This window comes from Rugosimonospora africana, from assembly GCF_016862975.1.
Lineage (GTDB): Bacteria > Actinomycetota > Actinomycetes > Mycobacteriales > Micromonosporaceae > Rugosimonospora > Rugosimonospora africana.
In genome coordinates this window covers 1-93581 of sequence record NZ_BONZ01000022.1, presented here as the reverse complement: position 1 = coordinate 93581, position 93581 = coordinate 1, and the positions used below count along the sequence as shown (strand labels likewise).

The 93581-nt window shown below is 70.9% G+C and carries 80 protein-coding genes and 2 riboswitches; of the genes, 33 read left to right on the top strand and 47 right to left on the bottom strand.

Annotated elements, in window-relative coordinates:
- A partial coding sequence (locus tag Raf01_RS12485; RefSeq protein ID WP_203917985.1) for an aminotransferase-like domain-containing protein occupies positions 1-1204 on the top strand: 1204 nt, incomplete at its 5' end.
- Between the two features lie 5 nt (positions 1205-1209).
- Positions 1210-1656 carry a thiol-disulfide oxidoreductase DCC family protein gene (locus Raf01_RS12480; protein ID WP_203917984.1) on the top strand — a complete coding sequence of 149 codons (447 nt, stop codon included), beginning with the start codon at positions 1210-1212 and terminating at the stop codon, positions 1654-1656.
- Positions 1657-1929: 273 nt separating this feature from the next.
- Here the strand turns inward: Raf01_RS12480 and Raf01_RS12475 are convergent, their stop codons facing one another.
- The 3 genes from Raf01_RS12475 to Raf01_RS12465 all read right to left on the bottom strand — a co-directional run bounded on the left by Raf01_RS12475 (position 1930) and on the right by Raf01_RS12465 (position 5447).
- Positions 1930-3795 carry a COG1361 family protein gene (locus Raf01_RS12475; RefSeq protein WP_203917983.1) on the bottom strand — a complete coding sequence of 622 codons (1866 nt, stop codon included), beginning with the start codon at positions 3793-3795 and terminating at the stop codon, positions 1930-1932.
- Between the two features lie 234 nt (positions 3796-4029).
- Positions 4030-4554: a cupin domain-containing protein gene (locus tag Raf01_RS12470; protein WP_203917982.1), complete on the bottom strand. Its 525-nt coding sequence runs from the start codon at positions 4552-4554 to the stop codon at positions 4030-4032.
- Positions 4551-5447: an NmrA/HSCARG family protein gene (locus Raf01_RS12465; protein ID WP_203917981.1), complete on the bottom strand. Its 897-nt coding sequence runs from the start codon at positions 5445-5447 to the stop codon at positions 4551-4553. Before Raf01_RS12465 ends, Raf01_RS12470 begins: the two co-directional genes overlap by 4 nt.
- Before the next feature lie 78 nt (positions 5448-5525).
- Here Raf01_RS12465 and Raf01_RS12460 point away from each other — a divergent pair, with 78 nt between their 5' ends.
- Positions 5526-6371, top strand: a complete 846-nt coding sequence (locus tag Raf01_RS12460) for a helix-turn-helix transcriptional regulator (protein ID WP_203917980.1) — start codon at positions 5526-5528, stop codon at positions 6369-6371.
- Here Raf01_RS12460 and Raf01_RS12455 read toward each other — a convergent pair.
- The 4 genes from Raf01_RS12455 to Raf01_RS12440 are packed head-to-tail and all read right to left on the bottom strand — an operon-like array spanning position 6342 to position 10489.
- Positions 6342-7256, bottom strand: coding sequence for an NAD-dependent epimerase/dehydratase family protein (locus tag Raf01_RS12455; protein WP_203917979.1), 915 nt, complete (start codon positions 7254-7256; stop codon positions 6342-6344). The genes Raf01_RS12460 and Raf01_RS12455 overlap by 30 nt on opposite strands.
- 28 nt (positions 7257-7284) lie before the next feature.
- Complete coding sequence (locus Raf01_RS12450; RefSeq protein WP_203917978.1) at positions 7285-8178, bottom strand: carbohydrate ABC transporter permease; 894 nt, start codon at positions 8176-8178, stop codon at positions 7285-7287.
- The gene (locus tag Raf01_RS12445; protein ID WP_203917977.1) at positions 8175-9137 is read right to left on the bottom strand and encodes a carbohydrate ABC transporter permease; all 963 of its coding nucleotides are present in this window, start codon (positions 9135-9137) and stop codon (positions 8175-8177) included. The genes Raf01_RS12450 and Raf01_RS12445 overlap by 4 nt, the downstream gene beginning before the upstream one ends.
- Positions 9137-10489, bottom strand: a complete 1353-nt coding sequence (locus tag Raf01_RS12440) for an ABC transporter substrate-binding protein (RefSeq protein WP_203917976.1) — start codon at positions 10487-10489, stop codon at positions 9137-9139. Before Raf01_RS12440 ends, Raf01_RS12445 begins: the two co-directional genes overlap by 1 nt.
- Before the next feature lie 215 nt (positions 10490-10704).
- Here Raf01_RS12440 and Raf01_RS12435 point away from each other — a divergent pair, with 215 nt between their 5' ends.
- Complete coding sequence (locus Raf01_RS12435; RefSeq protein WP_203917975.1) at positions 10705-12084, top strand: enolase C-terminal domain-like protein; 1380 nt, start codon at positions 10705-10707, stop codon at positions 12082-12084.
- Between the two features lie 33 nt (positions 12085-12117).
- Here Raf01_RS12435 and Raf01_RS12430 read toward each other — a convergent pair whose 3' ends face one another.
- Both Raf01_RS12430 and Raf01_RS12425 read right to left on the bottom strand, forming a co-directional pair.
- Positions 12118-13311 (bottom strand): ROK family transcriptional regulator, encoded by a 1194-nt coding sequence (locus Raf01_RS12430; protein WP_203917974.1) that lies wholly within the window; start codon positions 13309-13311, stop codon positions 12118-12120.
- Positions 13312-13594: 283 nt separating this feature from the next.
- Positions 13595-15184, bottom strand: a complete 1590-nt coding sequence (locus Raf01_RS12425; RefSeq protein WP_203917973.1) for a GH39 family glycosyl hydrolase — start codon at positions 15182-15184, stop codon at positions 13595-13597.
- A 256-nt stretch (positions 15185-15440) separates the two neighbouring features.
- On the opposite strand from Raf01_RS12425, the gene Raf01_RS12420 reads away from it, so the two are divergent.
- Entirely contained in the window at positions 15441-16643 is a 1203-nt protein-coding gene (locus Raf01_RS12420) for a family 43 glycosylhydrolase (protein ID WP_203917972.1), read from the top strand.
- A gap of 63 nt (positions 16644-16706) precedes the next feature.
- Entirely contained in the window at positions 16707-17282 is a 576-nt protein-coding gene (locus Raf01_RS12415; protein ID WP_203917971.1) for a DUF6817 domain-containing protein, read from the top strand.
- 62 nt (positions 17283-17344) lie between these two features.
- Here Raf01_RS12415 and Raf01_RS12410 read toward each other — a convergent pair whose 3' ends face one another.
- Positions 17345-18439, bottom strand: coding sequence for a polysaccharide deacetylase family protein (locus tag Raf01_RS12410; RefSeq protein WP_203917970.1), 1095 nt, complete (start codon positions 18437-18439; stop codon positions 17345-17347).
- Between the two features lie 599 nt (positions 18440-19038).
- On the opposite strand from Raf01_RS12410, the gene Raf01_RS12405 reads away from it, so the two are divergent.
- Entirely contained in the window at positions 19039-19353 is a 315-nt protein-coding gene (locus Raf01_RS12405; RefSeq protein WP_203917969.1) for an EthD family reductase, read from the top strand.
- A 42-nt stretch (positions 19354-19395) separates the two neighbouring features.
- On the opposite strand, the gene Raf01_RS12400 is transcribed toward Raf01_RS12405, so the two are convergent.
- Complete coding sequence (locus Raf01_RS12400; RefSeq protein ID WP_203917968.1) at positions 19396-19989, bottom strand: hypothetical protein; 594 nt, start codon at positions 19987-19989, stop codon at positions 19396-19398.
- Between the two features lie 1002 nt (positions 19990-20991).
- On the opposite strand from Raf01_RS12400, the gene Raf01_RS12395 reads away from it, so the two are divergent.
- The 5 genes from Raf01_RS12395 (at position 20992) to Raf01_RS12375 (ending at position 25794) form a co-directional block, all read left to right on the top strand.
- Entirely contained in the window at positions 20992-21363 is a 372-nt protein-coding gene (locus Raf01_RS12395) for a cupredoxin domain-containing protein (RefSeq protein ID WP_203917967.1), read from the top strand.
- Between the two features lie 313 nt (positions 21364-21676).
- The gene (locus Raf01_RS12390; protein WP_203917966.1) at positions 21677-23110 is read left to right on the top strand and encodes a phenylacetate--CoA ligase family protein; all 1434 of its coding nucleotides are present in this window, start codon (positions 21677-21679) and stop codon (positions 23108-23110) included.
- 1 nt (position 23111) lies between these two features.
- Positions 23112-24074: a hypothetical protein gene (locus Raf01_RS12385; protein ID WP_203917965.1), complete on the top strand. Its 963-nt coding sequence runs from the start codon at positions 23112-23114 to the stop codon at positions 24072-24074.
- Between the two features lie 398 nt (positions 24075-24472).
- The gene (locus Raf01_RS12380; protein ID WP_203917964.1) at positions 24473-25165 is read left to right on the top strand and encodes a hemerythrin domain-containing protein; all 693 of its coding nucleotides are present in this window, start codon (positions 24473-24475) and stop codon (positions 25163-25165) included.
- Positions 25162-25794, top strand: a complete 633-nt coding sequence (locus tag Raf01_RS12375) for a TetR/AcrR family transcriptional regulator (RefSeq protein ID WP_203917963.1) — start codon at positions 25162-25164, stop codon at positions 25792-25794. The genes Raf01_RS12380 and Raf01_RS12375 overlap by 4 nt, the downstream gene beginning before the upstream one ends.
- 10 nt (positions 25795-25804) lie before the next feature.
- On the opposite strand, the gene Raf01_RS12370 is transcribed toward Raf01_RS12375, so the two are convergent.
- From Raf01_RS12370 to Raf01_RS12360, 3 genes are all read right to left on the bottom strand, one after another.
- Complete coding sequence (locus Raf01_RS12370) at positions 25805-26671, bottom strand: aminoglycoside phosphotransferase family protein (protein ID WP_203917962.1); 867 nt, start codon at positions 26669-26671, stop codon at positions 25805-25807.
- 14 nt (positions 26672-26685) lie between these two features.
- Positions 26686-28248, bottom strand: a complete 1563-nt coding sequence (locus Raf01_RS12365; protein WP_203917961.1) for an ArnT family glycosyltransferase — start codon at positions 28246-28248, stop codon at positions 26686-26688.
- A 144-nt stretch (positions 28249-28392) separates the two neighbouring features.
- The gene (locus Raf01_RS12360) at positions 28393-29829 is read right to left on the bottom strand and encodes an MFS transporter (protein ID WP_203917960.1); all 1437 of its coding nucleotides are present in this window, start codon (positions 29827-29829) and stop codon (positions 28393-28395) included.
- A 91-nt stretch (positions 29830-29920) separates the two neighbouring features.
- Here Raf01_RS12360 and Raf01_RS12355 point away from each other — a divergent pair, with 91 nt between their 5' ends.
- Positions 29921-30616, top strand: coding sequence for a TetR/AcrR family transcriptional regulator (locus Raf01_RS12355; protein ID WP_203917959.1), 696 nt, complete (start codon positions 29921-29923; stop codon positions 30614-30616).
- A gap of 66 nt (positions 30617-30682) precedes the next feature.
- Here the strand turns inward: Raf01_RS12355 and Raf01_RS12350 are convergent, their stop codons facing one another.
- The 5 genes from Raf01_RS12350 to Raf01_RS12330 all read right to left on the bottom strand — a co-directional run bounded on the left by Raf01_RS12350 (position 30683) and on the right by Raf01_RS12330 (position 36666).
- Positions 30683-32740: an elongation factor G gene (locus Raf01_RS12350; RefSeq protein WP_203917958.1), complete on the bottom strand. Its 2058-nt coding sequence runs from the start codon at positions 32738-32740 to the stop codon at positions 30683-30685.
- 331 nt (positions 32741-33071) lie between these two features.
- Complete coding sequence (locus Raf01_RS12345) at positions 33072-33674, bottom strand: FKBP-type peptidyl-prolyl cis-trans isomerase (protein ID WP_373319523.1); 603 nt, start codon at positions 33672-33674, stop codon at positions 33072-33074.
- 363 nt (positions 33675-34037) lie between these two features.
- Positions 34038-35027 (bottom strand): ABC transporter ATP-binding protein, encoded by a 990-nt coding sequence (locus Raf01_RS12340; protein ID WP_203917957.1) that lies wholly within the window; start codon positions 35025-35027, stop codon positions 34038-34040.
- A 3-nt stretch (positions 35028-35030) separates the two neighbouring features.
- On the bottom strand, positions 35031-35876 hold the full coding sequence (locus Raf01_RS12335) for an ABC transporter permease (RefSeq protein WP_308442648.1): 846 nt from the start codon (positions 35874-35876) through the stop codon (positions 35031-35033).
- Positions 35869-36666: an ABC transporter permease gene (locus Raf01_RS12330; protein WP_203917956.1), complete on the bottom strand. Its 798-nt coding sequence runs from the start codon at positions 36664-36666 to the stop codon at positions 35869-35871. Before Raf01_RS12330 ends, Raf01_RS12335 begins: the two co-directional genes overlap by 8 nt.
- A gap of 266 nt (positions 36667-36932) precedes the next feature.
- Between Raf01_RS12330 and Raf01_RS12325 the strand changes: the two genes are divergently transcribed.
- The 3 genes from Raf01_RS12325 (at position 36933) to Raf01_RS12315 (ending at position 42637) form a co-directional block, all read left to right on the top strand.
- Positions 36933-38678, top strand: coding sequence for a putative bifunctional diguanylate cyclase/phosphodiesterase (locus Raf01_RS12325; RefSeq protein ID WP_203917955.1), 1746 nt, complete (start codon positions 36933-36935; stop codon positions 38676-38678).
- Between the two features lie 116 nt (positions 38679-38794).
- A riboswitch (cobalamin riboswitch) is annotated at positions 38795-39004 on the top strand.
- A gap of 124 nt (positions 39005-39128) precedes the next feature.
- Positions 39129-41588 (top strand): ribonucleoside-diphosphate reductase subunit alpha, encoded by a 2460-nt coding sequence (locus tag Raf01_RS12320; protein ID WP_203917954.1) that lies wholly within the window; start codon positions 39129-39131, stop codon positions 41586-41588.
- A gap of 71 nt (positions 41589-41659) precedes the next feature.
- On the top strand, positions 41660-42637 hold the full coding sequence (locus Raf01_RS12315) for a ribonucleotide-diphosphate reductase subunit beta (protein WP_239133552.1): 978 nt from the start codon (positions 41660-41662) through the stop codon (positions 42635-42637).
- A gap of 68 nt (positions 42638-42705) precedes the next feature.
- Here the strand turns inward: Raf01_RS12315 and Raf01_RS12310 are convergent, their stop codons facing one another.
- From Raf01_RS12310 to Raf01_RS12295, 4 genes are all read right to left on the bottom strand, one after another.
- Complete coding sequence (locus tag Raf01_RS12310; RefSeq protein WP_275412980.1) at positions 42706-43656, bottom strand: (2Fe-2S)-binding protein; 951 nt, start codon at positions 43654-43656, stop codon at positions 42706-42708.
- A gap of 5 nt (positions 43657-43661) precedes the next feature.
- Positions 43662-44522: a CbtA family protein gene (locus Raf01_RS12305; protein ID WP_203917952.1), complete on the bottom strand. Its 861-nt coding sequence runs from the start codon at positions 44520-44522 to the stop codon at positions 43662-43664.
- Between the two features lie 31 nt (positions 44523-44553).
- On the bottom strand, positions 44554-44769 hold the full coding sequence (locus Raf01_RS12300; protein WP_203917951.1) for a CbtB domain-containing protein: 216 nt from the start codon (positions 44767-44769) through the stop codon (positions 44554-44556).
- Positions 44770-44804: 35 nt separating this feature from the next.
- Positions 44805-44927: riboswitch (cobalamin riboswitch) on the bottom strand.
- A gap of 40 nt (positions 44928-44967) precedes the next feature.
- Positions 44968-45855, bottom strand: a complete 888-nt coding sequence (locus tag Raf01_RS12295) for a phosphotransferase family protein (RefSeq protein ID WP_203917950.1) — start codon at positions 45853-45855, stop codon at positions 44968-44970.
- A 199-nt stretch (positions 45856-46054) separates the two neighbouring features.
- On the opposite strand from Raf01_RS12295, the gene Raf01_RS12290 reads away from it, so the two are divergent.
- The gene (locus Raf01_RS12290) at positions 46055-46462 is read left to right on the top strand and encodes a nuclear transport factor 2 family protein (protein WP_203917949.1); all 408 of its coding nucleotides are present in this window, start codon (positions 46055-46057) and stop codon (positions 46460-46462) included.
- Positions 46463-46552: 90 nt separating this feature from the next.
- On the opposite strand, the gene Raf01_RS12285 is transcribed toward Raf01_RS12290, so the two are convergent.
- The gene (locus Raf01_RS12285) at positions 46553-48067 is read right to left on the bottom strand and encodes a hypothetical protein (protein WP_203917948.1); all 1515 of its coding nucleotides are present in this window, start codon (positions 48065-48067) and stop codon (positions 46553-46555) included.
- 95 nt (positions 48068-48162) lie between these two features.
- On the opposite strand from Raf01_RS12285, the gene Raf01_RS12280 reads away from it, so the two are divergent.
- From Raf01_RS12280 to Raf01_RS12260, 5 genes are read left to right on the top strand one after another with little or no spacing between them, the layout of a single operon-like run.
- The gene (locus Raf01_RS12280) at positions 48163-48972 is read left to right on the top strand and encodes an FHA domain-containing protein (protein ID WP_203917947.1); all 810 of its coding nucleotides are present in this window, start codon (positions 48163-48165) and stop codon (positions 48970-48972) included.
- Complete coding sequence (locus Raf01_RS12275; protein WP_203917946.1) at positions 48965-52456, top strand: protein kinase domain-containing protein; 3492 nt, start codon at positions 48965-48967, stop codon at positions 52454-52456. The genes Raf01_RS12280 and Raf01_RS12275 overlap by 8 nt, the downstream gene beginning before the upstream one ends.
- A complete protein-coding gene (locus Raf01_RS12270; protein WP_203917945.1) occupies positions 52453-53844 on the top strand; it encodes a protein kinase domain-containing protein in 1392 nt (463 codons plus the stop codon). The genes Raf01_RS12275 and Raf01_RS12270 overlap by 4 nt, the downstream gene beginning before the upstream one ends.
- On the top strand, positions 53841-54107 hold the full coding sequence (locus Raf01_RS12265) for a DUF7161 family protein (protein WP_203917944.1): 267 nt from the start codon (positions 53841-53843) through the stop codon (positions 54105-54107). The genes Raf01_RS12270 and Raf01_RS12265 overlap by 4 nt, the downstream gene beginning before the upstream one ends.
- Positions 54104-54352 (top strand): hypothetical protein, encoded by a 249-nt coding sequence (locus Raf01_RS12260; protein ID WP_203917943.1) that lies wholly within the window; start codon positions 54104-54106, stop codon positions 54350-54352. Before Raf01_RS12265 ends, Raf01_RS12260 begins: the two co-directional genes overlap by 4 nt.
- Before the next feature lie 50 nt (positions 54353-54402).
- Here the strand turns inward: Raf01_RS12260 and Raf01_RS12255 are convergent, their stop codons facing one another.
- From Raf01_RS12255 to Raf01_RS12215, 9 genes are all read right to left on the bottom strand, one after another.
- Positions 54403-55605, bottom strand: a complete 1203-nt coding sequence (locus tag Raf01_RS12255) for a sulfurtransferase TusA family protein (RefSeq protein WP_203917942.1) — start codon at positions 55603-55605, stop codon at positions 54403-54405.
- On the bottom strand, positions 55602-56450 hold the full coding sequence (locus Raf01_RS12250; protein WP_203917941.1) for a phosphate/phosphite/phosphonate ABC transporter substrate-binding protein: 849 nt from the start codon (positions 56448-56450) through the stop codon (positions 55602-55604). The genes Raf01_RS12255 and Raf01_RS12250 overlap by 4 nt, the downstream gene beginning before the upstream one ends.
- Positions 56447-57577 (bottom strand): acyl-CoA dehydrogenase family protein, encoded by a 1131-nt coding sequence (locus Raf01_RS12245; RefSeq protein WP_239133551.1) that lies wholly within the window; start codon positions 57575-57577, stop codon positions 56447-56449. The genes Raf01_RS12250 and Raf01_RS12245 overlap by 4 nt, the downstream gene beginning before the upstream one ends.
- Before the next feature lie 265 nt (positions 57578-57842).
- Entirely contained in the window at positions 57843-58952 is a 1110-nt protein-coding gene (locus Raf01_RS12240; protein ID WP_203917940.1) for an ABC transporter permease, read from the bottom strand.
- Positions 58949-59722, bottom strand: coding sequence for an ATP-binding cassette domain-containing protein (locus tag Raf01_RS12235; protein WP_203917939.1), 774 nt, complete (start codon positions 59720-59722; stop codon positions 58949-58951). The genes Raf01_RS12240 and Raf01_RS12235 overlap by 4 nt, the downstream gene beginning before the upstream one ends.
- Entirely contained in the window at positions 59719-60897 is a 1179-nt protein-coding gene (locus tag Raf01_RS12230) for a CaiB/BaiF CoA transferase family protein (RefSeq protein ID WP_203917938.1), read from the bottom strand. The genes Raf01_RS12235 and Raf01_RS12230 overlap by 4 nt, the downstream gene beginning before the upstream one ends.
- 62 nt (positions 60898-60959) lie before the next feature.
- Positions 60960-64145 carry a discoidin domain-containing protein gene (locus Raf01_RS12225; protein ID WP_203917937.1) on the bottom strand — a complete coding sequence of 1062 codons (3186 nt, stop codon included), beginning with the start codon at positions 64143-64145 and terminating at the stop codon, positions 60960-60962.
- A 15-nt stretch (positions 64146-64160) separates the two neighbouring features.
- On the bottom strand, positions 64161-65159 hold the full coding sequence (locus Raf01_RS12220; RefSeq protein ID WP_203917936.1) for an ABC transporter substrate-binding protein: 999 nt from the start codon (positions 65157-65159) through the stop codon (positions 64161-64163).
- Between the two features lie 324 nt (positions 65160-65483).
- Positions 65484-66503, bottom strand: coding sequence for a LacI family DNA-binding transcriptional regulator (locus tag Raf01_RS12215; RefSeq protein WP_203917935.1), 1020 nt, complete (start codon positions 66501-66503; stop codon positions 65484-65486).
- Between the two features lie 125 nt (positions 66504-66628).
- Between Raf01_RS12215 and Raf01_RS12210 the strand changes: the two genes are divergently transcribed.
- From Raf01_RS12210 to Raf01_RS12200, 3 genes are read left to right on the top strand one after another with little or no spacing between them, the layout of a single operon-like run.
- Positions 66629-67417: an SDR family NAD(P)-dependent oxidoreductase gene (locus Raf01_RS12210; protein ID WP_203917934.1), complete on the top strand. Its 789-nt coding sequence runs from the start codon at positions 66629-66631 to the stop codon at positions 67415-67417.
- Position 67418: 1 nt separating this feature from the next.
- A complete protein-coding gene (locus Raf01_RS12205) occupies positions 67419-68633 on the top strand; it encodes an extracellular solute-binding protein (protein WP_203917933.1) in 1215 nt (404 codons plus the stop codon).
- Positions 68630-69442, top strand: a complete 813-nt coding sequence (locus tag Raf01_RS12200) for an enoyl-CoA hydratase/isomerase family protein (protein WP_203917932.1) — start codon at positions 68630-68632, stop codon at positions 69440-69442. The genes Raf01_RS12205 and Raf01_RS12200 overlap by 4 nt, the downstream gene beginning before the upstream one ends.
- 222 nt (positions 69443-69664) lie before the next feature.
- On the opposite strand, the gene Raf01_RS12195 is transcribed toward Raf01_RS12200, so the two are convergent.
- The 5 genes from Raf01_RS12195 to Raf01_RS12175 are packed head-to-tail and all read right to left on the bottom strand — an operon-like array spanning position 69665 to position 75085.
- Positions 69665-70699, bottom strand: a complete 1035-nt coding sequence (locus Raf01_RS12195) for a Gfo/Idh/MocA family protein (protein WP_203917931.1) — start codon at positions 70697-70699, stop codon at positions 69665-69667.
- Positions 70696-71883: a GntR family transcriptional regulator gene (locus Raf01_RS12190; protein ID WP_203917930.1), complete on the bottom strand. Its 1188-nt coding sequence runs from the start codon at positions 71881-71883 to the stop codon at positions 70696-70698. The genes Raf01_RS12195 and Raf01_RS12190 overlap by 4 nt, the downstream gene beginning before the upstream one ends.
- Entirely contained in the window at positions 71880-72791 is a 912-nt protein-coding gene (locus tag Raf01_RS12185) for a carbohydrate ABC transporter permease (protein ID WP_203917929.1), read from the bottom strand. Before Raf01_RS12185 ends, Raf01_RS12190 begins: the two co-directional genes overlap by 4 nt.
- Before the next feature lie 12 nt (positions 72792-72803).
- A complete protein-coding gene (locus Raf01_RS12180; protein WP_203917928.1) occupies positions 72804-73760 on the bottom strand; it encodes a carbohydrate ABC transporter permease in 957 nt (318 codons plus the stop codon).
- On the bottom strand, positions 73760-75085 hold the full coding sequence (locus Raf01_RS12175) for an ABC transporter substrate-binding protein (RefSeq protein WP_203917927.1): 1326 nt from the start codon (positions 75083-75085) through the stop codon (positions 73760-73762). Before Raf01_RS12175 ends, Raf01_RS12180 begins: the two co-directional genes overlap by 1 nt.
- A gap of 373 nt (positions 75086-75458) precedes the next feature.
- Here Raf01_RS12175 and Raf01_RS12170 point away from each other — a divergent pair, with 373 nt between their 5' ends.
- Entirely contained in the window at positions 75459-78005 is a 2547-nt protein-coding gene (locus tag Raf01_RS12170) for a polysaccharide lyase family 8 super-sandwich domain-containing protein (protein WP_239133550.1), read from the top strand.
- A 74-nt stretch (positions 78006-78079) separates the two neighbouring features.
- Complete coding sequence (locus Raf01_RS12165; protein WP_203917926.1) at positions 78080-79312, top strand: phosphodiester glycosidase family protein; 1233 nt, start codon at positions 78080-78082, stop codon at positions 79310-79312.
- A gap of 76 nt (positions 79313-79388) precedes the next feature.
- Here Raf01_RS12165 and Raf01_RS12160 read toward each other — a convergent pair whose 3' ends face one another.
- Positions 79389-79715 (bottom strand): hypothetical protein, encoded by a 327-nt coding sequence (locus Raf01_RS12160; protein WP_203917925.1) that lies wholly within the window; start codon positions 79713-79715, stop codon positions 79389-79391.
- Between the two features lie 296 nt (positions 79716-80011).
- Between Raf01_RS12160 and Raf01_RS12155 the strand changes: the two genes are divergently transcribed.
- Positions 80012-80779 carry a class I SAM-dependent methyltransferase gene (locus Raf01_RS12155; RefSeq protein WP_203917924.1) on the top strand — a complete coding sequence of 256 codons (768 nt, stop codon included), beginning with the start codon at positions 80012-80014 and terminating at the stop codon, positions 80777-80779.
- Positions 80780-80904: 125 nt separating this feature from the next.
- Positions 80905-82029: an IS630 family transposase gene (locus Raf01_RS12150; protein WP_239133549.1), complete on the top strand. Its 1125-nt coding sequence runs from the start codon at positions 80905-80907 to the stop codon at positions 82027-82029.
- Position 82030: 1 nt separating this feature from the next.
- On the opposite strand, the gene Raf01_RS12145 is transcribed toward Raf01_RS12150, so the two are convergent.
- From Raf01_RS12145 to Raf01_RS12135, 3 genes are all read right to left on the bottom strand, one after another.
- Entirely contained in the window at positions 82031-82354 is a 324-nt protein-coding gene (locus Raf01_RS12145; protein ID WP_203917923.1) for a hypothetical protein, read from the bottom strand.
- Between the two features lie 97 nt (positions 82355-82451).
- Entirely contained in the window at positions 82452-83777 is a 1326-nt protein-coding gene (locus tag Raf01_RS12140) for a hypothetical protein (protein WP_203917922.1), read from the bottom strand.
- 169 nt (positions 83778-83946) lie between these two features.
- Positions 83947-85122 carry a hypothetical protein gene (locus Raf01_RS12135; protein WP_203917921.1) on the bottom strand — a complete coding sequence of 392 codons (1176 nt, stop codon included), beginning with the start codon at positions 85120-85122 and terminating at the stop codon, positions 83947-83949.
- A 557-nt stretch (positions 85123-85679) separates the two neighbouring features.
- Between Raf01_RS12135 and Raf01_RS12130 the strand changes: the two genes are divergently transcribed.
- Positions 85680-86798 (top strand): cellulose binding domain-containing protein, encoded by a 1119-nt coding sequence (locus Raf01_RS12130; RefSeq protein ID WP_203917920.1) that lies wholly within the window; start codon positions 85680-85682, stop codon positions 86796-86798.
- A gap of 54 nt (positions 86799-86852) precedes the next feature.
- Here the strand turns inward: Raf01_RS12130 and Raf01_RS12125 are convergent, their stop codons facing one another.
- Complete coding sequence (locus tag Raf01_RS12125; protein WP_239133548.1) at positions 86853-87356, bottom strand: DUF5997 family protein; 504 nt, start codon at positions 87354-87356, stop codon at positions 86853-86855.
- A gap of 50 nt (positions 87357-87406) precedes the next feature.
- Between Raf01_RS12125 and Raf01_RS12120 the strand changes: the two genes are divergently transcribed.
- Entirely contained in the window at positions 87407-88156 is a 750-nt protein-coding gene (locus Raf01_RS12120; protein WP_203917919.1) for a LysR family transcriptional regulator substrate-binding protein, read from the top strand.
- Between the two features lie 241 nt (positions 88157-88397).
- Here Raf01_RS12120 and Raf01_RS12115 read toward each other — a convergent pair whose 3' ends face one another.
- Positions 88398-89252, bottom strand: coding sequence for an NAD(P)H-binding protein (locus Raf01_RS12115; RefSeq protein ID WP_203917918.1), 855 nt, complete (start codon positions 89250-89252; stop codon positions 88398-88400).
- Positions 89253-89325: 73 nt separating this feature from the next.
- Positions 89326-89667, bottom strand: a complete 342-nt coding sequence (locus Raf01_RS12110) for an antibiotic biosynthesis monooxygenase family protein (protein WP_203917917.1) — start codon at positions 89665-89667, stop codon at positions 89326-89328.
- Positions 89668-89855: 188 nt separating this feature from the next.
- On the opposite strand from Raf01_RS12110, the gene Raf01_RS12105 reads away from it, so the two are divergent.
- Positions 89856-90761, top strand: coding sequence for a sigma-70 family RNA polymerase sigma factor (locus Raf01_RS12105; RefSeq protein WP_203917916.1), 906 nt, complete (start codon positions 89856-89858; stop codon positions 90759-90761).
- Between the two features lie 62 nt (positions 90762-90823).
- On the opposite strand, the gene Raf01_RS12100 is transcribed toward Raf01_RS12105, so the two are convergent.
- Positions 90824-91741 (bottom strand): carboxymuconolactone decarboxylase family protein, encoded by a 918-nt coding sequence (locus tag Raf01_RS12100; protein WP_203917915.1) that lies wholly within the window; start codon positions 91739-91741, stop codon positions 90824-90826.
- A 213-nt stretch (positions 91742-91954) separates the two neighbouring features.
- Positions 91955-92536, bottom strand: a complete 582-nt coding sequence (locus Raf01_RS12095; RefSeq protein WP_203917914.1) for a TetR/AcrR family transcriptional regulator — start codon at positions 92534-92536, stop codon at positions 91955-91957.
- Between the two features lie 128 nt (positions 92537-92664).
- Here Raf01_RS12095 and Raf01_RS12090 point away from each other — a divergent pair, with 128 nt between their 5' ends.
- On the top strand, positions 92665-93504 hold the full coding sequence (locus Raf01_RS12090; protein WP_203917913.1) for an NAD(P)H-binding protein: 840 nt from the start codon (positions 92665-92667) through the stop codon (positions 93502-93504).
- Positions 93505-93581: the final 77 nt, after the last annotated feature.

Genomic DNA, 93581 nt, shown 5'->3' with positions numbered 1-93581 from the left:
CCAGATTGGTCGCCCCGGTGACGGGTGCGGTGACGTGGACCTGCGCCCCGGCCAGCCGCGCGCCGCGCGGTTGCCGCTGTCGGCGTGGCGGGCGGCCTGGCGGTGGGCCAGCTTCCGACCGCCGCCGGGCATCCTGCCGCCGCTGGGCCTGCCCGAACTGCGTCACGCGGTCGCCGAGCACGTGCGCCGCACCTACGGCGCGTTGCCGCCGGGCCGCGAGGTGGTGGTGACCACCGGTACCGTGGCCGGGCTGCGCGCCGTGCTCGCCGTACTCGGCCTGTCCGGTCCGGACGTGGCAGTCCAGGAACCGATCGCGCCGTCACTGTGGCGGGCCGCACAGGGCGGTACCGGCCGGCCGGTCGCCGTTCCGGTCGACCACGAGGGTGCGCGGATCGACCGGGTACCCGACCGGTGCCCGGCCCTGTTGCTGTGCCCGGACTCTGCGGTGGCCTCTGGTGTGCTCAGCGCCGAGCGCCGGTACCGGACGGTGCGCCGGCCGGGTACCTGGCTGGTGGAGGTGGGCTGCGACGGCGTCCTTCCGGCCGCGGCGCAGCGACTGCCCCGGCTGCTGTCGCTGGCCGCCCCCGAGACCTCCGTGCTCGTCGGCGGGTTCGGGGAGGTGTTCGCGCCGGTGCTGGGCATCGGCTTCGCCCTGGTACCCGAGGAGCTGTCCGGCGCGATCGGCCGGTACCTGGCGGACTGCTCGGGACAGCCACCGTACGTGTCCCAGCTCGCCCTGGCTCGGCTGCTCCGCGACGGTACCGTCGAACGGGTGATGCACCGGCTGGACCGCGACGACCGCAGCGGTCTGGACCTGACCCGCGCGGCGCTGGACTGCGTGACGTTAGAGCGCACAGGGCGCCCGGCTGCGCCGGACGTCGGCGTGCCGGTCACCGGTATGCGCGGCACGGCCCTGCTGCCGCTGCCGGGCGCGGACGCCGCCACGGTCGCGGCGCGGTTGCGGGACCGTGGCGTACGGGTGGGCACGCTGGCCCCGTACCACTTCTCCGCCGCCCCGGTGCCACCGGCGCTGGTGGTCGGGTACGGGCACCTCACCGAGCCGGCCCTGCGCCACGGGCTGGAGCGGTTGGCCGCCGCGCTACCCGCCGCACTGTCGGCCGCGCCGCCCACTGCGCCGCGCGCGGCACTGCCCGCCACGCCACCCGCCGCACTGCCCGCCGATCGACGGTCCTCGGAAGGATGACTGCCATGCCCCACGCGACACCGATCCTGGTCTACGACGGAGACTGCGGCTTCTGCACCCACAGCGTCCAGCGGCTGCGCGCGGCGCTGCCCGCGTTCCCGTCCGCGCAACCGTGGCAGTCGGCGGACCTGCCGGCCCTCGGCCTGACCCGGGCGGAGGCGAACGCCGCCGTGCAGTGGGTCGGCGCGGACGGCGGCCGGTTGGCCGGTGCGCGGGCGTTCGCCGCGCTGCTGCGCTACCAGCCGGTCGCCGCACTCCGGCTGCTGGGACGGCTCGTTGACGCGCGTCCGGTGCGCCCGCTGGCCGCGGTGGTGTACCGGACGATCGCCGCCCACCGGTACCGGCTTCCCGGCGCCACCCCGGCCTGCTCCATCCGCCCCGCGAACCAACCCGGCCCCGCCAGCCAACCCGGCCCCGCCAGGCAACCCGGCCCGCCCAACCAGCCCAGCTAAGCCACTCAGAGCAGCCCGCCCAACCAAACGAGTCAGCCCAGCCAGCCGAGTCCGCTCAGCCGGCCCAGCCGACTCCGTCAGCCAGCCGACCCCGTCAGCCAGCCGACCCCGTCAGCCAGCCTGCCCAGTCGGCCAGGCCCGCTCAGCTGGCCCAGCCGACCCGAGCGAGCGGGCGACACTGTCGCCAAGAGCGCTCCGGCGCCGCCCGCTGTACCGATCCGCCCACCGCCGTCTCGACCGCGATGCCGGCGGCGACCACTCCGGTAGGCGCGGTCACACCCGCCGGTCCGTGCGGCCCAGTCCGGGTCCGGGAGCGGGTCCGGGTCCGGATCCGGGTCCGGGTCCGGCGAGGATCGCGGCCACCTCCGCCAGTTCCGCGGCGACCTCGGCCAACTCCACCTCCGGCGAGTTCGCCGAAGGCTGCGGTGGGGTGACCGAAGGCTGCGCTGGGTCCGCCGAGGGCTCCGGTGGGTCCGCCGAGAGCCGCGGTGGGTTCGCCGAAGGCTGCGGCCAGTCAGCCGCGACGGGCTCCGCGGCCGACGCCACCCTGCCTGCCGGCAAGACCGAGCCTGCCGGCGCCACCGAGCCGGACGGTGAAACCGAGCCGGGCGGTGAAACCGAGCCGGGCGGTGAAACCGAGCCGGGCGGAGTCACCGAGCCGGGCGGCTCGACCCATTCGAGCCGGACCGGGCTGCTCGGCCGGGGCACCGACATCGGGCGGGAACCCAGACCCAACCGCGCGTCCGGACCCAACCGCGCATCGGGACCCAACCGCGCGTCCGGACCCAACCGTGCACCCGCGGCCAGCCGCGGACCGCCGGAGCCCCGCCGGCCCGGCCCGGCCGGCGCCGGTATGAGTGCGACCGCACCGATCGCCGGCGCGGCCGGCCCGGCATCCGTGGTCGGACGGCGCAACCCCAGCGCCAGGCCCACGATGACGATGACCAGTACGGCGGATGAGCCTGCGATGACCGGCCATGCGATGGCGCTGTGCCCGCCGACAGCGGCGTCCCGGCCGCGCTCCGCCACGGCGAGCGGTACCGCCGACGCGCTGCCGGAGGAAATGACGCCGGGGTCGATGACGCTGGACGCGGTGACGCTGGACAGGCTCGCCGGGACAAGGATCTGGTACGACGCCTGGGCCGTCCGGGCCTGCCGATCGGCCGCCGTGAGCGTGGCGCGTACCAAGCCGGTCAGCGGTGTACCGGCCCGTGCGGCGACGCCCACGGTCAGCGGTACGACGACCGGCTTCTGCTGGCCGGGCGGCACGGTACCCAGTACGCACCGGACGACCGTAGGCTCCGGCTGCCTCGCGCAGCCCGCGGGCAGCGGGCCGGTACCGACGCCGTGCGGCACCACCACGTCCAGCCCGGCGGCGGCCGGCATCGAGCTGGTGTTGGTCAGCGTGATGCGCAACCGGCCCGACGCGTCGGGCCCGTTGCCCGTGGTGACGTCGTCGACCGACAGGCCGATGCCGGGGGCGGGCGGCCCGGGCGGGAACACCACGCCCCAGGTGCCCCGACCGCTCGCGGCGTGGGCGCGGGGTGCCCGGGCGCTGACCGTGAACTGGCCGGTCAGCGGCGCTTGCCGCCACGCGTCCGGGGACACGGTGACGGCGATCGGCGCGGTGACCACCGCACCCGGCGCGACCGACGGCATCGAGCACCGGCCGTTCCCGCAGGCACCGGTTGCCGCGTCGCTCACCCCGGCCGGGACGGCGTAGTCGACGCGGACGGCCGCGGCCACGGTACCGGTGTTGTGCACCGTGACGGTGAACGAGGTGGTGCGCGCACCGCGCCAGTACCCGGGGCCGAGCACCGCATTGCTCGCGTACGCCGTCACGGTCAGCACCGGGCGGTGCCCGTGCGGGCCCGACTCGATGGCGGACGGTGAGAGTGTCGGCTGCTGCGGCGTTGGCGAGGCGGACGGTGGCGTGCTGTCGGTCGGTGTGGGAGTCGCCGACTCGCTCGGTGGCGGGGACGACTGCGAGTCGCCGGGGTCGGGTGTGTCGGCCGCAGGCGGGGCACCGGTGGTGTCCGCGCCGTACGCCGACGCGGAAGCGGGGCCGAGCGCGAGGGCGCCGAGCAGTGCGGTGCTCGAGAGCGCACCGAGGATGGGGATTGCGGACCAGCGTGGCACGGGCACCTCGCGATCTCGTGGTGATCTGGTTGTGAGCGCGTTTCGCGGACCGATTCTGTGGAGCCCGTGACGGTCCTCGCTGGGGAATGACGAAACACATGACAAATAACATGGTCGATTGGTGACGATCGGAGCCTCGGCGGAAGTGACGCCGAGGGCGCGGACGTCCGAGGCGCGGACGTCCGAGGGCGCGGTGGCCACTTGGTACCGGCAGCCACCGCGCCTGAAAAGTGCTTAGGACAGCAGGGCCCGGCGCCCGGGAACCAGCGGGGTTAGCTGCTCGATGTCGTGGCGGAGGCGCAGCGCGACGAGTGCCTCCTGGTCGGGCGGCCCGTCGCCCTCCAGCATCTCGGCGAGTTCCTGAAGGTAGCGCTCGTGTCCCGAAGGCGCCACGTGAAAGAGCATCCGCGCCGGTGTGTCGCCGGGGTTGGCGAACGCGTGCGGGCACCCCGCCGGTACGAACATCAGCGATCCCGGGCCGCCGCGGATCACGCTGGCCCCGGACGCGGACGTCCAGCCGCGCCAGTTTCCGGTGGTGCGCACGACCGGTTCGAAGGCCAGCAGGTCCAACTCGCCGTCGAGCACGTAGAACAGTTCCTCGGCCTCGCCGTGCCGGTGCGCGCCCACGTCGAAGCCCGGTTGGACCTCGACCTCGAACATCGACCACCGGGCCGATTGCTCGGCGCCCACCTTCAGGGTCATGCCGCTGGAGCCGATGGACTCTCCGGCACCGGCCGGCACGATCATTCCCTCGGTCATCGGGTCTCTGTCTCCCTTCCGTCCAGCCAATCGGCCAGAGTCATCAGTTGTGGATGCACCGCGCGCAGCGCGGAAAGATCGGCGAGTTCGCCGTCGCCGGAGTCGAGCCACTCGAACATCCGGGCCACCTCCTCGTCGAAGGCGCGCAACCGCTCGATCGGTACCGGTTGAAAGCGGGCGGGGACACCGCGCGCCCGGCCGAACCGCTCGGCGATCGCGGTGCCCGGCAGCCGGTCGCCCGCGATGACCATCGTCTGGCCGGTGAACTCCTCCGGCCGGCCGAACGCGATCGCGGCGAACTCGCCGATGTCCCGGACCGCGATGAGCTGCATCGGGCTGTCCGGACGCATCGCCAGGCTGACGACCAGCGTGCCGTCGGTGACCACCGGGGTGGCGTAGGTGGTGAAGTTTTCCATGAAGGAGACCGGCCGCAGGATCGTCGCGGGCAGCCCGAGCGAGCGGATGCGCGCCTCGATCGTGGCCTTGCTGCGCAGGTGTGCCACGGTCGATTCGGTGGAGGCGCCGGCCACCGAGCTGTAGACGAGGTGCCCGACTCCGGTCTTCGCGGCGACTTCCGCGACCGTCGTGCCTCGGCGCTCCTCGGTGGCGATGCCCTCCGGGGTGATGGTCGGCCCATTCATCATCATGGTCAGTACGGCGAACACACCGCTCACGCCGGCCATCGCGGCGCTCAACGATTCCGGGTCGTCCAGATCCCCGAGGACCAGGCGGGCGCCGGAGGCTCGCAGTTCCCGCGCGGCGGGCCGTTCGGTGTCACGGACCAGTGCGTGCACCGCGAGGCCGCGGGCGAGCAGCGACCTGGTGACGGCCGAGCCTTGCTGGCCGGTCGCGCCGATCACCAGTACCGAGGTGGATTCCGTAGGATCAGCCATGGCCTCACGGTAGTTGCCGGTGCGGCGGCCAACCTGGTACCGATGCTGCTATCCAGACTCTTGACGGGGAGGGGCCGGATGGAGCAGCCGACAGTCGATCGCGGCGAGTTGGCCGCGTTCCTACGGACCCGCCGGGCGCGGCTGCGGCCGGCGGATGTGGGGCTGCCCGACGGGGTGAACCAGCGACGGACGCCCGGCCTGCGCCGGGAAGAGGTCGCGGAGCTGTCCGGGGTGGGCATCACCTGGTACACCTGGCTGGAGCAGGGCCGCTCGATCGTGCCCTCGGCACAGGTCATCGACGCGCTGGCCCGGGCCCTGCGGCTGGACGCCGACGAGCACCGTCACCTACGCACGCTGGCCGGGTTGCCGGTGCTCCGGCCGGAGACCGCCGTGCACGAGGCCGGCCTGCGGTTGCAGCGGCTCGTCGACGCCGCCTCACCCAACGCCGCGACCGTCTACGACCGGCACTACGACTTCCTGGCGTGGAACTCGGTGTATGCGCGGCTGCGCCACGATCCCGCCCGACTACCCGAGCGACGGCGCAACCTGGTGTGGATGATGTTCACCGACCCGGAGATCCGGGCGAGGATGCAGCGCTGGGAGCCGGCGGCCCGGGCGGTGCTCAGCCAGTTCCGCGCCGCCGTCGGGCAGCAGCCGGGCGACGATCGGTTCCGCGAGCTGGTGACCGCACTGCAGGAGGCCAGTCCGGAGTTCCGGTGCTGGTGGCCGGACTACGCGGTCAGCGACTTCCGGCCCGCGACGGTCGCACTCGATCACCCGGAGGCCGGCCGTGTCTGTCTGGAGATGTACCAGTTGCACCCGGTCGAGCATCCCGATCTGCTCCTGGTGCTCCAGGTGCCGGCCGGTCCGGAGGACGCCCGACGGATCGAGCGGCTACTCGGTCGACCCGCCCGGTTGACCTGACCCGTCGGCGGAGTCCCGACCCTGGCGCCAGCCGTACTTCGGAGCGAATCCGAGTACCGTGCCGGCCAGCCGGGTGTCGAGCAGGCTCTGGTGGTCGGCCAGCGGGCCGCGCAGCGCGGCGGTCGGGTGGTGGGCGCGGACCAGCTCGCGGGTCGGCTGCAGCGCGGTGGTGTCGGTGGCCGCGATGTTCAGCACGTGGTGCCCGGTCAGGTCGGCGGTCAGCGCGGCGTGCACCGACCGCGCCGCGTCCCGGGTGTCCAGCCAGGCCCACAGCTCGCGCCGGTTGCCGGCCGGGTCGCGGTGCACCTCGGCGAGCCGGTGCCGCAGCCGGTCGCCGGTGCCGACGAACGGGAACCGCAGGCACACGGTCGGCACGCCGAACCGCCGGGTGGTGAACGCCGCGACCTGTTCGGTGAAGGTCTTGGACAGGCCGTACGAGTCGACGGTCACCGGCGGGTGCCGCTCGTCCACCGGCACGTACTGCGGGGACAGGTCGCGGTCGGCCCAGGCCAGCCCGACGGCGGAGAAGCTGGAGGCGGCGACGATCCGTCGCACTCCGCACCGGCCGGCCCCGGTGAGCACGAGGTACGCCGCGCCCGTGTTGTGCAGCAGCGTTTCGTGCTCGCTGACGATGCCGGGCGCGGGAATGGCGGCCAGGTGCACGACCGAGCCGATCCCACCCGCCTGCCGAACCGCGTCGCCAGTCAGGCACTCGGCCACGAATCCCGGATCGAGCAGGTCGCCCACGAGCCGGTGCGCGGCGCCGGGCACCGGCGTATCCTCGCGGTCGGCTGCCACCACGGTCAGGCCGGCGGCGGCCAACTCGGCCACCACGGCGCCGCCGATCCCGCCGGCGGCGCCGGTGACCAGAACGGCGCCGGTCATGCCCGCTCTCCCCCGATAGTCGAACGGATCACGCCTTCACCGCTCCGATCAGACCGTTGACGAAGTACCGCTGAGCCGCGACGAACAACACGATCACCGGGATCACCACGATCAGCGCGCCGGCCATCAGGGTGTTGTAGTGCAGTACCGCGCCGGATTGCAGGTTCTGCAGCGCGATGGGCAGCGTGAAGGTACCCGGGTTGTTGAGTGACACGCGGGTCAGCAGGTACTCGTTCCAGGTGGGTATCGCGGTCAGCAGGGCGATGGTGACCAGTACCGGCCGGGACAGCGGCAGGTACACGGTGGCGAAGATGCGCAGTTCGCCGGCGCCGTCCATGCGGGCCGCCTCGCGCAACTCCGCCGGGATCGCGTCGAACGCGTTGGTCATCATGAGGATCGACAGCGGTGCCGATCCGTTGACGAACGGCAGGATCAGCCCCCAGTGGTTGCCCAGCAGGCCGAGCTTGTTCTCCAGCAGCACGACCGGAAGCAGCACCGTCACGCCGGGCACGAACAGCAGCGCCAGGAACAGCCGGTACAGCGCCCGCTTGGCGGGAAAGCGCAGCACCGAGAAGGCGTACGCGGCCGCCGAGTAGATGACCAGCACCAGCAGCACGGTCAGCGCGGTCACCTTGAGGCTGTTCAGGAAGTAGTCGAAGAAGTGCAGTTCGCCCCACGTCTGGGCGAGGGTGTGCAGGGTCGGGTGGTGCGGGATCAGGTGCCCGCCGGCCACCACCTCGTACTGGTTCTTGAACGCGGCGGAAACCATCCACAGGAACGGGTAGAGGCTCACCGCCGCGTACAACAGAAGCAACAGCGCGACCACCGCGCGCGTCGCCAGGACCCGCGGCGACGGGCGGGCGCGGCGGCGGGTGACGGCCAGGCCGGAGGCTGCGGGACGGGCGATCGTCGCGGTGCTCACGTGGCCCTCCGCATTGCTCTCTGGGTGATGACGGCGAGGATGACCGCGGCGATGAACAGCAACCAGCCCAGCGCGCTGGACAGCCCGAGGGTCGGCGAGAGCTGGGACAGGAAGGCCAGCCGGTACGCCTCCAGGCCCAGCACGTTGGTGTGGTTGCCCGGGCCGCCGTTGGTCATGATGAGGAACGTCTGGAAACCCTGCAGCGAGTCCCGCAGGTTGAGCAGCACGATGATGCCGGTGATCGGCTTGAGTAGCGGCCACAGCACGTTGCGGGTGATGCGCCACCAGCCGGCTCCGTCGATCTGCGCGGCCTCGATGAGCGTGGAGTCCACCGATTGCAGGCCGGCCAGGTACAGCAGCATGGACACCGGCACCGAGGACCAGACGGTGACCACGATCAGCGTGGGCAGCGCGGTGGACGGGTTGCCCAGGAACCCTTGCGGCTGCTGGAGGCTGCCCAGGCCGAGCGAGCGCAGCAGCAGGTTGATGGCGCCGTCCGGTTCCAGGATGTACTGCCAGGCGAAGTACACCGCGATGCCGGCGGTCACGTACGGCAGGAAATACACCGAGCGCAGCACGGTGCGCATCCGGCCCACCGAGTTGAGCAGCAGTGCCAGCGGGAAGCTGACCAGTACGGTGAGGATCGGCACGGCGATCATCACCCACAGGGTGTTCAGCGCGGCCTGGTGCACCACCGGCGCGTAGGTCGGGCTGGCCCACAGCAGGTCGGCGTAGTTGTGCAGGCCGACCCAGGTCCAGTTCGGCGTGAACCCGTTCCAGGTGGCGAAGCTGAGCGAGACGCCGTACCCGATGGTGTAGACGCCCATCACCGCGAACAGGACGATGGCCGGTGCCACGAAGGCCGCGCCCCAGGCCACCTCTGAACGGTGGTACCGGGTGCGGCCACGGGTGGCCCGCCGCTCACGCGGCGGGCGCTGCACCGTGGTCGCGGCGCTCACTACTTCTTCGCCCAGTACGAGTCGATCAGCTTGGTCAGCCCCGCACCGGTCTGCGCCGAGGTCTTCGTCTTCAGCGGGGTGAAGTTCATCAGCACCGCGCCGACGTCGCCGGAGTTGTAGCCGTCCGGCTTGTACGTCGTGTCACCCGGGTTGTACGCCGACGGGCCGGAGCCGAACGACTTGATCATCGCGCCGAGCACCGGACCCACCGCGCTGTCCGGGTCGGAGCCCAGATTGGTCGGCGGGATGTCCAGCGCCTCCTTGGCGAACGTGGCCGACACGTCCGGCTTGGCGAGGTACTTGAGCCACTGGATGGCACCGGACCGGTTCTTGGTGGTCGACGAGACCGACATGCCGGTCAGTGTGAACGGTGCCAGGCTCAGGTCGTTGATGGCACCGCCCGCCGGGGCGGGCACCGGGAAGGTCACGACGTTGGCCGGGTCGAACCCGTTCTGCGCCAGGAACGCCAGGGTGAACGTGCCGCCGATGTCGAAGGTGGACTTGCCCTGCGCGAAGGCGAGGTCCGCGGCGTCGATGTCGAGGGTCTGGGTGCCCGGCATCCAGTACGGCGTCACCTTGCCGTAGGTGTCCAGCACCTGCGTCCCGGTCGGGGAGGAGAAGTTGGTGGTGTTGTCCCGACCCCACAGGGCGTGGAAGCGGTCGGCGCCGAGCATGCCATAGGCCATCGGCTGCATGAGCCACTCCAGGCCGGTGGACGGAGCCTTGAGACCCAGGCTGACGCCCGAGTCGTTGGGTTCCTTCGCCTTCACCTTCGCCAGGTCGGCGATGAAGTCCTCCCACGTCGTCGGCGCGGTGGTGACGCCGGCGGCGGTCAGGCGCTGTTTGTTGGCATACACGATGCCGAACGTGCCGATGGTCAGCGGCACGCTGAACCGCTGCCCGAGCTTGATGCCCTTCAGCGTGGAGTCCGGCTTCAGTGACGACTGGTAGTACTGGTCCGTCACGGTCCCGTCGACGCGCACCTGCTGCAGGTAGCTGTTCAGCCAGCCGCTGTCGACGTCCTTGGACAGGTCCGATACCAGGCCGGCCCCACCGAACGTGAGGTCGTCGCCGTTGGTGTGCACCTCGAGCACGTCGGGCAGGTCGCCGGTCTTCGCCGCGGCCTGAACCTTGGTCAGGTAGGCGTCGTCCGGCGTGTATGCCTGCACCTTGACGGTGATGCCGGTCTGCTTGGTGAATCCCTTGCCGGCTTCTTCCAGCGCCTTGACGTGGGACTGCTTGAACGTCCACATCACGAGCGTCTTGTCGGACGAGCCACTGCCCGAACCGCTGCCGCAGCCGGCGGCGCCGGTCACCAGCGAGCCCAGTGCCAGCGCGAGGAGGACGGCCATCGACGGCCGCCACATGCGCGTTCGATGTGTCATCACGTGCCGAGCCTTCGCGTCCAGAGCGCCATCGATGGGCGCAATTCAATGGTGTGGGAGAACCTAAATCGAATTGATGTACGGTGTCAACCACGCGATCACTCGAGCGACCACTCAGGCGACAACCAGGCGACCGCTCGCGCGACCGCCGCGCGACCATCAACGCGAGGGAGTGCACCGGCATGAAGCCCGCGGAGACCCCTGCCGACATCCCTGCCCAGAGCCCCGCCGAGCACTGTGCCCAGAGCCCCGCCGACGTCCCGGCCCAGAGCCCTTCCGACATCCCCGCGCAGAGCCCCGCCGAGATCCTTGCCGAGGCCCCGTGGCCGGCGACCGACGGCGCGCCCCGGATCACCCGGGTACGCACCTTCCTGTGCGCGCCGCAGGGCTGCCCGTACCTGATCGTGCGGGTGGAGACCAACCAGCCCGGCCTGTACGGGCTCGGCTGCGCCAGCGACCCGCAGCGCACGCTGGCCGTACGCGCCGTGCTCGACGGGTACCTGGGCCCGCTGCTGGCCGGCCGGGAAGCCGGCGACATCGAGGACGTCCACCGGCTGCTGACCAACAGCGGCTACTGGCGCGGCGGTTCGATCGCGGGCAACGCGCTGGCAGCGATCGACGTCGCGCTCTGGGACATTAAGGCGAAGGTGGCCGGGCTGCCGCTGTACTCGCTGCTCGGCGGCCGGGCCCGGCACGGCGCCGAGGCGTACACCCACGTCGACGGCGTGGACCCGGCCGAGATCGCCGACAAGGTCGCCGCCGCGACCGAGGCCGGGTACCGGCACGTCCGCGTGCAGGTGGCGGTGCCGGGCATGGACACCTACGGCACGGCCCCGGCGGACGCGGCCGACGCCCGGCGGCGGGCCGGCCGGCGTGGCGCCTGGGACGCGCTGGCGTACCTGCGCCACGTGCCACCGGCGCTGGTGAAGGTACGCCAGCTGGTCGGCACCGGCGTGGAGTTGCTGCACGACGCGCACGAGCGGCTGTCCCCGTCGCAGGCCAGGGAACTGGTCGCCGCGGTCACCGATGCCGGATTGTTCTTCCTGGAGGACCCGCTGGCACCGGAGGACGCCGGATACTTCGCCCAACTGCGCGGCGCCGGTCCGGTACCGCTCGCCGTCGGCGAGCTGTACGACGACGTGACCCGCTACCTGCCGCTGCTGGAGCAGCGGGCGATCGACTTCGCCCGCATCCGGGTGCCGACCCTGGGCGGGTTGACCCCGACCCGCAAGCTGGTCGCCGCGTGTGAGCTGTTCGGGGTACGCACCGCGCCGCACGGCCCGGGTGACGTGAGCCCGGTGGCCCAGGCGGCCAACGTCGCGCTGGACGTCAGCTCACCGTGCTTCGGGGTCCAGGAGGCGGCCACGTTCCGGGAGGCCACGCTGGAGGTGTTCCCCGGTGCGCCGGTCCCGGTGCGGGGCAGCCTGTACCCCAGCTCCGCGCCGGGCCTGGGGGTCGACTTCGACGAGGCGGCGGCCCGCCGGTACCCGGCGCCGCCTCCGCTGGTACACGACCGGTGGGCGCTGCTGCGCGGGGTCGACGGAGCCGCGCTGCGGCCGTGAGCGCCGTGGTCTTTCACCGCGGCGCGGCCCGGGTCAGCCGAGCAGCAGCGACTGCGGCTGTACCGACAGGATCTGGTCCAGCACGAGGCAGGCCGCGCCGATCGCACCGACATCGATGCCCAGTTGGGTGGTGGTCACCACGGTCGGGTGGATCTTCTCCACGTAGGGCGAGCTCTCCACGATGCCCGGAATGATGGCCATGAACCGGTCGGCGAGCTGAGGCCAGATCGGCCCGCCGAAGACGATCATCTCCGAGTCCACCAGGGTCGCCGCCGCGCTGACCCCGCGGCCCACCCGGACCGCCCAGCGGTCGATGATCTCACCGGCCGTGACGTTGCCCGCCGCGGCGTGCCGGCACAGCTGCCGCAGGCTCTGCTCGGCGTCGCGTGGTCCGGCCGGCTTGAACTCCGGGCCCAGCACACCCAGTTCGATCGCCTCGGCGACCAGGGCGTTGGTGGTGCACGCGGCGTACAGGCCGCCGACCTCGCCGGCGTTGCCGGAGAAGCCGCGCAGCACCACGTCGTCGACGACCACGCCCATGCCGGAGCCGGTGCCCAGGTAGAAGAACAGGAAGTTGCCGGTGTTGGCGGCCGCGCCGGCCCAGCGTTCGGCGACCGCGGCCGCGATCACGTCCTTGTCCAGCAGCACCGGCAGCCCGGTCGTCTCGTTCAGGTAGTCACGCAGCGGCACCCGGCCCCAACCGGCCAGCTCGGGTGGTGCGATCACCAGCCCGGAGGCCAGGTCCACCGGGCCGGGCGCGGCGATGCCCAGGCCCAGGATGTGGTCGCGGGGCACCGCCGAGTCGCCGATGAGCGCGTTGATCGACTGGCTCATCTCGACCAGCGTGTGGTCCGGGTCCGCCGCCTCGGGGGTCGGTCGCTCGGAGTGGGCGACCACCCGGCCGAGCAGGTCGAGCACCACGAGGGTGACCACCGCCGGGTCGAGGTGGACTCCGACCGCGTACCGCGCGTCGGCGTTGACCCGCAACAGGCGACGCGGCTTGCCGCTACCGGTGCTCTTCGTGCCGGCCTCGCGGGCCAGGCCGGTGTTGAGCAGGCGCCGGCAGATGTTCGACACGGTCTGCGCGGACAGGCCGGTGACCTCGACGAGCTCCACCCGGCTCAGGCCCTCCGGTACCCGTCGGATGGCATCGAGCACGACCGACTCGTTGAAGTCGCCCATCCGGGGCAGGTTGGTGCCACGCCTAGTCGGCAACGGCCTGTCCACCAGCTGTCCTCCCGCCGCGCGTGCCTCGGGTGGCTTGCCGAGTTCCGGCGACCCACCATCGCCGGCGCGGCGGCACGGATCGCGGCGGCATGGATCGCGGCGCGTCCTGTCCGCTTGTCCGCCTGTCCGTAGCCGGCCGGATCCAGCCGAGGTTAATAAAATCGATTTAGTTTAGCAACGCACCCGACCCGCCCCGCCAACCGAGCCCGCTCAACCGAGCACCCCTCAGCCGAAACCCCTCAGCCGAGCTCTCTCGGCCGAGCCCTCAGCCAACCGAACCCGCTCAGCCGAGCTGGCGCAGCAGGAGTACCGACCAGGGCGACAGCTCGCGGTCCAGCCGCAGGCACCCGTCGGCGCCGACCGTGATGGTACTGACCCCGGTCGCCCGCGCCCGCCGGTCCAGCTCGGCCAGTTGTTCCCGGGTCGGCTCGCCCGGCTCCCCCATCGCCCGCCAGGCGCCGATCGCGTCGCCGTGGTCGGCGTCCAACACTTCCAGCTCCAGGCGGGTACCGGGTGCCATGCCGGCGACCGTCAGGCACAGGTGTCGCGGGCTCCCCTTCGCCTGTGTCGACCGGGCCACGTCCCGGCCGTCGAGGGACGCCGGTACCGTCCGGGGCTCCTCCGCCGGATAGTGGTACGCCAGCGCGCTGATCCGCCCCGAAGCACTGTCCCGGGTGATGACCGCGCCGTCGGTACGAGCCAGCAGGCGGTCACCGAGCGCGTGCAGCATCCGGTAGGCGTGGAAGGTCGGCTTGGGGATGCCGGGCAGGGTCAGCATGCCGAATCCACCGTGGAACAACTCGTCGCCGGCGCCACCCTCCTCGAACACGTCGGTGAACGTCCAGTACGCCAGCGAATCCACGGTGTCCAGCGAGTGCAGCACCGACCTGGTCACGTAGGTCGCCGCGGGCAGCGTGTCGTGGGCGTGGTCGCGGGGCGAGGACGACGAACTCCACTCGGTCAGGTGGATCTCCGCGTCCGGGAACGGGCCGGCGGCCAGCAGGTCGCGCAGCACAGCCAGGTCGGTGGGTGTCGCGTCCACTCCCCTGGTGAGCTTCTCCCCCTGCCCGTGCTCGTCCAGCGCCCAGTCCGTCGGGTACGGGTGAGTGGAGACGAAGTCGACCGGCAGACCCTCCCGCTGGCAGAACCCGAGGAACTGCTCCACCCACACCGGGCGCCAGGCCAGCGTGTCGATCTGGTCGCCCCGGACCCTGGTCTGCCGCGCGAAGTCCTCCGTCTCACCGTCGAAGCGCGGGTCCGGGACGAAGTTGGAGGTCGCCGGGCCGCCCACCCGCAGGCCGGCGTCGACCGCCTTCACCGCCCGCGCGGTCGCCCGGTACAGCTCGAAGTATTCGCCGCGGGTACCGCGGAAGAAGCCCCTCAGGTTGGGTTCGTTCCACACCTCGAAGTACCAGCGGCGCACCTCCTCGCGCCCGTACCTGCCGATCCAGTGGCGCACGATCCGGTCGATGAGCCCCGCCCAGCGGTCGAGGTCGGTGGGGGGTGCGCCGTGGGCACCCCACCAGAACACGGTGCCGGTCTCCCGCGCCAGCGGCCGCGGACTGAAACCGAACTCGACGAACGGCCGCACGCCCAGGTCCAGCAACGCGTCGAACAGCGCGTCGACGTACTGGAAGTTGTAGACCGGGCTGCCGTCCTCCCGCTGCGTGTAGACGAACATGTCGTCGTGGAACAGCCCGTGAAACCGCACGTACTCGAATCCGCAGGAGGCATGCGCCTCGGCGAGCTGCCGCTGCCAGTCCGCCCGCAGCCCTTCGTTCGCGCGCCCGGCCCCCACCACCCGGCTCCAGTAGTGCCGCAGGACGGTGCCCGCCGCGTCGGCATCGGAGTGCAGCACGATGGGCTCAGGCACGGAAGCACGTTCAGGCACGGAAGCAACCTCCGGTCGGTCGATGGTGCCGCCCACGATACAACCGCGCCGATCAATGATCCTATACCCGAGTCCGAGACAGTCCACAAGGGACAGAGAAGCCCGCGGCCTCGCTGACGGAGCGCTGAACGTTGATCGAAATCGGTGAGAACTCGGGGACGGGGCGCCGCGGCGACTCGTACCATCGTCGCGGATCGACGGCGCCCACACCGCCGCCACCGCGGAATCTGGAGGGACCATGCGCTCAACGCCGCGCCGCGCACCGATCGGGGAGCGGCCCTCGCCGGCCACCCGCCTCCGCGGCCTCCGCACGGGTCTGGCCGCGTGCCTCGCGCTCGCCGGCGCCCTGGCGGTGCTCGCGCAACCGGTGCTGGCGCACGCGGTACCGGCACAACCGGTACTCGCGCAACCGGCCACGGGCGCCGCCGCCGCGCCGCTGCCCGCGTCGTCCGCCTCGATGCCGGACCCCGGCGCCTACCTCAACGGCAACCAGTTCGTCGCGTTCTCCACCGGCTCCGGGCTGCGCGAGTCGACCGCGTCCATCGCCGCCGGCCCGTGGAGCGCGCCCGCGGACAAGCTGGGCTCTCTGCCGCCGTGGACCACCAGCCGCGGCATCTGGGCCCCGGACATCGAGCACGTCACGAACGGCTGGGTGGTCTACTTCTCGGCCGTGCTGCACCAGCCGAGCGGCTCCCCGCAGTACGCGTCCGGTGCCCGGTGCGTCGGCGTGGCGACGTCCGCGTCGCCGACCGGCCCGTTCGTCGCCGCCGCCAAGCCGCTGGTGTGCCTGCCCGGCTACGGGGCGGCCGACGACATGTCCGCCGACCCGGGCAACCGCGTCCCGGACGAGGGCGCCATCGACGCGTCGCCGTCGTTCGTCACGGTGGACGGCGAGCGCCGGCTCTACCTGCTGTACAAGACGCAGGGCCTCCCGGCCACCATCCGGATGGTCCGGCTGTCGGTCACCGATGGTCAGACCGTGCTCGGCGACAGCCACCAACTGGTCTGGTCGACCAAGGGCGGCGACGGCACCTACACGTTCGCGGACACCGTCGAGGGGCCGTCGCTGGTGCAGCACGGCGACTACTACGTGCTGTTCGCGGCGAAGGGCAACTACGGCCTCTGCGGGTACTCGACGGTCTGGTACAAGTCCCAGCACATCTGGTCCTGGGACAACACCCCGACGTCGCTGCTCACCTCGGCGAACACGGGACTGTGCGGACCCGGCGGCGCCGACGTCACCGGCTCCCAGGTCGCAGGACAGGATCGCATCTTCCTGCACGGCTGGGTGTGCGGTTCCGGCACCACCCCGTGCACCGGAGCGGCCGGCCAACCCGACCCCGGTGCGAATCCCAACGCGCGTCGGGTCATGTACGCCGCGGTGTTGACCTGGGCAGCCGACGGTTACACCCCGGTCGTCGGCGAGTACCTGTCCCCGTGATCCTGACCACCGGCCTCACTCGGTACGTTGCGCCGGTCTCACGTCGCGGGTACAAGTCGAGAAATGGACGAGATTCTGCACGGGCCGGCACACGTCGAGCGGGTGACGGAGTTCCTTCGTGCCCGTGGCGCCGCGGACCTGGCGCACCCCGGCGGCACGTTGCTGGCGCACCTGCTGCGCGTGTCGCAGCGGCTGGCCGACTGGGGCGCCTCCGGCGATGTCGGGCTGGCGGGGCTGTGTCACGCGGCCTATGGCACGGACGGCTTCGCCCAGGGCCTGCTGGAGCTCACGCAGCGCGCGTCTCTGGCCGAGCTGATCGGTGAGCGCGCGGAGGCGCTGGTCTACCTGTACGGCAGCTGTGACCGCACGGCCACCTATCCCCGGCTCGGCTCGGCGGGGCCGCCGGTGTTCCGCGATCGCTTCACCGGTGCCGAGCACCCGCCCGCGGAGGAGCAGGTGCGCGCGTTCCTGGACATCACGGCGGCCAACGAACTCGATGTGTTCTCACACAACGAGGAGTTGGCGGCCCGGCACGGGGCCGGGCTGTACCGGGTGCTCGCGGCGTCCCGCGACCGGATGTCGGACGCCGCGTGGGCAGCGGTCCACCACGATCTGGGCGACCGAGTTCCGGTCGAGTAGCCGTGACGAGAGTTGGGCCGGCGCTTGCGCCGGCCCAACTCTCGTGAAGCGCCGTCAGGTGGTCAGCTCCCGCACGACACTCCGTTGAGGGCGAAGCCGGTCGGGGCGGCGGCGTTACCGGTGTGGGTCGCCTGGTACCCGATGGCCGTCGAGCTGTTGGGAGCGATGGTGCTGTTGTAGCCGGCGTTGGTGGCGGTCACCTGACCACTGGTCGGGCTGTAGGTGGCGCTCCACCCAGAGGTGATGGTCTGCCCGCTGGGCAACGTGAAAGTGAGCCTCCAGTTGGTGACCGCGGAACCGCCGGTGTTGGTGATAGTGAGGTTGTTGGTCAGGCCGTTGTTCCAGGCGCTGACCGTGGAGGTGACCCGGCAGCCCGAGCCGCCCGGCGGAGGGCTCGTCGGTGGCGGGGTCGTCGGCCGGACGGTGGGCGTCGGGCTCGACGGAGGCGGGTTGCCACCGCCGGTCGGGGCGACCGCGCGGCCCGTGCTCGGGGAAATCATGCCGGCACACAGGTTGCGGCTGGCCAGACCGGACGCGATCTGGGGGATGGCGGCGACCGTGTTGGCCGGCCAGTCGTGCATGAGAATGATCTGTCCGTTGGTCAGCCGGGCGTTGGCCTGGACGATGGCCGAGGTGCTGGCGCCGTTCCAGTCCTGGGAGTCGACGTCCCAGATGATCTCGGTGAGTCCGTACTGGGCCTCGACCGACTTGAGGGTCGCGTTCGTCTCACCGTACGGCGGTCGGAACAGCTTCGGCGCCGCACCGGTGGCCTGCTGAAGAGTCTGCTGGGTGTTGCCGATCTCGGTGTTCATCTGGGCCGTGCTGAGCTGAGTCATGTGCGGGTGGTCCCAGCTGTGGTTGCCGATCCACATGCCGGCGGACGCGGTCGCCTGGACCAGCGAGGGGTTCGGCGCGGCGTTCTGGCCTTCGTCGAAGAACGTGGCCCGCAGGCCAGCCGATCGCAGCGCGTTGAGCAGGTTCTGGGTGTTGCCGGGGGTCGGGCCGTCGTCGAAGGTCAGGCCGACGTACCCGTTGCAGGTGGCGGCTTGCGACGCGGGGGCGGCGACCGTGATCGCGACGGCGCTGCCGACCGTCGCGGCGGCCACAGCCACCGTGACGGCCAGGACGGGTCTGGTGAAGCGACGGATGGAAGGCATTGCCTCTCCTTGCGTGCGGCCGATCGGACGGGAGTGCATAACCGGCGACTGATCTGGGTCGCGGCGCGGCGCCAGACGCGCCGAGCCAGATCGGTCGCACGACTGATCTGGGTCGCGGCGCGGCACCAGCCGCGCCGCGCCAGATCGGTCGAGCCTGCCGTCGCCCGGTGGGACTGCCCGGTATCCCCCGGACGCGGTAGAGCCTGAATACCGGTGATACATTGAAACATTCCGATCTGTGATTCGACAAGTTTCGGTGGGAACATCGCGGCGGGCGGGACGCGGCGGAGCCGGCCCTGCGCCGTGAGCTGGAGCTGGGCCGGAGCCCGCAGAGGAAGAACTTCCGGTAACACTCCCGGAAGATGTCCGAAGCGGCGGGACGAGCCGGGCCGCGGCGGCCAGGTCGCGTGCAACGCCGTGTTCGTCGACCCACGCGCGATCGAGGCATGTGACCTGCCCCATCGGATTTCTCTCGAGCAGTTTCGCCAGGCGCGATGAGTCGGGCCGGCGCCGCCGGTATGTACGGGTGAACTTCGACTGATTCAGTTCAGCACCCTGGCCGGCGCCGCCGTCCTCACGCCGTACGAAAGGACAGCACGATGACAGCCCGCTTCCTCGCCCTGTACGAGACACCAACCGACCCCGAGGTGTTCGATCGGCACTATCGCGAGGTCCATATCCCGCTCGGGCGCCGGCTGCCGGGGCTGCGCCGATACACGGTCGGCCGGGACGTGGAGGCCGTACGTGGCGGCGGGCCGTATTACTTGGTTGCGGAGCTGGAATGGGACACGATGGACGAACTGCGCGTCGCGTTCGCCTCGCCCGAGGGCCGTGCCACTGCCGCCGACGCCACACGCCTCCAGGCGCTCGCTCCGGTGCGGATTATGGTCTTCGTGCTGGACGACGTCATGTAGTACGTGCTTCCGTGTCGCGGACACCGGGCCGAGGTGTTCGCGTCAGGCGTCGGCGGATGGCCTGTCGTCGGCGTCTGCCGCGTCCGCATCGGTTGCGTCGCCGATGGTCGTCGCCCCGGTGGTCGCGTCTTTCGTCTTGAGGACGCCGGCGCCGGAGTCTGCCTGGGCGGCCACGGACCAGCGCTCGACGCGGGTCAGCGCGGTGAACACGACGCAGCCGGCGAGCGCACCGAGAGCCACCACCACGAAAGCCGTCGCACTGTACGCGGTGCCCTGATCGTGCCCGGCGGACGCGATGCCGAAGGCGGCACCCACGACGGCGAGCCCAACGATCGCGGCAAGCCACGCGTTGCGCGCCTTCGGCTGGGTCGGCGACGACGGCGCGAGCAGCAGGATCGCCGTCAGTCCCGCAATCGCCGGGGCGTTGACCTGCCAATTGTCGCTGCCGCTCAGGGCCCTCTGCAACGCGATGCCGATGGCCGTCCAGCCGACCAGCGCGACCGCGAACGCGGCCGGTGTGGCGAGCCACGGCACGACCCTCAACCGCTTCATGGCGGCCGGATCGTCGAGGGCTGGCAGGCCGAGGAACGCGCGGCCATGCCGGCGGATCGCGCTCATCGGGCCCTCAGAGCTCACGAAGCGACAATACGAGAAGGTCTCCCCAGAAGTCCAAGGCGCATTTCGACCCGGCACATTTCGGTCCGGCACGTTTCAACCCTGCGCATTTCGACGCGGCATGGTTTGACCCGGCGTAATTCAACCGGCGCATTTCAACCCGCCACGTTTCGACCCGGCACGTTTCGACCCGGCGCATTTCAACCCTGCCCATTTCAAGCCGGCGCGTTTCAATTCGGCACAGCCGGCATCGGCAGCGGCGAAGGGCATGCACCGGGATCAACCACCGGCGACCATCGACAATCGTCAGAACTCCGCCATCGCCGCCAAAGGCCAGCTATTCGGGCGGCACCACCCTCCCGCGGCCGTTACACCGGTGTCGCCTCACCGTCATTTTCGCCGCGCCGCACAGCCCGCCACCAGCGGCGCTTCCAACAGTCGACCGAGTGGAGCAGACGATCGGGTGATGGACTTCCCGAATCGCCGATGCAAGAGTGAATTCACTTGAGCCATGCGAAGCGATCAATATAGACCCGTGGCATGTGTCCCAGTATTACGGGGCTTTTTCGGATCGCACGCGCTCGACGACCGGCCTCGCCTGGCGGGAACGAAACCTGGCGGGAACGGAACTCGATGCGCGCCGACCACGCCCCGCCGCTCGGTAGCTGCCGCGAGTCGGGATGAGCACGGCGAACGCACAGCGCGGGGGGAAAGCGTGATCCTGGTAGCTCCGGACGAACCTTCCGGGGCGGGTGACCTGCCCGCTCCACCAAGGGCCGAGGCAAGAGCGTTGCCCTTTCGCCTGGCCCTGACGGAAACGGAACGGGATACGGAGCGGGACCGGTGGAAGCGCACAGCCGCCGGCAGCCCACCGCGACGATGTGAGGCGCGTGGCCCGAGTTCCGGGACGGCACCGGATGTGCCGGTTTCATCGCGACGATCGGGACCGACGGACGCACCCGTCGCGGGCCTTGCGTCCACCGGTCGGTGGGAAGTCCAGCGATCACAGCAGGGAGATTGACGATGGCGCTTCCGCGGATTCTCATTGCCGTACCGCTCATCGCGGCCGGCGCGTTCCTTCCCGCCGCGGGTTCCGCGCCGGCGAAGGCACCGGCCGGTGCGGTGGGTATGGGGCATGAGGTCTTCACCACCGGAACGGTGCGGATACACGTGGGCGACACTCTCAAGTTCGTCAACGACTCGCGATACATGCACATCATCGGGCCCGGTCGGGACGGCACGCTGACCGAGACCGACGGTGATCCGATGCACCGCCGGGTCCTCATGCCGTCGAACGGCGACTACACGACGCCGCCGTTCGCGGTACCGGGCACGTATTACATCACCTGTTCCATGCACCCAGACATGACGGTGAAGGTTGTCGTCACCGATTGAGCTGCTGCTCGTCCGGAACGCACGAGCAGCGGGGCGGGGCCGGTCACGCCGGTCACGTCCAAAGGTTGGCCCATCGACTCTTCGAGGGGAGGGTAAACATGTCTGGTCTCATCAGCAGCGTCAAGCACGTCCGCTACGCGCTGGGTTCCCTGACCGCGGTGCTGTTCTCGGCCGCCTCCGGCGCAGCCCTGTAATCCACGCGGATCGCATTAGGCGGCCACCACAGCGCCTAACGCGATGAACGCCGCGACCGGGCGCGTCCCACGCGGGCGACGCCCGGTCGCGGACCCCAGCAGCAGAAGAGGGAGCGGAAGTGTTAGAGACCGGTGTCCGGCAGCTCCGGATGGCGATGGGAATGGTCTGGGGCCGTCGGCTCAATACCCGCAATCTCGCCCGGCTCGTGGCCGACTCGCTCGCCACGCTGGAGGAGTTCGGGGAGCCGGGCGCGGACGCGGGAGAGGTGATCGACGGTCCGCTCGCCGATCCGGCGGCCCGTCGGGATTTCGCCACCCGCGGCGTGCGACGCACCGCCGCTCGCCTCGCGGCACAGTCGCCGTTCTACGCGCGCCGATTTTCCGCCGCCGGTGTGGATCCCGCCCGTCTCGACCTCGATGGTCTCGGTGCGATCCCGGTGACTCTCAAGCGTGACCTGGTCGAGCGTGCGGATGACTTCCAGTGCGCCGACGTCGCGCGATACCTGGCGACCCGCACCACCGGCACCACCGGACGTCCGGCCGAGATCTGGCTGTCGCGCTACGAGATGGAACTCTGGCCGGCCCTGGGCGCCCTGGCCGGGGTGCTGCGCGGTGAACTCCTGCCGGACGACGTGCTGCAGGTCAATGTCAGCTCCCGCGCCACGGGCAGCGTGCACCTGAACGTCGCGGGTTGCCGGCTGGTCGGCGCCGCCTGCCGGGTGCTGGGCATCGTTCCGCCCGATGAGGCGCTGGACAGCCTGACCGACCGGGGAGCGACGCTGCTGGCGACGGTACCAAGTTATCTGGCCGAACTCGAGGTGGCCGCGCGGCGGCGCGGGATGGGCCCGGGCGACTTCCAGTTGCGCAGCATCGACGTCGGCGGCGAGGTGTTGTCGACGAGCCTGGCGCAGGCCGTCCGGCAGACGTTCGGGGTCACCACCATCCGGGACCTGTTCGCCATGACCGAGGTCGTTCCGGTCTTCGGCCGCACCTGCAGTCAGGGGCACCTGCACTTCGACATCAACATGGGACTGGTCGAGTATCTGGACCTGGAAACCGGCGAGCCGGCCGAGCCGGGCGCGCTGGCCACCGTCGTGGTCACCCCGTTCTTCCCGTACCGCGAGTGCATGCCGGTCTTCCGGTACGACACCCGCGACGTGGTCAGGTGCCTTCCCGGCGACGCCCTCACCTGCGAGGTCGCCGGCCTGCCCGGCACCGGCCCGATCGAGGGCAAGGCCGATTCGCTGCTGCGGCTCGGACCGACCGATGTGGTGACCCCTCGACAGTTGACCGAAGCCATCGAGGCGTTGCCCGCCAAGCCCTGGCCGGCACGGTTCCGTACGACCGTCGACAATGGACGGATCAGGCTCACCCTGCCGGCCTCGGCGGTCGCCGGCCTCGACGAGACCGAGGCGGCCGGCCACTTCGCCGATCGCGGCCTCGAGGTGGACCTCGCTCTGGTCGGCGACGACGAAGCCACCGCCCTCCGTGCCCTGCGGAGCGATCTGCACGAGACGACATTCGCCGCCCGCCCGGCTCTCATCGGAGCATGACATGAACCTGAGCAGCTCCCAGACGTTCCTCTCTCTGTTCCAGCTGTGCGTGACCACGCTCGGCGCGATGATGGCCTGCCTGGGCGCGCTGTACTACCTGCGCCGGGTGCGCCTCGAGCGTCCGGCGATCGGCAGGTTCAACGGTCGCGACGTGGCGATCCTGTTCGTGTTCCTGGTGGTCCTGCCCGGGCTCTACCTGTTCCTGCCGCAATGGGCTCTCACCACCGTGCTGGCGCTGACGTTCACCGCGGCACTGTCCATCGGATTCCGCCCGGTTCTCTCTCCGGGCCCGCTGTGGCTGGGCACCGGGCTGCTGATCGGCGCGGACCTGTGGATGGGTCACCACATGATCAATGACGTCTTCAACTGGCAGTTCGTCTGGGCCGAAAACAGCCTGGTCGTCCTGCTCGCCGCGATCTCCGTCGCCAACCTGTACGTGCAGGGCGGCATGCAACTGCGGCACGTGGCCTGGTTCGCCGGTGGGCTCGCCATCTACGACACGGTCTTCACCGTCGTGTGGCCGGTGTCGAACCTGCTCATTCGCGCGTTCGTCAACCACCCGCTGTTCCCGGCGATGGGCATGCGCATCGGCTTCGACGAGGCCATCGTCGGCCTAGGCGACCTGCTGGTCTACGCCGGGTTCACCATCGCCGCCGTCAAGGCGTACGGCCGGCCCGGGCTCCGGCTGGCGCTGATCCTGGTCGTCGTGTTCGGTGCGGTCTTCCCCACGCTGTCCGGGATGCTCATCAACTTCGTCGACACCCGCCTGGACGTCGTCATTCCCGCGCAGACCTACTTCGGGCCGGCGGCAGTCGTCGGATACCTGTGGCTGCGTCACCGGTACGGTCGCGAGCGCACCATGAAGGAGTACCTCGCCAGCGTCGACGCCGAACGCCGCGAAGCGCCCGCCAGCACCGCGATCCCGAAGACGCCGAAGGTCGAGTCCGAGCCGGTATCCGCCTGAATTTCGACGCCCGCCGGCCGCCGCCCTTCCGCTGCGCCGGCGGGCATGGCCGTTCCCGCATCCTTTGCTCTGCTTACCTATACGCAACGAAAATCGCGATCAGCGCTGCGTATAGGTAAGCAGAGCAAAGCGTCGCGGCGAGGTATCCCCCCGCGACCACGTCGCCCGCTTTGTCATCAAATCTCCGTCGGGTCCGCGACCCTCGGCGACCCGGCACGATTAATTCACTAGAACGCAGTTGTATTCACAACGTGCTCGTCCTACTGTTCGGGCCAAGACGACGACGGCCAAGACCGACCAGGGCCCAACGCGACCAAGGCCAAAGGCAGCCAAGACCAAGGCGACCAGGGCCCAAGGCGACCAAGGCCAAGGCGGCCAAGACCAAGGGGGGCAATGCCATGCGAGGAGAATCGGATCCGGCGGACACCCGGATGATGGGCATCGTGCACAACGCGCTGCGACGCGACCTGGAGCGCATGCAGGCCGTGCTGACCAGCCAGCCGTACCCGCGGGGCCGGCAGCGCCGCGCGCTCGGCGAGCACGCGGTGTGGCTGATGGACCTGCTGCACGCCCACCACACCGGTGAGGACGAGGGGCTGTGGCCGCTGGTACGCCAACGCAATCCGCAGGCCGGCCCGCTGCTCGACTCGCTGGACGCCGACCACCGGCGGATCGCGCCCGCGGTCGACGCGACGATCGCGGCCGGGCGGCGGTATGCGGACACCACAACCGAGGATGCCCGCGCCGACCTGGTGACCGCGCTGGCCGTACTGGTGACCGTGCTCGTCCCGCACCTCGACCGCGAGGTCGAGGAAGGCATGCCGGTGGTGTCGGCCAGCATCACCCAGGCCGACTGGCACTCCTGGGACCAGAAGTACAACGTGAAGCCGAAGTCCCTGCAGCAGCTCGGCCTGGAGGGGCACTGGCTGCTCGACGGCATCGACCCCGAGGGCTACCAGACAGTGGTGCACGTGGTACCCGCGGTGGCACGGTTCATCCTGCTGCACGGGTTTGCCCGGGCGTACCGGCGCCGAGCCACCGCGCGGTGGACTCCGGAACCCTCGACGGACCGAGTGACGGCCGGCCTATGACCGCCGAACAGACCGAGTCGACCCGCCGCAGGTACCGCTCCCCACGCAGGGAACAGCAGGCCGCGCAGACCCGGGCCGCGGTGCTCGCCGCGGCCGGCGAACTGTTCGCGCGGCAAGGCTTCGCCAAGACCGGGATGCGGGACATCGCCGGCGCGGCCGGCGTCGCGGTCGAGACGCTCTACGCCGGTTTCCGGTCCAAGGGCGAACTGCTGAAGCAGTCCCTCGACGCCGCCATCGTGGGTGACGCCGAGGCCGTCCCGCTGGCCGAGCGGCCGGAGTTCGCGGCGCTGCGGTCCGGCACCCGCGACGAGCGGATCGCCGCGGCGGCCCGGCTGATGACCGCTATCCACGGCCGTACCGCGGGGCTGCACCTCGCGCTGCGGGAGGCGGGGGCCTCGGACGCCGACCTCGCCGGGCACGTGCGGGAGGAGGAGGACAGGCGGCGCACGGACATCGGCCGGGCCGCCTCTCTCGTCGCCGGCCGGGCGTTGACCCAACGAGAGCACGACGGGCTGTGGGCCGTCCTCGCCGTCGAGGTCTACCAGCTGCTGACCGGGCACGCCGGCTGGTCCGCGCGGCAGTACGAGGAATGGGTCGCCGACGTCATCGACCGGATGCTGGAAGCGTGAGGACGAGCGGCTAGCCGTCCGCCAGTACCCGGAGAATGGAGCGCCGCGCCACCTCGGCCAGCACCGGATTCGTGTCGCGGTAATACGTCAGTGCGCCGACGAAGGTCAACGTCCAACCACGACCCCGGGCCCAGGCCGCGTCATCGAAGCCGGCCTCCTGACGGAAGACACGTCGCGCGGGCGGGTCGAGCATTGCCCAGCCGGCAAACGCGTCGCAGGCCGGATCGCCCACGCCGGCGGTACCGAAATCGAGTACGGCATGGAGCCGTCCCCCTCGGACCAGGACGTTGCCGGGCAGCAGATCGCCATGCGTCCACCTCGAAGGGCCGTCCCACTCCGGAGCCGCGAGCGCTTCGTCCCACACCTCGAGCATCGCAGCGGTGTCGATGAGGTCCTTCGCCGCCGACGTCCATTCGAGGAACCCACGCTCCCGGCTGCGCAACGGAACGGAGCGGTACCCGCCTCGCGCGCCGGAGGCGTCGACCGACCGCAGGTCGACGACGAAGCGCGCCAGATCGGTCGCGAATTCGGTGCTGCCGGCCAGTTCCTCGGTCGGGTGGACGCCGTCGATCCAGCGATGGATCGCCCACGGCCACGGGTAGCCCTCGCCGGGGGCGCCGAGCCCGACCGGCTCCGGGATCGCGAACGTCACGCACGGAGCCAGTCGTGGCAGCCACTGCGCCTCGAACTCGATCTGCCGGATGGCGTCCTCGATGCGAGGAAGGCGCACGGAGAGGTCCGTGCCGAGCCGGTAGATCACGTTTTCTGTCCCGGTCGATTGCACTCGGGTCAGGGCTAGCGAGGCCAGGTGCGGGAACTGTGCGGCGAGGAGCCGCCGCACGAGGTCGGCGTCAGCCACGATCTCGTTGTCGCGCATGCTCGTGCTCGTCGCTAATCGTAGTGGCGTAGCTGGGGCCACAGTTGCGACCACGGCTGGCGCAGGCCGCCGCACACGTAGATGTGGTCGCCCCACTCGTCGTTGTGGATGCCGTACGGGTTGGTGACGGTCGCCGCCTCGCGTACCCCGGTGAAATAGCGCCCAACGTCGGCGGCGGTGACGTCGCGCGACGCGACGACCACGACGGTGCTCGCGTCGCTCGTGCCGGGACCCCACCACCACTCGCTGTTCTGCCCGCTGATCGCGGTCGGCAACCCCACCTTCCGGCCCAGTTCGTTGATGGCCGAGGCTTCGCTGTAGTTGCCGGTGAAGATGACCGCGCCGGAGCGCTGCTCGGGCGGCAGCGACGTCCACACCGAGTGCACCGAGTCCACGAGTTCCGGCCAACCGACCTGCTCGCCGCCGTCCTGGTTCAACGAGTACGTCCAGCCGACCTCGTCGGGCGGCAGCACCGGCAGCACGATCGGCAGGATCAGCGCGGTCGTCAGCACGGTGCCCGCCGCGAGGATGGGGACCCGGCGCCGTTTCGCGTGCAGCCACTGGTCGACGGCCACGGCACCGGCGGCGAGCAGGTACACGTAGGCACCGGACAGGTAGTAGATCTGACCACCCGTGGTGAGGGCGAAGACCACGAACAACAGCGCGTACGCCCACACCAACGCGCGCCAGAGCGGCCGCCCGGAACGCCACAGGAAACGCAGCCCGGCTATCCAGATCCACGCCATCGCCAAGGACACGATGAGCAGCTGCCCGACGATCCAGTCGGCGATGTGGCCGGGGCCACCGTTTTCCTGGTTGAGCGCCTGAGTCATGGCGATCGTCGCCCAGCCGTGTCGGGCCTGCCACCACAGGTCGGGCACGGTGAACGCGGCCGCGACCGCGGTGCCGGCCGCGAACCACCAGTTGAGTACGGCCCGGCGACCTCGGGACAGCAGTGCACCGATGAACATCGCCAGGGCGAAGAAACCCACCAGGTGCTTGTTGGCCAGCCCGAGACCCAGGATCACACCGCCCAGCGGCCACCAGCGGTGCTCGCCGGTGCGCCCGATCCTGACGATGACAAATGCCAGCGCGCTCCAGGCCAGGATGTCGAGACTGGTGGTCTCCAGCACATGGTCGGCCGCCATCACCACCGGCATCGTCGCGGCGCCGAGCGCGGCCAGCAGCTGCGCCCTACGGGCACCGCCCAACTCGCGGGCGGTCAACGCGCAGATCAGCACGGTGGCGAACGCCGCGAGCGCGGACCACACGCGCAACCCGGTCAGGGACAGGCCGAACAGCCACAGCGACACCCGCGCCAGCACCGGAATCAGCACCGGCTGGTCGACGTAGCTGCCCTGCAGGTGCCGGGCGCAGTCCAGGAAGTACAGCTCGTCACGCTGGAAGCCGTACCGGGTGGACAGCGCCATCAGCACGGCGAACACGGCGGCACCCACCACGATCACCCGCCGGTCGAACCGCGCGATGCCGGTCTCTCCCACCGTCGCGGACCCGGTCTCGTCGGCGCCTTCTGTCGCAATCGGCTGTTGAGCGGACGGGGTGACTCCGGACGTCATGCCACTTCCTTCTCCAGTCGAGCCGTGCGCGCGAGAGGGTCCGGTCGCCGGGTGCGTGGCTGAGGTTGACGTCGACGGGCGTACCGACCGCAGTGAGAATACGCCGCGCGGCGATCCTTAGCTGTCCGGCAGGCAGCCCCGCGGTTAATGGTCGGGATCGCGTTGAACAAGGGGCGAAGCCGTCGTTTCCCGGGAGACGCGGCCGCGGGGAAGTAGCGCGGCGGCGATGGCCGCGCCGGCGAGTGCGGTGCAGGCGCCGAAAGTGATGAGGTGATTGAGACCGTCGGCGAAGCCGGCGCCGGTGCGCGGGAAGGTGCCGAGGATGGCGCCGTCGATCGCGATGCCGAGGGCGAATCCCACTTGTAGCGCCGTGTTGTTGACGCCGGATGCGACACCGACCCGCGCCGGTGGGACGTCGACGGCGAGGGAGCCGAGCGCCGGCAGGGCGACGCCGCAGCCGGCACCGGCCACGATCATGCCGGTTACCAGGTGGCCCCAGCCGGTGTGCGAGGTGACGCCGTGCATGAGGTACACGCCGACGCCGATGAGCCCCAGCGCGCTACCGACGGCGAGTCGCGGCGGCATGCGGTCGAGGACGGCGCCCACGGCCGCTCCGGTGATCATGATGGGGATCACGATGGGCAGGAACGACAGGCCGGCCGTGATGACGCTGTCGCCGAGCTGGTCCTGGAAGTAGACGGAGAGGTAGACGAACAGCCCGAAGACGCTCGCCTGGACGGCGAACGAGCCGATCTGGGTGCCGACGAATCCACGGTCGGTGAACAGCCGGAGGTCGAGCATGGGGTGGGCGAGCCTGCTCTCGACGAGGAAGAACCCCGCGAGGGCGAGGCCGGCGGTCGTGAAACAGCCGAGGATCAGCCGGTCGGTCCAGCCCTCGTCATTGGCGCGGAGGAGCGCGTACACGAGCGCGACGAGGGCGGTGGCCATCAGGACCGGGCCGGCGATGTCGATCCTGCCGCCGCGCACGCGTTCCTCGTGCCGGGACAGTTTCCACCAGCCGATGCCGGTGGCGGCGGCCGCGACAGGCAGGTTGACGAAGAAGATCCACCGCCAGCCGAGGCCGTCGGTCAGTAGGCCGCCGACGACAGGTCCGAGTACCACCGCGATCCCGGCGACCGTGCCGCGGACGGCGAATGCGGTCCCGCGTGCCGCGCCGGTGTAGCTCTGGCCGATCAGCGCGAGCGTGGTCGCGAACATGACCGCACCGGCGAGCCCTTGGACAGCCCGCGCGGCGACCAGCAGCGTGACCGTCGTGGCGAGGCCGCAGGCCAGCGAGGCCAGGGCAAAGCACGCGACGCCGATCAGGAACAGCCTTCGCCGTCCATAGCGGTCGGCCATTGCACCGGCGGTGAGCTGAACGGCGGCCATCGCGACCGTGTAGGCGTTCATCACCCATTGCAGGTCGGTGAGGTTGCCGTTGAGATCGCGCGCCATGGCCGGCAACGCCACGGTCACCACCGTCGCGTCGAGCATCAGCATGAACACCGCGAGGACGATCCCGACGAGCGGAAGCCAACTCGTGCGTTCGCGGGTCGGTCTCGCCACAGAAACGGTCGCCATCGGGCCTCCCCTATCGTCGATAGGCGCAGACTAACAACGATAGGGAGTCCCTTGCAATGGTAGGCTGAGGCGAACGGGTGAGAGGGGTGCGATGGCCGGGCAGACGTGGCGCTACCCATGGCCGGACAGCGGCGACAGCCAGGCCCGCCTGGACCGCGTGAACATCGTTCGGGCGAGCCTCGAACTGCTGGACGCCGACGGGATCGAGCAGTTCAGCACGCGCAAGCTGGCAGCGCGGCTGGGCATCAAGTCGCCGTCGCTGTACTGGCATGTCAAGGGGAAGGAGGAGCTGTTCGCGCTGGTGATCGACTATGTCGTCGGTCAGTGCGAGTTGCCGTCGCGCCGGGCCGGCTGGCGTTCGCAACTTCAGACCATCGGGCATGGACTGCGCAAGGCGATCATCGAGCACCCCGCTACCCCGCACCTGCTGCTCGGGCGCCCGATGCTCGGTCCGAACGGCCTGCGCCTGGCCGACCAGGTCGTCGGCGCCCTGCGCGACAATGGCTTCACCGACAAGCTGGCCAGCTACGGCTACGTCGTCCTCGTCAACTACGTCGTCGGCTTCGCCAGCCAGGAGACCGCGTTCGGCAAGGGACCCGGCCAAGGAGCACGGCTCGACCAGGTCGAGGAGTTCCTTGCCGGCCTGTCCACGGACCAATACCCTGACCTCACCGCCGTGCGGGGCGAACTCACGCTGGGCAAGTTCACTCAACGATTCGCACTGGGTCTTGACGCGATCCTCGACAGGCTGGACAACGAGCGCGATCCGGCGGCGCGGGCACGCTAGCCCGCGACGGGCGACGGCGCCACGGCCGGCACGAACCCGCGCGGCCGTGGTGCGGCCGGCGCCGGGTCAGCCCCGGCGGCCGTGCCGGGTCAGGGATGTCAGGTACTCCTCGCGATGGCGTGGGTCCGCTGTCGTCCGCGGTCGGGTGGGCGGGTCGCCGTGCACCGGCCGGTAACCGTCGAATGTGGACTCCAGAACCCCCTCCCCCGCGGTCAGGGCGGGCAGGCGGCGTTGCAGGTGCGGTGTCCTCGCCGCCGGCATCACGGTCTCGATGGTGGTCAGGTCGCCCGACACCGACTGGTGCCGTACGGCCGCGCCGAGGCGGCCCAGCGCCGTCAGCACGGCGCTCATCGCCCATACCGGGACCTCCAGGCTGACCCTGAGCATCGGCTCGCAGGCCACGGTGCCGGCCCGCTCGAGCGCGCGCATGAGCACCAACGGAGTGAGGTTGCGGAAGTCGGCCGGCGTGCTGAGCGGGCCCCGCTTCGACGGCGGGCCGTCGGCCACGCTGTAGCCGCTGTCGACCATCGTCACCACGCAGTCGGTGACCTGCCAGCCGAAGCGGCCCTCGCGCAGGGTCTGGCGCACGTACCCGCCCATGTACTCCGTGAAGTTGTCGAGGTTCTTGTAGACGTACAGCGGAACCTTCGGCGGCTCGACCGCCACCCGGAACTCGATTCCCGAGTCGGGCGGTCCCGGCTCGACCCGCAGACCGATGGTGGCGTGGAACGGGTTGGACTCGGTGTTCAGGATCTCGACGGCCTCACCGGCGCGGACCGGACGCTCGACGCAGATCACCGTCGTCTCGTGGAAGTCGACGTCGATGCCGAACTCCATCGCCAGCGTCGCCTGGATGACCTCCTTCTGGACCTCGCCATACAGCGAGACGTAGACCTCCCGCCCGGTGTCGTCCGCCCGGACGTTGATGAGCGGATCCTGCTCGGCCAACCGTGCCAGCGCGGCGCGCAGCGCACCGTCGTCGTTGAGGCGTACGGGAACGATCACCGTCTCCATCGTCGGCGGTGCGAAGTGGTGCTCGGTCGCGGCCCGCGCGGGGCGGCCGATCGTGTCGCCGACCCGGGCCTCGGTCAGGCCCCAGAGCCGCCCGATCTCACCGGCCACGAGTTGCGGGCGCCGAACCCAGCCGCCACCGTCCGAGACCTCGATGACCGTCGCCTTGGCCTCGGCCGCCCGGCGTCCGACCACTGTGGACTCAGCCACTGTGGACTCGACCACCTTGACCTCGGTGTCGCTCACCGTCGCGATGGGCAACCGTTCCCGCGCACGTATTTTGCCCGCGAACATGCGCACGTAGGCGACCTTCTCCCCCGCCGGTCCGCGGTCGATTTTGAAGACGCGGCCCGCGGCGACGGCTTCCGGGTCGCTCGCCTCTGCGGGGAGCAGCTCGACCAGGCCGGCGCTCAGGGCCGGGACGCCCTCCCCGGTCATCGCCGATCCGAAGAAGACCGGGTGGACCAGGGACCGGCGGGTCTGGGCGGTGAGTTCCCGGCCCAGCCGGAGGTCGGTGACGGCGTGCTCGTTATCGACGTAGGCGGCAAGCAGCGACTCGTCCCGGTCGGTGAGCGCCTCGATGAGTGTGGTGCGCAGAGCCGGATCTCCGAGGCGGTACGGCGTGCACCGCGCGGCCCGGGTGCCGATCCCGTCCACGGTACCCATCGGAATGATCGCGGGCGTGAGGCGGTCCGCGATCGTCTCGACGACGCGTCTCGTGTCGGCGCCTCGGCGGTCGACCTTGTTGACGAACAACAGCGTCGGTACCCGTAGCCGGCGCAGCGCCCGCATCAGGACGCGGGTCTGTGGCTGGACGCCCTCGACGGCCGAGATCACCAGTACCGCGCCGTCGAGCAGGCTCAGTACCCGCTCCACCTCGGCGATGAAGTCCGGATGCCCCGGCGTGTCGATCAGGTTGACCGTCACTCCGGCGATCTCGAACGACACCACGGCGGACCTGATGGTGATACCACGCTGGCGTTCCAGCGCCAGGGTGTCGGTCTGGGTGGTGCCCGCATCGACGTCGCCGACGGCGTCGATGACTCCGGCCGCGTAAAGCAGCCGTTCGGTCAGTGTGGTCTTACCGGCGTCGACATGCGCCAGAATCCCCAAGTTCAGCGTTCTGCCCAGCAACCGCCACGCCCCTCGACGAGATGAGAACCCTCTGTCCGATGGAGGTGAAGGTCGCTCGCATGTCGTCTCCCTGACGGATAGGCGGCTGAGGTCGTTGGGCGGCTGAGCCAGCGGCGCTGAATCAACCCGCTGGCTGAATCAACCCGCTGGGCTGAGTCAACCACGCCGGGCACCGGCGCACGACCGAGTTTTGCCAACCTCCGGGTGCCGAGGGGCGCGGGGCGGCCGGCGGCAATGACAGCGCTCCCCGGGCGTGCCGCCCGGGGAGCGCTGAAGTCACTGTGCGGCGCGAGTCACCGACCCGCGAGGATTACTGGGCCGCGAGCAGGTCCACCACGAAGCGCAGCGGGCCGCCCGGTGCGCCGTTGGCGGGGTTGTCGCCGTAGGCCAGCTTCGCCGGGATGTCCAACTGCACCCGGCTGCCCACCGGGACACCGACCAGCCCCTGGTCCCAGCCCGGAATCACCTGGCCCACGCCGATCGGGAAGGTGGCCGGCTGGCCCCGGTCCCAGGACGCGTCGAACTTCTGCCCGTCCTTGTAGGTGACGCCGACGTAGTTCACGGTGATGTTCTGCCCCGCCTTGACCGCCGGGCCGGTGCCCTTGATCAGCGTGGTGACGACGAGCTTGCTGACGTCGCCGCTGCCGGCGGTCACGGTCGGCGGCGTACCCAGCGCGGGATCGGCTCCCGGCGGCAGGCCGTTGGCCGCGGCGGATGGGGAGACCGCCGGGCTGCCGGCGGAGTCGTTGTCGCGCGAACTGTTCAGCGCCAGGTACCCGACGACGACCAGCACGACGGCGAGGAGCCCGGCCAACCCACCGGCCAGCGACTGCATCCGGCGACGTCTGGCGACGGCATCCTGGTTGGCCGACTTGACCAGCTTCACGGCGTCGCGCCGGACCCGGTCGGACAGTATCGGCCGCCCGCTCTCCCCGGAACCGCCCTGCCCCGTGGACGCGTCCTTCTCAGTCGATCCGGCCTTCTCAACCGACGCGGCCTTCTCTGTCGATCCAGCGTCCTGCGCCGACGCGGCCTTCTCGGTCGATCCAGCGTCCTCAGCCGATCCGGCCTTCTCGGCCGACCCGTCCTTCTCGGTCGATTCTGCCGAGTCCGCTTCCAGCTCTGTCGCTTGGTCGTCGCTCACTATGCATCGCTTTCTGCTGGCGAGGTTTCCCCGACGGTGCCCGCCGTGTCGCGGGGACGGAGGCTTCGGACACAGTACCCGGTCGGACCCGCCCCGGGCGGCTGGCGGCTGGCCGGCACCCGGGGCGCCCGATCAGCGGCTGGCGACCCGGTCATCCCCGGCCGGCTCGGCGTAGAGCCGGGCCACCACGTCCTCGATGTCCGGTTCCAGTACCGCGACGTCGCGCAGGGCGCCGTCCCGCGCCAGGGCCGCGACCAGCTCGCCGGCCGTGCCACCGGACAGACCGAACGTCACCCGGTGGCCGTCCGCCTCGACGGCCTCCACCACCGCGCCGGGCACTCCCGTCCGGCCGGCCCAGGGAGTGTCGAGATCGACGACGACGCGGCGCCGCGAATCGTACCGGGCGTGCAGTTCGGGCAGAGTACCGTCGTGCACCACGCGGCCGTGATCGATGACGACCAGGCGGCGGCAGAGCTTCTCGATGTCGGCCAGGTCGTGGGTGGTCAACACCAGCGTGGTGTCGCCGCGCGAGCCCAGGTCGGCGAGGAACGCGCGTACCGCCTGCTTGCTGACCACGTCGAGGCCGATCGTGGGCTCGTCCAGGAACAGCACCTCGGGGCTGTGCAGCAGGGCGGCGGTGATCTCGCCGCGCATCCGCTGTCCCAGCGACAGCTGCCGGACCGGGGTGTCCAGGAAGGCGTCGAGGTCGAGCAGCCGCCGGCACTCGGCCAGCCGGGCCGCGTGGTCGGCGGCGGGTACCCGGTAGATGTACCGCAGTAGCCGGAACGACTCGGCCAGCGGCAGGTCCCACCACAGCTGGGAGCGCTGGCCGAACACCACGCCGATCTGTCGGGCCAGCCTGGTGCGCTGCGCCACCGGACGGAAGCCGCACACGGTCACCTCGCCGCTGCTGGGGGTCAAGACGCCGGTGAGCATCTTCAGCGTGGTGGACTTCCCGGCGCCGTTCGGGCCGATGTACCCGAGCATCTCGCCGCGCGCCACGGTCAGGTCGACTCCGGCCACCGCGGGCACCGTGCGCCGGGCGCGGCGCAGCAGCCCCACCCGGGTCGACACGGTGAACTCCTTGCGCAGGTCGGCGGTGGAAATGACGATCTCGCTCATGTGTCAGGACCCCGTGCTTCGGTAGTGCCGGATGCCGATACGCCAGATGAACGCCGCCACCCCAGCGGCGGCCAGCGCCACCACCGGCGACGACCAGGACAGCAGCCGTGGCCCGCCCAGCGGGTCGGGCTTGTCGAGGATGGCCAGCGCCGGGTAGTACGCGACGAACGCGAACCCCAGCCCGTATGCGAAAGCCTTGCGGAACCAGCCCGCGTACACAGTGATCGGGTAGGCGGTGAAGTCGCGCCCGCCGTAGGTGAACGCGTTGGAGAACTCCCCCGACTCGATGAACCAGAACGACACCGTGGAGCCCGCGACGAAGACGCTGCCGAACAGCACCGCGCCGAACGAGGGCGCCACCACCAGCAGTACCGCCCGGGCGGGCGTCCACCGCACGTGGGCCAGGTTCAGCGCAATCACCAGTACCACCACCGCCTGCGTGACCCGGCCGAGCCGGCGCAGCGCCAGATCGCCGCAGACGAGCTGGAGCAACGCGGACAGCGGCCGGGTCAGCACCGCGTCGAAGCGGCCGGTCCGGATGTACTGCCGCATCGTGTCGATGTTGCCGACCGCCAGGTCGCAGAGCGAGAAGGACAGGTTGGCCAGGCCGCTGATGAGCAGCACCTCGGGCAGGGTGAAGCCACCCAGCACCGGCGTGACGCGGAACAGCACCACCACGGCCGCCACGTCCATCAGCGTGAGCAGCAGGTTGCCGACGAGGTCCATGGCGAACGAGGCGCGGTACTGCAGTTGGCTGCGCACCTGCGCGGCGAGAAGCTGCCGGTAGCCGGCGAGCGCCCCGGGACGACCGGTCGGCGTCGTGGCGCGGCGCCAGAGCAGGTCAGCCACCCTGTACCACCAGCTTCCGCTCGGCCCGCCGCTGGACCAGCATGCAGGCCCCGATCAGCAGCGCCGCCCAGCACAGCTGGTCGAACAGCAGCAGCGAGCGGTGCCCCACGCTGCCGCGCTCCACCAGGATGTCGATGGGCGCCTGGAACGCCGCCGGGAACGGCGTGCCGAGCCACAGCACGCCCTGCGCCCAGCCGGGCAGGAACGCCAGCGGGAAGTACAGGCCGCTCAGCACGCCGGCACCGAGCTGCCACAGGGTGATCACGCCCCGGATGTCCAGCAGCCAGAAGGCGGTCAGGTTGACCAGGTAGCGGACCCCGAACGAGACCACCACCGCGACCAGCGTGCTGGCCAGGAACGCCGGGTAGCTGAGCAGTGTGTGCGGGGCGTACATGTCGAAGCACAGCGCGCCGACCGCGGTCGGCACCACGAAGCGGGTGAGTGCCGCGTGGCCGGCCCGGCCCAGGTCGGTGGCCAGGTAGCTGGCCACCGGGTGGAGCGGCCGGAGCAGGTCGGACTGGACGTCGCCGGTGCGGATCCGGTCGGCCAGGTCGGTCCAGCCCCAGATCTGCACGACGGCGAGCAGACCCTGGCCGATCCAGACGTACGTGACCAGCTGCGAGCCGCGGTAGCCGGCGGCCATACCGCCGGCCGTCGCGGCCACCGCCAGGATCACGTAGCAGCGCAGGAAACCGAACACGGTGTTGGTGAACGCGCCGGCAACGGTTGCCTGCCGGTAGGTCGAATAGCGGCGGAAGCCGGCGCCCGCAAGCGCCCACGCGGTACCCATCGCACCCCCGGGGTGGAAGAAAGAGCCAATGTCTGGCTCGCTCTTGGCTTCGCGAGGACCCCGACCGGGCCGTCCGCACCCTGGGCAAGCAGCGGGAAGGATAGCCGGTACGCCGGCCGCCCCGCACGCGCATTTCCGACCGAACCGGGACCGATAAGCGCGCACCGGGCCGGCCCTGTACGGGCAAATTTCGGCACTCGCGAATGGTTTGAAGCTGGGATACTGGCGGACGGGCTTCCATCCGATGACGTGGGGAAGACGGGGCAATGCGTGCAATCGGCGACCAACCGCCGGCCATCACCGTCGGCGCCATCGCGCGTCCGGTGACCTGGGTGACCGCCGACCTGCCCTGTGAGGATCTCGACCGCCAGTTCCGTGCCGATCCGCAACTGCCCTGTGTCGTGGTCTGGGCCGGCGCCCGGGACATCGGGCTCATCGGTCGACAGTCGTTCGCGCACTTGATGTCGGGACCGTTCGGATACGGTCGGGCACTGTGGGCGCGCACGCCGGTGGGTCGTGTCGCCGACTGGAACCCGTTGATCGTGGCCGCGGACGCACCGGTGGTCGAGGTCTGCGAGTGGGCCCGCCGGCGCGACCGTGACCGCCGGTACGACGACATCATCGTCCTCGATCCCCAGCTGGGCCTGCGGCGGATCTCGGCGGCCCGGCTGTTCGAGGCGCTGGCGCATCTCATGGCCGTGCAGGCGGTCACCGATCCGCTCAGCGGACTGGCCAACCGGGCCCAGTTCCTCGACCAGCTCAACGCGGCCTGTCGCGATGCCGGCGACGACCGGATCGTGGTGGTCTACCTCGATCTGGACCGGATGAAACAGGTCAACGACGCGCTCGGGCACAACGCCGGAGACCGGCTGATCGTGTCCGCCGCACGCCGGCTCATCGGTGCCGCCTGGCCCGGCGAGCTGGTGGCCCGGGTCGGTGGCGACGAGTTCGCGGTACTGGGGCGCCTGCCCGCGCACCTCGCGGTGGCAAGCGTGGCGCTGACCATCGGAGAACGGTTCCGGGCCGCGCTCGCGAACACCGACGTGGCGCTGCCCACCGGGGCGCACAGCCGGGCCAGCGTCGGGGTGGCGGTCAGTGGTGTCCGCGCCGACGGCCACACGTTGCTGACCGAAGCCGACATGGCGATGTACCAGGCGAAGCAGCAGGGTGGCGATGCCGTGCGAGTGGTACTCGGTGTGGGGCAACAGCTTGAGGCGCACCACCCGGGCGCCGGCCACGGACTCGCCCACGCGATCAACGATGGCGAGCTGTTGCTGCACTACCAGCCGATCGTCGACCTGCGGGCCGGACGGGTGACCGGCGTCGAGGCGCTGGTGCGGTGGCGTCATCCCCGTCACGGCCTGCTGGGTCCCGACGCGTTCCTGGCCGACGCCGAGCGCGCCAACCAACTGCCGGCTCTCGACTGGTGGATCCTCACCCGCGCCTGCTCCGACGCGGCGCGCTGGAGTGCGGCGCTGGGGCCGCTCGCGCCGCAGTTCGTCAACGTCAATCTGACGGTCGACACGCTGCGAACCGCCGACTTCGACGACCGCGTCGCGGCCGCGTTGAGCGCCTCCGGGCTACACCCGACGCGGCTGTGCCTGGAGCTTCCCGAATCGGCCGACCTGACGGTGCTGACCGAGGCCATCCCGGGGCTGGAGCGGCTGCGTGCCCTCGGCGTCGGCATCACGCTGGACGACATGGGAGCCGGCTCCTCCACGCTGCGGCACCTGTCGGTGCTGCCGATCAGCGGGATAAAAATCGACAAGCTGTTCGTCGGCGGGATGGTGGACAACCGCAGCGACCACGCGGTGGTCAGGCTGCTGACCGACCTCGGCCGCAATCTCAACCTCGCGGTGGTCGCCGAGGGCGTCGAACGACCGGCGCAGTTGGAGTCCCTCCGCGCGCTGAACGTTCCGCATGCCCAGGGCTTCCTGCTCAGTCCGCCGAGGCCGGCCGACGATCTGGTGGGGCTGCTCACCACCAAGACGGATGTCGCCGCGGCCCGGTGAGCGCCTGTCGCCGCCAGCGTGACCCGGCAACGCCCTCGACCCGTGTCGAGTGACGCCGGCCACGACGACACGCCGACACACCATCTGGTGTTGCTTGTTCGCCGGGCCACCCATATATAGTGCTTCTCGCAGCTGGTTCGATCCTCCCCGGAGGATCGAGGCAAGAGGGAACCCGGTGCGAGTCCGGGACTGCCCCGCAGCGGTGAGTGGGAACGACCGCCGTCATACAGCACTGGGCCACGACGGCCTGGGAAGCGACGGCCAGTAGGCGACCGTCCGTGGTCATGCCCGCGAGTCCGAAGACCTGCCAGCGCGCCGCACGCGCCCGCGTGCGGCGGTCGAAGGCCGCGCGGGACGGTCGACGCCAGCAACCGGGGCGGTGAGAAGCCGCGCCCGGTGGCGTCCCCCTGCGCGCCCGACGACCTCGGGCAGTGCGTGAGGAGGGGGACCATGACGGTCACGCGGGAACGAACCGTGGTGCCGGAGCAGCGGCGGCACGTGATGCAGGTACGCAAGCGCAACGGCGACCTGGAAACGGTGGACGTCAACAAGATCGTCCGGGCGGTGGAGCGGTGGGTCGCCGATCTCGATGAGGTCGACCCGTTGCGGGTCGCGACGAAGACGATCAGCGGGCTCTACGACGGGGCGACAACGGCCGAGCTGGACAAGCTGTCGATCCAGACGGCCGCCGAGCTGATCGGTGAGGAGCCGCAGTACTCGCGGCTGGCGGCGCGGCTGCTGGCCGCGTACGTGGACAAGGAGGTCCGCGGCCAGGGGGTGGCGAGCTTCTCCCAGTCCATCCGCTACGCCCACGAGCGGGGACTGATCGGCGACCAGACGGCGGCGTTCGTCGCGCGGAATGCCCGTAAGCTCGACGACGCCGTCGACCCGGACGGCGACCTGCGGTTCGAGTACTTCGGCCTGCGCACGGTCGCCGACCGGTACCTGCTGCGCCACCCGGAGACCCGGCTGGTCGTGGAGACGCCGCAGTACTGGCTGCTGCGGGTGGCGTGCGGCCTGTCCGAGACGCCGGGCGAGGCGATCGGCTTCTACCGGCTGATGTCGTCGCTTGCGTACCTGCCGAGTTCGCCGACGCTGTTCAACTCTGGTACCCGGCACACCCAGATGTCGTCGTGTTTCCTCGTGGACTCGCCGAAGGACGAACTGGACTCCATCTACGAGCGGTACCAGCAGGTGGCCCGGCTGTCGAAGTTCTCCGGTGGGATCGGCATCTCCTGGACTCGGGTGCGGGGACGCGGTGCGCTGATCCGCGGGACGAACGGCAAGTCCAACGGCATCGTGCCGTTCCTCAAGACGCTCGACGCCGGCGTCGCGGCGGTCAACCAGGGCGGCCGGCGCAAGGGCGCGGCCTGCGTGTACCTGGAGCCGTGGCACCCGGACATCGAGGAGTTCCTGGAACTGAGGGACAACACCGGTGAGGAGTCCCGGCGTACCCACAACCTGAACCTGGCCAACTGGATCCCGGACGAGTTCATGCGCCGGGTCGAGGCCGACGAGGACTGGTCGCTGATCGATCCGTCCGACGCGCCGGAACTGCCCGACCTGTTCGGGGAGGCGTTCGACGACGCCTACCGCGCCGCGGAGAAGAAGGCGGTCAGGACCGTCAAGGCCCGCGACCTGTACGGCCGGATGATGCGCACCCTCGCGCAGACCGGCAACGGCTGGATGACGTTCAAGGACCGCTCGAACCGGCTGTCGAACCAGACCGGCGCATCCTCGCCGTCACACAAGGGCAACACGATTCACCTGTCGAACCTGTGCACAGAGATTCTCGAGGTGAACAACGACGACGAGACCGCGGTGTGCAACCTCGGCTCGGTCAACCTCGGTGCGCACGTCACGGCCGAGGGCGTCGACTGGGAGAAGCTGCGCTCGACCGTGCGCACCGCGGTCGTCTTCCTGGACCGGGTGGTCGACATCAACTACTACCCGGCGCCGCAGGCGGCGGCGTCTAACCCGCGCTGGCGGCCGGTCGGGCTGGGGTTGATGGGCCTGCAGGACGCGTTCTTCACGCTGCGGCTGCCGTTCGACTCCGAGCAGGCGCGCGAGCTGTCCACCCGGGTACAGGAAGAAATCTTCCTCACCGCGCTGGAGACCTCGGCCGGCCTGGCGGAGCGGTTCGGGGCGCACCCCGCCTACGCCGAAACCCGCGCCGCCCAAGGCGATCTGCACCCGGACCTGTGGGGCGCGCAGCCGTCGCAGACCGAGCGGTGGGCATCGCTGCGGTCGCGGATCGCGGCGCACGGCCTGCGCAACTCCCTGCTCGTGGCGATCGCGCCGACCGCGACGATCGCGTCGATCGCCGGGTGCTACGAATGCATCGAACCGCAGGTCTCCAACCTGTTCAAGCGCGAGACGATGTCCGGCGAGTTCCTTCAGATCAATACCTTTCTGGTACGGGAGCTGAAGGCGCGCGGCCTGTGGACGCAGGCGATCCGGGAACAGATCAAGCGTACGGAGGGTTCCGTGCAGGGCATCGCCGAGCTGCCCGCCGACGTGCGCGAGCTGTTCCGCACCGCGTGGGAGCTACCGCAGCGGGCACTGATCGACCTCGCGGCGGCCCGGGCACCCTACATCGACCAGTCGCAGTCGCTGAACCTGTTCCTCGCCGCACCCACCATCGGCAAGCTCTCCTCGATGTACCTGTACGCCTGGAAAGCCGGGCTGAAGACCAGCTACTACCTGCGTTCGCGCCCGGCCACCCGGATCCAGCAGGCCACGGTCGCCGCCGTCTCACCAACGGCCGTCACACCCACCGCCGTCGTGCCCGCAGCCTTCGCGCCCGCAGCCTTCGCGCCCGCAGCCGCCATCCCGATCCTGGCCGGTCCGGACGCCGAGGCGCTGGCCTGCTCCCTGGAGAACCCCGAGTCCTGCGAGGCATGCCAGTGACCACCATTCCCGAACAGCGCACCACCACCGGCGCCCACACCGGTGGCCGGAACCTGCTGCTCGACCCGGGCATGGACCTGACCCTGCGGCCGATGCGGTACCCGCGGTTCTTCGACCGGTTCAGGGACGCCATCCGCAACACCTGGACCGTCGAGGAGGTCGACCTGCACTCCGACCTCGCCGACCTGGGCAAGCTGTCCGCGGCCGAGCGGCACCTCGTGTCCCGGCTGGTCGCGTTCTTCGCCACCGGCGACACCATCGTCGCCAACAATCTGGTGCTCAACCTCTACCAGCACATCAACTCGCCGGAGGGCCGGCTCTACCTGTCCCGGCAACTGTTCGAGGAGGCCGTACACGTTCAGTTCTACCTGAACCTGCTCGACACGTACGTCCCGGATGAGCGCGAACGCTTCGAAGCCTTCGCCGCGGTGGAGAACATCCCCTCGATCGCGCGCAAGGCCGAGTTCTGCTTCAGGTGGATCGACTCCGTCTTTGAACTGCGCGAACTGAGGACACGCGAAGACCGGCGAGCGTTCCTGCTCAACCTGATCTGTTTCGCGGCGTGCATCGAGGGCCTGTTCTTCTACGGTGCCTTCGCCTACGTGTACTTCCTGCGTTCTCGCGGACTGCTGCACGGCCTGGCATCGGGTACCAACTGGGTGTTCCGCGACGAGTCGATGCACATGGCGTTCGCGTTCGACGTGGTCGAGACGGTCCGCGCCGAGGAGCCCGACCTGTTCAACGCCGAGTTGGAGCAACAGGTCAGGGACATGCTCGCCGAGGCGGTCGAGTGTGAAGCGCAGTTCGCCGAGGACCTGCTGGAGCAGGGGGTCTCCGGAATGTCGCTGAGCGACATGCGCGAGTACCTGCAACACGTCGCGGACCGGCGGCTCGCCGTGCTGGGCATCGCGCCGATGTACGGCAGCCGAAACCCGTTCGCCTTCATGGAATTGCAGGACGTGCAGGAGCTGTCGAACTTCTTCGAACGGCGGGTCTCGGCCTACCAGGTCGGGGTGGCCGGAAGCGTCAGCTTCGACGACGACTTCTGACCGGGATCTGTCGGGCTGCCGTCCCGGGTGACACGCTCGCCCGGGGCGGCAGCCGGCACACCGGCCCGCTATCGCTTCGACGCCAGTACACAGTCGCCGCAGATGCCGCCGCCGGGGATCCGGTAGTAGAGGCAACAGTTGCGCCGTACCAGGAACCACCGCGCCCGCGCCGGGTCGGGGCGGGTCAGGGTGGCGGTGCCGCGCAACGGAGGCAGAGCGAGCGCCTGTTCGACGATGGCCGCGGCTTTCTCGGCGTGGACGGGTAGCGTGTCGGCGATCATCCCCGCGGCGCCACCGAGGGCCGACGACACGTTGCCCCACAACACCTGTGGCGACAGGACGAACCTGCGGCGGAAGACCTCGAGCACCGGCGCGACCAGGCCGCGCGTCGCCGTGCGGGTCAGCGCGTGCGCCATAGCCTCCGCATCGCGGCCGGCGATCGCATCGCGGCCGGCGCGGCCGGCATTGGCGGTGGCCGCGGTGGCGGTGGCGGTGGCGGTGAGGCCACGGTAGGCGATCGGGATCGGGCCACCGTCGACCGCACGCCACCACATCCGCTCACCGTCCGGCACCGGCAGCGCATCCCCGATCGCCGCGGCGGCCAGCATCGGCGACAGAAGCCGGGAGGCGAGACCGAGGAAGGTGATCGAAGCGATCACGCGCTCGCCGATGTCGTCGGGGTTCTGCCCGGACATCCGCGCGAGTACCCGTCGCCCCACGGCGACCCGCTCCGCGATCACCTCGGCGTCCAGCAGCTCCCGCAGCGGCCGCCAGCCTGGGCCACCGTCCCACGGTTCCCAGGTGAAGTAGGGGCCGATCGCCGCCGCGGCACGCAGCACCGGTTCGGCGTCGGCTTCCGGGCCGGCGTGGGCTTGCGAGCCGGCGTCGGCCTCCGAGCAGGCGTCGGCTTCCGAGCAGGCAGCGGCCTCCGAGCAGGCAGCGGCCTCCGAGCGGGCGTTGGGTGACGGGTCGGGCGGATCGGGTGACGCGGCCGTGGCGTCACCCGACCAGGTGCTCATCCGGGTCAGGCGCCGGCCGGCTCGGGCTGCCGCGCCGGACGTGCCGCGGAGGCGTTCGGCTCCAGCAGCCGGGCGGCCAGCGGTCCGAACACCAGGCCGATGGCTGTCCACATCAGCAGCTGGGCGGCCACCGAGTACAGCCGGAAGCTGAACAGCGCGTCCGCCGGGAAACCCGGGTACACGATGCGGCCGCTCGGGTCGGTCAGCGGCTGCGGCGTCTCGGTCAGGTGGTTGCCGTACGAGTGGTTGGCCGCCAGGTGACCCAACGGCGGCAGGGCCGCCATCACGATGCCGACCGCGACGATGAAGACGCCACCCGCCAGCAGGCTCGCGTTCCAGTTGCCGAACCGGGCACGCAGCCGCCGTCCCAGCCACACGGTCAGGATCAGCAGCGCCACGGTGCAACCCACCATCAGCAGGTACAGGAAGCCCCGCTGCCGGATCGTGTCCGCGTGCCCGATCGCCGGCGGATTGGCCGGGTACTTGATGAACGGCACCAGGTACATGCCCAGGAACCCGGCCGCTGCCACCAGCATCGCCAGCGGCTTGGGCCGCAGCCGGCCGGTACGCCCGAGGCACACGCAATACACGACAGCGAACAGCGCGCCCATCGCCGCGCCGAAGAAGATCAGCGCGACGCCGACCCCCACGTCGGCCTGGATGGTGCGGCTGAAGATGTCTGGATCGTCGGCGGGCATCGCCATGCCGGCGGCCTTGTCCAGCACCGCCTGGGCGGCGTCCCGGCCGCTCTCGTAGTTGATCGCCCGCTGGATCACCGGCTCCGCGAAGATCCTCGCGAAGACGAACGCCAGCACGCCGCCCACCGCGCCGGCGAGCACGCCGCGCAGGATCAGTCTCTTCTCCATGTTCGGTTGTCCACCCGTCCGCTGATCGGTGTCAGTGGCAGGGGAAACCGAGGAAGTGCCGGCCGTCGTGGACGAACTCGTGCACGTGCATGTCGCTGCCGAAGATCGACAGGGCGCCCTGGTCGACCCCGATGAAGTAATAGACCAGTAGCGCCACGACAGCGGTGCCGACCAGCCAGAACACCGATCGCGAGATCGGCAGCACGAGCGGTGTCGACGTTTCCCGGGAACCAGATACGGAACTCACGAAGGGCCTCCTTCAGGGATCTTGCGTCCCTCTTCTCACGGGGCTGCGTGATGGCGAAGTATCTGACTCCGTGGCCACCTGGCGGGGGGCTCACTCACAGTGGCGCGACCGTGCTGGATTTTCACCAGCTTCCTCACGCCATCACGTGGGTTCGACAGTACGGACACCTGCGGTCCGCGTCAAACATCCCGACACCGGCTAGCCGGCCAGCCTGTCGAGGGCGGCCCGGACGAACTCGTTCCGACGCCGTACGAGCGTTTGCTGGTCGAGGTCTGGGCGGCCCTGCCCATTGATTGCCTGGACGAACCAGCCCATGTCCGGTGGCGTGCTGAGCGCGGCCACCACGTCCCAGTACGCGACGTCCTCCGCCGGACGGCCGGCGGCCTCCTCCCAGCCGCGCAGGATGTCGTCGGCCGCGTCGAGGCCGTAGCACAGCGCCGCGTCGCAGCGCAGCGACCCGAGGTCGACCCCGGCCGGCCCGGCGCCCGCACAGTCCCAGTCGATCAACGCCACCAGGTTGTCGCCGGTCCACAGGACGTTGCCCTGCCAGAGGTCGCCGTGCACGAAGACGTTCTCCCCCGGTACCGGTCGGTCGTTCGCCGCCTTCTCTGCTTCGGCCAGCAACGGATCCGGCTGGGCCGCGCGGCGCAGGGCGGCGAAGTCCTCGACCGCGATGGGCCGTTCGCGCCTCGGCAGCGCCGGCGCGGGTGTGAGCGGAACCGCGTGCAGCGCGGCGGCCGCCGCACCCAACGCACGAAGCCGCGCGACCGACGGGTGAACCGGGATGGCGCTGCCACCCGCCAGCCGCTCGATCAGAATCACGGGAGGGTCGCCGTCAAGGTCGGCTGCGACGAGCCCAGGTGCGGAAACACCGGCCTGCTCCGCAAGCCGCAGTGCGGCCACCTCGGTCCGCAGCGGCGCGGGATCCCGTCCGACCCGGAGCACCACGCCGCGCTCGCGGCCATCGCTGCTCAGTCGCAGCAGCCAGGGCGAGCCGCCGTCGCGCAGCCCGCGCACCTCCATGACGTCCGCCCCCGGGGCCGCCGCGGCCACCGCCCACGACTGCAGTCGTTCGTCCAAAGTCATGCCGGCAATTGAACCGGTACTCCGAGGCGCACGCCACTCGTATCGGGCCGCGCCCGAGGCGGTTATGTCGTACGTCTCTGCTACGACTGGTCTGTGTCGCGGCGCGACTCCCGACAAGCCGGGCCAGACGTGCCGAGCCAGACGAGCCGGGCGAGACGAACGAGCCAGACGAACGAGCCATCCGAGGAAGGACATCATCATGGACACCCGCGAGGCGGCCAAGCGGTGGGCGGACGCGTGGGCCCAGGGCTGGCCCGCGAAGGACGTCGACGGGATCGTCGGCCTGCAGGCGGAAAACGGCGACCACTGGGCCTCGATGTTCCGCCCGTACCGCGGCCGGGAAGGGCTGCGCGCCTACGTCCAGGAATGCTTCGACGAGGAGACCCGTCCGGCGGAGGTCTGGTTCGGTGAACCCCAGGTCGACGGCGACTCGGCGGCCGTGGAGTATTGGGCGGTCACCTATCCGGACGACCAGCCGCTGACCATTTCCGGCTGCACGCTGCTGCGCTTCGACCACGATGGGCTGGTGGTCGAGGCCCGCGACTATTCGCATGTCCAGCAGGGCCGGCTCCTGCCGCCCGCCGCCCTGTTCGCCGGGCGTGCCTGATCGGGCGCCTTCCGCGGTGCGGCCGCGGGAGTGGCATCCGGCGGTCCGCCACGCTCGTCGACCCGGTTGAGTTCGCCGGGCCAGCAGGGCTCACCGGGCCAGCAGGCCGGCCAGGTCGAGTTGGTTGACCGCGGTGTCGACGTCGGCGCCGGGCTGGTCGGTGAAGAGCGCGGCCACCTGGTCGGCGGTGGCTTGGCGGTCGGTCGCCGCGGTGAGCAGGGTTCGGCACGCGCGCGCCGTGCGCGGACCGGTGAGCTCGGTCATCGCCCGGATGGATTCGTCGAGGGTCCAGACGTCGGGGAGGCAGGCGTCGAGTTCGTCGTCCGTGTCGGTGGCGCCCCGGTACCACCGGCCGTTGGCCCACCAGAAGCAGAAGGTGAGCAGGCCGTTGCGGTTGCGCGTGTTGAGGACACCGTCAGTGACCCAGGCCGGAGCCCCGGCGTAGAGGTCGGGCAGCTGCCCGGCACCGTTGTAGGCGGCATCGAGCAGCTCGGAGTTCCAGCTTCCGCCGGAGAGCACCGCGCGTTCGCCGGGCAGCAGGAAGAGGACGGACCCGTCGCGGTGTCCGTTCTCATACCAGGCGTAGCCCGGGAAGATGCGCGGCTCCGGTCCCGGCTCCGCTCCGGCGCCGGCGTAGGTCGCCGAGAGCACCGCCCAGCGCGCCCAGACCTCGGGAAGCGACGGGATCTCGTCGGTGGCGGCAGCGGCACGACCCGCGGCGGCGTCGGCGGCTGCCGCGGTCGCGGCCTGGTGCGGGTCGCGGCCCTGTGCGGCGGGTCCGGCAACGTATCCGGCGAGCCATACCGGGACGTGTGCGCGGGGATAGCTCGCCAGGTCGTCGCGGTAGTGCTCGGGGAGCATGAGGTGGCCGTCGGGGAAGGGCTCGTCCCCGTAGTCGTAGTTCACCGTTGTCTCGCCCCGGTTGGTGACGCTCAGCAGCAGCCGCCACCAGGGCCCGGCCGGCATCTGCGCGGCGACCCGTCGCTGGCGCCGGACCAGCTCGCCGATCGACTCCGGCACCGGCACGAGCCCCGACACGAGCCCCGACCGGCCACGGACCCAGAACCGCAGGTCGCCGATCTCGGCGGAGACGGTGTACGCGAATTCGGCCGAGAACCGCTCCCAGCCGGACGGCCCGAGCTGGGCCAGTTGCTGGACGATCGGATCGATCAGCCGGGACGCTTCCGCGGCGACGCTGGCGCTGTCGGATGGGGCGTGAACGACGCTGAGTTCGTTGACCGCCCGCGGAGCCCCGGACGGGATCCGCTCGAACTGCAGCTCGAACTCGGCCAGGAGCCGTGACTCGTCGGATCCACCGCCGAGGCACCCCAGCGCGAGCTCATCGGCGATGAAGCGGTCGAGCGCCTGCTGCGGGGGTACCGAAGACGAAAATTCCTGGACGCGCCCGCAGTCGCCGATGAGGAACACGGACCTCCCCACCGGAAGTTCCAGGAATGCCATCGGATCGGTCTCGTCGATGTCCACCGGCGCGTACACGGACCAACCCACATCGAACCGGTCCGCCTCCAACCCCTCGGTCGGGTAGTCCAGGCCGTGGGACCGGATCCAATCCACCACCAACGAGACCGCGCGCGCCGCATCCATACGCAGATGACAGCACGGGGCGACCGGGACCGGTCCCGGACCGGATGCGCTAACGTGCGGTTTGGGCGCAGAAAGCGCGAGGTTGGGAGCGCGGGGTGACGACCAGGGAATTCGTGCCGCAGGTGTTACCGGACTCCATCCGCAGCCTGGCGGACGGGGTGCCGCCGGCGCCGCCCGGCACCATTTTCGCTCTGGCCGCCGACGGCGGATTCGCCGTACCGCCCCGGAAGTTCACCCTTCACTTCGGCCGCGACAAGGACGACGTCCACGTGCCCATCGGCGTCAACGATCCGTATGTCAGCCGACTGCACGGTGTGATTGTGGGTGACGGCCGGGAGTGGTGGCTCCGCAACCGGGGCAAGCTGCCGATCCGCCTGCCGGGCGAGGCGATGCTGTTGTCCGGCCACGAATTGCTGATCGAACCGGGCTACACCCCGCTGCTCCTCGGTTCCCCGAGGCGCCGCTCGCATCTGTTGGAGATTCACGTCGTCGGTTCCCGAACCGCCGACGCCGCCACCGGTGAACACAGCCGGACCAGGTCGCCGGATGTGTACGACCTGAGTCTGGTGGAGCGGCTGGTGCTGACCGCGCTCGCCCAGCGGTACCTGCGCCAGGAGCCCTACCCGCAACCGGTGTCGTGGAACCAGGTGGCTCACGACCTCAGCCGGCTACCGGACGGTAGGCAGTGGACTCCGAAGGTCGCGGCGCACATCGTCGGGGCGGTACGCGAGCGCCTGGCCGAAGGCCCCGATCCGATTCCGGGCATCCGTCGAGAGGACGGGGTCGGCGAACCGGTGGGCAACACGCTGAACCACAACCTCATCCAGGCTCTGCTGCTCAGCACCACGCTGATGCCGTCGGATCTGCACCTGCTCGGCGAGGAGCCAGACGAAGACCATGGGTGAGGCCACGGACACCTGGCGGGTCGGCGAGGTGGTCGACGGCCGGTACGAGGTGACCCTCGTACACGAACTCGGCGGGATGGGCCTGGTGCACCGGGTCCGGCACCTGATCTGGGACATCGACCTCGCCGTGAAGAGCCCGCGACCGGAGTTGTTCCGCAGTGCGGAGGATCAGCGGCGGTTCGTCGCCGAGGCGGAGACGTGGGTGTCGCTGGGGCTGCATCCGCACGTGTGCAACTGCTATTACGTCCGCGTGCTCGGCGGGGTGCCCCGGGTGTTCGCCGAGTACGTTCCCGGCGGCAGCCTGCATGAGTGGATCCGCGACCGGCGGCTGTACCAGGGTGAGCCCCCCGAGGTGCTGGCTCGGATCCTGGACGTGGCGATCCAGACCGCGTGGGGACTCGACCACGCGCACAGCCGCGGCCTGGTGCACCGGGACGTCAAGCCCGCCAACGTGTTGCTCGACACCGAGGATGGTTCGGTCACCGCGAAGGTCACCGACTTCGGCATGGCCCGGGCACGGGAGCTGGAGGCCACGGCCGGCCCCGACGCGCCGCCCGGTGCCAGCATTCTGGTGCCCGGCGGCACCGGGATGACGCCGTTGTACGCCTCACCCGAGCAGGCGGCGGGAAAGCCGGTGGGGCGGCGCACCGACATCTACAGCTTCGCCGTGTCGGTGCTGGAGATGTGCGCCGGCGAGGCGACCTGGATGGCCGGACCCATCGCGGGTGCCGCCTTGACCGGCTACCGGACGGGTGACGCGGAAAGCGTCGTCGCCATCCCGCCGGCCCTCGGCGATCTGCTCGCGCGGTGCCTGCGCCGGGATCCCGCCGACCGGCCGGGTTCCATGGCCGACATCGCCACCGAGCTGATCGGCATCTACCCGGGCGTCGCCGGCCACGCCTATCCGCGACCGGTACCCGCCACGGCCGACCTGCTCACCGACGAACTCAACAACCGGGCGGTGTCGCTGCTCGACCTCGACCGGCCGGCCGAGGCCGACAAGGCGTTCGCGCAGGCGCTGGCAGCCGATCCGCGCAACGCGCGGGCCAGGTACAACGCCGGACTGGCGAGGTGGCGCCGCGGGGTGCTCCCGGACCACGCGTTCATCGCCGAGATCGAGGCGACCCGCGCGGACACCAGTGACCCCTGGGAGATCCGGTACGTGCTCGCCCAGATCCATCTGGAACGCGGCGACCTGAGCACGGCGCGTGCGTTGCTCGACGAGGTGGCGAGGGAACGGCCGGAGGAACCCGAGATCCTCGCGGCCCTGACCCTGGTCCGTTCCCACGAGGTCGTCGACGCCCGCTGCGCCCGCGAGTGGCAGGTGCCGTGGCCCCGACGCCCGCGTGACCGGTACTCACTGAAGGAGAACGAGCACCGGGTCGCGGTGGCCCTGACCCCCGACGGACACTCGATGCTGTCCGGCGACTGGGACGGCGCGGTCCGGCTCTGGGACGTCCATAGTGGACGGTGCGTGCGCACGCTCAAGAAGCACCGCCGGCCGGTACACGCGGTCGACCTCACGCCCGACGAGCGGTTCGCCGTCTCCGTCTGTGAGGACGAGACCGTGTGGTTCTGGGAGCTGACCAAGAGCCGGTTCGGAGGCTCACCCAGGGCCCGCCGCCTCTACGCCAGCCCGAACCCGCCGTCCTGGGACGGCAGCGACGGGATCGGCGAGCTGGCCCTGCGGGTGCAACACACCGCGGTCCGGCTGACTCCCGACGGGCGCCTGGCACTCTATTCCGGCCTGGACGGCGTGCTCCGCATGTGGGACATCCCCGGTGGGCGGGAAAGGACGCTCGACGGGGCGGCGGCGGGACGGTTGGTGTCGGTCAGTGCCGACGGCCGCCTTGGGCTGTCGGTCGGTTGGCGCGGGCGCGAAGGCGACCGGGAGACCGTCGTGCGGCTGTGGGACCTGGCCGGCGGGCGGTGCCGGCGGGAGCTGGCCGGACACGACTCCGGGGTGACCGCCCTGTGTCTCAGTACCGACGGCCGGTTCGCCGCCACCGGACAACACGGCGGGACGATCCGGGTCTGGGACCTCAGCGACGGTCGCTGTGTGCGCCTGCTGACCGGCGGGAGCACACCCGACAGCCTCTCCCTCAGCGCCGACGGTCGTTTCCTTCTCTCCGGCGACGGCGGTCACGTCCGGCTGTGGGAACTGGACAGCGAACGGTGCCTGCGGACCTTCGAGGGGCACCGCGGCGACACCAGCGTGGTCCAGCTGGACGCGGACACGAGGTTCGGGCTGTCGGCCGGCCAGGACGGGACGGTGCGACAGTGGCAGCTGCCGGGTGAGTACCGCGGCACGCCACGGTTGTCCCGGCCGCGCCGGCACGTCGAGTTGAGCCGGATCAGCGGCCGGGTGAACGCGCTGCTGGCCGAGGCCGACCAGTCCATGGCGGGCGGTCGTCTGCCGGCGGCGCTCGACCTGCTCCGGCAGGCGCGCGCGATCGAGGGGTACGAGCGGGCTCCGCGCGTCATGTCGGCCTGGTGGGCACTTGCCCGCCGCGTCGAGCGGACGGAGCTGCGCACCGCCTGGTCGTCGATGTGGCTGGCCGGACACAGCAAGCAGGTACTGGCGGTGGACGTGTCCGACGACGGCGGGACCGGGCTCTCCGGCGACGGCGAGGGGACGGTGCGGGTGTGGGACCTCGAGGGCGGGACGTGCCTGCGGGTACTCGAAGGCCACCAGAAGATGGTCGAGTCGGTGTCCCTGGGCCCCGACCGGCGGCGGGCCCTGTCCTCCAGCCGGGACGGCACGGTGCGGCTGTGGGACCTCGACACCGGTGCGTGCCTGCGCGTGCTGAACCAGACGAAGGGTTTGATGCACCGCTCGATGCCGGTACGGTTCCATCCGGACGGTCGGCAGGCTGTGGTCGGCGGCGGAGACGGCATCGTCCGGTACTGGGACGTGGAGACCGGGTCCCCGACACGAGAGCTGCGGCACGCCGGCTGGAGCATCGACGACCTGTGCGTCGGTGACGACGGCCGTCTCGTCACGGTCCGGGGCGGCGCGGTGGAAGTGTGGGACCCGCCCGGCGACCGGCCCGTGCGCCGGTTGAGTGACCCGTCGCGGAGGGGGCTCACCGCCCAGATCCGCAGCGTCTCCCTCAGCGCGGACGGGCGTCTCGCGCTCTCCGGCGACGACGACGGCCTCCGGTTGTGGGATGCCACGACCGGGAAGGTCGTGCGGACGTTCGACCAACCCCCGCCGGACGGGTTTCACACTATCCGGATGACCGCGGACGGGCATTTCGCGGTGGCCGGCGCCCACTGGTCGTTCATGACGGTGTGGAACGTCCGCAGTGGACGGTGCGTGCGGGTCCTCGACGGCTATGAGAAGGGCGTCAGCTGCCTCGCGTTGACGACGGACGGTCGTTTCCTGCTCACCGGGGGCGTCAACGGCCTGCGGCGCTGGGAACTCGACTGGGACCTCGAGGCTGCGGACGCGGCCGAGCGGGATGACGGTACCGGCGGATGACAGCCACCGTGACGCTACGGCTTATCCGGGGCCGGCTCGACCGCACCGAGTACGTGTTCGACGAGCGGACCACCTGCGTCATCGGCCGCGCCACCGGCTGCGTGCCCCGACTGCCCAGCGACGAGTACCACCGCACCGTCTCCCGCCATCACTGCCTGCTCGACATCAACCCGCCCGACGCGCGCGTCCGCGACTTCGGCAGCCTCAACGGCACGTTCGTCAACGGGAAGAAGATCGGCCAACGCGAGTCCCACCAGACGCCGGAGGAGGGCGCGGCACTGCCCTTCCCGGAACACGACCTGGCCGACGGCGACGAACTCCGGCTCGGCGAGACCGTCTTCCGGGTGGACATCCGCCTTCCCCCGAAGCAGCGCACCCTCACCCTGGACCGGTGCGTGGCGTGCGATCGGGAATTGGGCAGCCAATCCGAGTGCTGCGCCGGCTGCCAGGCCGAGCCGGGCGTCGCGGCCGAGCACCTGGTCAACCTCGCCCAGGGCGGGCGCCGCGAACTCGCTCCGATCGCCGGGTACACGCTGCTTCGGGAACTCGGTCGCGGCGGGACGGGCGCGGTGTACCTCGCCCGCCACGAGCACACCGGCCGGGAGGTGGCACTGAAGGTCATGCTGCCCAGGGTCGCCGCGAGCGAGGCCGCCCGGACGCGGTTCTTCCGCGAGGTCGAACTCACCGCCGCGCTGCGGCATCCCCAGATCGCGGCGCTCTACGACACCGGCTTCGCGGATGGCACGTTCTACTTCACCACCGAGTACTGCGCCGGCGGCAGCCTGGACCAACTCCTGGCCCGCGAGGGTGGGCGGCTGGAAGCCACCGCGGCCGTGCGGCTGGCCTGCCAGGCCCTGGAGGGGCTGGCGTACGCGCACGGTGAGGGTGTCGTGCACCGCGACCTGACGCCGCACAACGTTCTGCTGGGCGGCACCGAGGGCTCACCGGTGGCGAAGGTCGGCGATTTCGGCCTCGCCAAGGCGTTCGACCAGGCCGGGCTCAGCGGTCTGACCCGGACCGGCACGACCGCCGGCAAGCCCTGGTACGTTCCGCGCCAGCAGGTGATCAACTTCCGGCACGTCACCCCGGCCGTGGACGTGTGGGCACTCGCCGCGTGCCTGTACCACGCCCTGACCGGTGCGCACCCGCGGGACTTCGCGCACGGCAGGGATCCCTGGCAGACCATCCTGGAAACCAGGCCGGTACCGGTTCGCCAGCGCGAGCCGGGCATCCCGGCGGCCCTCGCCGAGGTGATCGACGAGGCGCTCCGCGAGGATCCGAAGGGCGCCTTCCAGACGGCCGAACAGTTGCGTCAGGCGTTGCTCGCCGTCGCGGGGAATCAGCCGAGGGTGCGGCACCCCGGCGACGAGGAAGGGAGCGGACCGTGACCGAAAACCAGGGCCTCACACCGCTGGGCTACCACCAGGCCGGCCTTCGGGGGAAGCTCGCCCGGGTCCTCGTGGAGGAACCCACCAACGAGATCGACTGGCCCGCCGACCTGCCGGCCGGGATCGAAACGGTTGTCATCCTTGACGATCACCCAAACCCGCACCACACCCTGCGGGTACACCCGCCGGACGACCCCACGCGCATCGCTCTGGTCGTCTACGACCAGTTGGCGCTCTGCGAAGATCCACGGAGAGAAACGTGAGGACGATGGACCCACGACGCATCGCGCTCAACCGCCGGCACAGCCAGGAGATGGGTGTGCTGTTCGCGGCGTTCCTCGACGACCACCCGGACGTCGAGTCCGAAGTGGACGGTGGCGGGATGACGATGGGCCAGGAGGACGAGTGGGAGACCTTCAGCGCTCCGCTGCTCGCCCGGCACCAGGCCGAGCGGTCAGCGCTCGCCGACCAACTCGAAGCCGAGCAGCGGCGGCGCGGCGGCCGGTGACCGGCGACAGGGGGCCGGGCGAGAGGGCGGCCGGGTCACCGGTGCGTCGATCACATGAAGTTGCGGGTGTGCAGCGCGGACAGCGCGGCGGCCTCGTCGGCGGGAAAGCCGAGGCGCTCGAGCCGGCGGCGCCGCCCCTCGTCCATCGCGTGCCGCAGCCGCTGGACGCGGGCGTAACCGGCCTCGATCTCCTCCGGATGCCAGGAGCCGGCGGACAGCAGCAGCAGCGCGTCGAAGACGTCGGCGTTGAGCCCGACGGTGTCCCGTAGCGCGTCACTGCGGCGTTCGATCGAGGCACGGAGCCGGCCGCGCAGCTTCGGATCCGCCGCGGACTGCTCGGCCAGGTGGGACACGCCGAACAGGACGTGCCGGCGCTCGTCCTGCATGGCCAGCCACGCGATCCGCCGGGTCACCGGATCGGGCGCGTGCGTGACGAGAAAGTCCAGCAGGTTGACGAAGCTGCCCTCACCGAGCACGGACAGCAGAAACGAGGAGGTCGTGAAGTCGGTCTCCTCGACGAGAGTGAACAGTGAGGCCCGACCGCCGACCGAGGAACTGCCCAGCTCGTCGCCGCGCAGCAGCGCACGCCGGGTGAACACCTCCATGTGACGTGCCTCGTCCGCGACCTGTACCGCGAGCAGTTGCACCACCTCGCGAAAGTGGGGGTGGACGCGGCCCAGGAAGCGGGCGGGGACAACGAGTGCGACCTGTTCGTTCTCCACCAGGTACGTCATCACCTGAACCACCGCGGCCTCGACGTCCGGTGGTGTCGAGAACGGCTCGTCCCAGGCGACCGCCGTGTCCGGGTCCCACTGCCGGGCTGCGGCGTGGGCATACAGCTGCGGCGCCACCTTCGCCCACACCAGGTCGCGGTCGTCCAGGTCGAAGTACGGTTCCGGGCCGCCCTCCTCCAGTCGAGCGCCGCGGACGGCCAGACCCCACCGGGCCGGCGGCGCCTTCTCCACCTCACCGCGGCGCCCCGATCCGGCCCGGCCGGCGCCGGCCCACCGCCCGTCGTGTCCTTCGCCCCGCACGACGACCGCGACCAGGCCGGACTCCGAATCCGGTTCGGGCGACTCCACCCGGTGCCCCTCCGAACGGCACCACGCCGGCAGGTGCACCCGCAACGCGGGGTCGTGCCCGAACACCTGAAGCCGCTCGCCCAGCGGCAGCGGTGCGAGCGCCCGGCGCAGCAACAGGTGGCCACCGCGGTCCACACCCAGCCCGGCCAGGTCCACCCGATGCCGCGTCACGGTGAGTATTCCGGCAACACCAGTTCACCGCGCGGACCGTAGAAGCCGAACAGCTCGACCGCCGCGTCCAGCGCGTGGTAGCCGCCGGTACGGCCGGTCATCCAGCGGGTCAGGCCCTCCAGGTCCAGCAGCGGTCGCACGGCCGGGTCCTCGTATGCCATGCCGAGCAGCAACGACCCGAACCGGTCGACCAGGTCGGCCGGTGCCAGGTCGACCACCGACATGTTGCAGTGGTCGTACGGTGCGGTCTGCGCGAGGATCCGGACCGCCCCGCGCGGCAGCACCCCCTCCCGGGTGAACGTCAGGTGACTGCCGTCGAGCATGACGGCCGCGTCGACCTCGCCGGCCAGCAACGCCCGGACGGCGTCCCGCTCACCGCCGACATGGTCGCCGTGCAGGCCGACGCCGACGTCGAACCGCCGCACCTCCACCTTCACCCCGAGCGCGGCCAGGTGTGCCAGAGGAATCAGGGTGGCCTGCGGCGAGTCGACGGCGCCGACGCCCACCGACCGTCCGTCCAGATCGGACGCTCGACCGATCCGGGATTCGGCGCGTACCACCACCACCGAGGTCAGGTCCCGGTCGGTGTCCCGCATCACCAGCGGTCGCACCGTCCGTCCCACCGCGGCCGCCAGCCGCAACGCGCGCACCCAGGCGAGCGGCGAGTTCCATGCCACGTGGATCCGGCCGGCGACAAGGTCCTCGACCTGCCGTTCGTAGTTCGAATAGAGCACATAGTCGAAGGGCAGCTCGTGCTCGCGCAACCAGTGGCGGAAGCCGGTCCAGATGGCGACGACCTTCGGGTCGTACGCGACCGCGCCGAGCAGCAGGCTCTCCTCCGTCACGCCGGATCCAGCAGCGGCATCCCGCAGACCGCACGGCCGACGAAGTCCACCAGCCGATCCGTGGTCGGTGCCATCACCCGCGCGGCCCGGGCGTCCCGGAAGCGTCGTTCGATGCCGAGCTCGCGACGGAAGGCGGCTCCGCCGCACGCCTTCATCGCCAGGTCGGTGACCGTGATGGCCGCCTCCGCCGACGCTGCCTTCACCTCGAGAACCCGCAGCAGGGCGTCGTCGGTGCCGTTTTCCAGCCCGGAGAGCGTGTGTTCGATCAGTGCCGCCGTGTGGTCCAGCTGGATCTGCATGCGCCCGATGTCGTACCTCACTAGCGGCTGCTCGGCCAGCGTCTGGTTCAGGTGCTCCAGCCGGGTACCGGTCAGGTGGGCGACCGCCTCACGAACGGTGCCACGCATCAGGCCGAGGCTGAACGCCGCGCTGAGCACCAGGAACCACGGCAGGACCAGTTGCATCGAGGCGTCCATGCCGGCGCCGTCGGCACCGAGCATGGCCGAGACCGGCACCTCGGCGCTCTCGGCGCGGATCGGTCGGGACGCGTTGCCACGCAACCCCAGCCCGTCGAAGGCACCGGCGACCGCCAACCCCGGGTTGTCGGACGGCACGAGCCACAATGTGGTCCCGGCGTCGGCGATCAGCGGTCGGCTGGACCACACGTAGCTGTCGGCCTCGCCGGCCGACGTCACCCAACTCTTGTTCGCGGACAGGTGTACGCCGCCCGCGGAGCGCGTCGCGGTGCTCATCGGAGACCAGAAATGGCTACGGGAGCCGGCCTCCGAAAAGGCGAGGGTGGTGAGGTGATGACCGCCGGCGATCGCGGCGCACACGTCGTCCGGGCCGTGCGCCGCGATGACTGGTACCGCCGCGTAATGCATGAGCACGACCATGGCCGTGGACCCGCACTCCTGGCTCAGCCGCTCCACGACCGTGGCGGCGGCGCGCATCCCGGCACCGGCACCACCCGCCTCCACCGGACTGGTGAGGCCGAGAATTCCGGCGGCGCCGAGCGCGTCGACGGCCTTGCGCGGGAACGCCCCTTCGCGGTCCACCATGGTCGACGTCGGCGCGACGACGTCGGCGATGACTCCCTCCAGCCGCGACAGGTACTGATCGGTCACAACGCTCTCCTCACGACCGTGAATTGCCGTCCTTCGTCCGGCCAGTCTGGCTCGGCGCGTCTGTCGCCGCGCCACGACCCAGACCAGTCGTCGGCCAGCGGCCCTTCGGCAGAACGGTTCCGTCCACACCGGACAGCCAACGATAGCCTGGGTGCGTCTGGGGTGTGACCGATTCACCGGAGGCGGGCCATCCCCGGCCGCGCTGGTGGCGACGGCTCACGGGATGACCCGACGGCAATTCACGTTTGGCGCGAGAGTTTCTCGGTCACCTGCCGGCCGAGCGGGCCTTGCGGCGCAACTGGTCCACATAGACCGCGAGTACCAGGACGGCGCCGACGGCCAGATACTGCCAGTACGGGTTGACCTGGATGGTCACGAAGCCGCTCTGCAGGACCGCGGGGACGAGCAGGCCGACGGCGCTGCCGGTGACCGTACCGCTGCCGCCGAAGAGGCTCGCGCCGCCGAGTACCACGGCCGCGATGGCCGACAGGTTGTCGGCTGTGTGACCGCTGATCGTGGTGGTGGTGAAGTGGGCGAGCGACAGGCAACCGGCGATCCCGGCGAGCAATCCGCTGATGCCGTACACCTTGATGAGGTGGCGGTCCACCCGGATGCCGACCCGGCGGGCCGCCTCCGCGTTGGATCCGATGGCGTAGGTGTGCGACCCGAACCGAGTGGCGGCCAGCACCACGCCGAGCAGCACGGTCACCAGTACGGCGATGATGACCAGCCAGGGCACCCCGGCCACCAGGCCGAACCCGACGGTACGGGCGAAGTTCAGCGGAATCCCGCGCACGTCGGTACCGCCGGTGATGAGGTACGTGGCACCCAACGCCATGCCCAGCGTGCCGAGGGTGGCGATCAGTGCGGGAATCTTCATCCGCGCCACCATGAACCCGTTGAGCAACCCCCAGGCCAACCCTCCGAGCATGCCGGCGAGGCACCCGGCGAGGGTGACCGTCCATCCGGCACTGGTGGCGCCGGCATCCGGGTGCGCGCCGTCGCCGCCGAGCCACAGCATCGTCTTGGCCGCGATGACACCGGAGAAGATGAGCACCGAGCCGACCGACAGGTCGATGCCGGCCGAGATGATGACGTACGTCATGCCGACCGCGATCAGCAGCAGCGGTGCGGTGTCGGCGGCGAGGCTGCGCAGGCTCACGGCGCTGATGAAGTTCGGCTGCATGGCGCCGAAGAAGACCACCAGGGCGACCAGTACCAGGAAAATCCAGAACGTGTTGGTGTATGCCAGCCGCGCCACGGCCGGCGGCAGCACCCGGCGCCCGCGGCCCGGCTCGCCTCCGGTGTCCGGCCGCGAAGGCTGCGGCGCCCCGGCCGGCGGCGGGGTCGCCGCCTCGGTCCCGGTCTCGGTCATTGCTGGTCCTCCCTGTCGATCGCGCCGGTCATGGCGCCCACCAACTCCTCCAGCGTGGTGTCGGCGGCGCGGAAGCGGGCCACCCGCCGACCCAGGCGCAGCACCTCGACGCGGTCGGCGACGGCCAACACCTCGGGCATGTTGTGACTGATCAGGACGACGGCGACGCCGCGGTCGCGCACGCGCCGGATGGTGTCGAGCACCCGCTCGCGTTGCACCACGCCGAGCGCCGCGGTCGGCTCGTCCATGAAGATGAGCCGGGTCGCCCAGGCCACCGACCGGGCCACCGCGACGGACTGGCGCTGGCCACCGGAGAGCCCGGCGACCGGGGCGCGTACGTCGGAGAGGTTGACGCCGAGTTCCGCGAAAGCCTGCACGGCCTCGGCGCGCATCCGGCGGCGGTCCAGGAAGCCGAAACGTCCCAGCACGCCGGGCCGGACCAGTTCGCGGCCGAGGAACAGGTTGGTCGCCGCGTCCAGATCCGATGCCAGCGCCAGATCCTGGAAGACTGTCTCGATGCCGGCCCGCTGTGCGGTGGCCGGCGAGTCCAGCCGCAGCGGGCGGCCTCCGAATCTGATCTCGCCGTGGTCCGGCTGCTGGGCGCCGGACAGGCACTTCACCAGCGTGCTCTTGCCCGCGCCGTTGTCTCCGATCAGCGCGGTGACCTCGCCGGCCCCCGCGCTGAAGTTCGCGTCCTGCAGGGCACGTACGTGGCCGAAGGTCTTCGACAGCCCCCGTGCCTCCAGCAGCACCTCGTCGCCGGTGCTCACAGCTGCACCCGGTCCCCGCCCAGCGCGGAAAGCTCGTCCGGGCTCAGCACCTCGCTCAGGACCTCCTCGGTGTGCTGGCCGACCAGCGGCGGTGGCAGCCGCAGCCGCCACGGGGTCTCCGAGAACGTGATCGGGCAGCCGATCAGCTCCACCGTTCCGGCCGCCGGATGCTCCACTGTGGTCACCATCGGCGACTGTTGGGCACGCAGTTCGTCCACCGCCTCGCTGACCGTGCGGGCGGGCGCCGCCCACAGGCCACCCGGAAGCAGCACGCTCAGCCACTCCTCGGTGGTGCGCCGGACGAAGACCGCGTCGAGCCGCCGCTTCGCCTCGTCCCGGTCGCGCCAGGCGTCCAAGGTGGACAGTTCCGCGTCACCGGTCAGCTCGGCGACGCGGTCCAGCGGCGCCATCGCCACGGCGAGCCAGCCGTCGGCGGTGCGGTACATGCCGGCCGGCGCGGACAGCCACGGCGACGGGATCCCGGCGGCCGACCGCGGCGGCTCGGCGTGCTGGTTGACGATCGCGGAAATCTCCTGGCACTGGACGGCCATGGCGGTGGAGAACAGGTCCACCTGCACCCACTGGCCGATGCCCTGGCGCTCGCGGGCCACGAGCGCGGCCAAAATGCCGGTGGCGAGGGTGAGCGCGGTGCTGGCGTCCACAATGGAGGTACCGGCGAACGTCGGCGCCTCGCCGACCCGCCCGGTGTGGTACGCCAGCCCCGACGCGGCCTGGATGAGCAGGTCCTGACCCGGCCGGTTGTCCCGCGCGGCCGGAGTGTCCTGCCCCCACCCCGATCCCGAGCAGTAGATGATGTCCGGGCGCAGCGCCCGTACGTGCTCGTAGCCCAGGCCGAGCCGGGCCATGACGCCCGGCCGGAAGTTCTCCACCACCACGTCGCAGGTCGCGGCGAGCCTGAGCAGAGCGTCCCGGGCCACGGGGTCCTTGAGGTCGACGGCGACGGAGCGCTTGTTGCGGTTCATCGCCAGGAACGCTGCCGACTCCCCCGCGACCAGGTCGCCCATCATCTCCAGGCCGCGTTCCCACTCGCCGGCGCCGGGCCGTTCGATCTTGATCACGTCCGCGCCGAGATCGCCCAGTAGCTGGGTGGCGTACGGGCCGAGCATCATCTGGCTGAAGTCGAGAACCCTGATTCCCTCAAGGGCGTCGGCCATGCTGGTGCTGCCTTTCTGTCTGGTCGTTCCGGTGCTGTGGGCGATGGCGGCAGTGCCCGCCCTCACGGCAGGATGGCGGCCTCCACGAGCGTGGCCTGGCCGGGACGCCAGCCGGTCGCCGACACCGCCACGTACCGTGCGGTGACGTGCAGCGGCGCCTGCTGGGTCGGTCCGGTCGCCGGGGCGAGCGCGGCGACGTCGGTGTAGGTCAGGCCGTCGGTGGACACCGCGACCCGGACCGCCGGGGTACCCGGCCGCGACCAGGTCAGCTTCACGCTGCCGGCCGGTACCGCGGCTCCCAGGTCGATCACCATCCGCCCGTCCGGTCCGGGTCGCCACGACGTACCCGGGTCACCGTCGACCGCGGTGGCCGGCGAGGACATGCCGGGCGGCAGCGGCGAGGTGGGGTAGGTCGTCGCGCCCCGGGCGAGATCGGAGGTCGGCACGTCCGGGCCGTGCGGGAACGTGACCGTGGTGTCGCCGCCGTCCGGTACCGTCGCCGGTGCGGTCTGCCCGTTGGCCAGCGAGCGCACCAGCAGCCGTACCGGTCCGGTGCCGGCCGGCGCTGACAGGCGCAGCGACCGCGACCCGTCGACGCGGACGGTCAGCCCGACCGGTGGGCTCCCGTTGCCCGGGGTGGCGACGGTGAACCGGGCCGCTGCCACGACCGCGTCGGCGCCCGGCAGGTCCACCGCGTACCGGCTGGCCCGCGTCCCGCTGACCCGCTGGGTGCCCTGGTAGGCGACGAGCGCCGGACCGGTCCGCGGCACGGTGAACTCCCCGGCGACCGACGCGCCGGTCAGGTTGAACACGCTGAGCTGGCCACCGACCAGGCTTGCCGCGAGCCCGGCCGGCAGGTCGGAGGGGGCCGGCGCGGCGGCCCGCCGGGCGGTGTCCACATCGGACTGTGCCGGGTACCCCTCGATGACCATCCCGGCAGAACCGGCCGCCGGCCCGTCGGACAGCACGATGCCGGCCCCGGTCACGGTGATCGGGTTCGTTCCCCCGCGCACCACGAAGCCAGCCCGACCGTCCACGTTGAGCCAGTTGCCGGCCGCCTCTACGGTCGCCGGCACCGCGGCCACCGTGCGCCAGGTCTGGCCGTCGCCGGAGACCTCGATGCGGTACTGCGACGCGTACGCGGTCTCCCAGCGCAGCACCACCCGGTTCACGCTGTGGTCGGCGCCGAGGTCCACGCAGAGCCAACCGGGGTTCGGCCGCTGTGCGGGCGCGACGGCCCACCGGGTGTCGGTGCGCCCGTCCACAGCCAGCGCCGGCGGGAACGGGCCGCCGGCCGCCTGGTTGCCGGAGTCGTAGGAGGAGGCGGTCGCGGTCGCGCCGACGGCCAGGTCGGTGCCGCCGTCGCCGTACACCTCCAGCTCGTACAGCGAGAATCCGTAGGCGGTCGCCGCGCGGTCGCCGTACATCCGCAGGTACCGTGCCGTGGTCGCGGCGAAGGCGATGTCATCGACGCCGCCGTCGCCGAGCCCGGTCTGTGGAGCGAGGGTGACGGAGCCGCCCGCCCAACGGAACGTGCGGTCGCCGTCCAGGCCGTCGATGCCGGGCATGGACAGGTTGGTCAGGCGCAGTACGCCCTCCCCCGCGCCCACACCGCCGCTGGCGTAGGCGACGGTGCCGTCCGGCAGAGTGGCGAATCCGGCCACGCCGCCGGGGGTGCGCAGGACCGTGGCGGTGGCGTCGATGCCGTCCCGCGCGCTGGTGTAGACGCGGCAGGTGCGGGACAGCACCGTGGTGGCCGTCGACGGCAGCAGGGCGGGGCTCGCGCCGGCGATGTCGAACAGCCAGTCATCGTGCTGGGGCAGGTAGGCGAACTTCACGTAGCCGGGCTTGGTGACCGAACCGGCCAGCGCCCGGGCCGACTGGTGCACCGCGAGGCCCGGACCGACGCCGTAGTCGATGGCGCCGCTGTGGTGGGCGAAGTATTCCGCGGCGCTGGCCGCGCGCACGTCTCCGGCGAGCCGGTCACGGTGGTAGTGCAGCAGGTAGGCCATGGCGGTCTCGGCGCGCGCCTCGGGCTCGTACTTGGGTTCCCCGCTGAACTTCGTCAGCCGGCCGGCCGGCGCGTAGCGCTCGTACGGGATCAGGTGGTCGGCGAGCATCCGCTCGGCCCGGGCGACGTACCGGTCGCCGTCGACCATCGCGCGGTAGGTCAGCGGCAGCAGGTTGCGCCCGTACAGGTGGTGCCGGTCGGCGACCATGAAGTCTTCCGGTACACCGGCGTCGGTGCCGGTCTGACCCATCACGAACCAGAGCCGGTCGGCGTTGGGCACCGTGGTCACCGCGGCCGGCACGTCACGCCCGGCGATGAGGAACTGGGCCACGTTGCGGCCCGGGTACGCCCCGATCGACTGCTGGTAGATGGGCGCGTAGGTGCCGTGGTTCTCCACCAGGAAGGTGTCCCAGATGTTGTCCGCCTGGTTGGCCGCGGCGATCGTGGTGCCGCCGGCCGGCGACGGGTTGGCCCGGTCGGCCGGCGGCAGCCCGGACATGTTGGTGGTCCAGCGGGACAGCCACTGTGCCCAGGCCCCGGCGTCCGGGTCGTCCGGCAGCCAGGCCAGCGCGGTGGCCAGCGGCATGGTCCGGGTGCCCATCTCCTCCATCTTGCTGTCCCCGGCGTAGCCGCCGGCCAGGCCGTTGGTGGTCCATCCCGGGGAGAGCGGGTCGGGGTCGGTGCCCAGCGAGACGACGTAGTTGGCGGTACCCCGGACGATGGCGTCGATCTGGTCGCGGGTGGCCGCGTCCAGCTGCGGCCACAGCAGCTTCGCGGCGGCCACGAAGTATGACTCCATTGTGGAGTCGAAGTACAGCTGCTTGCCCCAGGTGCCGGCCGCGGAGTTCCACCTGTTGTGCGCCGCCGCGTACCGGATGGTGCTCAGCGTGTGCTCCAGCAGGGTTTCCCGCTCGATGCCGGCGGCCTGCGCGTCGTACGTGCCGCTGGTGCACAGCACGGCGTTGCCCAGGACGCTGACGAAGTAGAAGTCCGGGATCGGGTAGCTCCCGGTGGCCGGATCCCACATGCTCTCGACGAACGGAGTGTTCAGCAGCAGGGCCTGGTAATACACGCCGGCCAGGGCATCCTGCGACCCGGCCGGTGCCGGAGCCGAGGCCGGGCCCTTCGCCGGGGCCGCGCCCGGGGATGCGGCTGCCGCCGCCGGAGCGGCGAGCCGGGCGGCCGCCACGGTGGCCGGTACGGCCAGCGCGGTACGGAGGAGGTTGCGCCTGCGCATCTCGTACTCCCCTCGTCAGCCGGTGCAGTTCGAGTGGTACAGGTACTTCTGCACGTCCGGAGTGTTGAGGTTGTCCTTCGTCGCCATCAACGCACCGGTGTGCACCAGCTTCTCGACCGGCTTGCCGGACAGGGCGTTGACCGCCTGCTGCACGCCCTGCGTGCCGATGTCCAGCGGCTTGAGCACCACCTGTGCCTGGGCCGAGCCGTCCTGCAGCGCCTGCACGCCGCTGGGGTTGGCGTCGAAGCCGACCAGCTTGATCTGCCCGGTCTTGTGCGCGTCCTTGATGCCGGTGGCCGCGCCCTGGCCGGTGAGCGTGTTGGTGGCGAACACCGCCGCGAGGTCGGGGTGGGCGGCCAGGCTCGAGGTCACCACGCCGGACGCCTTGGCGGCATCGTCGCCGGAGTACTGCTGTCCCAGGTAGTTCAGTCCGGCCGCTTCCTTGATGCCGGTCTCGAATCCCCGCACCCGGGCCTCCACTGTGGACACACCGGGCTGGGTGTTGATGGTCACCACCGACCCCTTCCCGCCGGTCTGCTTGGCCACCTCGGTCGCGGCGTCCTTGCCGGCGAGCTGGTCGTCGGAGGTCACCTGGGCGGCGGCGATCGACGGATCCTTGAGCGTCGTGTCCACCAGCACAATCTTGATGTTCTGCGCGGCGGCCTGCTCCAGCGGCGCCTGCAGCGCGGTGTCGTCGACCGGTGCGATCAGGATGGCGTCCGGCCGGCTGGCGATCACCGAGTTCAGGACGCTGATCTGCTCCGGCGCGTCCCACTTGCTCGGACCCTGAACGTTGACGTCGGCGCCGAGGCTGCGCGCGGCGGACTTCGCCCCGCACGCCAGGGAGCCGTAGAAGTCATCGCCCTTGAGCCCGACGATCAGGCTGATTTTGTAGTGCTTGCCGGAGCCGGCGCCGGCATTCGACGTGGACCCGCAGCCGGTGGCGGCCACGAGTGTCGCGGCGACGCCGAGGGCGAGGACTCCGACGGCACGCATCCTCCGCGGGCTGTTCATGCGATCCCCTCGCTTCGCATGCCGGCCACGCCGGGCATGGACGCACCGCAAATCTGCTCGCTCATGGGGTGGACCTCCTGTATCAGTCGCCGGGGACGCCCGGCTGGAATGGCTTTCGGAGGGCGATCGGTAAAACGTTTCTCTGGAGCGTTCTAGTCCACACCGGCGGGGGACGTCAAGAGTCGAGCCGCGCCGGCACCCGCCGTCGGTCAGTCGCTGCGGGTCGGTCGGGTTGGCGCCGGCGCCGGTCAGGTGCGGCGCGTCGGGTTGGCCGGCGCGGGCGCCGGTCGGGAGCGGCGGGTCGGGTTGGCCGGCGCTCGCCGGTCAGCCGCGGCGGGCGGGCGCCGGGCCGGTGCTGCCGCGCGGCACGAGTTCCGGCTCCGGCGAAGACACCAGGATCTGCTCCGCCTCGGCGCCGTCGATGCGCCGGGCGAGCAGCCGCACCGCCTGCCGGCCCAGTTCCCGCAGCGGCAACCGGACCACGGTCAGCGCCGGGTATACGTGCTCGGCGAACCACCCGTCGTGGAACCCGATGACGGACAGCCGCGCCGGCACGCTCACCCCGGCGTCCCGCGCCGCCGTCAGCGCGCCGACCCCGGCCAGCAGGGTCCCGGCGAACACCGCCGTGGGCGGGGTGTGCGCCGCCAGCAGGTCGGTCATGGCTCGATACCCGGTCTCCGGCCGGACGCCGCCGACCACCATGCGCCCGGTCGCGTCCAGGCCGGCGTCGCGCATCGCCGCCTGCCAGCCGGCCCGCCGGTCACGGGCGCGCGAGTTGGAGCCGCTGACCTGCAGGTACGCGATGTCACGGTGGCCCAGCGCGATGAGGTGCCGGGTGGCCAGCATCGCGGCGCGGCGGTCGTCGACGGCCACGCCGGACAGCGGGGACCGGACCCGTTCGTTGAGGATGACCACCGGCACCCGGGAGCCGGCGACCCGGGCGACCACCTTGTCCGAGGCGTCCCCGTCGCGTTGCAGCATGAGGCCGTCGATGGCGCCGCCCTGCACCACCCGGCGGAACGTCTCGTCGTCCGACGCGAGGCTGTTGACGTCGGCGACCAGCAGCACGCTGCCGCGCTCCCGCGCCTCCGCCTCGGCGCCGGCGATGATCTCGGCATACACGGGATTGTGGAGGTCGTGCACGGCCAGGCCGAGGGTGCCGGCCCTGGCCCGGCGCAGGGCGCGTGCGGCGTGGTTGGGCGTGTAGTCCAGCGCCGCCGCGACGGCGAGCACCCGGTCCCTGGTCTCGGCCCGGATGCGCAGCGTCGGATCGCCGTTGAGCAGCCGGGAGACCACCGATGCTGTGACGCCCGCCTGCCGTGCGACCTCCACGATCGTGGCCATCGGCACCTCTTCCTCGTCGCCGGCGAGGTTGACAGCCCACCGGAGTCACGGTATCAAGATAAACGATTTACCAGTTGCCCACCACGACTGGCCCACCACGAACGACGCCAGCACAGGGAGTCTTCATGTCTGGTCGACTCGACGGCACCGTCGCGGTCGTCACCGGCGCCGCAGCGGGCATCGGGCGCGCAGTGGCCCTGCGGCTGGCCGCCGAGGGTGCGGCCACCATGCTCGGCGACGTCGACACCGCCGGGCTGGCCGAGACCGCGGCCGCCATCGGCGACGCCGGCGGCCGGGCCGCCACGGCACGCACCGACGTCAGCGACCTCGGCCAGATGGAGGCGCTGATGGCCGGCGCCGTCGCGGCATACGGGCGGCTGGACGCGCTGGTCAACAACGCCGGCATCGCGCTGCCGGGCAGCGTCACCACCACCTCCGAGGCCGACTGGGACCGCGTGCTGGCGGTCAACCTGCGCGGAGTCTGGCTCGGCATGCGCAGCGCCATCCCCCACCTGCAGGCCAATGGTGGCGGCGCCGTGGTGAACCTGTCCAGCGTCCAGGCCATGCTCGGCTTCCCGCAGTGGGCGGCCTACGCGGCCACCAAGGGCGCGATCATCTCGCTGAGCCAGCAGGCCGCGGTGGAATACGCGCCGGCCGGCGTCCGGGTCAACTGCGTCGCGCCGGGCACCATCATGACCCCGATGAACGAGCGGATCTTCGAGACCGCACCAGATCCGGACGCGCTGATCCGGTCGTGGAACTCGATGCACCCGATCGGCCGGTTCGGGCAGCCCGACGAGGTCGCCGCGGCGGTGGCCTTCCTGCTCAGCCCCGACGCGTCGTTCATCACCGGGGTGTGCCTGCGAGTCGACGGCGGTCTCGCGATCGCCGGCCCGAGCGGCAGCCCGGCGTAGCGTGGCGGACATCGTCCTGCGCGGCCTGTGTTGGGACCATCCGCGCTGTGTCGCACCGATGGCCGCCGCGGCCCACGCCTGGTCGGCCCGCCGCCCGCAGGTGACCCTGCACTGGGACGCCCGGCCGCTGGCCGCGTTCAACGACCAGCCGGTGGCGGACATCATCGACGGGTACGATCTGGTCTTCGTCGACCACCCGACGATCCCGGAGGCGGTCGGGACCGGTTGCCTGCGCCCCCTCGACGGCCTCCTCGACCCCGCCACCCTGGCCGCGCTCGCCCGCGACTCGCTGGGCGGCAGCCACGAGTCCTACGGTCACGCCGGGCGGCAGTGGGCGCTGGCCGTGGACGCCGCCTGCCAGGTGGCCGCCGTCAACCCGCGCCGGTTCACCGGGCAGCCGCCCGCCACCTGGGACGCCGTGCTCCGCCTGGCGGCCCGGGGCCTGGTGGCCATCCCGCTGTACCCGAGCGACGCCATCATCTCCCTCATCTCCATGTCCAGCGTCGCCAGGTCCGGAGTCGCCACGTCCAGCGATTCCATGTCCGGCGACTCGATACTCGGCGACGCCGTGCCCGACATGGAGGCGCCGGGCGTCATCGCGGCGCTCGACCGCCTGGTCACCGAGCCGGCGGTCGAGGTGCTGGCCGCATTGGCGCGCACCGTCGACCCGCGCTGCTTCGACCTCAACCCGCCGGCCCTGCTGGACGCCATGGCCAGCGACGACCCGACCGCACCCGGCTACGCGCCGCTGACCTTCGGGTACACCGACTACCAGCGGCCGGCCCGCCGCCATCGGCTCGCGTTCACCGCCCCGCCCACCATGGACGCCGGCCCCGCCGCGGCCGTGCTGGGCGGCGCCGGGCTCGCAGTACCCGCGACCTCTTCGCACCCGCACGAGGCGGCGGAGTTCGCCGCGTGGGTGGCCGGCCACGACGCGCAACGCGACATCGTCTGTGTGTCCGGCGGCCAGCCGGCCAACGCCCGGGTGTGGTGGGATCCCGCGGCCGACGCGCTCGTCGGCGGCTTCTTCAGCGGAGTCCGGCAGACCATGCGCGCGGCCCGCACCCGGCCACGCGTGCCGTGGTGGCCGCGGTTCCAGCAGGCCGCCGGCGTGCGGCTCGCGGCCGCGCTGCGCGACCGGATTCCCGCGCCGCGGATACACGCGGACATCAGCGCCATGCTCGACCGGTACCGAGCCGAGGAGACCACGCCATGACCGTGACGACCGAGGAGCAGCGCCTCCATCCCCACCTCGCCGAGACTCGGGATGGCGGCGTCGCGACCCTGCGCATCGACCGGCCCGAGGCTCTCGGCGCGCTGTCCCGCGACATCCTGACGCACCTGCGCGACTACTTCGACAGGCTGCGTACCGATCCGGACATCCGGGTGCTGATCCTCACCGGTACCGGTCGCGGGTTCATCGCCGGCGCGGACATCGGCGAGTACGACGGCGCCAGCCAGGTCGCGTTCGAGGACTACCAGCGGCTCGGGCGGGCCACCTTCGACAGCCTGGCCGCCCTGCCCCAGGTCACCATCGCGGCGGTCAACGGCTTCGCGCTCGGCGGCGGGTTCGAGGTCGTGCTCTGCTGCGACCTGGTCCTCGCCGCCGAGAAGGCGAAGTTCGGGCTGCCGGAGGTGAAGCTCGGCCTGCTTCCCGGCGGCGGCGGGACGCAGCGCCTGTCCCGCGCCGCGGGCGCGGCGTTCACCAAGGAACTGGTGTTGACCGGACGCTTCGCCACGGCGGCCGAACTCGCCGGGCGCGGCCTGGTGGCCCGGGTGTGCCCGGCGGACCGGCTGATGACCGAGGCGGCCGAGCTGGCGGGCACGATCGCCGGCCTCGCCCCGCTCGCCGTGCGCGCGGGCAAGCGCCTGATCGACGACGGGCTGCGGATGCCGCTCGACCTCGCCCTGGACACCGAGCAGCGGGTCCTCGCCCGGCTGTTCGCCGGGCCGGACGGCAAGGAGGGCGTCGCGGCGTTCATCGCCAAGCGCGACCCGGTCTTCCGTGGCGACCAGCCGGCTTGAACCCGGCGCAAGCCGGGCCGGCCTCAACCGGCGCGAAGCGGGCCGGGCCGAACCGGCGCGGACCGGGCCGGCGGCAACCGACGCCGACCGGGCCGGCCCCAACCGACACGGACCGGGCCGGGGCTGAAACGACGCCGACCGGCCGCCGCGCCCCCGTCTTCCGCGGCGACCAGCCGGCCAGACTTGGCCTGAACCGGCGCGAGCCGCCGCCGAGCCGCTCCGTCAGGACCGCTGCTCGTCAGGACCGCCGCCCGCCCAACCGCGCTGCCCGTCCAACACCATCGGCTCGCCGGCTGCCGACGCCGCGTACGCGGCGAGAATCACCTCGATGACCCGCCGGCCGTGCAGGCCGTCGACGGCCGGCCCGGACGACCCGGCCACGCAGTCGACGAACGCCGCCAACTGAGCGGCGAACGCCGCGGCGATGTCGTCCTCCGTGGGTTCGTGCAGCACCTTCGCCCGACCGTCCAGGTACAACACCGTCCCGCTGTACGGGGACACGGTCAGCGAGCCGCGCTCGCCGACGATCCGCAGCCGGTCGTACGCCGCCGGGGCACCGGTGCTGGTGATGGCGATCTGGGCGGCCCGGCCGTCCACGAACTCCATGCGTACCAACGCATCCGTCTCGACCCCCGACCCCGGCGGGACCACCACGGTCGCGCTGACCCGGCGTGCCCGGCCGTCCATCAGCCACAGTGCCCGGTCCACCGAGTGGGCGCCGATGTTCATCAGGACTCCACCGCCGGCGACGCCCTGGTCCAGGAACCACGCGGGACGGGTACCGGCGCGGTAGTCGATGGTCCGCGAGTCGGCGATGAACAGAGGGCGCCCGATCTCACCGGCGTCGATGGCCTTCCGGGCCGCGACCTTTTCCGGCAGGAAGTGCTGCACGTGCCCGACCACCAGCCGCACCCCGGCGTCGGCGCAGGCGTCGATCATCCGCTGGCAGTCGGCCACCGAGGTCGCCATCGGCTTCTCCACCAGCACGTGCAGGCCGGCGGCGGCCGCGTCGCAGACGATGTCGGTATGCAGCGCGTGCGGGGTGTTGACCACGAACGCGTCGACGATGCCGGCGTCGAGCAGTTCCCGGTGGTCGACGAACGCCCGGGCGCCGTACCGGTCCCCGACGCGCTGGGCGAGCTGCCGATCGATGTCGCAGACCGCCGTGACCGCCGCGCCCGGAGTGCACGTGGCGGCCTGCGCGTGCAGGACGCCGACCGCGCCGGCGCCGATGAGGCCCAGCCGCACGCCGCTCACGCGATGACCCCAGACGCGGGGATCGGCTCAGACACAGCAGCCGGCTCGGTCACTGGGACCGGCTCCCGCTGCGCTCGCATGCCCGCCGCCTTCGCTCCGCACGAGTCACGCACCACAATGGACGGTCGCAGCCGGACCTGGTGCCGGGGCAGGTCCGGTTCGGCAAGGCGGCGCAGCAGCACTTCGGCGGCCAGCCGGCCGAGATGGTATTTCGGCGGCGAGACCGCGGTCAGCGGCACGTCGGCCAGATCGGCGATGTCGTCGTCGTACGCGACGATCGCCAACCGCTCGGGCACGCCGACACCGGCGCGGCGCGCGGCCGACAGGAGCATGGTGGCCTCCCGTTCGCCGAGGCTGACCAGACCGGTGGCCCCGCCGTCGACCAGCGTACGCAGCACCGGATCGGCCTGCCCCGGCTGCCAACCCGCGGGCGCCACGGCGATCCGGTCGACCACCTCGACCCCGAGTTCGGCGGTGGCTTTCAGGAAGCCGGTCTCGACCTGCTTGGAGGTGGGGTTGCCGCCGCGCAGCACCAGTCCCAGACGCCGGTGCCCGAGCCCGGCCAGGTGCGCGACGGCCTGATAGCCACCCGCCTCGTGGTCGGTCCGGACATACTCCGACACGTCCGCGGGACCGCTCGGGTCCAGGGCTCGTTCGACGAGGACCACGGGCACCTGCGCGCGGTTGAGCCGGGCCACGTACGCCTCCGGATCGTTGCGCTCGATCAAGGTGGGTACCAGCAGCAGTCCGGCCACCCCGGCGTTCAACAGCCCCGCCACGGCGCGCTCGTCCTCCTCCACGTCATAGTGCGAACAGGCCAGCATCAACCGGACCCCGGCCCGGGTCAGGGTCTGCTCGATGCCCTTGAGTACCCGCGGGAAGTACATCGTGGTGTCGGGTACGACGACTCCCACCGCGACCTCGCTCCCCCGCTGGCCGGCCGGTGCCGCCCCCTCGGAGACGAAGGTGCCCGCGCCCTGCCGCCGTACCACCAGGCCCTCGGCGGCCAGCATCTGCATGGCCCGCCGCACCGTGGTCAGGCTCACCGTGTGCGCGGTGGCGATCTCCTGCTCGGTCGGCAGCTTCCCGCCCGGCAGGTAGGCGCGTGATCTGATCGCGTCGCGGAGGTGGGTGGCCAGCCGCCGTGATTTGAGGTCGCGGCCCGGTGGATTGGGTGTGTTCACTTCACCGATCCCAGGGTCATGCCTTCGATGATTCGCCGTCCCAGCCACACGTAGCAGACCAGTACGGGCAGCACGACAGTACACACGCCGGCGAACAGGACTCCCCAGTCTCCGTCGTTGTACTGCATGCGTTGCAGGAAGCCGAGCAGGGCCAGCGACAGCGTCTGGTTCTGCTCGGACTGCAGGAAGATGAGCGCGAACAGAGTCTCACCCCAGTGCTGGATGATGTTGAGAATCAGCGCGGTGACGATGCCGCTGCGGGCCACCGGCATCATGATCTGCCAGAAGGTACGCCACGGTGACGCCCCGTCCAGCGCGGCGGCCTCTTCCAGGGCACCGGGCAGCGAGCCGAAGAACCCAGTCAGGAAGAAGACGGTGAACGGTACCGAGGTCGCGGTGTAGAGCAGCCACAGGCCGGGCAGGCTGTCGACCAGACCGAGCTGGTTCATCAGCACGAACAGCGGCAGCGTGATGGCCTGGGCCGGAATGCCGAGGCCCACGGCGAAGAACACGGTCAGCGCGCCGGACAGCCGGTGGGTGACCCGGGACAGCACGTACGCGGCCGGGGCCGACAGCGCGATGGTGGACAGCGCGGTACCGGCGACCACGAACAGGGTGTTCAGGAACGCCGGACCGAAGTTGCTGGCTTCCCACGCCGACGTGTAGTTGGACCACAGCCAGTGTGCGGGCAGCGCCCAGGGCCTGGCGAAGATCTCGCGTGTCGACTTGAGCGACGCGAGCAGCATCCACACCGCCACCGCGATGTTGAACAGCGCCAGTGCCCAGACCAGGCCGCCGCCACCGAACCGCTCGATCCAGCCACCGCGGCGCGATCGGCGGCCACGCCGTCGACCACCGGTGCCGGCCGGCCGCACGCGTCCGGGCACCGTCCTCGTCGTCACGCTCATTCGCGGGCCACCTCAGTACTCCACGCTGTCCCGGCGGACCACGCGCCGGATCAGCACGACGAGCACGGCGACCATCGCGAGCATCACCATCGCCGTGGCGGCCGACGTGCCGTAGCGCGGTACGCCGGAGGAGAACGCCTCGCCGTAGGCGTACACGGCCATGTTCCACACCTTGGTGGACGGCAGCTGACCGGCCGCACCCGCCAGTGCGTAGATGAACTCGAATATCTTGATGGAGCTGATGCTCCACAGGACCGCGCAGACGCCGACCACGTCCCACATCAGCGGCAGGGTGACGTAGCGGAAACGCTGCCAGGCGTTCACCCCGACAAGCTCGGCGTCCTCGTAGAGGTCCGGCGGGATGCGGTCGACTGCCGCCATCAGGATCGTGGTGTAGAAGCCGGTCTGCACCCAGACCAGGCCGGCCATGATGACGAGGAACAGATGGTCCTCGGCGAGCCAGGCCGGCGGGTTGTCCACGCCCAGCGCGCCCAGCAGCGAGTTGACCAGGCCGTCGGTCTGGAACAGGAAACCCCACAGGATGGAGATGACCACCCCGGACACCACGTTCGGGAAGAAGATGATCGACCGGAGCGCCTTCCTGCCGGCCAGGTGGCGCAGCACCATGGTCAGCAGGAAGCTCAGCAGGAACGTGGCGCCGCCGACTCCGAACAGGATCCACAGCGTGTTGACGAACGAGCTGTGGAACGTGGGGTCGAGCAACAGCCGCCGGTAGTTGCCCCACCCGGCGAACTGCATCGGCCCCGCCCCGGCCCACTTGTTGAGGCTGATCCACGCGGTGGCCGCGGTCGGCGCGATGTAGAACACCAGGTACAGCACCAGGGCCGGCGCGACCAGCGGCCAGAACAGCCGTCCCCGGCGCCGCGCCAGCGGGCTGGACGACCCGGCGACGAGAACGGATCGGCGTGCCGTCCGCGCCGGGCTGCCCGGCACGACGGTCGAGGCCATCAACCGTTGACCTTCCAATAGTCGGCGGTCGTGTTCTTGAGCTTGGCCAGGAAGGCCGCGGCGGTCAGCTTGCCGGCCAGGAACTCGTTGTTGGTCGGGGTGAAAACCTTGATGTACCACTCGGCCTGGTCCATCTTGACCCCGTCCAGCGCCGGAACGGTCCGCGCCTGGTCGAGGGTCTTCTTCGCGTCGGCGAGCACCGCCGGCACCGCGATGTCGGTGCGCGGCGTCAGGTTGTTCGCGGTCGACGACATGCCGGCGAGCCGGCTGCTGTTCAGGAAGTACGCGATGAACTTCTGCGCCGCCGAGGCGTGCTTCGCCTTCGCCGGGATGGCGAAGCCGACCAGCGAGATCTCCTGGCTGGTGTCGCCGGCGGCACCGCTGGGGAACGGGAACGACCGGTACTGGAAGCCGGCCTTGGCCGCCGACTTCGTCTCGCTCGGCACGAACGTGCCCAGCAGCAGGAAGTCCGCCTGGCCGCCGGCCCACTTCTGCTGGATCGCCGGCCACTTGCTGCCGTTGTAGCCCTTGATGAAGTACCCGCCCTTGACGAGCTGCTCGATCTTCGACACCGCGGCGAGCATCCGCGGGTCGTCGAATTTCGCGCCCTTCTTGTCGGTGGCGGCGGCGGAGAAGGCGCCGGGACCCAGGTCACGCAGAATGACGTGGTAGGTCCAGAAGGCGTTGTAGTCGCCGATGTCGCCGTCGAGCGCCAGCGGACCGCCGCCGCCGCGGGCGGCCTTGCGCTGGCCCAGCAGGGTGACGAACTCGTCCCAGGTCTTCGGCGGCGACGCGGTGACACCCGGCAGCGCCGCTCCGTCGTACCAGATCTGCTCGGCCAGTACCTGGTAGGGAACCAGCCACGCCTGACCGTCGGCGGTGGCGAAGTCGCGGTACTTGGCCGGGATCACGTCGGCGACCTTCTTGCCCTCGCCGGGGATCTGCAGGTCGTACACGGAGTTCAGGTTCAGTCCCTGCTTCGTGCCGAACAGCGTGGCCTTGACGAACCGGTCCTGGGAGTCGATCAGGTCGGCCGGCACGTTGTGCGTGTTCAGCGTCGGCGCGATCTGGTCGACGACCTTGCGGCCCTTCCACTGGACGTTGACCTTGATGCCGGTGTCCTTGGTGAACTGCTCGATCGCCGCCTTGAGTACCACCGCCGACGGCTCGCCGTCCTGCCACATGGACCAGTAGGTGAACTCCTTGTCGTCCGCGCCGGACGGCGACGAGCCGCCCCCGCAGGCCGCGTTGCCGAGCACGGCCGCACCGGTCGCCGCCAGGGCGAACGTGCGCAACACCTGCCGGCGGGGCATGAGGCTGTCCATGGTCGCTCCCTTCTGGCAGCCGCGGACGCCGGAATGCCGGGTGCGCCGCCTGGTCGTGGGACGCACCGAATCCTGCTAGAGGAATCAGTCCCTAGTCAATGTCTAAACCACATAATGAATCAGATATGTTTCCGGCGGTCCGGCGGCCCGCCGTGTGGCGCGGTCACGCCTGCGGTACCAGCCCGAGACGGTGCCCGACGGCGCCTGAATCAATCCTGACCTGCACAGATTGCGTTAGACCGCCGAGCAGCGGCCTGGGTCGCGGGCGGCGCGATGGTCCCCCACGGGCGCCCGCCATCGCAAGTCCTTGATGTGATGACTTTGAACTGATTGAATGCGGCAAGCGTCCGTACTCCACCATGGAGATCGCCTCATGCCGATATCGCGTCGCGCCCTGCTGTCCACGGTTCCGGCGGCGACACTGCTGGCGGCGGCACGGCCCCTGCGGGCACGCGCGGCCACCGCGCCGGCCCCCGCCGCCTCCACCGACCACGCCACCATCATCGACAACACCGTCGCCATGTTCGCCGGCACCGGCGCGTCCAACGCCCGGCCCGAGGTGGCGGCCAAGCTCGCCGCCATCCAGACGACCGCCCGCACGAGGCTCGCGGCGATGGACGGCGCCGGATCGGGCGCGCTGTTCGCGAACCTCCCCCTGGGTACGAGCGACAGCAACCTCACGACCGCCTACCAGTACCTGCACGAGATCGCCCTGGCGACCCGCACCCCGGGTGCCGCCGCGGATCTGCTGGACAACGCCACCGTGCAGCGACGCGTGATCGACGGCCTCGGCTGGCTCTACGACCACTACTACGGCGACCAGGCGGCCGGCTACTACGGCAACTGGTTCAACTGGGAGATCGGCATCTCCACCCACGTCAGCAAGACGCTGGCGTTGCTGGGCAGCCAGGTCGCCGGATACCGGCCGGACCTGGTGAGCACGTACGTCGCCGCGATGGACGGGTACCTGCGCAACGGCATCGACGGCGACGTCAACCTCGACTCGCGCTTCCACACCGGCGCCAACCTCGCCGACATCACCACCAACCGGATCCTGCAGGGCGCCGTGCTCGGCGACGACGCGCGGGTGAGCAAGGCGGTCGCCGACCAACTGACCGTCTTCGCCACCGTCGACCCCTACCACCTCCAGCACGGCGTGACCGATGGCTACTACGCCGACGGCTCGTTCATCCAGCACGCCTCCGTCGCCTACACCGGCTCGTACGGCGCCGGTCTGCTCACCCGCATCGTGCAGACCGTCAAGACGCTCGACGGCACGAGCTACACGCCGAGCGACGACCTGGTCGGCGTCGTCCAGGGCTGGGTGGTCAACGGCTTCGCCCCGCTCATCTTCGAGGGCTGGATGATGGAGATCGTCAAGGGTCGCGCGGTGTCCCGGACGGGAACCGGCTACGCCGACGTGGCCGCGGTGGTCGAGGCGGTCGTCGGCCTTTCGGCGTACGCCACCGGAGCCGCCGCCACGACGCTGTCGGGCTACACGAAGTTCGTCCGGCAGACCTCGAAGGCGACCCTCGACCCCGCGGGCTTCGTGTCCCCGGTCAGCGTCGCGCGCTACGCCGACATCCTCGCCGATCCGGCCATCCCGGCCGCCGACCTCAATCCCCCGGCGCGCAATGTCGCCTTCAACGCGATGGAGCGGACCGTGCACCGCCGGCCGGGCTACGCGTTCGCCCTGGCCCGCAACTCCAAGCGGATCAGCAAGTACGAGTACATGAGCGGGGAGAACCAGCTGCCCTGGTTCCAGGGCGACGGGGCGCACTACCTGTACCTGTCCGGCCAGGACCAGACCCAAGCGTTCGGCGTCGACTACTACACCACCGTCTCGCCGTACAGGCTGGCCGGCGTCACGGCGCCCGTCGAGACCCGGCACACCGTCCCCGAGCTGTACGGCACCCAGTGGTACGACAATCCGGCGGCCGGGTTCACCTCGTCCTCCGAGTCACAGAACACCTACGTCTACTTCCCATGCGGCACCAACGAACACTCCGGCGGCGCCACCCTCGGCGCCTACGGTGCGGTGGGATGGGTCCAGTCCAGCGACGTGGCGTACGCCGCCAAGCAGGCGGGCACGCTGCCCGACGACTTCGTCGTGTACCGCAACGCCGACGCCACCAAGTCGTGGTTCATGTTCGACGACGAGATCGTGGTACTGGCCGCCGGGGTCGGCGACTCCGCCGGCCGCGCGGTGACCACGACCATCGACACCCGCATCGCGGGCGCGGCCGACTCGATCACGCTGAGCGGCCAGCGGCGCGACCGGAGGCCGTGGACTGGCCCGGGCACCGCCGACCTCGCCTGGCTCCGCTATGCCAACGACAGCCAGGCGATCGCGGTCGGGTACGCCTTCCTGCAGCCGCGGCCAGTCACCGTCACCCTGGACACCGTCACCGGCAGCCGTCGCGTGGTGCGCGCCAGCAACCCGGACACCGCGGTGACCAAGAAGGTGTTCGGCGCGGTCGTCGAGCAGGCCGCCGGCACACCGCACACGTCGTTGGCCTATGCCGTGGTGCCGCACGCGACACAGCGGCAGCTCGACGGGTACGCCCACGGTCCGCTGTCCGTCCTCGCCAACACCACGGCCGTGCAGGCGGTCAGGCACGCGCGGCTGGGACTGACCGCGGTCAACGTCTTCGCCGCCGGGCGGCATTCGGTGCAGCGGCTGTCGGTCGACGGCCCGGCGTCGGTGATCCTGAGCGAGCAGAAGGACGGCACCGTCTCCGTCGCCGTGTCCGACCCCACCATGAACCGGGACACCATCTCGGTGACGCTGCACGGCCCGCACCGCGGCGTACGGTCGGCCGACGGCGGCGTACGGGTGAGCCGGGTCGCCGGCGGCACGCGCATCGACGTGGCCACCCGGCACGCCTACGGCCGGACCTTCACCGTCACGCTGCGGTAGCGCGGATGACCACAGTGGACGGTCCGAGACACCACCACCCGCGACGACATCACCACCCGCGATCAGGAGGCAAGATGCCCCCCATCCGTACCGTGGCCCTGGCGTTCGCCGCCACGCTCACGGCGCTCGGCGCCGCCGCGCCCGTCTCCGCCGCGCCGGCCGCCGCCGTTTCTGCCGCCGGCGCATCCTCCGCCGGCGAGACCGACCCCGGGCGCCTGGCGCACGGCGTGACGCTGAGCCATTTCTCGTACTCCGGCGCCAGCGGCGAGCTCCTCACCGTCGACCTGACCGACCCCCGGGTCCGGGTCGACCTGCTCCACCCGGCCGACGTCGGCTCGCGCGAACAGGTCTCCTCGATGGTGGCCCGCCAGGGCGCGGTGGCCGGTGTCAACGCGGACTTCTTCAACATCGAGGAGTCCCAGCATCCCGGAGTGACGCCCACCGGCTCGTCCGACGGGCCAGAGGTCACCGGCTCGCGACCGTTGAAGGCGGCCGTACCGGACGCGCAGCGGTTCGGCCCTGCGATGGCACCGGGTACCTCGACACGTGACGTCATCGGCGTCGGCGTCGACGGCCGGGCCCGGCTCGGCACCCTGACGCTGGCCGGCACCGTCGCGGCCGGCCGGTCGCAGTACCCGGTCGCCGGGCTCAACCAGTACGCACTTCCCCAGAACTCGATCGGCGTGTTCACGGCCGCCTGGGGCACCGTGTCCCGCGAGCGGGCGGTCTGCGGCAGCGACGCGAAGCGGGCCGATGCCTGCACGCAGGACGCCGAAGAGGTGCTGGTGCGCCACGGCCGGGTCGCCGCGATCAGCGACACGCCCGGCGCGGGTGCCATCGCGGCCGGCGACACGGTCCTGGTCGGCCGGGAGACCGGCGCCGACGAGCTGCGCGGCCTGGCAGTCGGCCAACACGTCTCGGTGCGGTACCGGCTGACCGGTCCCGGGGTGCCGTTCCGGTTCGCCGTGGGCGCCGCGCCGATCCTGCGCGACGGCGCCGTCATGCCGGGGGTGGACGCGAAGACGGCGGCCACCCGTACCGGCGCCGGCATCAGCGCGAACGGCCACCGGCTGTATCTGGTCACCGTGGACGGTGCCGCCGAGGCCGGCAACGGCCTGACTCTGGCGCAACTGGCCAGCCTGCTGGCGAGCTTCGGCGCCAGCGACGGAGTGAACCTCGACGGCGGCGGATCGACCACCTGCGCCGCCAAGCTTCCCGGCAGCGACGCCGTGAGCCTGGTCAACCAGCTGCCCGACGGCGCGTCCGAACGAGCGGTGGCCAACGGGATCGGGATATTCAGCCGCTAGGCCGTGGGTCAACACGACGGCGACGTGCTCGGGCGTCCGGCGGAAACGCGCCGGACGCCCGAGGTGACAGCGGACTCTACAGGCCCAGTAGGCCCAGGATCTGACTCAGTAGCGCGGCGATCTGGCTGGCCGTACCGGCGCCGTTGAGCATCATCACCCGGTCCCCCACCGCGGAGAACTGGCTCGGCACGAAGGTACCGGTGAAGGTACCGGTGCCGCCCGTCGCGTCGGTGTAGGTGCCGTGCACATCGGACGTCAGCGAGCCGAGATCGTCGCTGGCACTCGCGGCGGCGGGCGCGGCGGGGCGTGCGGAGGCGGCAGTCGCGGGGAGCGTGGCAAGGCCGCCGACGGCCAAGGCGAGCACCCCGGCCGCGAGGGTGGTGCGTAAACCGGTGAACTTCATGAGTCCCCCTCTCTATACGACGACCGTCGAATTCCCGAGCGGTGAGAGGCGAAACCGGAGGGTCGGCGTGGGAGACATCACCGGAGCGGTGTGCGTTTCGCGATGCGCCGGTTGACCAGCGCCGGCGCCGGATGCTGTCCGCAGGCCGTGCCGGGGAGACGTGCCCTTCGTTTGAATCGACAGCCAACCCGAGCTGTGCGCGATCGAACCGGCACCGGTGAGCGTTACGCGTTCCCGGCATGCGGGAAGGCAAAAACACCGAGCACCCGCCTCCGGATCGTGCCAGGATGCTCGGCATGCCCGATCGCGCGCTGAGCTTCGGTGTGGTGGCGGAGGCGTACGAACGGTTCCGGCCGGGGTACCCGGTGGAGCTGTTCGACACCGTGATGGCATACGCGGGCCGACCGGTCCGGACCGCCCTCGAGATCGGCGCCGGGACGGGCAAGGCGACCCGCCTGTTCGCTCAGCGGGGAGTCACGGTCACCGCGACCGATCCCGACGGGGCCATGCTCGCCGAGTTGGGTGAGCACGTGCCGGCGAACGTCACGACCGTGCGGGCGGCCTTCGAGGACCTGCCCCTGGGCGAGCGCTACGGGCTGGTCTTCGCGGCGGCGGCGCTGCACTGGACCAACCCGGAGGGGCGGTGGTCGCGGGTGGCGGCACTGCTGGAGCCGGGGGCCGTGTTCGCCTCGTGCGGCGGACCGGTCCAGCTGGCCGACCGGGGGGTGCGGGAAGCCGTTCACGCGGCCCGGGCGCCGTTCCTGGAGACCGACGAGATTCCGTCGCCGGACGGGACGCCCCCGGAGCACGACATGCAGTGGCCGGGTACGGAGCTGCAACGCTCCGCATGGTTCACCGACGTCCGGCAGGTCGTCATCGAGCGGCGCCTGACGATGAGCGCCCACGAGTACGTCGGCCATCTCTCGACCGTCTCGGCCTATCTCGAACTGCCACCCTCGCAGCGGGAGCAGGTGTATCGCCGGATCGGCCGGGTCCTGCCCGAGACGGTCGAGATCGCCGCCGACCTCATCGTCCATTTCGCGCGACGGCGCCAGGAGCGGTAGTCGAGGCAGGCGGCGGGGCGGGAGGTCCCGCCCCGCTAGTGCCCTGACCACAAACGTTCGCGGTGTTGGATGACACGCCGCCCAGCCTGCAAGCCGGGCGGCGTTGTCGCGGTCAGGCTGTCGGGGTGGCAGAACCTGTGTGGGTGCGGCGGCTGACTGACCAGGAGGGTCAGCAGTTGCTGCGGATAACCAGACGAGGTACCGGCTCCGCGATCCGGCTGCGCCGGGCGATGGTCGTCCTCGCGTCGGCCGGCGGCAACAGCGTGCCGGTGATCGCGCGGCTGGTCCAGGCCGATGAGGACTCGGTCCGGCAGGTCATCCACCGGTTCAACGAGATGGGCATGGCCAGCCTCAACCCTCAGTGGGCGGGTGGCCGTCCCCGCCTGATCAGTGAAGACGACGAAGCGTTGATCGTCGCGACGGCCAGCACCAGACCCGAAGCGCTCGACCAGCCGTTCACCCGCTGGAGCGTGCGGAAACTCGCCGACTACCTCGCCCACAACCACGGCACCCGCCGCGTCCAGATCGGTCGGGAACGGCTCCGGCAGCTGCTGCGCAAATACGACCTGACCTTCCAGCGCACGAAGACGTGGAAGGAATCCAACGACCCGGCCAAAGAGGCCAAACTGGCCCGCATCGAGCAGGTCATGACCGAGGTCCCGGACCGGGTTTTCGCCTTCGACGAATTCGGCCCGCTCACGATCCGCCCGCATGGCGGGGCGGGATGGGCACCGGCCGGGCATCCGGACCGGCTGCCAGCGAACTACCACAAGCTGCACGGAGTGCGGCAGTTCCACGGCTGCTACTCGGTCGGCGACGACTCCCTCTGGGGTGTCGTGCGCCGCCGCAAATCCGCCACGAACACCCTGGCCGCGCTTAAGTCGATCCGCGCCGCCCGGCCAGACGGCGCACCGATCTACGTCATCCTGGACAATCTTTCCGCCCACCGCGGCGCGGCGATCCGCCAGTGGGCGGCCCGGCACAAGGTCGAACTGTGCTTCACCCCGACCTACTCGTCCTGGGCCAACCCGATCGAGGCCCACTTCGGGCCCTTGCGCATGTTCACCGTCGCCGGCTCCAACCGCGCCAACCACCCGGCCTCGACCAAGGCTATCCACGCCTACCTGCGCTGGCGCAACGCCAACGCCCGCCATCCCGACGTCCTGGCCGCACAACGCCGCGAACGCGCCCGCATCCGCAGTGAGAAAGGCATCCGCTGGGGTAGACGCCCTCTCGCTACCGCGGCCTGACCTATCGCGCGGCCTGCAACGCTGCCGCGACCTCGACGACATCCAGGTCGACAACGACCTCCTCACCGTCGCGAACGCCGCGCTCACTGATCGCCAGACCGATCCAGGCCAGTTCGGCGGCATCGTCACGCAGTTCGAACTCTTCGCGACTCTCCTCGCCGATCCCGCCCAGTTCTTCGCGATTCCAGGCGGCGACGGCCGACTCGGCCAGAGACCGAGGCAACCGCACGCTGATCCGACTGACCTGGCGATCAAGACAAGCCCCGATCGCCGCCAGCACCGTCCGATCCTGCTGATATCGCAGGTACTGTTCGCGATCTTCCACGAGCCGAGGCTACTCGGGCCCTACGAGCCAACGATCCCAAGCCGGTCAACGTTAGTGGTCAGGGCACTAGATTGTTCACCTGCTTCGGGATCGACCGTCAGAAACCGCCGGCGCCGCCGTCACCACCAGAACCGCCGTCACCGCCAGCGCCACCGCCGCCGTCACCGCCGCCGCCGTCGCCACCGCCGGTCGAGTCGCCGCCGAGACCGCCGCTGGCGCTGTCCCCGCTGGCACTGTCTCCACTGGCACTGTCCCCGCTGTCACCACCCGCGCTGTCACCGCTGGCGGAGGTGTCGCCGCTGGTGCCGGAGTCGTCCGACCCATTGGCTGTACCGGACGCTTCGTCGCCAGACGCACTGTGCAAATCGTCGGAGCCCGGCTCGCCGGCGTCTCCGGTGGCGTCGGCGCTGCCGGTGTCCACGCCATCGGCGGACGCGACCTGCACCCCGGCCGGGTCGGCGTCCTCGCTCCGCGAGATCGCCGCGTCCGGATCGACCGCGTCCGGACCGGGTTCGTTCGGTGTCTGCGGGTCCACGTCGGGAGTCTGATCCGCCGGATCGTCGGCGGGGTCGACGACGCTGATTCCGGGCGGGGCCAGCTGCTGAAGGTCCTGGATCGAGGGGATTGCCGAGTCGGGTGTCTCCTGCGCCGTCTGGGAAGAGTCGTCAGGCTGGTCGGCCGACGCGGCTGGATCCTGCGTACCGAGGTCAGCATCCGGATCCGCCACCGTGACGCCGGGTGGCGCCAGGCTCTGAAGGTCGTCGATGGTGGGCACCGAATCGTCGGGCGCGTCCTGGATCGGTTGATCCCGATCCGGGTCCGCCAGTGGTTGCTGCGCGGCCGGCGGTTGCTGCGCGGCCGGTGGTTGCTGCGCCGCCGGTGGTTGCGCCGGAACGCCCTGGGGCGGAGTCGCCTGCTGCGGATCCGTCTGTGGCTGCTGCGGCTGATCCTGCGGCGTGTCCTCCGGATGGAAGTACTCGTGCCACTTCCGCTGAATCAGACCCGGCAGCGTGTTCTCCCACGTGATGTGCGGAGGCTCCGGCATCGTGAACGGCTTGGTGGGATCGAACGGCTCGAAATACCTCTTCGGCGGAGCCTGGGGCTGATCGGGTTGTGGCGGGACGCCGGGCTGCATGTTGAGCTTCGGAAGCGTCTTCTTCAGCGCGCCCTCGATCCCCTCCTGGATCTCGTTGCCGGTCGGCGCCTTGCCACCGGCCGGTGGTATCGCGGGACGCCCGGACGGGGGTCCCGCCGCGGCCGGATGGATCGTCACGGCGCCGAAAACGCCCATGCCGACCGCGACGGCTGCGGCGACCAGTGCCCTTCTGCGAGCCGTCGACATCACGGTCTTCCAGACCGGCTCGGGCTGCTCCGATCCGGCACCCGTGGACTCGACGGGCCTGTGGCTGTTTGATTCGCGCAACGTTGCCTCCCCGATGGTGATGGACTCCACCGAGGCTAGAAGTGCGCGTTTGGTCATTTGCTTGACAAGAACTTGACGGCTCGACCACGCCGATGATCAGCGCTGTCGCTGTGCCGGCGGGCGCGGGCCAAACTGGCCGTCGAACCGTTTTCCAGGGCCGCCGACCGCACTAGAAGTCACGCCAGTCGTCGAACCACTCGTCAGCCACATCGGTGGGTACTCCGGCGCGGGTGGCGAGAGCGACGAACGCGTCGCCGGCTTGTTCGCGGCGCAGGGTGTCGATGAGTTCCCACCGCTCGTCGATGCGATTGAGCTGCCGTACGAAGCTTCGCAGAATCGGCTCGGCGGCTGTGGCGGGGTCCCGCGGGTCAACGGGCAGAGCGTCCACCGCGCGGACGGCCGCCGCATACGCCTTGCAGGCTGCCGCTCCGCCGCGTGGATCGTCGTCGGCCCAGTCGCGAAGCGGGTTGGTGAGGTTGGCGGCCAACCAGATGTCGTTCTTGGCGCCGGTGATGCTGAGGTGGGTGTCGCTACCCCGGTAGCGGGCTTTGATGCCGGTCGCGGCGGTGCGACGCAGGCCGTGGATCGCCAGACTGGTCAGCGTGGGCAGGTCGGGCAGCGTGTCGGCGTCGAGATCGTAGGCGTCGGTCAGCGTGAGTCGAGCGAGCCGGGGCAGTTCGGCCAGCACCGCGGCGTCGTTGAGCGCGCCGGGCGCGGCCTGCCAATCAAGCCACAGGGTTTCCAGACGCTGCAAGACACGCAGCGGTGCGGCGTCGATCGTTGCTCTCCCGGCCAGGCGCAGTTCCCGGACCTGATCGAGCCCGGCCGGAATGTGGACGGTGGGCGTCGGGCTGGAGATCCACAGGTTCAACCACCGGCCGTGGTCGACGGCTGTCACGGCATGTACACGGGCACCGTCGAGCAGGTCGAGAGAGGTCAGGTCTTCGGGTAGCTGGAGCAGGTCGATGGGGCCGCGGACGGACACGCTGGTCAGGCCGGTATGGCGCAGATCCAGGTTGGACGGGGCGTCCGTCCAGGTGAGGTTCTGGATGATGGGATGGTCGGTCAGCGCGGCCGTGAGTCCTCGGTCGGGGCCGGCCCAGGTCAGCGACGTGCAGCGCGGTAGATCGTCCAGTGCTGACCAGCGCACCGCCCCGGTGGCGGGTGGACCGAGCGGGCCCGCGCCCGTCAGGTCCAGCCGTCCGGTCGCGCCGCCGATGACGGCCGGCCCTGCCCCGAAATCGACCGCAACCTGGCCCCGGGTCGCCCCGGCCCGGTACGCCTGCTTGGCCGCGGCCGGCAGCTTCCGGTCCCATCGCCGCTGGGCGGCGATCTGCGTGGGCAACCACGACCATCCGGAGTAGGCGTTGCGGCCGCCTGCGGGCAGACCCGCTGGGACCGGTAGCCGACCGAGCCACATCCATCCCGGTGGAGGCAACTCGTCGACATCGATGTTGATCTTTGCGGGCTCGCCTTGATGGGCATGGTGGTCCAGGATCAGCGGCCCGGCATCGGCCAGTTGCCGCAATTCGGGCGGATCTTCCGAGTGCCAAGCCAACGCACAGGCGACAACCGTGGCCCTGCCGCTACTGACGACCCGACAAGCACCGTAACCGCCGCCCGGCAGTTGGATCGCCGCCACATCCCCGGTCGCTGGTGTCATCGTGGCCATGGCGGCAGACTAACTGCCGAGACCGGGCAGCATGTACCGCACGTCACGGCCCTCGCACAGACACCGGGATCGGCAGGTTCAGGGTGAGGCGGCCGACCGGGTGCGTTGGCTGGAAGAAAACCGGTCACTCTTCGCGCCGTCCCCGAGTTGATAATTCGAAACATTGACATACATCTCAGTCTGCATTGGAATGCTCAGTTGTCAGCCTCACCACCTCCCCGGGAGTCTTGATGTTCAGGAGAATGTTCAAGAGTCCGCTCTACTGGGCCACGCTGGCCGGGGTGACCGCGGCCGGACTCGCGATCGTCGCCATGCCCGACGCACAGGCCGCTCCCGCGAACCAGGTCACCTCGCTCGCGGGCACCGTCGCCACCGGTTCCTCGTCCACGGACACCCAACCGCCGACGACACCGACCAACCTGGCCGCCTCATTCAGGTGCGACAGCACACAAGGTGTCCTGCTCACCCTGAGCTGGACCGCGTCCACCGACAACGTCGGCGTCACCGGGTACGACGTCTACTTCGCGCGAGGAGCCTCGTCCGGCCCGTTCGCCTTCGTCGCCACCACCGCGACGACCTCGTACACCCAGCCCGTCACCGCCGGAAGTTACGAGGTACGGGCGCGGGACGCGGCCGGCAACACCTCGGACTTCACCGCGCCGCTCCTGGTCCTGCCGCCACCGTCGCCATGCCCGACCAACCCGACATCGCCCCCGCCGGCGGACATCCAGGCGCCAACGACACCGACCAACCTGACGGCCTCGTTCCGGTGCGACAGCACGCAAGGCGTCCTCGTCACCCTGAACTGGACCGCGTCCACCGACAACGTCGGCGTCACCGGATACGACGTCTATGCGACACAGGGAGTCTCCTCCAGCTCGTTCGGCTTCGTCGCCACCACCGCGACGACTTCGTACACTCAGCCCGTCACGCTCGGGTACTTCGAGGTACGGGCACGGGACGCTGCCGGCAACACCTCGGACTTCACCGCACCGCGCCTGGTCGCGCCGCCGCCCTCGCCGTGCCCGACCCACCCGGCGGACCACGGGACCTGCACCGCCGCGTACCGCCTCGGCTCAAGCTGGCCGGGTGGCTTCCAGGGGCAGGTGACGGTGAAGAACACCGGCACCGACGCCGCGAAGTCCTGGACGGTCACCCTCGCCTTCGCCAATGGCCAGACGGTCACCCAGGTCTGGGGGGCGAGCCTGACGAGCACCGCGAACCCGTACACGTTCGGCAGCCTGGCCTACAACGCGACACTGTCCCCGGGGGCGTCCACCACGTTCGGCTTCCTCGGTAGCTGGAACGGCACCAACACCGCCCCCGTGGCGACCTGTACCCGTACCTAGTGAACGGGGCGCCGTGCCCGAAGGCTCGGGACGGCGCCCCACCCCGACCGTTGGTCAGGCGGTAGCCCCACCGGTCCCCTCGCGCCGCTCCCGCAGCCGTCGCTGCTCGCGCAGCACCTCCGCGTGCGTCTCACGCTCACGCGCCAGCCACTCGGGTGGGTCGGCGACCAGGGCCGCGATCTGCGCGGTCGTGAGCGGCTCGGTGATCCCCCCGCGGGCCAGCCCGCTGTTCGAGATCCGCAGGCGCGCGGCAACCACATTGCGCGGGTGGGGCCCGTTCCGCCGCAGGTCCACCAGCCACTGCGGCGGGTTGCGCTGGAGTTCGTCCAGCTCCTCGCGGGAGATCAGGCGTTCCTGGAACTCTCGGGGCATCGCGGGCAGGTACACGTCGAGCTTCTCCGCCGCCGTGGAGGGTTTCATCACCTGGGACTTTTTCGGCTTGCTCACCTGGTCAGGGTAGCGATCCCGGCGCCGGCCGGGCAGCTGACCCGCCCCGGCGAACCGGCGACGCCCGCCCGGTACCGGTCCGGGTACCCTGGCCAGGTCCTGTGTCGTCACGACGCCGGCACCCGCCGCCGGCCACCGCCGGTCGACGCCTGAGAGGTTCCGTGTCCGTCCCCGAAGATCGTCAATCCCCGGCCTTCCGCCTGCTGGTGGTCCCCGGTGTCATCGTGGACCGGTGGAGCCGCACCTGGGCCGAGCGGCTGCCGGACGTCGAGCTGCGGCTGATGGCCGCCGAGGCCGAGCGGGCCGCCGCCCTGTTAGCCGCCGAGGCCGACGCCGGCCTCGTCCGGCTGCCGGTCGAGCGGGACTCCCTCGACGCCATCCCGCTCTACACCGAGGTGACGGTTGTCGTGGTTCCGCGGGACCACGTACTCACCGCGGCCGACGAGGTGACCCTCGCGGACCTCGCGGACGAGCCGCTGCTGAGGCCGCTGGACGACGTGCTCGACTGGGCCGGCGCACCGGTCCCGGCCACGGCCACGGTGACGGACCGCCCCGCCACGACGGCCGCCGCCGTCGAGCTGGTGGCGGCGCAGGCCGGTGTCCTGGTCGTACCGCTGTCGCTGGCGCGCCTGTATCACCGCCGTGACCTGACGTACCGGCCGGTCACCGACGCGCCGACGTCGTCGGTCGCGCTCGCCTGGATCCGCGAGCGCTACACCGACCTGGTCGAGGAGATGATTGGGATCGTCCGCGGCCGGACCGCGAACAGCACCCGGGGACGGGCCCAGCCGCCCGCGCCCGCGCCGACCGGCCGGACACCGGGCGGCCGTGCCCCGCGCGCGAACCCGGAGCGCCCGGGCGGACGCTCCGGCGGCTCGAACCCGCGCACGCCCCGGCGCCGGGGACGCTGACAGCCCGCACCGGTCGGGCCTCGGGGTAACCACGCGCAAGCGATACGGCGCATTCCGGGCCGACACCGCAAGACATGCGGCTCATTCCCGGGTAAGGGCCTGTCCTGCCGATCATTCGCCGGCCTGCGGCGGGCCCAGCCGCCGCCCGGCTGCGTTCTCGGACTCCTGGATACGACACCGGTATCCAGGAGTCCTGCGGCCTTGCCGGATCGACGCCTGGCCCGGCAACCGTCGGGCATCGTCAGATCGGCGCCGCGCCGAAGTCCGCCGCGCGGGTCGCGACCCACTCGGCGTAGGTGAACGCCGGTCGTCCGGTGACTTCCTCGACGGTCGGCAGCACCGCCGCCGTGGTGCCGTCGGTCGCGGCGAGTATGTCGAGGAGCGCCTCGACCGCCGCCGCCGGCAGCTCACGAAGCAGCTGCTCGCCGAACTGCTCGCGAGTCTGCTCCTCGAACCGCAGGGGCTTCCCGAGAACCTCACCGATGATGTGGACCCGATCGATCTGGGTCAGCGACTGCGGTCCGGTGAGCAGGTACGCCTCGCCGACGAGTCGGTCGAGGATCGCGCGTACGGCGACCGCCGCGATGTCGCGCGGATCGATCGGTGCGCACGCGGACTTGCCATAGATCCCGCGCACGACACCGCCGTTGGCGATCTGATGCGCCCAGGCCAGGTCATTGGTCATGAACGCGTCGGGGCGCACGAAAGTCCACGGCAGCCCCGACGCGGCAACGGCCCTCTCCACCCGCAGGTGCTGCTCGCCGATCCACCCGGGCGTCGAGTAGGTGACCGCCGACGAGGACAGCAGCACGACCTGCCGCAGGTCGGCCTGCCGCGCCGCGTCGAGAAATCCGTCGACCGCGTCGAAAACCGGGAAGAGAAACGCCCGGTCGACACCGGTCAGCGCCGTGCGCAGGGTCTGCGGCTGCCTCAGATCGCCGGGCACGACCTCGACCCCGTCGGGGATCGTGCGCCCACGCGAGGCGCGGGTGGCCGCGTCCGTTCGGGTGACAACGCGTACCTGCTCGCCCGCGTCGAGAAGTTGCCGAATGACGCTGCCGCCGACGTTGCCGGTCCCGCCAGTTACCAGAATCACTGTCGAAATACTCCTTCTGTTCGCGGCTGCTCGCCGGCAACGGCGAGCAGCCGACCGTGCGCCAGGGGTACCGTCATGCTCTGTTCAGCACGACGGCGAGTTCGTACGAGGCCGCGTAGGCGGAGAACGCCATCCGAGCATCGTCGCGCAGTGCGCGAATCTGTTCCTGGAAGGCGTCGGCGGCATGGGCGGCCTCCAGGTCCGCCTGGCTGTCCCAGTGCGCCACGTTCACGAGTGGGAAGCGTGCGTCGGGGGTGACGGCACGGTGCAGCCGCGCGTCCCGGAAGCCGGGTGCCGCGGTCATGAGCTGGGCTCGAACACGCCACCGCTCGATGAATTCGTCGACTGTCTCGACGGGAACGTCAAAGACGTTGATCAGCGTGATCGGTCCGTCGCCGGGTGGCGTGAGGGCCATGCGTACTCCTTCTTCTCGGGCCGGTGATCGGTGGACACCGGAGTCGTGGTGGCGCCTGCTGTCTTGATGACACCGCACAGGGCGCAGAGGTAACGCGGAGCGCGTCACACCGGCCGCCGCGGAGCCCGTCACATCGGTGGCCGCCCGCGCGTCACTGTCGTGGAGCCGTGCCACGCGAGGAGGAGACGATGGACGACAGCGAGTGGTTGGCCGGTCGCTTCGAGGAGCACCGTTCCCACCTGCGGGCGGTCGCCTACCGCATGCTCGGTTCGGCGACCGAGGCCGACGACGCCGTCCAGGACGCCTGGCTGCGGCTGAACCGAGCCGGTACCGACGGGGTCGAGAACCTCGGCGGCTGGCTGACCACCATCGTGGCCCGCGTGTGCCTGAACATGCTGCGCTCGCGCAACAACCGACGCGAAGAGCCCCTCGACACCCACCTGCCGGACCCAGTTGTGAGCCCGGAGGGAGAGTCGCAGCCGGAAGACGCCGCGCTGCTCAGCGATTCGGTCGGGCTCGGCCTCCTGGTCGTACTCGACTCGTTGACCCCCGACGAACGTCTGGTGTTCGTCCTCCACGACATGTTCGAGCTGCCGTTCGACACGCTGGCCGGCATCGTGGGCCGGACGCCGAACGCCACGAAGCAACTCGCCAGCAGGGCGCGCCAGCGGATCCGTGGAGCGGAGCCGCCGACCAGCCCAGACCCAGTCCGTCAACGGCAGCTCGTTGACGCCTTCTTCGCCGCGGCGCGCGAGGGCGAGTTCGATGCCCTCGTCTGCCTGCTCCACCCCGAGGTGCTGTCGCGGACCGACGGGGGTACCGAGCGCGCCGACGCGTCGATGCTGATCCGTGGCGCGGCCGCGGTGGCGAAGCAGGCGACGACGGGGCTGCGGCAGTGGCTGGGCAACCGGGGCGCCGCGTTACGTCCCGTACTGGTCAACGGGTCGGCCGGTGTCATCGTCACCCTGGACGGGCACCCGGTCATCGTCATGGGCTTCACCGTCGAGGCAGGCAGGATCACCAGGATCGACACCATCGCCGATCCCGCACGCGTCCGGCGGATCGCCGCCACCGTCCTCCCGGCGGATCGGTGACTCGTCCTCGCGGTGACTCGTCCTCGCGGTGCATCGGTGACTCCGGCGCAAGGCTGTCCGGTTCAGCCCACGGTCTTGTACCCGATCGCGTGCCGGCCCGCGTCGAAGCCGCGCATCGCCGCGCCGACCGCCGCGGCGACGGTGACCTCGTAGATTTCCTCTTCGGTGTGCCCCGCGGCGGTGAGGCGGTCGATGTCGGCGTCGGTGACCTTGTACGAGGCGTCGCGGACGGTCGTGGCGTAGGACTGCCACGCTTCGGGAAGCGGGTCGCCGGCCGCGGCGGCCTTCCGCACCGCCGGGTCGATGGTGGCGGGCGCGTCCAGTACCGCGTGACGAAGCTTCTCCACGGCATCGCCGGAGCCCGCAGTGTCGCCGGGGCCGGTGGTGTCGCCGGGGCCGGTGGTGTCGCCCTCGGCGAGCAGGAACCGCGGGAAACGGTAGCCGGCCCGGTGCAGGGCGCGGGTACCGCTGTGCAACTGGCCGTCACGGAGGGTGAAGCCGAACGCGTTGGCCAGCCGGTTGATGATGCCGAACACCAGGCTGACGTGGAGCGCTTCCAGCACCGCCTGCTCCGGCAGGCCGGCGACCGCGGTGGCGTCAACCCGGTCCGGGGTGCGGGTGACGGTGGCCACGAAGGCGCGCACGGCGTGCAGTTCGGTCCGGGTGGTGGCGGGATCGTCCGGGTCGATGTCGCCCTGGCCGGCGATGCGGGTGAGTTCGGCGTGCGTGTCGATGCAGAACGGGCACTGCAGCAGCTGGGACGTGCACATCGCCAGGTACTCGCGCTCCCCCGCGGTCCAGTACGACGGCCCGCGCATCACGTCGGCGGTCAGGTCCAGCAGCGGACCGGTGAGGAACCCGGGCCGGTAGAGCAGCATCTTGACGATGTCCGGGCTGTCCACCCGCGACATGGCCGAGGTGAGCGCGAGAAACACCTTGGCGCGGCGGCGGTGTCCGTGATCGAGGATTGCCAGTCTCATCGGGGCTCCTGAACGGTCGAGTTTGTGCAGGCGGCGGGTGTGCTCAGCGCTTCCCCGTCCGGCCCCTGCGATGTGTCACTGACTATGACGATTCGCACGCCGCCGACGTGACACGCGTTCGGGAGTGTGTCTACCGGTACGCCGGGGCGGGCTGCCGGTGCAGCCGGCCCCAGTCCGAAATCTCCTCGGCGGCCAGGTGGGCGGCCAACCGCGTCACCTCGGGCGGGTGCGGATGCCGTTCTCGAGGGTCCGGACCACCGTGGCGGCGACACTGTGCCGCGACATCCTCCCCCGGTCGACCTCCTCGATGCCCGCGTAGACCAGTGACCAGAGCACGTGCTGAATCCACTGCGGATCCAGGTCCGGGTCGAAGACACCGTCAGCCTGCCCCCGCTCGATCAGATCGATCATCGGGTCGGGCGGGGGCTTCTCCGGCTCGACCACGCCGTAGCGCCGCATCGTGTGCCGGTCGCCGAACAAGAACATCAGCCGATCGCCGACATTCAGGTGCGCCAGCACCAGACGTCGCATCGCCTCCGCTGCCGGCCCCTCGTGGATCCCCGCCTCCTCGACCGACCGCCCGATGGCCTCGACCGAGTCGTCGACGGCGGCCCGGATCAGATCGTCCCGGTCGGCGAAGTAGCGGTGCACCGTGCTCCGGTTGACCTCGGCGGCACGGGCGATGTCGGCCAACGTCGCGGTGCGTTGACGGGCCAGCACCGAGGCGGCGGCCCGCAGGATCGCGCGGCGGGTCCGATTCCGCGTCCCGGTCTCCGTTGTGCGGGGGCTGTCCACTCGAGCAGTCTACAGCTACGTCCGATTTCCGGACTCCAGGGTCGCCTATTCACACGTCTGAGAATCAATATGCGACACTGATGTCGCACAGTAGGGCACCCAACGGGCAGGAATACGGGAGGAAGTAGATGATTCTGGTCACCGGCGCGACCGGGAACGTTGGTCGGCACGTGGTCGCCCAACTCCGCCGGGCCGGGGAGCCGATACGTGCACTCACCCGTGACCCCGCAGGGAAGACCCTCCCCGATGGGGTGGAGGTGGCGACGGGTGACCTCGCCCGGCCCGAGACGCTCGCGCCCGCGTTCGCGGGCGTGGACCGGATGCTGCTGCTGCCACACGCGGAGACAGCTCGGGACGTGGTCGCCCTGGCCCGTCAGGCGGGCGTACGGCGAATCGTGGCGCTCTCCTCGTCGGCGGTGGACACCACGACGGGTGACCCGACGTACTACGCCAACGCCGTCTACCTCCCCGTCGAGCACGCGGTCCAACAGTCCGGTCTGATGTGGACGCTCGTGCGCGGTGGCGAGTTCATGGCGAACACGCTGGGGTGGGCCGGCAGCATCCGGGACGAGCACGTGGTGCGGGAGCTGCACGGCGACGTGCGCGGCGTCCCGGTACACGAGGCCGATGTCGCCGACGTCGCCGTCGCGGCGCTACTCGAAGACGGTCACGCGGGCTCGGCGTACGCGGTGACCGGACCCGCACCGATCACCCGGCGAGAGCAGGTCCGGGTCATCGGCGACCTCCTCGGTCATGAGCTCCGGTTCGTCGACATCACCCTGGACCAGGCTCGCGAACGCTGGCGCGGCCTGGGCGTTCCGGACGACGCGATCGAGTACATCATCCGCCCGCCGGGCTCGCTGAGCCCGAACTCCGACCCGGTGTCGCCCGACTACCAGCGGGCGGTCGGACGCCCCGGTCGCACCTATGCGCAATGGGTGGCCGACAACCTGGACGCCTTCCGGTAGCCGGGCGGCCCCCGACGACGGCCGCAGGATCGCGCCGCAGCCGGGCCCTCAGTCCGCGAAGGGCCCGGCAGCCGGCT

Coding starts and splice junctions, on each gene's coding strand:
- Raf01_RS12480 (WP_203917984.1), top strand. CDS start 1,210: ATGCCCCACGCGACACCGATCCTGGTCTACGACGGAGACTGCGGCTTC.
- Raf01_RS12470 (WP_203917982.1), bottom strand. CDS start 4,554: ATGACCGAGGGAATGATCGTGCCGGCCGGTGCCGGAGAGTCCATCGGC.
- Raf01_RS12465 (WP_203917981.1), bottom strand. CDS start 5,447: ATGGCTGATCCTACGGAATCCACCTCGGTACTGGTGATCGGCGCGACC.
- Raf01_RS12460 (WP_203917980.1), top strand. CDS start 5,526: ATGGAGCAGCCGACAGTCGATCGCGGCGAGTTGGCCGCGTTCCTACGG.
- Raf01_RS12455 (WP_203917979.1), bottom strand. CDS start 7,256: ATGACCGGCGCCGTTCTGGTCACCGGCGCCGCCGGCGGGATCGGCGGC.
- Raf01_RS12440 (WP_203917976.1), bottom strand. CDS start 10,489: ATGGCCGTCCTCCTCGCGCTGGCACTGGGCTCGCTGGTGACCGGCGCC.
- Raf01_RS12435 (WP_203917975.1), top strand. CDS start 10,705: ATGAAGCCCGCGGAGACCCCTGCCGACATCCCTGCCCAGAGCCCCGCC.
- Raf01_RS12420 (WP_203917972.1), top strand. CDS start 15,441: ATGCGCTCAACGCCGCGCCGCGCACCGATCGGGGAGCGGCCCTCGCCG.
- Raf01_RS12415 (WP_203917971.1), top strand. CDS start 16,707: ATGGACGAGATTCTGCACGGGCCGGCACACGTCGAGCGGGTGACGGAG.
- Raf01_RS12410 (WP_203917970.1), bottom strand. CDS start 18,439: ATGCCTTCCATCCGTCGCTTCACCAGACCCGTCCTGGCCGTCACGGTG.
- Raf01_RS12405 (WP_203917969.1), top strand. CDS start 19,039: ATGACAGCCCGCTTCCTCGCCCTGTACGAGACACCAACCGACCCCGAG.
- Raf01_RS12395 (WP_203917967.1), top strand. CDS start 20,992: ATGGCGCTTCCGCGGATTCTCATTGCCGTACCGCTCATCGCGGCCGGC.
- Raf01_RS12385 (WP_203917965.1), top strand. CDS start 23,112: ATGAACCTGAGCAGCTCCCAGACGTTCCTCTCTCTGTTCCAGCTGTGC.
- Raf01_RS12380 (WP_203917964.1), top strand. CDS start 24,473: ATGCGAGGAGAATCGGATCCGGCGGACACCCGGATGATGGGCATCGTG.
- Raf01_RS12375 (WP_203917963.1), top strand. CDS start 25,162: ATGACCGCCGAACAGACCGAGTCGACCCGCCGCAGGTACCGCTCCCCA.
- Raf01_RS12370 (WP_203917962.1), bottom strand. CDS start 26,671: ATGCGCGACAACGAGATCGTGGCTGACGCCGACCTCGTGCGGCGGCTC.
- Raf01_RS12365 (WP_203917961.1), bottom strand. CDS start 28,248: ATGACGTCCGGAGTCACCCCGTCCGCTCAACAGCCGATTGCGACAGAA.
- Raf01_RS12360 (WP_203917960.1), bottom strand. CDS start 29,829: ATGGCGACCGTTTCTGTGGCGAGACCGACCCGCGAACGCACGAGTTGG.
- Raf01_RS12355 (WP_203917959.1), top strand. CDS start 29,921: ATGGCCGGGCAGACGTGGCGCTACCCATGGCCGGACAGCGGCGACAGC.
- Raf01_RS12340 (WP_203917957.1), bottom strand. CDS start 35,027: ATGAGCGAGATCGTCATTTCCACCGCCGACCTGCGCAAGGAGTTCACC.
- Raf01_RS12330 (WP_203917956.1), bottom strand. CDS start 36,666: ATGGGTACCGCGTGGGCGCTTGCGGGCGCCGGCTTCCGCCGCTATTCG.
- Raf01_RS12325 (WP_203917955.1), top strand. CDS start 36,933: ATGCGTGCAATCGGCGACCAACCGCCGGCCATCACCGTCGGCGCCATC.
- Raf01_RS12320 (WP_203917954.1), top strand. CDS start 39,129: ATGACGGTCACGCGGGAACGAACCGTGGTGCCGGAGCAGCGGCGGCAC.
- Raf01_RS12315 (WP_239133552.1), top strand. CDS start 41,660: ATGGACCTGACCCTGCGGCCGATGCGGTACCCGCGGTTCTTCGACCGG.
- Raf01_RS12310 (WP_275412980.1), bottom strand. CDS start 43,656: ATGAGCACCTGGTCGGGTGACGCCACGGCCGCGTCACCCGATCCGCCC.
- Raf01_RS12305 (WP_203917952.1), bottom strand. CDS start 44,522: ATGGAGAAGAGACTGATCCTGCGCGGCGTGCTCGCCGGCGCGGTGGGC.
- Raf01_RS12295 (WP_203917950.1), bottom strand. CDS start 45,855: ATGACTTTGGACGAACGACTGCAGTCGTGGGCGGTGGCCGCGGCGGCC.
- Raf01_RS12290 (WP_203917949.1), top strand. CDS start 46,055: ATGGACACCCGCGAGGCGGCCAAGCGGTGGGCGGACGCGTGGGCCCAG.
- Raf01_RS12285 (WP_203917948.1), bottom strand. CDS start 48,067: ATGGATGCGGCGCGCGCGGTCTCGTTGGTGGTGGATTGGATCCGGTCC.
- Raf01_RS12275 (WP_203917946.1), top strand. CDS start 48,965: ATGGGTGAGGCCACGGACACCTGGCGGGTCGGCGAGGTGGTCGACGGC.
- Raf01_RS12270 (WP_203917945.1), top strand. CDS start 52,453: ATGACAGCCACCGTGACGCTACGGCTTATCCGGGGCCGGCTCGACCGC.
- Raf01_RS12240 (WP_203917940.1), bottom strand. CDS start 58,952: ATGACCGAGACCGGGACCGAGGCGGCGACCCCGCCGCCGGCCGGGGCG.
- Raf01_RS12230 (WP_203917938.1), bottom strand. CDS start 60,897: ATGGCCGACGCCCTTGAGGGAATCAGGGTTCTCGACTTCAGCCAGATG.
- Raf01_RS12225 (WP_203917937.1), bottom strand. CDS start 64,145: ATGCGCAGGCGCAACCTCCTCCGTACCGCGCTGGCCGTACCGGCCACC.
- Raf01_RS12220 (WP_203917936.1), bottom strand. CDS start 65,159: ATGAACAGCCCGCGGAGGATGCGTGCCGTCGGAGTCCTCGCCCTCGGC.
- Raf01_RS12215 (WP_203917935.1), bottom strand. CDS start 66,503: ATGGCCACGATCGTGGAGGTCGCACGGCAGGCGGGCGTCACAGCATCG.
- Raf01_RS12210 (WP_203917934.1), top strand. CDS start 66,629: ATGTCTGGTCGACTCGACGGCACCGTCGCGGTCGTCACCGGCGCCGCA.
- Raf01_RS12200 (WP_203917932.1), top strand. CDS start 68,630: ATGACCGTGACGACCGAGGAGCAGCGCCTCCATCCCCACCTCGCCGAG.
- Raf01_RS12185 (WP_203917929.1), bottom strand. CDS start 72,791: ATGAGCGTGACGACGAGGACGGTGCCCGGACGCGTGCGGCCGGCCGGC.
- Raf01_RS12180 (WP_203917928.1), bottom strand. CDS start 73,760: ATGGCCTCGACCGTCGTGCCGGGCAGCCCGGCGCGGACGGCACGCCGA.
- Raf01_RS12175 (WP_203917927.1), bottom strand. CDS start 75,085: ATGGACAGCCTCATGCCCCGCCGGCAGGTGTTGCGCACGTTCGCCCTG.
- Raf01_RS12170 (WP_239133550.1), top strand. CDS start 75,459: ATGCCGATATCGCGTCGCGCCCTGCTGTCCACGGTTCCGGCGGCGACA.
- Raf01_RS12165 (WP_203917926.1), top strand. CDS start 78,080: ATGCCCCCCATCCGTACCGTGGCCCTGGCGTTCGCCGCCACGCTCACG.
- Raf01_RS12160 (WP_203917925.1), bottom strand. CDS start 79,715: ATGAAGTTCACCGGTTTACGCACCACCCTCGCGGCCGGGGTGCTCGCC.
- Raf01_RS12155 (WP_203917924.1), top strand. CDS start 80,012: ATGCCCGATCGCGCGCTGAGCTTCGGTGTGGTGGCGGAGGCGTACGAA.
- Raf01_RS12130 (WP_203917920.1), top strand. CDS start 85,680: ATGTTCAGGAGAATGTTCAAGAGTCCGCTCTACTGGGCCACGCTGGCC.
- Raf01_RS12110 (WP_203917917.1), bottom strand. CDS start 89,667: ATGGCCCTCACGCCACCCGGCGACGGACCGATCACGCTGATCAACGTC.
- Raf01_RS12105 (WP_203917916.1), top strand. CDS start 89,856: ATGGACGACAGCGAGTGGTTGGCCGGTCGCTTCGAGGAGCACCGTTCC.
- Raf01_RS12100 (WP_203917915.1), bottom strand. CDS start 91,741: ATGAGACTGGCAATCCTCGATCACGGACACCGCCGCCGCGCCAAGGTG.
- Raf01_RS12090 (WP_203917913.1), top strand. CDS start 92,665: ATGATTCTGGTCACCGGCGCGACCGGGAACGTTGGTCGGCACGTGGTC.